The organism is Paraburkholderia bryophila, assembly GCF_013409255.1.
Lineage (GTDB): Bacteria > Pseudomonadota > Gammaproteobacteria > Burkholderiales > Burkholderiaceae > Paraburkholderia.
Genome location: NZ_JACCAS010000001.1, coordinates 575425 through 690767 on the forward strand (window position 1 = coordinate 575425; position 115343 = coordinate 690767).

92 protein-coding genes and 5 pseudogenes (2 of these 97 only partly in view) are annotated in these 115343 nt (G+C 62.5%); 39 read left to right on the top strand and 58 right to left on the bottom strand.

All coding sequences use genetic code 11. From position 1 onward, the window contains the following. The 3 genes in view from GGD40_RS02525 to GGD40_RS02530 are tightly spaced (each overlapping or abutting the next) and all read right to left on the bottom strand, a layout consistent with a single transcriptional unit that may run on beyond the window. On the bottom strand, window positions 1-1760 hold the 5' portion of the coding sequence (locus GGD40_RS02525) for an EAL domain-containing protein (protein WP_306456570.1). It extends 7 nt beyond the left edge of the window; only the first 1760 of its 1767 coding nucleotides appear in the window; its start codon is at window positions 1758-1760; its stop codon lies off the left edge, out of view. Further along, window positions 1682-2119, bottom strand: a complete 438-nt coding sequence (locus GGD40_RS37200; protein ID WP_306456571.1) for an MHYT domain-containing protein — start codon at window positions 2117-2119, stop codon at window positions 1682-1684. Before GGD40_RS37200 ends, GGD40_RS02525 begins: the two co-directional genes overlap by 79 nt. Beyond that, on the bottom strand, window positions 2100-2576 hold the full coding sequence (locus GGD40_RS02530; protein ID WP_179742707.1) for a universal stress protein: 477 nt from the start codon (window positions 2574-2576) through the stop codon (window positions 2100-2102). Before GGD40_RS02530 ends, GGD40_RS37200 begins: the two co-directional genes overlap by 20 nt. 301 nt (window positions 2577-2877) lie before the next feature. Between GGD40_RS02530 and GGD40_RS02535 the strand changes: the two genes are divergently transcribed. Next, window positions 2878-4008, top strand: coding sequence for a PAS domain-containing sensor histidine kinase (locus GGD40_RS02535; protein WP_373565248.1), 1131 nt, complete (start codon window positions 2878-2880; stop codon window positions 4006-4008). 56 nt (window positions 4009-4064) lie between these two features. Here GGD40_RS02535 and GGD40_RS02540 read toward each other — a convergent pair whose 3' ends face one another. After that, window positions 4065-4520 carry a universal stress protein gene (locus GGD40_RS02540; protein ID WP_179704610.1) on the bottom strand — a complete coding sequence of 152 codons (456 nt, stop codon included), beginning with the start codon at window positions 4518-4520 and terminating at the stop codon, window positions 4065-4067. Window positions 4521-4580: 60 nt separating this feature from the next. After that, complete coding sequence (locus GGD40_RS02545; protein ID WP_179704613.1) at window positions 4581-4928, bottom strand: hypothetical protein; 348 nt, start codon at window positions 4926-4928, stop codon at window positions 4581-4583. Window positions 4929-5290: 362 nt separating this feature from the next. On the opposite strand from GGD40_RS02545, the gene GGD40_RS02550 reads away from it, so the two are divergent. From GGD40_RS02550 to GGD40_RS02560, 3 genes are all read left to right on the top strand, one after another. After that, window positions 5291-5524, top strand: a complete 234-nt coding sequence (locus GGD40_RS02550) for a hypothetical protein (protein WP_179704615.1) — start codon at window positions 5291-5293, stop codon at window positions 5522-5524. A 177-nt stretch (window positions 5525-5701) separates the two neighbouring features. Continuing rightward, complete coding sequence (locus GGD40_RS02555; protein ID WP_179704617.1) at window positions 5702-6538, top strand: universal stress protein; 837 nt, start codon at window positions 5702-5704, stop codon at window positions 6536-6538. A 54-nt stretch (window positions 6539-6592) separates the two neighbouring features. Next, on the top strand, window positions 6593-7099 hold the full coding sequence (locus tag GGD40_RS02560) for a universal stress protein (RefSeq protein ID WP_179704619.1): 507 nt from the start codon (window positions 6593-6595) through the stop codon (window positions 7097-7099). 165 nt (window positions 7100-7264) lie between these two features. On the opposite strand, the gene GGD40_RS02565 is transcribed toward GGD40_RS02560, so the two are convergent. Further along, window positions 7265-7741, bottom strand: coding sequence for a universal stress protein (locus GGD40_RS02565; protein ID WP_179704621.1), 477 nt, complete (start codon window positions 7739-7741; stop codon window positions 7265-7267). A 288-nt stretch (window positions 7742-8029) separates the two neighbouring features. On the opposite strand from GGD40_RS02565, the gene GGD40_RS02570 reads away from it, so the two are divergent. Next, window positions 8030-8677, top strand: a complete 648-nt coding sequence (locus GGD40_RS02570; RefSeq protein ID WP_179704623.1) for a response regulator — start codon at window positions 8030-8032, stop codon at window positions 8675-8677. Window positions 8678-8713: 36 nt separating this feature from the next. Here the strand turns inward: GGD40_RS02570 and GGD40_RS02575 are convergent. Continuing rightward, window positions 8714-9700, bottom strand: a pseudogene (locus GGD40_RS02575) (zinc-dependent alcohol dehydrogenase family protein). A 438-nt stretch (window positions 9701-10138) separates the two neighbouring features. Here GGD40_RS02575 and GGD40_RS02580 point away from each other — a divergent pair. From GGD40_RS02580 to chrA, 9 genes are all read left to right on the top strand, one after another. Beyond that, on the top strand, window positions 10139-10471 hold the full coding sequence (locus GGD40_RS02580) for a c-type cytochrome (protein ID WP_373565311.1): 333 nt from the start codon (window positions 10139-10141) through the stop codon (window positions 10469-10471). Between the two features lie 49 nt (window positions 10472-10520). Then, window positions 10521-10895 (top strand): DUF3564 domain-containing protein, encoded by a 375-nt coding sequence (locus GGD40_RS02585; protein ID WP_179704627.1) that lies wholly within the window; start codon window positions 10521-10523, stop codon window positions 10893-10895. Between the two features lie 36 nt (window positions 10896-10931). After that, a complete protein-coding gene (locus tag GGD40_RS02590) occupies window positions 10932-11438 on the top strand; it encodes a hypothetical protein (RefSeq protein WP_257030323.1) in 507 nt (168 codons plus the stop codon). Window positions 11439-11757: 319 nt separating this feature from the next. Continuing rightward, window positions 11758-13734 carry an acetate--CoA ligase gene (acs, locus tag GGD40_RS02595; RefSeq protein ID WP_179704629.1) on the top strand — a complete coding sequence of 659 codons (1977 nt, stop codon included), beginning with the start codon at window positions 11758-11760 and terminating at the stop codon, window positions 13732-13734. A gap of 104 nt (window positions 13735-13838) precedes the next feature. Continuing rightward, window positions 13839-14444, top strand: coding sequence for an acetate uptake transporter (locus GGD40_RS02600; RefSeq protein ID WP_179708686.1), 606 nt, complete (start codon window positions 13839-13841; stop codon window positions 14442-14444). Window positions 14445-14688: 244 nt separating this feature from the next. Further along, complete coding sequence (locus GGD40_RS02605; RefSeq protein WP_373565249.1) at window positions 14689-16743, top strand: phosphocholine-specific phospholipase C; 2055 nt, start codon at window positions 14689-14691, stop codon at window positions 16741-16743. A 151-nt stretch (window positions 16744-16894) separates the two neighbouring features. Continuing rightward, window positions 16895-17434 carry a cytochrome b gene (locus GGD40_RS02610; protein WP_179704633.1) on the top strand — a complete coding sequence of 180 codons (540 nt, stop codon included), beginning with the start codon at window positions 16895-16897 and terminating at the stop codon, window positions 17432-17434. 48 nt (window positions 17435-17482) lie between these two features. After that, window positions 17483-18175, top strand: coding sequence for a VIT1/CCC1 transporter family protein (locus GGD40_RS02615; RefSeq protein WP_179704635.1), 693 nt, complete (start codon window positions 17483-17485; stop codon window positions 18173-18175). A gap of 116 nt (window positions 18176-18291) precedes the next feature. Then, a complete protein-coding gene (chrA, locus tag GGD40_RS02620; protein ID WP_179742709.1) occupies window positions 18292-19530 on the top strand; it encodes a chromate efflux transporter in 1239 nt (412 codons plus the stop codon). Between the two features lie 149 nt (window positions 19531-19679). On the opposite strand, the gene GGD40_RS02625 is transcribed toward chrA, so the two are convergent. The 11 genes from GGD40_RS02625 to GGD40_RS02675 form a co-directional block, all read right to left on the bottom strand. Then, the gene (locus GGD40_RS02625; protein ID WP_179742710.1) at window positions 19680-20987 is read right to left on the bottom strand and encodes a PQQ-dependent sugar dehydrogenase; all 1308 of its coding nucleotides are present in this window, start codon (window positions 20985-20987) and stop codon (window positions 19680-19682) included. A gap of 750 nt (window positions 20988-21737) precedes the next feature. Continuing rightward, window positions 21738-23576 carry a leukocidin family pore-forming toxin gene (locus GGD40_RS02630; RefSeq protein ID WP_179742711.1) on the bottom strand — a complete coding sequence of 613 codons (1839 nt, stop codon included), beginning with the start codon at window positions 23574-23576 and terminating at the stop codon, window positions 21738-21740. Window positions 23577-23752: 176 nt separating this feature from the next. Continuing rightward, entirely contained in the window at window positions 23753-25213 is a 1461-nt protein-coding gene (xylB, locus tag GGD40_RS02635) for a xylulokinase (RefSeq protein ID WP_179742712.1), read from the bottom strand. 56 nt (window positions 25214-25269) lie between these two features. Continuing rightward, on the bottom strand, window positions 25270-26148 hold the full coding sequence (locus tag GGD40_RS02640) for an AraC family transcriptional regulator (protein WP_179742713.1): 879 nt from the start codon (window positions 26146-26148) through the stop codon (window positions 25270-25272). Between the two features lie 42 nt (window positions 26149-26190). Then, window positions 26191-27366 carry an ABC transporter ATP-binding protein gene (locus GGD40_RS02645; RefSeq protein WP_179704655.1) on the bottom strand — a complete coding sequence of 392 codons (1176 nt, stop codon included), beginning with the start codon at window positions 27364-27366 and terminating at the stop codon, window positions 26191-26193. A 3-nt stretch (window positions 27367-27369) separates the two neighbouring features. Next, entirely contained in the window at window positions 27370-28404 is a 1035-nt protein-coding gene (locus GGD40_RS02650; protein ID WP_179742714.1) for an NAD(P)-dependent alcohol dehydrogenase, read from the bottom strand. A 10-nt stretch (window positions 28405-28414) separates the two neighbouring features. After that, window positions 28415-29227 (bottom strand): carbohydrate ABC transporter permease, encoded by an 813-nt coding sequence (locus GGD40_RS02655; RefSeq protein WP_105508178.1) that lies wholly within the window; start codon window positions 29225-29227, stop codon window positions 28415-28417. After that, window positions 29215-30093: a carbohydrate ABC transporter permease gene (locus GGD40_RS02660; RefSeq protein ID WP_179742715.1), complete on the bottom strand. Its 879-nt coding sequence runs from the start codon at window positions 30091-30093 to the stop codon at window positions 29215-29217. The genes GGD40_RS02655 and GGD40_RS02660 overlap by 13 nt, the downstream gene beginning before the upstream one ends. 115 nt (window positions 30094-30208) lie before the next feature. Further along, window positions 30209-31522, bottom strand: a complete 1314-nt coding sequence (locus GGD40_RS02665; protein ID WP_257030324.1) for an ABC transporter substrate-binding protein — start codon at window positions 31520-31522, stop codon at window positions 30209-30211. Between the two features lie 229 nt (window positions 31523-31751). After that, window positions 31752-32288: a chromate transporter gene (locus GGD40_RS02670; protein ID WP_179742717.1), complete on the bottom strand. Its 537-nt coding sequence runs from the start codon at window positions 32286-32288 to the stop codon at window positions 31752-31754. Window positions 32289-32322: 34 nt separating this feature from the next. Continuing rightward, window positions 32323-32913, bottom strand: a complete 591-nt coding sequence (locus GGD40_RS02675; protein ID WP_179744852.1) for a chromate transporter — start codon at window positions 32911-32913, stop codon at window positions 32323-32325. A gap of 309 nt (window positions 32914-33222) precedes the next feature. Between GGD40_RS02675 and GGD40_RS02680 the strand changes: the two genes are divergently transcribed. Then, window positions 33223-33681 carry a zinc-finger-containing protein gene (locus GGD40_RS02680; protein WP_179704665.1) on the top strand — a complete coding sequence of 153 codons (459 nt, stop codon included), beginning with the start codon at window positions 33223-33225 and terminating at the stop codon, window positions 33679-33681. An 82-nt stretch (window positions 33682-33763) separates the two neighbouring features. On the opposite strand, the gene GGD40_RS02685 is transcribed toward GGD40_RS02680, so the two are convergent. The 3 genes from GGD40_RS02685 to GGD40_RS02695 form a co-directional block, all read right to left on the bottom strand. Beyond that, window positions 33764-35131 (bottom strand): MFS transporter, encoded by a 1368-nt coding sequence (locus GGD40_RS02685; RefSeq protein ID WP_179742718.1) that lies wholly within the window; start codon window positions 35129-35131, stop codon window positions 33764-33766. 4 nt (window positions 35132-35135) lie between these two features. Then, the gene (locus tag GGD40_RS02690; protein WP_179744853.1) at window positions 35136-35888 is read right to left on the bottom strand and encodes an alpha/beta hydrolase; all 753 of its coding nucleotides are present in this window, start codon (window positions 35886-35888) and stop codon (window positions 35136-35138) included. A 188-nt stretch (window positions 35889-36076) separates the two neighbouring features. Further along, window positions 36077-37213, bottom strand: a complete 1137-nt coding sequence (locus GGD40_RS02695; RefSeq protein WP_179742719.1) for a C45 family autoproteolytic acyltransferase/hydolase — start codon at window positions 37211-37213, stop codon at window positions 36077-36079. Between the two features lie 240 nt (window positions 37214-37453). On the opposite strand from GGD40_RS02695, the gene GGD40_RS02700 reads away from it, so the two are divergent. Next, window positions 37454-38332, top strand: a complete 879-nt coding sequence (locus tag GGD40_RS02700; protein ID WP_257030325.1) for a LysR substrate-binding domain-containing protein — start codon at window positions 37454-37456, stop codon at window positions 38330-38332. Between the two features lie 60 nt (window positions 38333-38392). On the opposite strand, the gene GGD40_RS02705 is transcribed toward GGD40_RS02700, so the two are convergent. The 3 genes and pseudogenes from GGD40_RS02705 to GGD40_RS02715 all read right to left on the bottom strand — a co-directional run. Then, the gene (locus GGD40_RS02705; RefSeq protein WP_179742720.1) at window positions 38393-39148 is read right to left on the bottom strand and encodes an SDR family NAD(P)-dependent oxidoreductase; all 756 of its coding nucleotides are present in this window, start codon (window positions 39146-39148) and stop codon (window positions 38393-38395) included. Between the two features lie 276 nt (window positions 39149-39424). Further along, a complete protein-coding gene (locus GGD40_RS02710; RefSeq protein ID WP_179704671.1) occupies window positions 39425-40450 on the bottom strand; it encodes a sulfonate ABC transporter substrate-binding protein in 1026 nt (341 codons plus the stop codon). 214 nt (window positions 40451-40664) lie between these two features. After that, window positions 40665-41720: pseudogene (locus GGD40_RS02715) on the bottom strand (aminotransferase class V-fold PLP-dependent enzyme); the annotation flags it as partial. Here GGD40_RS02715 and GGD40_RS02720 point away from each other — a divergent pair. Next, entirely contained in the window at window positions 41688-41861 is a 174-nt protein-coding gene (locus GGD40_RS02720) for a hypothetical protein (protein ID WP_179703158.1), read from the top strand. The pseudogene GGD40_RS02715 and the gene GGD40_RS02720 sit on opposite strands and share 33 nt — an antisense overlap. Before the next feature lie 296 nt (window positions 41862-42157). Continuing rightward, a complete protein-coding gene (locus GGD40_RS02725; protein WP_179742721.1) occupies window positions 42158-43258 on the top strand; it encodes a PAS domain-containing sensor histidine kinase in 1101 nt (366 codons plus the stop codon). Between the two features lie 21 nt (window positions 43259-43279). Here the strand turns inward: GGD40_RS02725 and GGD40_RS02730 are convergent, their stop codons facing one another. Genes GGD40_RS02730 through GGD40_RS02745 form a run of 4 tightly spaced genes read right to left on the bottom strand, consistent with a single transcriptional unit; the run spans window position 43280 to window position 47325 of the window. After that, window positions 43280-44008, bottom strand: a complete 729-nt coding sequence (locus GGD40_RS02730; protein WP_179704672.1) for a Crp/Fnr family transcriptional regulator — start codon at window positions 44006-44008, stop codon at window positions 43280-43282. 1 nt (window position 44009) lies between these two features. Then, complete coding sequence (locus tag GGD40_RS02735; protein ID WP_218900988.1) at window positions 44010-45131, bottom strand: alpha/beta fold hydrolase; 1122 nt, start codon at window positions 45129-45131, stop codon at window positions 44010-44012. A 54-nt stretch (window positions 45132-45185) separates the two neighbouring features. Continuing rightward, a complete protein-coding gene (locus GGD40_RS02740) occupies window positions 45186-46364 on the bottom strand; it encodes an acetate/propionate family kinase (RefSeq protein WP_179742722.1) in 1179 nt (392 codons plus the stop codon). Continuing rightward, a complete protein-coding gene (locus GGD40_RS02745) occupies window positions 46357-47325 on the bottom strand; it encodes a bifunctional enoyl-CoA hydratase/phosphate acetyltransferase (protein ID WP_179742723.1) in 969 nt (322 codons plus the stop codon). The genes GGD40_RS02740 and GGD40_RS02745 overlap by 8 nt, the downstream gene beginning before the upstream one ends. Window positions 47326-47507: 182 nt before the next feature. Here GGD40_RS02745 and GGD40_RS37490 point away from each other — a divergent pair. Then, a pseudogene (locus GGD40_RS37490) lies at window positions 47508-48212 on the top strand (F0F1 ATP synthase subunit gamma); the annotation flags it as partial. A 647-nt stretch (window positions 48213-48859) separates the two neighbouring features. On the opposite strand, the gene GGD40_RS02755 reads toward GGD40_RS37490, so the two are convergent. Continuing rightward, window positions 48860-50215, bottom strand: a complete 1356-nt coding sequence (locus GGD40_RS02755) for a sigma-54-dependent transcriptional regulator (protein WP_179742724.1) — start codon at window positions 50213-50215, stop codon at window positions 48860-48862. Further along, window positions 50200-51669 (bottom strand): sensor histidine kinase, encoded by a 1470-nt coding sequence (locus GGD40_RS02760; RefSeq protein WP_179742725.1) that lies wholly within the window; start codon window positions 51667-51669, stop codon window positions 50200-50202. The genes GGD40_RS02755 and GGD40_RS02760 overlap by 16 nt, the downstream gene beginning before the upstream one ends. A gap of 360 nt (window positions 51670-52029) precedes the next feature. Between GGD40_RS02760 and GGD40_RS02765 the strand changes: the two genes are divergently transcribed. Genes GGD40_RS02765 through GGD40_RS02780 form a run of 4 tightly spaced genes read left to right on the top strand, consistent with a single transcriptional unit; the run spans window position 52030 to window position 61230 of the window. After that, window positions 52030-53340: an efflux RND transporter periplasmic adaptor subunit gene (locus GGD40_RS02765; RefSeq protein WP_373565250.1), complete on the top strand. Its 1311-nt coding sequence runs from the start codon at window positions 52030-52032 to the stop codon at window positions 53338-53340. A gap of 12 nt (window positions 53341-53352) precedes the next feature. Next, window positions 53353-56424, top strand: coding sequence for an efflux RND transporter permease subunit (locus GGD40_RS02770; protein WP_179742726.1), 3072 nt, complete (start codon window positions 53353-53355; stop codon window positions 56422-56424). 4 nt (window positions 56425-56428) lie between these two features. Further along, on the top strand, window positions 56429-59668 hold the full coding sequence (locus GGD40_RS02775) for an efflux RND transporter permease subunit (protein WP_179742727.1): 3240 nt from the start codon (window positions 56429-56431) through the stop codon (window positions 59666-59668). After that, window positions 59665-61230, top strand: coding sequence for an efflux transporter outer membrane subunit (locus GGD40_RS02780; RefSeq protein WP_179742728.1), 1566 nt, complete (start codon window positions 59665-59667; stop codon window positions 61228-61230). The genes GGD40_RS02775 and GGD40_RS02780 overlap by 4 nt, the downstream gene beginning before the upstream one ends. A 24-nt stretch (window positions 61231-61254) precedes the next feature. Here the strand turns inward: GGD40_RS02780 and GGD40_RS02785 are convergent, their stop codons facing one another. Further along, window positions 61255-61458, bottom strand: a complete 204-nt coding sequence (locus GGD40_RS02785; RefSeq protein ID WP_179704691.1) for a hypothetical protein — start codon at window positions 61456-61458, stop codon at window positions 61255-61257. A gap of 411 nt (window positions 61459-61869) precedes the next feature. Between GGD40_RS02785 and GGD40_RS02790 the strand changes: the two genes are divergently transcribed. Then, window positions 61870-62763, top strand: coding sequence for a glutamate/aspartate ABC transporter substrate-binding protein (locus GGD40_RS02790; RefSeq protein ID WP_179742729.1), 894 nt, complete (start codon window positions 61870-61872; stop codon window positions 62761-62763). 79 nt (window positions 62764-62842) lie between these two features. Here GGD40_RS02790 and GGD40_RS02795 read toward each other — a convergent pair whose 3' ends face one another. The 4 genes from GGD40_RS02795 to GGD40_RS02810 all read right to left on the bottom strand — a co-directional run bounded on the left by GGD40_RS02795 (window position 62843) and on the right by GGD40_RS02810 (window position 67167). After that, window positions 62843-63289: a hypothetical protein gene (locus tag GGD40_RS02795; RefSeq protein WP_257030326.1), complete on the bottom strand. Its 447-nt coding sequence runs from the start codon at window positions 63287-63289 to the stop codon at window positions 62843-62845. Beyond that, window positions 63286-64746 carry a phosphatase PAP2/dual specificity phosphatase family protein gene (locus GGD40_RS02800; RefSeq protein WP_179744858.1) on the bottom strand — a complete coding sequence of 487 codons (1461 nt, stop codon included), beginning with the start codon at window positions 64744-64746 and terminating at the stop codon, window positions 63286-63288. Before GGD40_RS02800 ends, GGD40_RS02795 begins: the two co-directional genes overlap by 4 nt. Then, window positions 64743-66506: a bifunctional alpha/beta hydrolase/class I SAM-dependent methyltransferase gene (locus GGD40_RS02805; RefSeq protein ID WP_179742730.1), complete on the bottom strand. Its 1764-nt coding sequence runs from the start codon at window positions 66504-66506 to the stop codon at window positions 64743-64745. Before GGD40_RS02805 ends, GGD40_RS02800 begins: the two co-directional genes overlap by 4 nt. Window positions 66507-66570: 64 nt before the next feature. Continuing rightward, window positions 66571-67167 (bottom strand): CDP-alcohol phosphatidyltransferase family protein, encoded by a 597-nt coding sequence (locus tag GGD40_RS02810; RefSeq protein ID WP_179742731.1) that lies wholly within the window; start codon window positions 67165-67167, stop codon window positions 66571-66573. A 239-nt stretch (window positions 67168-67406) separates the two neighbouring features. Between GGD40_RS02810 and GGD40_RS02815 the strand changes: the two genes are divergently transcribed. Next, a complete protein-coding gene (locus GGD40_RS02815) occupies window positions 67407-68036 on the top strand; it encodes a lysophospholipid acyltransferase family protein (protein WP_179742732.1) in 630 nt (209 codons plus the stop codon). Window positions 68037-68072: 36 nt separating this feature from the next. Beyond that, a complete protein-coding gene (locus GGD40_RS02820) occupies window positions 68073-69005 on the top strand; it encodes a phosphatidate cytidylyltransferase (protein WP_179704704.1) in 933 nt (310 codons plus the stop codon). A gap of 109 nt (window positions 69006-69114) precedes the next feature. Here GGD40_RS02820 and GGD40_RS37495 read toward each other — a convergent pair. From GGD40_RS37495 to GGD40_RS02835, 5 genes and pseudogenes are all read right to left on the bottom strand, one after another. Continuing rightward, window positions 69115-69645 (bottom strand): annotated as a pseudogene (locus GGD40_RS37495) (TIGR04222 domain-containing membrane protein); the annotation flags it as partial. Beyond that, window positions 69619-69927, bottom strand: a pseudogene (locus GGD40_RS37500) (glycine-rich domain-containing protein); the annotation flags it as partial. The pseudogenes GGD40_RS37495 and GGD40_RS37500, both read right to left, overlap by 27 nt. A 356-nt stretch (window positions 69928-70283) precedes the next feature. Then, the gene (locus GGD40_RS02825) at window positions 70284-71375 is read right to left on the bottom strand and encodes a hypothetical protein (protein WP_179704708.1); all 1092 of its coding nucleotides are present in this window, start codon (window positions 71373-71375) and stop codon (window positions 70284-70286) included. A 429-nt stretch (window positions 71376-71804) separates the two neighbouring features. Beyond that, window positions 71805-72185, bottom strand: a complete 381-nt coding sequence (locus GGD40_RS02830; RefSeq protein WP_179704710.1) for a hypothetical protein — start codon at window positions 72183-72185, stop codon at window positions 71805-71807. 282 nt (window positions 72186-72467) lie between these two features. After that, the gene (locus GGD40_RS02835; protein WP_179742733.1) at window positions 72468-74996 is read right to left on the bottom strand and encodes a penicillin-binding protein 1A; all 2529 of its coding nucleotides are present in this window, start codon (window positions 74994-74996) and stop codon (window positions 72468-72470) included. Window positions 74997-75211: 215 nt separating this feature from the next. Between GGD40_RS02835 and fabV the strand changes: the two genes are divergently transcribed. Beyond that, window positions 75212-76408 (top strand): enoyl-ACP reductase FabV, encoded by a 1197-nt coding sequence (gene fabV, locus GGD40_RS02840; protein ID WP_179704719.1) that lies wholly within the window; start codon window positions 75212-75214, stop codon window positions 76406-76408. A 563-nt stretch (window positions 76409-76971) separates the two neighbouring features. Here fabV and GGD40_RS02845 read toward each other — a convergent pair. After that, complete coding sequence (locus GGD40_RS02845) at window positions 76972-79668, bottom strand: glycoside hydrolase family 19 protein (RefSeq protein ID WP_179742734.1); 2697 nt, start codon at window positions 79666-79668, stop codon at window positions 76972-76974. A gap of 248 nt (window positions 79669-79916) precedes the next feature. Next, window positions 79917-80558, bottom strand: coding sequence for a TetR/AcrR family transcriptional regulator (locus GGD40_RS02850; protein WP_179742735.1), 642 nt, complete (start codon window positions 80556-80558; stop codon window positions 79917-79919). Between the two features lie 125 nt (window positions 80559-80683). Between GGD40_RS02850 and GGD40_RS02855 the strand changes: the two genes are divergently transcribed. Then, window positions 80684-81022 carry a darcynin family protein gene (locus GGD40_RS02855; protein WP_373565251.1) on the top strand — a complete coding sequence of 113 codons (339 nt, stop codon included), beginning with the start codon at window positions 80684-80686 and terminating at the stop codon, window positions 81020-81022. 69 nt (window positions 81023-81091) lie between these two features. On the opposite strand, the gene tssJ is transcribed toward GGD40_RS02855, so the two are convergent. The 10 genes from tssJ to tssB form a co-directional block, all read right to left on the bottom strand. Beyond that, window positions 81092-81628: a type VI secretion system lipoprotein TssJ gene (gene tssJ, locus GGD40_RS02860; protein ID WP_179704727.1), complete on the bottom strand. Its 537-nt coding sequence runs from the start codon at window positions 81626-81628 to the stop codon at window positions 81092-81094. A gap of 13 nt (window positions 81629-81641) precedes the next feature. Then, window positions 81642-82742 carry a type VI secretion system baseplate subunit TssG gene (gene tssG / locus GGD40_RS02865; RefSeq protein WP_179742736.1) on the bottom strand — a complete coding sequence of 367 codons (1101 nt, stop codon included), beginning with the start codon at window positions 82740-82742 and terminating at the stop codon, window positions 81642-81644. Next, window positions 82739-84559, bottom strand: coding sequence for a type VI secretion system baseplate subunit TssF (gene tssF / locus GGD40_RS02870; RefSeq protein WP_179704731.1), 1821 nt, complete (start codon window positions 84557-84559; stop codon window positions 82739-82741). Before tssF ends, tssG begins: the two co-directional genes overlap by 4 nt. A 12-nt stretch (window positions 84560-84571) precedes the next feature. Beyond that, window positions 84572-86185, bottom strand: coding sequence for a type VI secretion system protein TssA (gene tssA, locus GGD40_RS02875; protein ID WP_179744859.1), 1614 nt, complete (start codon window positions 86183-86185; stop codon window positions 84572-84574). Window positions 86186-86187: 2 nt separating this feature from the next. Beyond that, window positions 86188-89760, bottom strand: a complete 3573-nt coding sequence (locus GGD40_RS02880) for an ImcF-related family protein (protein WP_179742737.1) — start codon at window positions 89758-89760, stop codon at window positions 86188-86190. Further along, entirely contained in the window at window positions 89757-91016 is a 1260-nt protein-coding gene (locus tag GGD40_RS02885; protein ID WP_179742738.1) for a hypothetical protein, read from the bottom strand. Before GGD40_RS02885 ends, GGD40_RS02880 begins: the two co-directional genes overlap by 4 nt. 10 nt (window positions 91017-91026) lie before the next feature. Continuing rightward, window positions 91027-91275: a PAAR domain-containing protein gene (locus GGD40_RS02890; RefSeq protein ID WP_179742739.1), complete on the bottom strand. Its 249-nt coding sequence runs from the start codon at window positions 91273-91275 to the stop codon at window positions 91027-91029. Between the two features lie 59 nt (window positions 91276-91334). Next, window positions 91335-93671 (bottom strand): type VI secretion system Vgr family protein, encoded by a 2337-nt coding sequence (locus GGD40_RS02895; protein WP_179742740.1) that lies wholly within the window; start codon window positions 93669-93671, stop codon window positions 91335-91337. Window positions 93672-93786: 115 nt separating this feature from the next. Next, entirely contained in the window at window positions 93787-95322 is a 1536-nt protein-coding gene (gene tssC / locus GGD40_RS02900) for a type VI secretion system contractile sheath large subunit (protein WP_179742741.1), read from the bottom strand. 63 nt (window positions 95323-95385) lie between these two features. After that, window positions 95386-95898, bottom strand: a complete 513-nt coding sequence (gene tssB, locus GGD40_RS02905; RefSeq protein ID WP_179704743.1) for a type VI secretion system contractile sheath small subunit — start codon at window positions 95896-95898, stop codon at window positions 95386-95388. A 539-nt stretch (window positions 95899-96437) separates the two neighbouring features. Between tssB and tssK the strand changes: the two genes are divergently transcribed. The 5 genes from tssK to tssE all read left to right on the top strand — a co-directional run bounded on the left by tssK (window position 96438) and on the right by tssE (window position 101550). Next, window positions 96438-97787: a type VI secretion system baseplate subunit TssK gene (tssK, locus tag GGD40_RS02910; protein ID WP_179742742.1), complete on the top strand. Its 1350-nt coding sequence runs from the start codon at window positions 96438-96440 to the stop codon at window positions 97785-97787. Further along, complete coding sequence (locus GGD40_RS02915) at window positions 97784-98518, top strand: DotU family type IV/VI secretion system protein (protein WP_179704745.1); 735 nt, start codon at window positions 97784-97786, stop codon at window positions 98516-98518. The genes tssK and GGD40_RS02915 overlap by 4 nt, the downstream gene beginning before the upstream one ends. 341 nt (window positions 98519-98859) lie before the next feature. Next, on the top strand, window positions 98860-100311 hold the full coding sequence (locus tag GGD40_RS02920; protein ID WP_306456589.1) for an OmpA family protein: 1452 nt from the start codon (window positions 98860-98862) through the stop codon (window positions 100309-100311). 162 nt (window positions 100312-100473) lie between these two features. After that, window positions 100474-100959 carry an Hcp family type VI secretion system effector gene (locus GGD40_RS02925; RefSeq protein WP_179704747.1) on the top strand — a complete coding sequence of 162 codons (486 nt, stop codon included), beginning with the start codon at window positions 100474-100476 and terminating at the stop codon, window positions 100957-100959. 132 nt (window positions 100960-101091) lie between these two features. Beyond that, a complete protein-coding gene (gene tssE, locus GGD40_RS02930) occupies window positions 101092-101550 on the top strand; it encodes a type VI secretion system baseplate subunit TssE (protein ID WP_179742743.1) in 459 nt (152 codons plus the stop codon). Window positions 101551-101596: 46 nt separating this feature from the next. Here tssE and GGD40_RS02935 read toward each other — a convergent pair whose 3' ends face one another. Then, entirely contained in the window at window positions 101597-101977 is a 381-nt protein-coding gene (locus GGD40_RS02935) for a hypothetical protein (protein ID WP_257030327.1), read from the bottom strand. A gap of 192 nt (window positions 101978-102169) precedes the next feature. Then, a complete protein-coding gene (locus GGD40_RS02940; RefSeq protein ID WP_179742744.1) occupies window positions 102170-102793 on the bottom strand; it encodes a glutathione S-transferase family protein in 624 nt (207 codons plus the stop codon). A 246-nt stretch (window positions 102794-103039) separates the two neighbouring features. Here GGD40_RS02940 and GGD40_RS02945 point away from each other — a divergent pair, with 246 nt between their 5' ends. From GGD40_RS02945 to GGD40_RS02955, 3 genes are all read left to right on the top strand, one after another. Beyond that, the gene (locus tag GGD40_RS02945) at window positions 103040-104389 is read left to right on the top strand and encodes a glutamine synthetase family protein (protein WP_179742745.1); all 1350 of its coding nucleotides are present in this window, start codon (window positions 103040-103042) and stop codon (window positions 104387-104389) included. A gap of 48 nt (window positions 104390-104437) precedes the next feature. Next, window positions 104438-105796, top strand: coding sequence for an aspartate aminotransferase family protein (locus GGD40_RS02950; protein WP_179742746.1), 1359 nt, complete (start codon window positions 104438-104440; stop codon window positions 105794-105796). Between the two features lie 199 nt (window positions 105797-105995). Continuing rightward, window positions 105996-106643 (top strand): GntR family transcriptional regulator, encoded by a 648-nt coding sequence (locus GGD40_RS02955; protein WP_179742747.1) that lies wholly within the window; start codon window positions 105996-105998, stop codon window positions 106641-106643. Window positions 106644-106676: 33 nt separating this feature from the next. Here the strand turns inward: GGD40_RS02955 and GGD40_RS02960 are convergent, their stop codons facing one another. Beyond that, window positions 106677-107573: a LysR family transcriptional regulator gene (locus GGD40_RS02960; protein ID WP_179704755.1), complete on the bottom strand. Its 897-nt coding sequence runs from the start codon at window positions 107571-107573 to the stop codon at window positions 106677-106679. A gap of 194 nt (window positions 107574-107767) precedes the next feature. Here GGD40_RS02960 and tam point away from each other — a divergent pair, with 194 nt between their 5' ends. After that, window positions 107768-108544 carry a trans-aconitate 2-methyltransferase gene (tam, locus tag GGD40_RS02965; RefSeq protein WP_179704757.1) on the top strand — a complete coding sequence of 259 codons (777 nt, stop codon included), beginning with the start codon at window positions 107768-107770 and terminating at the stop codon, window positions 108542-108544. A gap of 220 nt (window positions 108545-108764) precedes the next feature. After that, the gene (locus GGD40_RS02970; protein WP_179742748.1) at window positions 108765-109130 is read left to right on the top strand and encodes a hypothetical protein; all 366 of its coding nucleotides are present in this window, start codon (window positions 108765-108767) and stop codon (window positions 109128-109130) included. Window positions 109131-109259: 129 nt separating this feature from the next. Here the strand turns inward: GGD40_RS02970 and GGD40_RS02975 are convergent, their stop codons facing one another. The 3 genes from GGD40_RS02975 to GGD40_RS02985 all read right to left on the bottom strand — a co-directional run bounded on the left by GGD40_RS02975 (window position 109260) and on the right by GGD40_RS02985 (window position 113250). Beyond that, window positions 109260-110471 (bottom strand): porin, encoded by a 1212-nt coding sequence (locus tag GGD40_RS02975; RefSeq protein WP_179742749.1) that lies wholly within the window; start codon window positions 110469-110471, stop codon window positions 109260-109262. Between the two features lie 44 nt (window positions 110472-110515). Further along, complete coding sequence (locus GGD40_RS02980; protein ID WP_179742750.1) at window positions 110516-111967, bottom strand: APC family permease; 1452 nt, start codon at window positions 111965-111967, stop codon at window positions 110516-110518. 284 nt (window positions 111968-112251) lie between these two features. Beyond that, window positions 112252-113250, bottom strand: a complete 999-nt coding sequence (locus tag GGD40_RS02985) for an AraC family transcriptional regulator (protein WP_179704766.1) — start codon at window positions 113248-113250, stop codon at window positions 112252-112254. Window positions 113251-113449: 199 nt separating this feature from the next. On the opposite strand from GGD40_RS02985, the gene GGD40_RS02990 reads away from it, so the two are divergent. Further along, window positions 113450-115343, top strand: partial view of a primary-amine oxidase gene (locus tag GGD40_RS02990; RefSeq protein WP_179742751.1) — the 5' portion only. 92 nt of this gene lie beyond the right edge of the window; only the first 1894 of its 1986 coding nucleotides appear in the window; the start codon lies at window positions 113450-113452; its stop codon lies off the right edge, out of view.

Here is a 115343-nt window from a genome sequence, read left to right on the forward strand (position 1 = left end):
GCGACGCCACCCAGGTCGGCAGTTTCTTCCGGCGGTTCCATGGCGCTGCATGCCGCGCTTTCGGCACACAGATGGGCCCAGAGTTGGTCCGCCGGCATCGGGCGGCCTGGCAGAAACCCCTGCAGCAGGTCGCAGCCGAGTACCGCAAGGAAACGCTTCTGCTCTTCGGTTTCGACGCCCTCGGCCACCACTTTCAGATGCAGCGTCTTGCCAAGCGCGACGATGGCTGAAGCGATGGCAACGTCTTCCGCGCTCTGGGTAAGCTGGCGCACGAAACCACAATCGATTTTCAGTTCGGTCGCGGGAAAGCGCTGGAGATACAGCAGGCTGGAATAACCGGTGCCGAAGTCGTCAATCGCAATGGATACCCCCATTTCGCGTAGTGTTTGCAGAATTCGCATGCTCTGCTCGACGTTTTCCATGGCGACCGATTCGGTGACTTCCAGCGTCAGCGTGCCTGGCCCCACCTGGTTGTTCGCGAGCGCTTCTCCAACCCGGTCGGCAAGACCGGCATCGGCGAATTGCAAGGCAGACAGGTTGACCGACATCGTCAACTCGCCATAGCCGCGGCGGTGCCATTCGGCGAGCTGACGGCAGGCCTCGTTCAGCACCCACGAGCCGAGCGGCACGATCAGTCCAAATCGCTCCGCGAGCGGCAGGAATTCGCTCGGCGCGACCCATCCGCGTGACGGATGGCGCCAGCGAAGCAGCGCCTCGACGCCGACCGTTCGCTCGGAGGTGACGCTCATCTGAGGTTGGTAGAACAGCACGAAATCATGTCGCTCGAGCGCGGTGCGAAGCTCCTGGACCATCGCAAGATGCACCTTCGCGTGGGCGGTCATCGACGGGTCGAAGAAGCATTGTCTGTCGCGGCCCTGCGCCTTTGCCTGGTACATGGCTGCGTCTGCGTTGCGAATCACTTCGTGCACGCTTTCGCCATCGCCGGGATACAGCGCCACGCCGACGCTCACCGACAGCCGCAACGGCTCTCCTTCGACGTTGAAAGGCCGCCTCGCGGCGGCCAGAATGCAGTCGGCGAACAACATGGCCTGACCGACGCTGTCGAATCGCGCGGCCACGACGAACTCGTCTCCGCCGAACCGCGCGACCGTGTCCGACGCGGTGAACAAGGCCGCGATGCGCTGCGCCATTTCCACGAGCAGCGCATCACCCGCCTGGTGACCGTATGCATCGTTGACACTTTTGAAGTTGTCCAGATCGATGAACAGCACCGCGAGCGCCGGTTCGGCATTCGGGACGCCGCGCATGGTATGTCGCAACTTGTCCTCCAGCAGGCTGCGATTGGAGAGTTGCGTCAGCGGATCGTGCAAGGACACGTAGGTGAGACTTTCATTGGCGTCGGCGAGCGAAGCCGCCAGCTTGAGGGCAAGCGCCTTGCCGATCCGGTCGAGGACGGCACTCACCCTCGCGATCGCCATGACCGCAAACCCGCCGGCGACGACCGCGACGCTCAGCCAGCTACTGCCCTTTGCCAGTGCCGAGGCCGTGCAGCGGCTGCCGGTCGGAAAGCTGGCCGCCGCCATGCCGATATAGTGCATCCCCGCGATCGCACTCCCCATCAACACAGCGGCGCCCGCCCGCATCCATACCGCATGACGCGAGCGCTGTTTCAGGCGGAACGCCATCCATAGCGCGAGCCCGCACGCGCCGACCGCGACGCTCACGGACAGCGCAACGAGCCGCAGGTCGTACTGGATGCCCGGTTCGATCTGCATCGCGGCCATTCCCGCGTAGTGCATGCCGCGATGCCGGTGCCCATCAGAAGCGCGCCCCAGCCGAGCCGGGCCGGCGAATATCGCGAGCCGGCCACGAACCATAGCGCAAAGGCGCTGGATACGATCGCGATCACCAGTGACAGGCCGGTGAAAGATGCGTCGTAGCCGATTGACAGCGGGAGATCGAAGGCCAGCATGCCGGTAAAGTGCATCGACCAGATACCGACCCCCATCGCCACCGCTCCGCCGCAAAGCCAGCCGGTTTTCTGCCACCCTCTTGCGGCGTTCACGCGGGTCTTCATCTCCAGCGACGTATCCGACGCGACGATTGCAACCAGCACGGAAACGACGACGAGAAAATGGTTATACGACGTCTCGACCATCAGTGCCCCCGTGAATCCCTCGAACCAGCAGCACGGGGCAAGTGGAAATCCGCAGGAACTGCTCGGCGACGCTGCCGAGCATCGCCCGCTTCACGCCGTGCCGGCCGTGCGTGCCCATTGCCACCAGCTCGGCGCCATGGCGCTGCGCGCAGCGTTGCAGACAACTGGCGATATCGTCCGCGGCGCTCTCTGCCTCGACGATCTCCGTCGTCCCTGTCACGCCACGCGCGGACATTGCCGCGCGGGCGACATCCAACGCCGTTCGTGCGTCCTCCCGCAGCACCTTGCGAAGCGCCTCGGGGTCGTAGTAGCCGGCGTACGGCGACAATTGCCAGGGATGCACGACATAGACGGCGTGCAGGCTTGCCTGGGCGAGCGTTGCAATGTCAAGGGCCTGGTGCAGCGCCTGAATCGACGCATCGCTCCCATCCACGGCCAACAGAATTTGGTGATACATGGTTCCGTCCCCGGCGTAAGACGCTTCGTGTGTTGTAGCGAATGGCCCGCCGAGGGTGCGTGCCGCACAAGGTCGCGACGGGGCAATATATCGATGATCCGCTCGACACGCCCGAACCCGTTGATTTGCGTCAATACCAGTGAGCGGCTTGGGCCGCGCGGTGTCGTTCCATCGAGCCGGGCCGCCTGAACGTAAGGTGGACGGCGGTTCGTTGCAAAACCGCCCTGGCCGATTATGATAGGAAGGTTCTCAAGGCGCGGCGCTTCATCCATCACCGCGCATAGTCCATCGGGAGATGCCGGTGATTTTCGATTGGAACCAGGCTAAACGGCGGGTTGGCACGGCAAACGATTCCGACGTGCCGCTCGAAGACCGCTATCGACTCCTGATCGATGCCGTGCAGGACTATGCGATCTTCATGCTCGATCCGACGGGTCGGGTAGCGAGTTGGAACGGCGGCGCAAGGAAAATCAAAGGCTACGAAGCCGGCGAAATCATCGGCCGCCATTTCTCGGTTTTCTACACGCCGGAAGACATCGCGTCCAATAAGCCCGCGCACGAGCTGGCCGTCGCAACGGCCCAAGGCAGAGTGGAAGATCAGGGTTGGCGCGTGCGCCGCGACGGATCGCGGTTCTGGGCGGATGTCGCGATCACCGCGGTATATGACACAACCGGCGTGTTGCTGGGCTTCGCCAAAGTCACGCGCGACATGAGCGAACGCATGCGGCTCGCGGAACTCGAACACGCGAGCGAGCTTGCCGTGCGCATGCAGAGCGCACGCGAGGAGGAGCAAAGGCGTATCGCGCGCGAATTGCACGACGATCTCGGCCAGCAGCTAACCGCGCTCAAAATGGGGATCGCCGCGCTGGAAAACCAATTGAGCGACGGCAACGGCGGCTCCCCCGCGCTCGCGGCGACGCGCGGACTGCAACAGCAGATCGACGATACGATCGGATCGCTGCGGAGGATCGCGGCCAACCTCCGGCCGCCGATGCTGGACGACCTGGGTTTGGCGCCCGCGCTCGAGTGGCTGGCTGACGACTTTGCGGGCCGGTTCGGCGTGAAAACCTACGTCGATATCGAGGTCGATCACAAGATCTTCACCGTGCCGGCTTCCACCGCGATTTTCCGGATCGTGCAGGAAGCGCTGACCAACGTAGCGAAACACGCGCAGGCCAGCGAGGTGCGCATCACCCTCTCGGCGAGCACGGACCGTTGCACCGTGCGCGTTGAAGACAACGGCCTCGGCGACGCCACGGGCGGCGAGCGCAAGACCAATTCGCTCGGCCTGCTGGGCATGCGTGAGCGCGCCCGGCAGCTCGGCGGGTTCGTGCTGATCGACAGCGCGCCGAGGGCGGGGTTCCGGATCACGGTTCACCTTCCGCTCGACGCGATTCAGGCCGGCGAGCCGGATACTCCTGGTGAGCGTTAGCTGGTCCCAGTCGGCACGCCGTCACGATGAAGACGTCACGCCCGGCGCCCCCATGCTCAGGCCACCGTGGGTTCCCGAATCAGCAGCACGGGGCACGGCGAATGCCGGACGAAACGCTCGGCGACGCTGCCGAGCACCATCCGCCGCATACCCCGCCGGCCGTGCGTACCCATCACGACCAGATCCACGCCACGCCGCGCAACGCAGCGTGCGATGCAACTGGCAATGTCTTCGGCAATGCCCTGGGTTTCGAGAATTTCGGTATCGCCCGTCACGTCGAGCGCTTGCATCTTCGCGAGCGCGTCGTCCAGCAAGCTGCGTCCGACTTGCCGCGCGGCATCGGTCAGCAGGCGCGGATCGCACGCACCCGCGTAGGTAAAGGCCGCCGACTGGTCGATTACATACACCGCGGTCAAGCTGGCGTGCGCCAGTTTAGCCATGCGGATCGCTTCGTCTAGCGCACACTTCGCTGCTTCGCTGCCATCCACGGCAACCAGAATTTTTCCGTACATGACGTACTCCTCGCAATGCACTACAAAATGGGATTGTTCAGGCGATCGATGCGTCGTACCTCAGGAGCGTTGACGACCCGGCGTGCGCGCAAGCTGCGCTTCGGCGGAATCGAATGCTGCGTGAATCGCCACTTCGGCGTCCGCGTTCAAGCAATGTCTGATCGGAACGAGTTCGCCGCTGTGCATGATCAGATCGAGTCGGGCGTCGAACAAGGGACCGCGCGCCTCATCCGCACCGCCGTCGACGCGATTGCACTCTTTCGTCGCGCGGATGGATTCGATCGCCAGATGGCAACCCGAAATGGCCTGACTGAAGCGCTCCAGACGTACTAACTGCGAAGCCGCTTCAGCCTCGATTTGTACTGTCCCGGCAAAGCCGAGATAGACGATTTGCATGCCGACTCCCATGTCCTCTCTCCCTTGCGTTCCGCGTTTTCTCGCGGGTTCCGTCGCGAAGTCGCCCGCAGCAGTGACGCGGCGGACTGGCAATACACGATCGGCGTGATGACTGGATCATCGGCTCGCGCGGTTTGAGACGCTTGACCTGAGTCAAGACATCGATTGGGCATGCGTTGCGAGGGGTTACCCGCGCCGCATTGTCTGTAGGGAAAGTCCGACACGAGCGCGGCAGACCTGACGCCAAGCTCAGCGCAGACTGATTTGCATCCGCGGTGCACTGACCAATACTGAATTTCAAGACAGCAGCAATGGATTGCCCTCGCAGCGCGCCACGATAACCGCACCGAGGTTGACACGTCAGGAGACCGGCCATGTCGAACGCTATTTCTTCCCCCTGCGCTACCGCGTCGGCAACCCAACCTCAGCACGCGGACGCCTGCGAGTTCGACGCGCTCCTCGCGCTGGCCCGTGAGGCCGGCATGCTGATTACGCTCGACGGACAGATCGGCCGCGAACGCTATCAAAGCATCGCGGGCTCGTTGCATGCCTTCAGGCGCTTCGCCGAAGCACTGCGCGCCAATCTGGTCCAGCACGCGCCGGTTTAGCGCGCCGTAAGGCGGCGAACAGGTCGACAGGCGGGGCACCCCAATCAACGTGCCGAGCGGTTCGAAGTGACCGGGTCAACGCCACCTGCATTGACCTGAATCAACGCCGTGGACGCGTTCGCTCCTAGACTGGGACCACACGTTCTTGCGCCACCCATCCACTTCTGGAGGTTTGCAATGAGCTACAAAACCATCGTCGTTCATCTGGACACGAGCCGGCGCGCCCATCCGCGGCTCGAAGTCGCGCTGCATCTCGCGAAGCAGTTCGGCGCCCATCTGACCGGCGTATTCGCGGTGTTCAGTCCCAATCCGCGGTCGTTGTCCATCATGGCCGGCACCGCGAGCTACTACGCGACCCACGAGCAGTTACGCGCCGAGCGGCGCGGCGCGCTCGAGCGTCTGTTTCACGCCGAGTTGGGCCGCGCTGGCGTGGAGGGCGAATGGATCGCCGTCGACGAGCCGGCCAACCTCGCGCTGCCAAATCGCAGCCGTTGCGCCGACCTGATCGTCGCCGGCCAGGACAATCCGAATGATCCGGAGTCTTACGTCGACAACGCCTTCCCGGAACACCTCGTCATGTCCGCGGGGCGGCCGGTGCTGCTCGTGCCGTATGCGACCAGCGTCACCCTGCCTGGCGACCATGTGATGGTCGGCTGGGACGGTAGCCGCGAAGCGGCCCGTGCCGTGCACGATGCGCTGCCGTTTATGCGCGCGGCACGGCTTACCACGATCGTGACGGTGAACGGCACGCACGGTGATTCGCAGCCGCCCATCGCGGGCGCCGACATCGCGGCGGTGCTCGCGCGGCACGGCGTTCGCGTCGAAATCAGGAACGTCGAGGCCGCCTCAGGCCTCGCGGCCGGCGACATGTTGCTGTCGACCGCCGCCGGGCTCGAAGCGGACCTGCTCGTGATGGGCGCCTACGCGCATACCCGCTGGCAGGAACTGGTGCTGGGCGGCGCCACTCGCGCCGTGCTCAAGTCGATGACCTTACCGGTGCTGATGTCGCATTGACGGTCGCAGCCGCTTGACAGCGTGTCATCGGAAGGATTTTTCAGGAGAGACGTCATGTATCAGCAGATTCTGGTCGCCATCGACGGTAGTGAAACGTCGCAGCACGCGCTGGGTGCGGCGTTGCAACTGGCGCACGACGCCGGCGCGCAACTGCAACCGCTGTTCGTCGTGGATGTGCCGGTGATGGCGTACGACGTCCCTGCCTACGACCCGTCTTATGTGCGCGACGCGCTGCTTGAAGAAGGCGCGCATGTGACCCAGCAAGCCGCCGAACTCATGGCACGCGCCGGCGTGAGCGGCACGCCGCGCATCATCGAGGCGGATCCGGTCGCCGACGACGTTGCTCACTGCATCCAGCGCGCGGCCGCCGACTTCAAGGCCGACGTGGTGGTAATGGGCACGCACGGCCGGCGAGGCTTCCGTCGCATGATGCTCGGCAGCGTCGCCGAACGCTTTCTGCGGGTCGCGCAGTGTCCGGTGCTGATGATCTCCTCGCACTGTGTTCAAGCTGATTCAGGCACGACAGCGCCGTCGTCCGACACGGCGAGCAAACCGTCGTGAAGTGCACGACTCCGCCGACACGGCACTAGCCACTCGACACCGCCCACCGGGGTCGTTCAGACATTACGCGGAAATAGCCCCACGCGTAAATTTAAAGCGCCCCGTTTTTCAGGGCGCTTCTTTTTGTGGCGCTTTTTATGCCGCCCCTGTGCGGCATCCGTGCCACTAAAGCTCCGAGGGGATTTCATCCTGATCGCGCGCGCGCCGAACCAGTAGAACCGGCATATTCGCGCGCCGCACGAACGCCTCCGCGACACTGCCTAGCAGCAACCGCCCGATCCCACGCCGGCCGTGCGTGCCCATGACGACGAGATCGGCTTCGCAGGTGTCCGCGACACGGCTCAGCACGCTCACGATATCTTCGCCATACGCGTCGACGATGCGCGTCAGCCCGCGCACGCCGCGTTGCTCGAAGAACGCGCGGGCGTCTTCCAGGGTGGCCATGGCGGCTTCGGCCGACGCTTTGGTCCGCGCCGATTCGTCGAGCCGACCCGTGCCGATGTCGATCATTTGCGCGGCATGTTCGGCGACGAACACCGCCGTCACGGTCGAATCCGCCACCTCCGCGATGTTCAGCGCCTGCTCGAGCGCAAGCTGCGCCGCCTGGCTGCCGTCGATGGCGACGAGTATCCGTTGGTACATGACAATCTCCTGAAACTCGAATCGATCTGAAGGCGCTTCGCTAAAAAGCGCCTGAGAATTCAGTCTGCCGTTCGCGCCAAAATTACGTTTGATGACGATCAAGCGCCGTACGACGGGCTTCGATTACCCGTTGCGCCGGATGTCATGGCGTGATCCGTACAAATCGCAGAAAATGGGGGGCAGGCGGTTTTTTGCCCCCGCGCCGGACGATTTCAGCCGCGCCGGGAAACTCAGTAGCGTCAAAGAGGCACGCCGACGAATCGGCGAGCAATAGCGGGAGACGCAAAGATGATTCGAGTGCTGATAGCCGACGACCATGCGCTCGTGCGCGATGGTCTGCGTCATATCCTGCAGAATGCGAGCGGGTTCGACGTCGTCGGTGAAGCTAACGACGGCGCCAGTACGATCGCACTGGTCCGCTCGCATCCGGCCGAGGTACTCGTGCTGGATTTGTCGATGCCGGGACGCAACGGCGTCGAACTGATCAGGCAGATCAAGGAGGAAAAGCCGGCGCTGCGCATTCTCGTGCTCACCATGCACGCGGAGCAGCAGTACGCCGTGCGTGCCTTCAAGGCCGGCGCCTCCGGGTATCTCACCAAAGAAAGCGCCAGTGCCGAACTGGTCTCGTCGGTCGGCAAGGTGGCCTCCGGCGGCGTCTATGTGAGCCTCGCCATGGCCGAGCGCTTTGCGCAAAGCCTGAACGAACCCGCTGACACGCTGCCTCATCAACGCCTGTCCGATCGCGAATTCGACGTGTTCCGCCGCATCGCGGCAGGGCAAACCATCACTGAGATCGCCGCCGAGTTGTGTGTCAGCAGCAAGACCGTGAGCACGTACAAAACCCGTATCCTCGAGAAGATGCAGATGCCGCACGAAGCCGCGCTGGTGCGCTATGCGCTGCGCCACAAGCTGCTCGGCGATGACGACGAAATCTAGCGCAACGCTGGGCGTCGGCTATTTTTTAGCTTACTGTCAGCCGATCGACAGCACCGCCGCACCGGTGAGCTTACCCGTGCGCAGGTCATCCAGCGCCCGGTTGGCGTCGCCCAATGGGTAAGTGGTCGTGGCGATCTGAAGACGGGTTTGCGCAGCCAGTCGCATGAACGCCACGCCGTCTTCGCGCGTCAGATTCGCCACCGACACCACGCGCCGTTCGCCCCACAGGAATGCATACGGAAACGACGGGATGTCGGTCATATGAATGCCGCCGCACACTACCACCCCGCCCTTCGCCACCGCTTTCAGCGCGAGCGGCACCAATGCGCCGACGGGCGCGAACAGCAAGGCGGCGTCCAGTTCATCGGGCGGCGCCGCGTCGCTGGCGCCCGCCCATGCAGCGCCGAGGCGCAGCGCGAACTGCTGACTGTCGAGGTCGCCGGGACGGGTGAAGGCATACACCGTCCGGCCCTAGTGACGGGCAATCTGTGCGACGATGTGCGCGGCTGCCCCGAAGCCGTAAATGCCGATGCGCCGCGCGTCGCCGGCCATCTTGAGCGTGCGATAGCCGATCAGTCCCGCGCAGAGTAACGGCGCGGCTTCGATATCGGAATACTGCGCCGGCAGATGAAAACAGTAACGGCTGTCCGCGACCGTGCGTTCGGCGTAGCCTCCGTCGAGCGTATAGCCTGTGAAGCCGGGATCGTCGCACAGGTTCTCGCGCGCGCTCGTGCAGTAGCTGCACTGGCCGCAGGTGTGGCCGAGCCACGGCACACCGACCCGGTCGCCGACGGCGAAACCCGCGACGCCCACGCCGAGCGCGGCGACCGTCCCGACGATCTCATGACCGGGAATCACCGGCTGCCTGCGGTGTGGCAATTCGTGGTCGATCAGATGCAGGTCCGTGCGACACACGCCGCACGCGTGGACGTCGATCAGCAGTTGACCCGCGTCGGGCTGCGGATCGGGCACCTGCATATCGTGCAGCCACGAGTCGTTGCCGTCGAACACCATCGCGCGCATGTCGCCCTCCTTTTGCCCACTCGCTTCATGTGCAAGACCATCGTCTGGCCGAGCTCGCCGTTTCATTCACGGTCATCAAACCATCATACGGCGACGTGCCCTATTGGAATCATGTTCCTCACCGTCAGCGCCGCTTCACTCGCAGAAGTGATCCTCCAGCGCTTCCGCGGTTATCGCGCATCGCACGCGCCAGGCAGAGCGCGGCCACACATCGCTCACCGATGTAACCAGCATAGTCCCGCTGGCCGCTGCGTCGCCCGCTTCGAGGTCGACCCGATTGACCCACATCAACCGTGCGATGGGGTCGAACGACACCTAGCCCGCAGTTCACACGCGTTTCTGGCAGAAAAACGTTGACTTGACCTGCGTCAATCGCAACGGTCCACTCGCTCGTAGACTGAATCTCGAACGTCTCGTGGAGTGTGCTTCGTGAAAGCCGTGCCCTTGCCCCATCTCGCCGCGACGCTGCTCGCACTGTTCCTGAGCGCGAGCAGCGCAGCGCTCGCGCAGTCCGAGCCGACCGCGCTGGTCGATCAGCAGCATTGCATGTTCTGCCACACCCGCGACGCGCCTTTTCTCGCCCCTTCGTTTCAGCAGATCGCGGCACGTTATCGCGACGTGCCGAATGCCCGGTTGATGCTCGAACACAAACTGCGAGAAGGAGGCAAGGCGCATTGGGGCGATACCGCCATGCCGCTGCCGCCGGATCGCGGCGGCCCGCTCACGGCCGAAGACGCCCACACCCTGATCGTGTGGGTCCTGGCTCAATGACCGGACTCGCCGCCTGGCGCGGCTGCAATCGATACACACGGAGCCACCCATGCGCCTCACCATCCACCTCGACACCTTCGACCGCGTCAATCCCATGGCGTTTGTCATCCTGTGGCTCGACAAGGACACGCGTCGATGGTCGCGTGAAGGACATCTCGGGCTCGAGTTGCCCGAATGGGGCACGTTGCATGTGGACTCCGGCAACACGCTCGTGTGCGGGCCGCAGGATGCGACGCCTTGGTGCGTGCTGGAAGGTCTCGATCTGAATACGCCCGGCGGTCCTTTCGAAGGCGAGACCGGCCGTGCTCAATGGTGCGGCAACGCAGGCCGGACCCTGATGAGCGGCCACTGGCATGTGCAATGTGTCGACAACGCGTGCGTGGAACCCGAAAACGGCCTGTTTGCCGACGACGAAGCACGCTGAATGGTGTTTCCAACCATCACGATGACGAGGTGCGATATGGGGCTGACCGCGGATCTGGACGGCGTACGCCACGCCTATGGACTATGTTTCGTGCGTGCGCCCTGGGCCTATTTCACGCGCTTACCGCTCGATCAGCAATGGGGCGACGGCTGGGAACAGGCACCGTATGAGCAGCATGCCGGTCTGCCGTACGACGACGGCCCCGAGCAGATTCTGACCGTCGCCTTCGACGGACCTTTGCAGGTGCCCAATGCCGACTACGGCAAGCAGCTCAGCGTGATCGAAATCAATCGCGGCGACGCGCCGTGGCTGCGCACGCAGGATTTCATCAGCAACGCGCCGGTTCACATCATGGCCGGCGCGTCGCTCGAGCGGTTTGTCGAGCAGGTCGAACTCGCGGGTGGCCGGGTCTTCGCACCGCTCGGATGGGGCGCCTTGCGGCTCGAACCTTGTGCCCGGAACGAGGCGGCGCCGCGCGCCGTTTCCAATGACGTGCCGACGGTCGCGGACCAGACAGCGACGGCGAGCAAAGTCAAAGTCTGACCAGCCCACGTCGTATGGCACGCCGTCGCTCACGGCAACGCTGCGGCAACGCGTCGGCGTATACGCGGATGCCCACGCGTTTCGCCGGGATCGCTTGATATCGATCAACGGCGCAATCAGCGGCGCGGTCATAGTGCATCTACACCCACGCTGATTCATCGCGGACGTTACCCCAAACCCTTCCGCCATGCATCCATCACCCTACCCGCGCCGCTAACCACAGCACGCGGCAGCGGTATCACGGCCACCAAGAGCCTTCCAGCGATCGACCCGCGTCCGACGTCGTCGCGTCCTTGACTATCCTGTGAGGAGACATTGCATGTCCACCCTTGAATCCGCTCCAGTTCGCACCGAGCCGCTGCGCATCCCCACGATCGAGCACGCGGCGATCGACGGCATGGATGCGTACCGCGCCCTGGTGGCCGAAGCCGCAACCGATTACGAAGGCTTCTGGGCCCGTCTTGCCAACGAGCACCTCGCGTGGCGCCGCCCGTTCACGCAAGTGCTGGATGACAGCAACGCGCCATTCTATAAATGGTTTGAAGACGGCGAACTCAACGCTTCGTACAACTGCCTCGATCGCAACCTCGCGAACGGCCTCGCCGACAAAACGGCGATCGTGTTCGAGGCGGACGACGGCGTCATCACCCGCATCACCTATGAGGCGCTTTATCACCGTGTATGCCGGCTCGCCAACGCGCTGCGCGCACGCGGCGTCACAAAGGGCGACCGGGTCGTGATCTACATGCCGATGTCGATCGAGGGCGTCGTCGCGATGCAGGCCTGTGCGCGGATCGGCGCGCCTCACTCGGTGGTGTTCGGCGGCTTCTCGGCCAAATCGCTGCATGAGCGGCTCGTCAACGTGGGCGCGGTGGCCGTGATCACGGCCGACGAACAGGTGCGCGGCGGCAAGACGCTGCCGCTCAAAAGCATCGTCGACGAAGCCCTCGCCATGAGCGGCACCGAAGCCGTGAAAACCGTCGCGATCTATCGCCGCACCGGTGGCCGGATTCCATGGATCGCCGGGCGCGACGCGTGGCTGCACGAACTCGAACGCGACCAGCCCGACACCTGCGAGCCGGAATGGGTCGGCGCGGAACACCCGCTGTTCGTGCTGTACACCTCCGGTTCGACGGGTGCGCCGAAGGGCGTTCAGCACAGCACCGGCGGCTATCTGCTGTGGGCCGCGGTGACAATGAAATGGTCGTTCGACATCAAGCCCGCGGACGTATTCTGGTGCACGGCCGATATCGGCTGGATCACCGGACACACTTACATCTGCTATGGACCGACCGCGGTCGGTGCGACCCAGGTCATCTTCGAAGGCGTACCCACCTATCCCGACGCCGGACGCTTCTGGCAAATGATCGAGCGGCACAAGGTGAGCATTTTCTACACCGCGCCGACAGCGATCCGCTCACTTATCAAGGCGGCCGACAGCGACGAAACGGTCCATCCACGCCGCTACGATCTGAGCAGTCTGCGCATTCTCGGCACCGTGGGGGAACCAATCAATCCGAGCGCATGGACATGGTATGCACAGCATGTCGGCGGCGGCCGTTGTCCGGTGCTCGACACGTTCTGGCAGACCGAAACCGGCGGCCACATGATTTCGCCGTTGCCGGGCGCGACGCCGCTGGTGCCGGGTTCGTGTACGTTGCCAATGCCCGGCATCGACGCGGCGATCGTCGACGAAAGCGGGCAGGAAGTGCCCAACGGCCAGGGCGGCGTGCTGGTCATCCGCAAACCCTGGCCGTCAATGATCCGCACCATCTGGGGTAATCCCGAGCGCTTTCGACACGGCTACTATCCCGAGGAACTCGGCGGCAAGCTGTATCTCGCCGGCGACGGTGCGATACGCGATCGCGAGACGGGCTACTTCACCATCACCGGACGCATCGACGACGTGCTCAACGTCTCCGGACACCGCCTCGGCACCATGGAAATCGAGTCGGCGCTGGCGGCGCATCCGTCGGTGGCCGAAGCCGCCGTGGTCGGTCGGCCCGACGACACCTTCGGCGAAGCGATCGTCGCTTTCGTGGTGCTCAAAACCGCACGCCCCACGGGTCCGGACGCGAAGCGCGTTGCCGACGAACTGCGTGCGTGGATCGGCAAGGAGATCGGCCCGATCGCCAAGCCGAAGGACATTCGCTTCGGCGAAGCGATGCCGAAGACACGTTCGGGCAAGGTGGTGCGGCGTCTGTTGCGCTCAGTGGCAAAGGGCGAAGCGATCGTGCAGGACACCTCGTCGGTGGAGAACCCGGCCGTCATTTCGCAATTCGCCGACGCCGTCTGAGCGCCGCCACGCTCATTTACTACCTCGATATTGCAAGGCGGCTGCCGCAGGCATGCCTGCCCCACCCGCCCGCGCTCTTTTTACGCAGAATGGAGAATGTCATGATGAACATCAAGGCTCCCAACCCCGCTTCACTCGGTCTCGCCGGTTTTGCGCTGACGACATGGTTGCTTAGCATGATCAACGCCGGCTGGTTCGGCGGCGAATCGATGGGCATGGTGCTCGCCGTCGCTTTCGTGTATGGCGGCACGGCACAGATCATCGCCGGATTGATGGAAATGCCGCGCGGCAACACGTTCGGTGCGACCGCCTTCGTGAGCTATGGCGCGTTCTGGTGGTCGCTTGCACTTTTTATCCTGTTTTTTCATGGCACGGTGCCCGCTGCCTTCATCGGTTGGTATCTGTTCCTGTGGGGCGTATTCACGCTGTACATGTGGGTCGCGACGTGGCGCGCAAGCCGTGCGCTGCAATGCGTATTTCTAAGTCTGTGGCTAACTTTCTTTGTGCTGGCCGCCAGCGAATGGACCGGTCTCGTCTGGCTGCATCATTTCGGTGGCTACCTTGGGCTGATTACCGCGCTGCTGGCCTTCTACCTCTCGGCGGCGGAAATCATCAATGAAACCCACGGGCACACCGTGCTGCCGACCGGTACGGTTGCGTCGATGAGCGCAATCCCGCTGACCGGCGAAGACAATTTGCGCAGGGCATAAGAAGTCCGGCCGCAGGCAGGAAACGATGAGCGATACGGGAGAATGAACCGTCCAGCCTGCGGTCGCCGACAAAATCAACGTCGGTTAGCGTCCTGATACGCCCGAGTAAATGAAAATAATTTTTGTTTATTCAATCAGCATCCCATAGCAGTTAATCTCTATTCTCAAACTGTCTTGCTGGAACTATGCTTGGCTTAGCACGGGTGTCCAGGTCGACGGCGCGCGCTATGTCCGGCATGGATGCGTGCCGGGTGTTATCGGGGGCGGCCCAATGAAAATATCAAATCCGAGACGTCAGTTTCTGCGCCTTACCGCTCGCTCGGTCGCGGCCTCCGCCGCGGCCTCGATCATGCCGGCGCTAATCCGCGACGCACTCGCGACACCGGCCGAGAAAACGACCGGCACGATCGACGACATCCAGCATATTGTTATTTTCATGCAGGAAAACCGCGCGTTCGATCACTACTATGGAACGCTGCGTGGAGTGCGCGGCTTCAACGACCGCATGGCGATCACACTGCCAAGCGGCAAGCCGGTCTGGATGCAGCCTTACCCCGCCAATCAGGCCGGCTATATCCTCCCTTTCCACCTCGATTCGACGACTACCCGCGCGATGTGCGTGGACGCCCCCGCGATGAACTACGCGATCGACGTAGCCTTGTGGAATCAAGGCCGCTACGATGCATGGAACACGGCACGCCCGCCGCGTCTCGGCATGGGCTATTTCGCGCGCAGCGATCTGAGCTTCTATTACGCGCTCGCCGATGCATTCACGATCTGCGACCAGTATTACGCGTCGGTCATGACGCAGACCAATCCGAATCGCCTGCACGTGTTCAGCGGGAGCGACGGATTGTCGGTGGGACAGCCGGCGACCTTGAACAACCTCGAACCGACGCCGGGGTTCAGCTGGCCGACCTTCGCCGAGACCCTCGAAGCCGCGCATATCAACTGGAAGGTCTATCAGGAGCCCGACAACTTCGACGACAACGCGCTTGCCTGGTTTCAGAACTTCAAGGTCGCGCCAGTGGGTAGCCCATTGCACAGGAAAGGCCTCTCCACGGTGCCGGATATCGTCCAGGCCTTCACGGCCGATGTCGCGTCGGGCAACCTGCCGCAGGTCTCGTGGATCATCGCGCCGACGCCTCTTTCCGAGCACGCGAATTATCCTCCGGTCGACGGTGAGGATTTGACCGCGCGACTGCTGGCGGGTCTGGTCGCGAATCCGCAGGTCTGGTCGAAAACGGTGTTCCTGTTGAACTACGATGAACAGGGTGGGTTCTTCGATCACGACCCGCCGCCGACGCCGCCCGGTTCCGCCACCGAGGGGCGCGCGACGATGACCACGAGCGGCGAAGTCGACGCGGGCCAGCCGATCGGTCTGGGCTTTCGTGTGCCGATGACGGTCATCTCGCCGTGGAGCAAAGGCGGTTACGTGTGTTCGCAGGTTTTCGATCACACGTCGATGATCCAGTTCATCGAAAAACGCTTCCGCGTGCATTGCCCGAATATCAGTGCGTGGCGTCGTTCGGTCTGCGGCGATCTGACCTCGGCTTTCGACTTTCGGCAACCCGACGCCCACTGGCCCGGCTTGCCGGATACCGGCGGCTACGCGGCGGCGGCCGACCGGCAATGTGGTTCGTTGCCGACGCCGATCATTCCTGCCAGCCAGTCGATGCCACGGCAGGAACCGGGCACGCGCCCTTCCCGCGCTTTGCCGTACGAATTTCACGCCACCGGCCGGGTCGATCCGACCGACGGTGCGTTCTGGCTGACGATCGTGAATAGCGGCGCACAGGGCGCGGCTTTCGCGGTGTATGACCTCGCGACGCCCGCCAATCCACCGCGTCGTTACGCGGTCGACCCGGATCGGGAGGTGGTGGATTCATGGCGTGGTTCCATGTTGACTGGCCGCCGGTACACACTGGCGTTGCGTGGCGCGAATGGCTTCCTCAGATTGTTCGCGGGCGAGGTGGCCGCCACAGCGGCCACGCCGGCAGCGAATCCCGAGATCGGCGTGCGCTATGACGTCGCGAACGATGCCATCCGCCTGACGCTGACCAATACCGGCAGCAGGCCCTGCACCTTCACGCTGACATCGAATGCCTATCGCAAGGATGGGCCGTGGACGTTCAGCGTAGCGCCCGGTCGAGTCATGGAAACGAACTGGTCTCTCGCGGATAGCGGCAACTGGTACGACTTCAGCGCCACCGTGGATGCGCAACCCGCATTCCTGCGCCGTTTCGCGGGCCGGTTGGAAAATGGCAACGATCTGCTCAGCGATCCGGCCGCCGCGTGATCAGATTGCCTTAATATTGCCCAGCTAACATCACGGCGGAGCCGCTTACAAGCGCAACGGCGATCGGTCGGCAACACAGGACGTTGGCCGGATCACCCGAAGCCGTTGCTGTCCGGCACGCCATTCAACCCAAAATAGTCGAGGACACTTCATGCCTTCATGGTCCACACGGGAACGGTCTGCTTATGACGGCGTGGCGCGTACGCTCCACTGGGTCATCGTGGTGCTGGTCGCAATGCAGTTCGTGATCGGATGGACGATGCCCGACGTGCACAAAGATACCCAGCCTGTCGGATTGATCGCATGGCATCTCGGCGTGGGTGCATTGCTGATTACCGCGATGGTTATCCGCGTCATCTGGCGGCTCACCCACCGACCCATGCCGCAAGCACTGTCGCCACTGCTCGGCGCCGCGTCGGCCCTCACCCATTTCGGGCTTTATGCGGCGCTGCTGATCGTGCCGCTGCTGGGCTGGATCAATGCTTCGTCGCGGGGCTGGACCGTCAGGTTGGCCGGCGTCGTACCGTATCCGGGCCTGTCGGCAACCGGCTCGGCCTTTGGTCACCGTATGGGCGACGTGCACGGTGTCCTCGCGTGGGTGCTTTTTGCGCTGATCTGCTTGCACATCGTGGCGGCACTATTCCATCACTTCGTGCTCCGCGACGGCGTCCTGCGCAGGATGTTGCCGTGAGGGTGTTGTGCCGCCATTTAACCGGAGTGCACGCGTAAGATCGAAGCTATGCCGAAAGGACATCGAGAACCCCACAGATTAAGTTCGGTCGGCTGGCTTCGTGCAGCGGTGCTAGGGGCCAATGACGGCATCGTCTCGACAGCGAGTTTAATCATCGGCGTCGCATCGGCACACTCGTCTCACGGCAATCTTCTATTGACCGGTGTGGCGGGATTGATCGCCGGCGCGATGTCCATGGCGACTGGCGAATACGTTTCGGTGTCGTCGCAAGCTGATACCGAAAAAGCGGCGTTAGCCGAAGAGCGGGCGGAACTCGATAACGACGGCCCACGTGAACATCGCGAGCTGGCGGCCATCTACGAGCGGCGCGGGCTAGAGAAAGCGCTGGCCAGACAGGTCGCAGACGCCCTTATGGCTCGCGACGCGCTCGGCGCACACGCTCGCGACGAACTCGGCATCACGGAAATCACCACCGCCAGACCGCTGCAAGCCGCTGCCTCGTCCGCATGCAGTTTTGCCGTCGGCGCGGCGTTGCCGCTCTTCGTCGCCGCCGTATTTCCAGGTCAGTTGATCATGCCGGGTATCGCCGCCGCTTCGCTCGTTTCTCTTGCGGTACTGGGTGGTGTGGCGGCGCGTGTCGGCGGTGCCCGAATAGTGCCCGGCATGTTAAGGGTGACTTTCTGGAGCGCGCTATCGATGGGCGTAGCGTCCGGCGTCGGCAATCTTTTCAATGCGCTTTAAAGCGGTCTGATCGAAACGCTCGACGTCCCCGATCTTCTCCGATAGCGAACACACCCACGACTCGCCATCTTCCGGCAAGATAAGATGCGCGCGCGATCGTTCACACATGGCGAGATATGGCATCTCCATCCGACGCAGCATCGAGGCCCCGCCGGGTAAAAGACATACTCGACGTTTTCTCGATCTTTCTGAGGCTTGGCTTAACCTCGTTCGGTGGCCCAGTCGCACACTTGGGATATTTTCGTCGCGAGTTCGTGGAGCGGCGGCGCTGGCTCGATGATCAAAGCTATTCCGACCTGGTCGCACTGTGTCAGCTGCTACCAGGTCCCGCAAGCAGCCAGGTCGGATTCTCCATCGGGCTGATGCGCGCCGGTGGATGGGGAGGACTTGCCGCCTGGTGCGGCTTCACCCTGCCGTCGGCACTGCTGCTCATCGCTTTTGCTTCCCTCGCCCCTCACGCGCAAAGCCCGGTTGGGCAAGGCTTGATTCACGGGCTCAAACTGGTGGCAGTCGCGGTCGTCGCACAGGCGGTATGGGATATGGGAAGGCGCCTATGTCCGGACCGTCCGAGGTCGGCAATTGCTGTATTGGCGATGGCAGTGCTGGCGATCCACCCGACGGTCTATTCGCAGTTGCTTGTCATTGCGCTTGGGGCATTGCTCGGCGCCGTCTTTTGCCGGACCCAGATCGCTCGAAACGATAGCGTCCTGAATCCGGAAGTCGGCCGTTTGCCGGCTCCGCGCGTGCGCGGCTTGCTCGCGCTCGCGACGTTCTGCATTCTGCTGTTTGGCCTGCCCGCGATGTTGACGTTGCACGACATGCCTGGCGTCCGGCTGTTCGATGCGTTTTATCGTTCCGGCGCGCTTGTATTCGGCGGTGGCCACGTTGTCCTGCCGCTATTGCAGCAGCGCGTCGTCGCAACGGGATGGATCTCGCCGAGTGACTTTCTGGCAGGCTACGGCGCTTCGCAAGCGGTACCGGGACCTCTGTTCAGCTTCGCCGCGTTCCTTGGCTGGACTATCTCGGCGCCCACGCATCGCTGGGCCGGAGCAGCACTCGCCACCGTGGCTATCTTTCTGCCGGGATTGCTTCTCGTGATCGCAGCCCTGCCTTACTACCGGCGTCTTCGCACACACCCCACCACCGCGGCAATGTTGAACGGAGTCAACGCCGCCATAGTGGGTTTGCTGGCAACCGCGCTTTACTCACCCGTCTGGATCAGCTCGGTGCTCTCCGAACTCGACTTCGCTATCGCCGCGCTCTGTTTTTTGCTGTTGACACGATGGAAGATGCCGCCGTTTGCCGTGGTGCTCATTTGTGCGCTCGCCGGCGTCGTTGAATTTTCCGTGCGCTAATACATCGCCAAGCCTACTTCCTCGATGGGAGGGACGTGGCTCCGAAAATTCTTACCGGAGTAGTCGCCGCGACCGCCCCGGTACACAACGCTGCAACAGCGCGGAACTTGTGGCGTTGAGAACCAGGCATGAAAAAACTGCGGACGTGGCTATCGCGGTGCGACTCGCCAGACGGCATTACCGACGTCGTCCGCCACAAGAAGGGCGCCTCGCGCATCCAGCGCGACGCCAACGGGACGGCCCACGGCATGGCCATCGGCGGTAAGAAAGCCGGTCAGAAAGTCCTCCGGAACGCCAGCAGGTTTCCCGTCAATGAAGGGCACAAATATCACCTTGTAACCCGTGCGCGGCTTGCGATTCCAAGACCCATGTTGCCCCACGAACGCGCCGCCCCAGTAGTGCGCCGGAAACAACCTCCCGTCGTAAAACACCAGCCCCAAGGAAGCCGTATGATTTCCGAGTGCGTAGTCCGGAGCGATGGCCGTCGCGACCAGATCGGGGCGTTGCGGGTTGACTCGCGTGTCGACATGCTGACCATAATAGCTATAAGGAAAGCCATAAAACGCGCCCTCCTTTACCTGGGTCATGTAGTCCGGAACAAGATTGTTGCCGAGATCGTCCCGCTCGTTGACCGCCGTCCACAGCGCTCCGCTTTCCGGTTGCCACGAGAGACCGTTGGCGTTGCGCAACCCCGTCGCAAACGGTCGCAAGCGCCCGGTATCCACATCGAATTCAAGGATTCGCGCGCGGCCCGATTCCGCTCCGATGCCATTCTCGCCCGCATTGCTGTTTGAGCCGACCGTGATGTAGAGATGCTTGCCAGTGCGGTCCGCGACAACATTTTTCGTCCAATGATGATTGATTGGGCCCGCTGGCAAATCGGCGACCTTGCGCCCAGGGCTGGCGATCTGCGTCGCGCCCGTCGTATAGTCGAAACGCAGCAAGGCGTCCGTGTCTGCCACATAGAGCGCGTCGCCCACGAGCGCCATTCCGAACGGCGAGTGCAGGCCGCTGAGAAAGACGGTTTGCATCTGGGCGACGCCACTGCCGTTCGTGGCACGCAACAGAACGATACGGTCGGGACTGGCCACTCCTGCCCCAGCGCGCTTCATGACCTGTCGTCTGATCCAGCCGAATATGCCGCTTCCCTCGTCATGCTCTTTGGGGGCGTCGGTTTCCGCAACCAGAACGTCACCGTTAGGCAAGGTGTACAGCCATCGTGGGTGTGCCAGAGCGCCAGCAAACTTCGTGACCGTGAAGCCTTCGGGAGGCTTAGGCCTGAAGCCGGCCGGCCGCTCCTCCACTGGCGCGATGTTAACCATCGGAATGAATCTTGTTTCTGCGGCCGGTATGTCGGGCGCGACACCAAATCCGGGATCATTTGAACTTGACGGTCCAATCGCGCAGGCGGCGAGCGGCAACATCATTGAGGCAACGAGACGATTGAGCAGGCGCATGTGGATTCGCTTCGGCGATGTTGGACAACGATGCCAAGCCGCAGCAAGAAACTTGCCTGTGACAATTAGCCGGTGAATAACCGCTGTCAAGGCTGATGCGGCCGAGAGACCGGCGGAGACATCCACGCATCGATCTTTATCAAGATTCGCTAAACCGAAGCCCTCACACTAAATTCGACCAGCAACTCCGGCAATCCGAGCGTCGCCTGCACCGTGCAGCGAACAGGGAGTTGCTGCTGCCCGCCTGCCGCAGTAAAGCATCGATACGCCCGAGTGTTTCGATGGCATCGGTAACATGCTTGCGAATGGTATCGATATCAGCGGCATTCCAGACGGCGAAATAACTGACGAGACACGCTGGGCGGTTGTCCATAAGCGTAGAAATCTCCACGTTGGTGCGGCTCTGTCGTGAAGGAATGTCTGAGGCGACATAAAACACTAGTACAGCCTCCGTCGGTCACGACCTGGCTTTATGAAGTTCGAGTCCGTGAAAATTCCTGGCGGAGTTGCACCGCGCACCGACACCAGTCTTAGTGAAAGCGATCAAGCCGACTTTCCGGGGAAAGTCGACAAAGCACTCGCCCGTATCGCGCGTGATACTTCCGACAATCAACTAGTCGAAGAGCTCAGACCATTCGCAGAGGCCGCCCCTGTGCAAGCCCGGTTCGTACGAATCGACGCACATCGATTGATCGCTGCAACGGACACCATCACCATAACGACACTCGACCAACCACTCCAACGCCCCATCTACTGGCTGAAGATATCCGTAAATTTCGTGAGCATCCTCGTACTTACGTTCGAGGCACCCGGACTGGCAAGCGTCATCTGGTTACTGCGCATGTCATGCGCGAGGAAACTGCCCGCCACATATTCGTTCTCCAGCGTTTCGGATTGATCCTTCCACGCCCAACGTTGAGTCAAACTTGCATTACATGGTTTCAATGAGGTCAAGTCGTTGCCGTCGAGGCATTGCCCGGCGTTTGCAGCGCTGACATAGCGGCCGTACTGATCGTAAATAAACGACTGCGCGTTACTTTTAAGGTCGCAAGCTTCAATGATCACCTTACCCTGCGAACCATTCGCGAGGCAGGAATTATTCTGGTCACCCAGTTGAATGTTGACGGGGCGCCCCCCGGTGAAGACCGGATGATTCCAGTCTACGTCGAAATGTACGACTTCCGACACTCTCCTGTATTTCTGCCATTGCTCCTGAGCCTGATACGACTTGTGAGAGCCGACTACGTAAAAATGCTGATAAATTGCATCATAGATCGCCCATATATTGACCGACGAGTCTATGTAAAATCTCGTGACGCCTTTCGCGGCAGGCGCGGCCCTGTAGATGACGTCGAAATTAGGCGTAATCCCCCTATAACTAAGCGCACTAATTTTTTTAGAGTCGATAGGATACAGGGTGTCCCAGACCGGACTGGTCGCGACGTTAAGAAGCGATTCAGCCGTGGGATATTGTTGCCGCTCCCATATAAATGAAACCCTGCTTGAATCGGACGACGACCTCAAAATGCGATAGTCCTCTGTTTTATAACGTAAAGTTAGCTCCTGCCGGTAAGAAAACTGAGGTTCGAGTTTTATCTTCGGAGCACTTCTGTTAGATTCATCCTTTCCGCCAACACCAATTTGAAAGCCGGAAACTTCGGTATGTTCGTAGTTTGCATTGAAATTCGAGGCCGGAAATGTTTTGAGAATTGATGCGGATTGTTGACCATTTCCAGAGACGTCAACTGCGTTGATCGTGAACCTATAATCTTTTGCAATCGCATCTGTTGAGTGACTGTTAGTCCATCCATCCACAACGGTACGGCCCGTGTGAGCTTCCCTCCAGCTCAGATTTCTATCATTCAGTTGAATCCCCGCCCCGCCAGACTCCTCGTCGAGCGAGATTCTGACCAGTTTGGCATCCGGCGTTGCCGATCCTCCCAGGCCAAACGCCAGCGAGCGCATCAAATTGACGCGGTAAACCAGCGAGATGTTGCCGTTATTGCAAAATGTACGACTGCCTCTTTCCCAGAACTGCGAGTTCGGAAAGGTACATTCCCAGTCACGAATCGGGCGATTGACATCAACGTAAAATGCCACATGAGGCAGCGTCGCTTGATCCTCGGACGTTGGGTTCCGTCCATACGCAGATGAGCCTGTCGGTTTGCCTGCGCGATTCACCGCGACCTTGAGCGCGGCATCATCAAGACTCCGCAGTGGAGTGAAAATCAGATTATTTTTATGCCGCCCAACGAACAGCCAATCTGCCTCAAAACTAACCCCCAGATTATCCTGAATGGCCTGTTTTATATTTTTCTTTTGGGATTCGCTCAGACCGCCCAGATCAACAAAATACCGTCGCCCTTCGTCCAGAACCATTTTCCTGATGCTCGACAGCTTCCCGAAGTCATCTGCATTTGATCCGCCGATATAGCTTATGCCGCTCAATTTCTTCGAGTCGAATTGGTCAAACACCGCTGCGACTGGTGAGCGGTTGATATCCATGCCATTTGCACCGGTCATGGGAATGATCAGTCCGCTTAACAACAACGGAACCGCGAATAGATGGGTCGTCCTTATTGCTTTCATCTCGCCTCCTGGCGCGCAAAATTTCTGCTACGGCCAGAAGGAATGAGATGTCTCCCGATTAATCCCCTGACCCGCTATGTGAGGAAGCATAGTTAGCCAAAGTAGCGTTTCTGAAAAGCGCCAAACTGCCGCGGCGCGGGATTACCCCTTGCGCGGCCAACGAAGGGGTGCACGACCTACCTTGCGAACTCATCCTTAAGCGCCGCATAAATCCTGCGATACCGCCCTAGCCGATCCTCGGCCAAAGTCCGCCCGTCCGCGTCCGGCTCACAAACCTCAAGCGTCGCCGGCGCCGTGCAAACCAACCCCACACTCTCCTTCGTCACCGCCAACCGCGCCAACCTCGCAGCCCCCAGAGCGGCGCCGACATCCCCACCCTGATGCCGCCGCATCGCCACCCCCGTAGCGGTCGCACACAGCGTCGCCCAAAACCGGCTACGCGAGCCACCGCCAATAAACGACGCGGTCTCCAACGAAGTCCCCGCGCCCTGCAAGGCCGCATACCCATCGGCCATCGCGAACGCCACGCCTTCCATCACGCTATACGCGAGGTCGGCGTCACCATGCGCGCCCGTCAAACCCCAGAACACGCCCTTCGCATTTGCATCGTTGTGCGGCGTCCGCTCACCGCTCAGATACGGCAAAAACAACGGCGCCCTCTGCGCATCCGCCCTCTCCGCGCAACTGACCAACTCGACAACATCCTTCCCAAGCAAGTCGGACAACCACGCCAGACTCGACGCCGCCGACAGAATCACACTCATCTGATGCCACCTCTCCGGCAAGCAATGACAGAACGCATGCACCGCCTGCGCGGGATTCGGCGCGAACCGGTCGGTCCCGGCGAACAACACGCCCGACGTTCCCAACGACAGAAACGCACTGCCCGCATCGGCGACGCCCATGCCGATCGCACTCGCCGCGTTATCGCCCGCGCCACCGCACAGCGTCACGGGGCCCGCAATGCCCCATTCGCGCCGCAATCCGTCGTGCAACTGCGCCGCCGCGTCGCTGCCTTCCACCAGCCTCGGCATATGCTCGCGCGACAAACCGGTCGCCGCGAGCATCCTGTCCGACCAGTCGCGTTTCGCGACATCGAGCCACAGCGTGCCCGACGCATCGGACATGTCGGACACGAATTCGCCGCTTAACCGCCACGCCACGTAGTCTTTCGGCAGCAACACCTTGTGTGCGGCGCGGAACACGGCCGGTTCGTACTTCGACAGCCACAACAGTTTCGGCGCGGTGAAGCCCGGCATCGCCAGATTGCCGGTGATCGAACGCGACTCGGGCACCAGCGCTTCGAGTTCCACACATTCGGCAAACGCGCGGGTGTCGTTCCACAGAATCGCCGGACGCAACACCTGGCCCGCGCGATCGAGCAAAGTCGCGCCATGCATCTGCCCGGACAAACCGATCCCACGCAGCGCGGCAAAAGCGCCAGGATCGGCGGCCCGCACCTGCGCGATCGCATCGAGTGTTGCATGCCACCACGCCTGCGGGCTCTGCTCGGACCAATGCGGATGAATATGCTCGACGTCGAGTCGCGCGCTACCGGTGGCGATCGTCGTCGACGCGTCGTCGGTGAGGAGTGTTTTTACCTCGGAGGTGCCGAGGTCGATGCCAAGGAAGGTCAAGAGTGTCGTCCTCGTGTTGGCAGCCTAACCGTCATGTCATGCAGACAGGTGCAAGGTCAAGCCGCGATCATGTGTTCGTTGAGCTGATGCAGCGCGCGAAATTTCGACGGCGGCATCGCCTTCGTTGCCAGGAATTGACGATTGAAGTTCGACAGATTATTGAAGCCGACGCGATAACAGATCTCCGTCACGCTAAGCGTGGAGCACATCAGCAATTCACACGCCTCGTTGATACGCAACCGGTTCTGGTACTGCACGAAGGTGCAGCCGGTGTGCCGTCGAAAAAAGCGCGTGAACGTGCTGACGCTCATCCCGGCCAGCTCGGCGACATCCGCTTCGCGCAACGTGCCGGGCAGGTTCTGCTGAATGTAGGAAAGCACCTGATTGATCGTGGACTGCATGTAGCGATGCGCGTTGACATCGTACGAAGGCCCCGCGAGCAACCTGCGCTCGCTGCACGACGACAGGCGGTCGAAGATCGACATCAACAGTTCGACGCGGCGACAACCGTGCGAAACGGCCAGTTCCAGCATCTTCGGCGCAATCGCCAGACCCACCGCATCCGGAAACTGAATGCCGCGCGCGGCGTCGTCGATCAGGCCGACGATCGCATGCAGTTCGGTGAACGCGGCCGCCATCCGCTCGACCGCGTCGCGCGAAAACTGCAGCACCACGTCGCGCGACGGCACCGTGTCGCCCTCGCCCACTTCGCTGATCCAGTTATGCGGTAGATTCGGTCCGGTGATCACCAGGTTGCCCGGCGTGAAATCGCCGATGAAATCGCCGACAAAAAACTTGCCGGTCGACGCCCGGATCACATGAATCTCATACTCCGGATGAAAGTGCCATTTGGCCACCGTATGCGGGTAATCGTGCGCCCACGCGCGAAACGACTCATCGCGCCGCGTGTGCACCAACTCCAGGTCTGGATTCATACCGTCTCTCCTCCTCGGCCGTCTCGACGCCGCGCTTATCGGTCAGTGCAAAGCCGCGCCCTGCACGTTCGCGTCCTGATGCGGCGCACTGCCGAACTTTTGCACGGTGCGCTGCGCAACGGGCAAGGAGACGTTCTGCTCCGTGCTCGCATCGAAAACGTGCAGGTCGGCGACTTTGAACTCGAACGTTACCACGCTATCGCGTTGCGGCAAGTCGCTCGCCGGGATCAGCGCGGCCATCCGCTCGCCGGCAAAATTGAACGTGACGAGTGCTTCCGCGCCCAGCAGTTCGATCAATTCGACGTTGCCGCTAAGCCCGAGCATGCCGGGTTCTTGTTCGGCGGATGCCAGCTTCAGATAGTTCGGCCGGATCCCCAGCTTCACCGCCTGGCCGCGCTGCAATCCGGCAAAACGCGCACCGGCGAGCGGCCAACGCTCGCCCTGCACATCGACGAAACAGGTGTCGCCGATTCGTTCGACCACACCGGCGACGAGATTCATCGCCGGTGTGCCGATGAAGCCTGCGGCAAACAGCGTCTGCGGGAAATGGTAAAGATCGGACGGCGTACCGGCCTGCTCGATCCGTCCGCCCCGCATCAGGATCACACGATCGGCGAGCGTCATGGCCTCGAGTTGATCGTGCGTCACGTACACCGTGGTGGTTTTCAGGCGCTGATGCAAACGCTTGATGTCGCCGCGTAGTTGCGCTCGCAACTTTGCGTCGAGATTGGACAGCGGCTCGTCGAACAGAAACACCTCGGGCGTTTTGATCATCGCGCGAGCAATCGCGGCGCGCTGCTGCTGCCCGCCCGACATGGCGCGCGGTTTGCGATCGAGCAACGCGTCGAGGTTCAGCATCGCGGCCACTTCACGCACGCGACGATCGATCTCCGCCGCCGGCACCTTGAGGCGGCGCAGACCGAACGCGACGTTGTCGTACACCGTCATGTGCGGATAGAGCGCGTAGTTCTGAAACACCATCGCGACGTTGCGCTCGCGCGCCGGCAGGTCGTTCACCACCGTCTCGCCGATCGCCAGATCGCCGCCGCTGATTCCTTCGAGACCCGCGATCATGCGCAACATCGTGGACTTGCCGCAACCGGACGGCCCGAGCAAGACGACGAACTCGCCGTCGTCGATTTCCATATCGAGCGGATGCAGCACCGGCGGGCCGCCGTCGTAGTGTTTCGTCAGACCTTTGCAAACGATTTTGGCCATGGCTCAATCCATTTCGATCTGAATCTTGACGTCGTTCGGGTGCCCCGCCGCCGCCTCTTCGAACGCCTTGAGGCCGTCGGCGAACGCGAACTTGCGCGAGATGAACGGCTTCACGTCGATCATGCCTGAGCTGATCAGCGCCAGAGCACGCGGGAATACATTCGCGTAACGGAACACCGATTCGAGGCGCGCCTCTTTCGCCTGCATCGCGACGACGTCGAGCAGCACACGGTCGACCGGCATGCCGACCAGCACCGCGCAGCCGCCGGGGCAAAGTAGATCGAACAGATCGTCGTAGACCTTCGCGTTGCCGCTCGCTTCGAACACGACGTCGGCGCCCCAGCCTGTGGTGACGTCCTGAACGACGTCGGTCAGCTTCTGCTCGCGTACGTTCACTGTTGTCACGGCCGGATTGCCGGCGAACAGCGCCAGTTTTTCCTTGATCACGTCAGCGAGAATCACGCGCGATGCGCCGCCCGCCAACGCGGCCAGTGCGGTCATCGCACCGATCGTGCCGGCGCCGATCACGACAGCGACGTCGCCGGGTTTCATGGCTGCCTTCTTTGCGGCCTGCAAGCCGATCGACAACGGCTCGACAATCGCGCCCTCCGCGAACGACACGTTATCCGGCAGCCGGAACGTGAAGGCCGCCGGATGCACCACATACGGCGTCAAACAGCCGTGAATCGGCGGTGTCGCCCAGAAACGCACGGCGGGGTCCAGGTTGTAGAGACCGCGCATCGTCGCGGGCGAATCGAATTGCGGCACGCCCGGCTCCATGCAGACGCGGTCGCCCACCCGCAGATGCGTGACCTCGCTGCCGGTTTCAACCACCGTTCCGGACGCTTCATGACCGAGCACCATCGGCGCTTCGACCTTGAATGGACCGATGCGCCCATGCGTGTAGTAATGCACGTCGCTACCGCACACGCCGACCGTATGAATCTTGATCCTGACGTCGCGCGGGCCGACGTCGAGCGGCAGATCGATATCGCGCAGCGCGAGCTGGCGCGCTTCTTCGAGTACGAGGGCTTTCAAAACATTCTCCTTACTTGCCTTTGAGCATTGAGTTCAACAGCCGGCTCAGCACGCCGACGAAAATGATCGGAGGTAACGCGAGCAGCACCGTGGACGCGTTGATCACGCCCCACGGCACTTCCTGCCCGAGCGACGTGAACGCGGACGCGACCACCGGCAGCGTCGCGCTTCTCGACGAAGTCAGCGCCAGCGCGATCATCAGTTCGTTCCAGACCAGCACGAAGCTGAACACGATGCCGCCCATCAGCGTGGTGGCGCTGATCGGCAACGCGATCCGCCAGAACACGCCGTACGGGCCGTAGCCATCCAGCGTGGCCGCCTCTTCGACTTCGCGCGGCAGACGCTGAAACACCGGGATCGACAGCCAGGTGATGGTGGACAGCGTGACCAGCAGATACGTCACCACCATGGAAAGTTTGGTGTCGTACAAGCCCAGATCGACCCAGATCGCAATCAACGGAATCGCGACCGCCACCGGCGGCAAGAACCGCAGCGACAGCAGAAAGAACTGAATGTCGCGCTTGCCCGGCACGTGATACCGCGCAATCACATAGGCAGCAGGCACGCCGAGCAACGCACCAAGCAGCACCGCGAAACCCACGATCGACAAACTATTGCCCAGTCCGATCAGCACCTCGGGGCTCGACACGACCTGGCGGTAGTTGTCGAGCGTCGGCGTAAAGATGAAACGCGGCGTCGGCGTGACGATGTCGAGCAGGTTCTTCAGCGAATTGAGGAACGCCCAGAAGATCGGAAACACGGCCACCAGCGCAAGCGCCAGGCCGAACGACCACGCAGCGCCGCGAGAAATCAGTCTTCCCATTTGTTCACCCGCTTCCAGATGAAAGTGAAAATCAGCGTGGTCGCCACCATCATCAGCACGGCCATACTCGACGCATAGGACACTTTCCCGGACAAGCCGATTCCTTGCGAATACGCGTACATGTCGAGCGTTTCCGTGGTGATGCCCGGTCCGCCCTTGGTCATCACATAGACCAGATCGAACGAGCGCAGCGATTCGACCATCTTGATGAAGACCAGACTCATGATCGGCACCTTCAGCATCGGCAACGCGATGTACGCGTAGACCTGCCACGTACGCGCGTAATCGAGCCGCGCGGCTTCGAGCGGTTCGGGCGGCAGCGTCTCCAGCAGCTTCAGCACGACGACCGCGAAGAACAATCCCCACTGCCAGATGTCGACGAGCGCCACGGCATACAACGCGAGGTGCGGGTCGGACAGAAAGGCCGTGTTGTCGACGCCGAGCAGCCCGAGCAACCAGCTCAGAATGCCGGTGAGCGGCGAATACATGAACTTCCAGATAAAGGCCGCCGACACGCGCGGCAGCAGCACCGGCACAATCAGCAGCAGTGAAATGACACCGCGCATCCGGCCATGAATCTGTTCGAACAGGTAGATGGCGATCAGCACACCGACCGCGACGGCGCCTACCACGGTGACGATTTCCCAGAGCGCCGAGACCTCGATCGAATTGAGGAAGCGCCGGTCCGAAAACAGTCGCGCGAAGTTGCGGAACCACACGTACTCGCTGTCCGGATAACGCAGCACGCGGTTCCTCAGCGCGAGATTGATGGCCGCGATAGTGGGCACGAGACCCAGGACCGCCATCACGGCAAGCGGCGGCCCAAGAAATACGAACGGCAGGCTGGTTTTGCCCCGATTGAACATTGACGTCTCCGACAGCGAGGTCACGCACGAACCCAGCGTTCGCGCGTGGCCACGATCCGATCTGCTGTGCCCCGTGCCGCGCCCGGCATGCAACCACGGTCATGGGGCGGCCACGTTACTTCTTCGCGCCGTGCTCCATCGCGTCCTGCGCGTACTGCACGGCGTCGTTCAGGGTGGCCTGAACATCGGGTTGCGTGCCGGTGAAGATCTCCTCCAGCGCAATGCCGAGGTTGTCGCCGATATCGGGCCACTGCGGGCTCGACCAGATCGTGACCTTGGTCACCGGATTGGTGTCGTTCAGGCCGGCGAGAATCTGCGGCTTGACGTGTTTCTGGAAGTAATCGCTTTTGATCGTACTGGTGCGGTTGTAGTCGCTAAAGACGTTGTCGCGCAGGCGGGCCTGCTCCTGGTCCTTGCCGGTCGCCCAGGCAATGAACTTGCCCGCGGCCTGGCGCGTGCATTCGTCCTTGGCGCCCACCGATGAAATCGCCAGACCGTGCCCATACGCAGCGGACGGCAAAGGCGCAGGCGGCCTGACGTAGCCCACCTTGTCCGCCACGCTCGACTTGGTCGGGTCTTCCATCCAGTCGGCAAACGGCGTCGATTCGATCATGAACGCGACCTTGCCGGAGCGGAATGCTTCGAGCGCGTTGCTCCAGTCGTAAGTGGCCGCGCCAGGAGGCGCGTATTTGAAGAGGTCGCGATACAACAGCGTGGCCTTTACCGCGCCCGGCGAATTGAAAGCCGCCGCCTGGTTCCTGTCGGTCCACGTGCCGCCTTCGGCGAGCATGAACGGCGCCCAGCGCCATACGTTCATACCCGAGCCGCGTTGCCCGCGCGCCACCCAGCCGTACATGTTCGGCGGCGCATTGAGCTTCTTGATGTCGGCGACGAGTTCGTCGAGCGTCTTCGGCACCGGCAGATGCGCTTTCTCCAGCAGGTCGCGACGATAGAACAGGAAGTCGCCGCCGCCGATCAGCGGCGCAAAATACGCGACGCCCTTATAGCTCGCCACCGCGCGCCGGCCGGGCAGGAAGTCGTCGTAGTCGGCGTCTTTCGGGTAGTACTTCAGGAGCGGGACGACCCAGCCGGCCGAGGCAAACTCGGCGACGTTCGCTTCGTCGACGTAGTAGATCTGATAGGAACCCGCGCCCGTGGACGCATCCAGCCGCGATTTGGAGCGCCGGTCGTTTTCGCCGAAGTAGTTGATTTCAACCTTGGTGCCGCTGCGCTTTTCATAATCCGGCAGCGACTTCTCCATGACCGTCAGGCCGAGGCTCTTTTGCGCCAGCACCTTGAGCACGGGAACGTTGCAGGTCTGCGCCGTCGCCAGCACGGGAAGGCTCGCGCCCACCACCGCGCACGCTGTCAACCATTGAATGGATTTCACGCTTGTCTCCGCTTTTGGAATGTTCTTTGGTATCGCCATACGGGCGCTGCATTGGGCAGCAGAGCATGCGTACGGTGATGAGAACTGTAGTGGCCGGGGCCCGCGGCCAGCCACTGCAAAAGGCGGAAAGTGCTGATACTTTTTGCGCGCTCATTGGGTGCGCTGCACAAATTGTGTCAGTGAGGGAAACGGCGTCGGTGAGTGAGCGACGCGCGGGTTTTCGAACTGCAACGAAACCAGGAGAACTGCCAGAGACCTACAAGGAAAGCTACAGCAGACCCGCGTAATGCACTGCCACGAATAACGCGGCGCCGCCCGCGATCAACACGATCGCGTTGATGCGCGTCTTCATCACGAGCACGGTGGCGCCCGCGGCGGTGAGCCAGGCGATCCAGCCGCCGTCGAGTTCCTTCATCAGCACGTAGACCGCCGCGAGTATCAGACCCGCCGCGACCGGCCGCAAACCGGCCTGCAATGCGTTCAGCCAGCGCGCGCCTTCGTGCCGGTTCCACACATGCACGACGCCGTACATCAGGAACGCCGTCGGCCCGAACAGGGCCAGCGTCGCAACGAGTGCGCCGCCCGGACCGCCGACCTGCCAGCCGATCAAGGTTGCCAGCAACGACGCCGGCCCCGGCGCGAGCCGTGCGATCGCGAAGTCGCTAAGGAACTGCGCATGCGTCATCCAGTGATGCACGTCGACCACTTGCCGCTGAACCTCGGCGATGATGCCCTGCCCGCCGCCGACCGTGACGATCGAAAGCGGAGCGAAGACGGCGAACAGTGCGACTAGATTTCTGGACACGGGATAGCGCTGGATGAAAGTGGGCGGACGCTCGTTACTGCTGTTGCTGTGGTGGCGAACGGAGATATTCATAGCCGACGCTTAGCGCACCGGCGATCAGCACGGTCCACACGAGCGACACGCGAAACAACGCGGCCGCCGCGAAGGTGGCGATCAGCACGAGATACGGAAACAGTCGGCGCGGCAGTCTGCGAGCCGCCGTGATCGCCATGCTCAAGGACAACCCGATGGCCGCTGCCGCCGCGCCGGCCAGCGCGATATGCGTGAGCGGCAGGTAGGCGATCGCGGAGAAGAACACGCCGAGCAGCACGATCGTCACCGCCGGCGGAAACACGATGCCGCAAAATCCAGCGACCGCGCCGCGCCAGCCCAACAGGCGATAGCCGATCCAGATGGCCAGATTCTTGACGTTGACGCCGGGCAGCGCCTGCGATAACGCGAGGCCGTCGAGAAATTCCTCTTCGGTCAGCCACTGCCGGTCCTGCACGAACTCGCGCAGGAACCAGCCGCTCAGGCCGCCGCCGAAACTCGTCAGTCCGATGCGGGTAAAAATCAGGAAGAGCCCGAGCGCGCTCACGTCGCCGGACGATGGCCCCTTGCGTGACGCGAGGTCCTCGCGCTTCACGGCCGGGTTGTTTGTTTCATGCCCGTCTGTACCGTCTGTATCGTCTGCACCTTTGCCCAAGGTCTGCTCCCTACGCGCTTTGCAAGGCGGGTGAAAGTTTGAGACGTCGTTGCCTCCCAACGACGCGGATGGATTGAATCATATCCGCACACGCCCACACGCAGGGCTGCCGGCCGCAGATTGGATTCTGGGCATGGGCGGCGCCAAGCCCGTTAAAATCGCGGGAATGCAGGTCTAAACTCGCTGGTCTAAACCCACGGGCCTAAACCCGCGGGTTCCAACCCGTCAACTCAACCGGAGAACAACGTCTTGCGTGTAGGCCGCCCCGTCAAAGCCCTTCCCCAACCCGATTGCGATTACTGCGGCACGCGTGCCGTGCTCGCGCGCAGCGGGGACGAGAGCTATCCGTATCGTGACGATCACGGCCCGGTGTGGATCTGCGCCGCGTGTCAGGCGTGGATCGGCATTCACGCGCGCAGCACGCGTAACGTGCCGCTCGGGCGGCTCGCCGACGCCGCGCTGCGCGACGCCAAAAGCCGCCTGCACGATGTGCTCGAACCGTTGGTCGCGGGCAAGATCCGGCGTGACCGGGTGAATCCGTTCGAAGCGCGCGCGAAGGCGATCCGCTGGGTGGCCGAACAACTCGCGTTCGATCCGCTGCCGGCGTCGATCCATAACCTCTCGCTGGAACAATGCGAGCAGGCGATCGCCCACGTCGAGGCTTTCATCGCGCAGCGCCGCGGCGCGGCGCCGGACGATCGCGCTTGAGCGGGTTCAAGCAGCGGGCTCAAAGCACCAGGCTCAAACAGCAGGCTCAAGCACCGAGTCCAAGCAGCAGGCTCAAGCCGGCTTAAACAGCGTCGCCCGTTGAATTCTCGCGCTGCATGCCCGCCTCGCGCGCCGTGTGGTGCCCGCGCTCCTCCCGGTCCGCCTGCAACACCCGCCGCCCGGTACGCGTACCGAGCACCAGCAGGATCGCCAGCACGCCCGTGCCGAACAGGTAGCTCGGCGGAATGAAGCGCGCATCCGTGAAGTGCGCCACCAGCGAGATATAGAACGGCGCCAGCCCGCCGAACAGCATGACCGACGTATTGTACGAAATGGCCACGCCGGTCGAGCGCCCCTGCACGGTGAAAATCTTTACCAGCATCCCCGGATGCGCAGCGCCCTGCAGCGTCAGGAACAGAATGCCGATAAGTCGCACGACCATCAGACTGCTCTCGGTGGGCTCGGCCAGCAGGTACGCAAACAGCGGAAACACGCAGATCAGCCAGCCGGCGATAAAGAAGAAAAACAGCCGGTACGCGCCGACACGATCCGCCAGCAAGCCGAACACCGGCGACAGCACGCACATCACGATGCTCGTGACGAACACCCCTTGCAGCGACGAACTCAGCGACAGATGCAACTGCATCTGCGCATAGGTCGGCAGATACGCATTCCACACGTAGTTCAGCGAGGTGCCGGCGATCATCACGCCCATCGCGCACACCACGGCGTCGCCGTTATCGCGCACAAAATCGCGCATCCGTTCGCGCACCGGCGCGCGTGCCGCGGGCCGCGCCTGCATGCGGTGAAATTCGTCCGACTCGTCGACGTGATGGCGAATATAGAAGCCGATTGGCCCGACCAGCGCGCCGATCAGGAACGGCACACGCCAGCCCCACGCCGTCAGATCCGCATGCGACAAATGTTTCGACAGCAGGTAGCTGCACCCCGACGACAACATCGCCGCCACGCCGATCGACAGCATATTGAAGCTGCCGTAAAACATCTTGCGTCCGGGCGGCGCGACCTCGTAAATCGTCACCGACGACAGCGCGAACTGCGCGCCCACCGCGAAGCCCTGCACCAGACGGCCAATCACCACCAGCAGCGGCGCGAGCAGCCCCAGCGTCGCGAACCCCGGCGTCAGCCCCAGTATCAGCGAGCCCACCGACATCAGGACCATGATCCACGACAGCACCTTGACGCGTCCGACGCGGTCCGCGGCCATGCCCATCAGCACACCGCCGAGCGGACGCACCAGGAAGCCGACCGCGAACGTCGCGAACGTCAGCAGCAACGCCCCGCTACGATCGACGGTAGGAAAAAACACCCGCGCGATCATGCTCGAAAAATACGAGTACACCATGAAGTCGAACCACTCGAACGTGCCGCCGATCACGGTCGACACGATGGTTTTCCAGAGCCTGGCCGGATCGCTTGGGGTGGACATGGGTTTAACCTCCGGCTCGCAGCGTGCGCAACGTCTGCGCGAAGAAATCCTGAACCACGTCGACGACCTGCATGCCGTTGTGGGCGATATTGGCCAGCTCATCGAAACGCACGCACACACCGGCGGCTTCGAACGACGCCTTCAGCGTGCGCAGCCGTTCCGGACGCGTGGCGCCGGCGTCGTTGATACCCGGCAGGTACATCGCGCTGTCTTCGGGCACCGTGATTTCCCAGGTCTCCAGATCCGCGCGGCCGACGATCATTTGCACCGGCACGCGCTGCAATGCGGCCAGATCGAACGGCTTGCCGAAGTGGCGCTCGAAGCCGCCCAGGCCTAACCACCAGTCTTTCGTGTGATCGAGCACGGTGACGTTGCCCGGCGCACCGATCGACACGGCCCACAGCCGCTCCGGATGCGCGTACGCAAAGCGGTTCACGTACTGCCCGCCGCCCGAATAGCCGAACAGCGCGAACTGTTCGAAGCGTTTGCCATAACGTTCGCCCACTTCGCCGACCATGTCGAGCAGCACCTGGTCGTAATGGATATCGCCGTCGATCAAACGCTTGAAACCATTGCGATCGCCATCGCCGCGCACGCCCACCGGAAACAGCGGACACAGCACGATGCAGCGGTTCCAGCGGCCGAACGGCGCGAACGCGTCGCGGTATTGCGTGAACTGGCGGCCGGTGCCGTGCATCGCGACCACGAGTTGCACGTCGTTGCCAGGCGTCAGGACTTCGGGCGGCACGTACAGCACGTACGGAAAGCGCGCGTCGTGGCGGCTGGCGTACACGGTGGTCGAACCCAGGTCGTATAGCGCTTGCGCTTTTTGACTACCCGGCGCGGATCGCTTCTCTGCATCGAACATCTGTCATTCCTCTTTGACGACTTCAAACACGGCTTTCAAATCCGTGCCACACGAACAGACACGCGAACAGCCACCACTCAAGCCACCTCGGCGAGCGGCTCGTGATGCAGGCTGTAGCGCGTGAAAACGCGATTGAGCGCGGGCATCGGCGCGACATCCATTTCGCCCGCGGCCGGCTGCATGACGATCATCGCGACAGTCGCGGTCATCGTGTGACGCGTGCCCGGACGCGGCGGACGGCACACCGAATACGGCGTGCCAAATGCGTCGAACAGCGCGGCCTTGACGGCGTCGCGGTCCACTATCGGCGTGGCGTTCAGCAACTGACGCACGCGCCAGTCGCGGTAATAGCTGTCCGGCGAGCTCTCGCAACCGGTGTCCAGCAACTTGGTGCGCGCCACCGGGCTGACCCAGTGGTTCGCGTGCACGATCAACTGATCGTCGCCCGGATAGATCGGAAACGCCTCGTTCGGCGCGCATTCGAAGTCGATGCCGAAGCCCTCGGCCATACCGAGCATGATGTTGTTCGAACACGATTTCGGCGTGGTGGCGATCACCCGCAACGCGTTCGAAAACACCGGCTCTTCCAGCACGCGGCGACGCAGCAGCGACAGCGGCACGCCCATCTGCATGAAATCGCGCTCGGACTCCAGATAGTTCGCGGTGATCGACACGCCCGCCGCGTTGAGCCCGCTGCGCGCGAGGCCGCCCGCTTCGACGAAGGTCAGGAAGTCGGGGCCGTCGTCGTTGCGCACCCGCAAGACGATGCCGGTGTCGACGCAATCGGCCTTCCAGTCCCAGTTTTGCGCATGGATCAATTGCCCGTTCGACGAACGCGACGGCAGCACCAGCACGCCCGTGCAACCGTCTTCGTCGTCGGCTTGCAGCGCCATTTCGGTGCGCGCTTTGGCCAGCACCTCGGTGCGGGCGTTGATCATCACGATGTCTTCGAACGGCACGTCCGCGCCTTCGGCGATGCCGCGCATCTCGTCCAGATAGGCCGGCTGGAATTCGCCGATCACCTGTTCGAGCGAGCGGATCAGCGCTGTCTGCGACGCCTCGCTATAACCGAGATTGCGCAACGTCTGGCCGTAACGGGACGCGCTCAGGCGCACCCGCGCCGCTGCCGCGCGGCCGTATTGCACCCCGCGCTCGTAAGGCTTGCCGGACACGCTGATAAAGGGAAACTGCGAAAACTGCTGGGTTTGCGACATGTTGGGACTCCTCGCCCTGGCTGCGAGCGACGCCGCCACGCGGCCTGCGGCCTTGCGCTGACGACATCGACTGGATGACTGACAGATCGATTTTCATGAGCCACAAATAAAATAAAAAGCGTTATTTTCTTTATCGAAAGGAAAGAAATTTTTTCGTTTCGTGAGATCATGAAGCATAGGCCGATGAGTGAAATTCGTGCGTCGAATGCACGTCCAGAAGGCTGTTGAGGAGAATTCGGCATGAGTGAAATTCGAATGCTGCGCACGTTTCTCGCCATCGAGAAACACGGCACGATGGCGGCCGCCGCCGACCGCATCGCGCTCACGCACGCGGCGGTCGGTGCGCAGATGCGCACGCTGGAGCGCGTGTGCGAGCGTCAACTGTTCGACCGCAGCGGGCGCAGCATCCAGTTGAACGACGCCGGCCGTTCGATCATCGAGCAGGCACGCGCGGTCGTGGCCGCGTACGACTCGCTATTGCGCGGCGTCGCGGACGAACTCAGCGTGGAAGGCTCGATCACGATCGGCTCGACGGTGTCGTCGATGGGCTTTCTGGCGGCCAACGTGATTCGGCTGAAGGTGTCGTATCCGCGCTTGAACGTGCGCCTCGCGCACGGCGATAGCGCCCAACTCGGGCGCCAGGTGCGGGCGGGAGAAATCGATGCGGCGGTGATCGTCAGCGAACCGCGCGTGACCACCTTGCCCGAGCTATGGGAACGTCTTTACGATGAGCCGCTGGTGCTGCTGGTCAATCCGGCGAGCGCGCCGGCCGACGCGACCGTGAGCGCACTGCTCAAACGTTTGCCGTTTATCGGCTTCGAGACGTCGTCGTTGACCGGCTCGCATGTCACGAGCCTGCTTCGGCGGTTGCGTGTCGACGTCAAGCCGATTCTGGAAATGAATTCGATCGCCGCGATTGCCGACCTGGTGCGGCAGAACGTGGGCGTGTCGATCGTGCCGCGTCTGCGGCATGCCGCGTGGGACGACGATCCGTTGCTGTCGGTCAGGCCGATTCCGGGCACGGCGTGGCGCCGGCATATCGGTTGGTATGAGTTTGGGCGGCAGCCGCTGGCGACGGCGATCGTGAAGAACCAGTTGCTCGCGGCGCTGGCGGAGTGACGGCGCGTCGTCGTCCGTGTTCCGTGACGCGCACCGCCTCTCGCTCAGAAACCCGTCAACTCAAAACGATTCGTTGAACGGCCGCAGATCGATTTCCTGCGACCACGCCGTGCGCCCCTGCTGATGCAGATGCCAATAAGCGTCGGCGATTTCGTCGGGGTTCAGCAGGCCGTCCGGGCCGCGCTCGGCCACCCGCTGCGGCGCGGACGTCCGCAGACGTTCGCCGTCGATCCCGCCGTCCACCACCACATGCGCCACGTGAATATTGCGCGGACCGAACTCGCGCGCGAGACTTTGCGTGAGCGAACGCAAACCGGCTTTCGCGGACGCGAATGCGGCAAACGGCGGACGGCCGCGCAGCGCCGCCGTCGCACCGGTGAACAGCAGCGAACCGCGACCGGCCGCGAGCAAGGGCGCCAAGGCCGCGCGGGCAAACAGAAAGCCGCCCAACGTCGTGACACGCCAGGCCGCCTCGAACTGCTCCGCGCTGAGTTCGAGCGTCGGCGCACGCGTCGCGCCGGCCGCGTTGAAAATCGCGACTTCGAGCGTGCCGTGCGCCGTGAGTTGCTGGGCGATTGCGTTCAGATCGCGCTCACTGGTGACGTCGCCGGGAAATGCGTGCGCTTGACCGCCTGCCGCGCGAATCTCGTCGACGACGATCGCGAGACGCTCATGCGAGCGGCCCGTCACCGCGACGCTGAAGCCTTCGTGCGCGAACCGGCGCGCCAACGCCGCGCCGAGTCCGGCGCTCGCCCCCACGCCGGCGATCCACGCAAGACGCGCATGCGACGGGTTCGATACGATCGTTTCACTCATGGTGTTCTCCGTTCAGCCGCTGTGACACAGGGACGCCTGAAAGCGCCGAGGCGAAGCCGACGTGACGTCTGCACGCTTCGACGAATCGAGGAAGGGTCGCGCCAGTGTAATCGCGCTGCGCCGCGCCTGCAGGCGCGCTAACGGCGCGGTGCTTGGGTGACGTTAGCAGCGCGGTGCATGCGCGACGTTAGCGACGCGCTCTGTCAATGCGCGTCGCTGGGCAAGCCCGTTGTTTCATGCAGGACCGCGCGCCGTTTGTCGCGTCAGACTGTCACGTCAGGCAGCGCGCCACTTCGCATCCGACACGATCAGCTTCTTCGGAATCAGCTTCAATTCGCTGAACGTGTCGGCGATCTGTTGCTGATAATCGAGCGTGGCGGCATCGATCGGTTGCACGCCAAAACTGCTGCGATTCAAGGCCAGTTCGAGCGTCGGCGCGTCGAGTCCGACGAGCGGCGACAACTGGCTCGCGACCGCCGGAATGTGATCGCGGCTCCACCTGTCGACCTGATCGAGTTCGGCCAGCAGTTCGCGCAGCAACTGCGGCTGCGTGTCGGCGAACTTGCGCGCGGCGACGTAGTACTGCGTGTTGCGTACCAGACCTTCGCCGTTGACGATCACACGCGCATTGGCCTGCCTTTCTACCGCGGCGAGGTACGGGTCCCAGATCACCCACGCATCGATACTGTTCTGCACGAAGGCGGCACGCGCGTCGGCGGGCGTCAGATACACCGGCTGAATGTCGGTGTACGACAAGCCTGCTTGCTGCAAGGCCTTGACCAGCAAAAAGTGAACGTTCGAGCCTCGGTTCAGCGCGACCTTCTTGCCGCGCAATGCCACGACCGAGCGAATCGGCGAGTCGTGCGGCACGACGATCGCCTCGGCCTTCGGCGCCGGCGGCTCATTGCCGAGGTAGACGAAGTCGACCCCAGCGGCCTGCGCGAAGATCGGTGGAGTTTCGCCCACCGTGCCCACATCCACGGCACCCGCGTTCAAGCCTTCGAGAAGCTGCGGGCCGGCGGGGAATTCGAGCCACTGCACCGACACGCCCTGCGCGGCGAGGCGCTTTTCCAGCGTGCCGCGCGCTTTGAGCACCACGAAGTTGCCGTATTTCTGAAAGCCGATGCGCAAGGTTTTGCCGCTGGCCGGCGCTTGCGCCCGCGCCTGTTGCGAGGGCAACAGCGTGCCGGCGGCGAAACTCGCCACGCCGGCCGCGGCGGCTTTCAGCAGCGTGCGCCGACGCGGGTCGCTCGGGTCGATAAGGGCGGGGGTGTCAGGGTGGAACGGGTCGCGGGATGTCATACGCTTGCCAGGTAGAGAGGTGGACGCTAAATCGTTGAAGTTAGCGGCTCGCACCGTGCCAGGCAACCAAGCAAAGTTCATAAGGTTATGAACGATTGGGCCGCCCCGCTGGTGAAACGTTCATGCCATGCGAAAACGCCGTCAGGCAGCCACGAAAGCAGCCACCTGACGGCGTCGACACTCACCCTTCGAGTGAACCGCGAACCTCAAAAAGTCAGCGTCGCGACGAAAGCCGTCGCACCACCGACACCAGCGCATCGACCTCGTCGCAGGTGTTGTAGAACGCGAGCGAAGGCCGCACGGTCGCCTCGACACCAAAGCGCCGCAGGATCGGCTGCGCGCAATGATGCCCCGAGCGCACCGCGATGCCCTCTTCGTTCAGCGCCTGACCGACCTCTTCGGTCTCATAGCCCTTCAACACGAACGACAGCACGCTAGCCTTGTCACGCGCCGTGCCGATCAGACGCACGCCCGGCACCGGTTGCAGCACGCTCGTCGCGTACGCCAGCAGATCGTGTTCATAGCGCGCGATATTCTCGATGCCCACCCGCTGCACGTAGTCGATCGCCGCACCCAGACCGACCGCGTCGGCGATATTGCCGGTGCCGGCTTCGAAACGGTTCGGCGGCGGCTGGAACACCGTGCGCTCGAAGGTGACGTCGGCGATCATGTTGCCCTCGCCCACGTGCTTCACGCCCCACGTTTTGGCGATCAGATTGATCGCCTCGGTGGTGCCGCGCACGAAGATGATTTCCTCCGGCGACGCCGCGCCGATGAAACGCTGCACCTTGGTGCGTGCCGCTTCGTACGCGTCGGTCGCGCGGCCGGCCAAGGCATGCGCCGCGCGGTGGATATTCGAGTTCTCGTGCGCATAGAAATACGCGAGCCGATCGATCACCGCCTGCGGTTTGTGCGTGGTGGCGGCATTGTCGAACCACACCAGCTGACGGCCGTTGATACGCTCCTGCAAAATCGGAAAGTCACGGCGAATCGCATTCACGTCGAACGGTGGATGCGCCGACAGACCCGCATGCGGCACATCGTCCGTCGCTGCGGACGTCGTGCCAACCACACGCGGGGCTTCGTTCAGATCGAGAGAGTAATGCGAGCCACGTGCACGCGGTGTTGCCGCGCCGAGCGGCGCTGACTGCCCAGCCCCCGACCGGTCATACGGAAAACGCTGCTCGGCGAGCGGTTCATCGACAGCGGGCAAACCGAACGCCTGCGCGCTGACCGCTTGCCAACCCGGCACGACGATGTCCGGCGACGCGACGTTCGAGCCGCGCGCCTGTTCAGCCTCGCCAAGAAAATCGACAGCACAGTGCCGTGGATCGGCTTTCCGGTCGGCTACGCGGTGTCCGGCATTCTGCTGACGGTGTTCGGTTACTTCGCGATGATCCTCGCGCGTTGAGTCGCTGATCGAGCTTGATCGAGCTTGATCGAGCTGTACCGAGTTTTACTCGCCTGCGCGGAGCGCCCTCCGCCGCTTCAAAATTGGCCCTCGCGAACGCGGGGTCAATTTTGATTCGAATCAATGTTGGTTCCAGCTCCCCCCATCGACAATAGCGCCGATGCCGGCCCCTTTCCCGCGGTCAGCGCGGGTCGGCTCGCTAGTCCACGCGCGCCCCCCCCTGTTTATCTACTGTCCCACTCGGCTGTCTATCTGGAGAAGATGATGAACGACACGACCGCCGCCGGTCCGTGGCTATGAACCTGCTGCGCCGTCGTTTCCAGACCAATGAGAGCTTTCGTTTGCTCGTCGACGCCGTCAACGACTACGCGATCTTCATGCTGAACCCGTCGGGCCATGTCGTCACCTGGAATGCGGGCGCGCAGAAAATGAAAGGCTACGGCGCCGACGAGGTGCTCGGCCGCCATGTCTCGATCTTTCACGCGCGCGAGGACATCGCAGCCGGCGAGCCCGGCGCGCTGCTGGCGCGCGCCGCAGCCTATGGTCGCGCGCAAAACGAAGGTATCCGGATTCGCCGCGACGGTTCGCAATTCTGGGCGAACGTGGTGATCACCGCGATCCGCGACAAGTCCGGCGCGTTGCGCGGCTTTGCCAAAGTGACCCAGGATCTGACCGAGCGCCGCAGAGTGGCGGAACTGGAAGCGGTCAGCCGTCTCGCGGCCCGAATCCAGGCCGCGCGCGAAGAGGAACAGATCCGCATCGCGCATGAGCTTCACGACGACCTCGGTCAGCAGTTGACCGCGCTCAAGATGTCGCTGGCCGAACTGGAACACGGCCTGCGCGATCGAGGCTCACTCGATGCCGGCATTCAGTCCGGTGTCACGGACATGGTCCGGGTGATCGACGACACCGTCGCCTCGTTGCGCCGGATCGCGACGGGTTTACGGCCGATCGCACTCGAAACGCTCGGGCTCGTGTCCGCACTCGAATGGCTGATCGACGATTTCACGGAGCGCTATGGCATTGCGGTCACGACGTCGCTGCCCAACCCGCCGCTGAACCTGCACGAAGCGGCGGAATCCGCGCTGTTTCATATGGTCCAGGAAGCGCTGACCAACGTCGCGCGGCACGCGCACGCGGACCGGGTCAGCGTGGAACTCAGCCGGCAATTCGGTTGGGAAAGCAGCCGCTGCGTGCTGCGCATCGTGGACAACGGTCGAGGCGCGGCCCCGCTCGAACTGACGGGCGAAACGTCGTTCGGCCTGATAGGCATGCGCGAGCGCGCTCGCGGGCTGAACGGAACGGTGCAGATCGACACCGCGCCGGGCGGCGGCTTCAGCGTCGTGGTCAGCCTGCCGCTGGAGGCGATCGAGCGGACCGGCGCGAGCGGGAACTGACGGCCGACCGCCCGGCCTCGCTCACTGCGTCCCCGCCAGCTCCCGCAACGCGGCCATATCGAGCAACGTAATCAAACGCGGCCCCTTGCGGCGAATCACACCCTGCGTTTCGAGCGCATGCAACGCGCGGCTCACCGATTCCACCGAGAGGCCGACATAGTCGGCCACGTCATGCCGCGCCATCGGCAACGCGAGTTCGCCGGCGGCTCGCTCCGGCAATGCATACGCATGCTCGATCCACAGCAGGAAGCTGGCGATGCGCGCCACCGCATCGTTTTTCCCGACCGTGAGTGCATGATGCTGCGAGCGCCGCAACTCGTGGCACAGCTTGCAAAGCAGGCTCAGGTCTAAACGCGGATCGCGTTCGAGAATCGCCTCGAGCGCGTCGAGCGGAATCCGGTAGGCGGTCAACGCGGTCAGCGATTGACCGGTCGCCACGTAGGTCCCGTTGAGACTGAGCCCCATCAGGTCGCGTGGAAACAGAAACGCGGTAATGCGCTTCTGACCACTGGCCAGCAGTTGATAGGTCTCCGCCACGCCGCTGACGATGTTGTAGACGAACTCAGCCGTCCCGCCTTCGGGATACAGCACCGTATTGCGCCTGACGCTGACCAGCCGCGAGGCGTCGATCAGCGCGTCCTGCTCGGCGACGGACAGCAGTTCCACCGCGCTGCCGTCGCCGGTCTTCCTGAACGGCGCGGCGAAGATCGACGGTCGATAGCGTCCCGCCGGAGAAACATCGTCTTTCATATCATGCCGCCGCGCGAACCCATGCCGCGATCTCCGGCCACGCGTCCTTCAGCGTACGCGAGCCCATGAACAGGCCGATGTGGCCGCCCGGCACGAGTTTTCTGACGATCTTGCCGGGCGCGGTGCCGAGATACTTCACGGCATCGAACACCTGCTCTTTCGTGGTGATGTCGTCCGATTCGCCGGCAAGCAGATAGACCGGGCACGTGACGGCCTGCAGATTGAGCGTCTGGCCGAGCGCGACGAATGTGCCTTTGGCGAAGCGGTTTTCCTTGAAGAGCTGAACGATGGCCTGCAGATACCAGCGGCCCGGCAGATCGATCGGGTTCTCGTACCAGCTCTCGAAGATTTCTTCCTTGCGCAGATACTCGGGGTCGTCCATATGCTCGTAGAGGTCGATATGGTCGGTCATGTAATGCTGCTCCGGATGCATGTTCTTCCAGCCGCGCAACATCAGCTTGCCGCGCATCACGCCGCGTCCCATGTCGACCAGTTCCTGATAGAACGACGTGGGGTACGTATGCGCCATTTTTCTGACCGGACCGTCGCCCGCGTCGGTGTCGATCGGCGAGCCCGCCAGCACCAGGCTCGCCACCTTGTGCGGGAAACGCGCCGCATACATGGCCGCCATCCAGCCGCCCTGGCACAGACCGACCAGATTGACCCGACCGCCTACTTCGTCGACGCAGACATTCAGCTCGGCCAGATACTGATCGATCTCCAGATCTTTCATGTCGTCGGTGGCCGACTTCCAGTCGGTGAGATAAAGCCGTGAGAGTCCGTTGTCCCGCAGCGTCTCCATCAGGCTTTGTCCCGGCTGATAGTCGGCGATCATCGCGCTGTGCCCGGCATAGGGCGCGTCGACGATGGTGGGCACGCCGCTCGCGTCCGGCGTCGAATAATCGCGGAACACCATGGTGCGCAGATCGAGCAAGGGCCGGTTTGCGGAAGCCAGCGCGGGACGCAGTTCGAAGTGAATTTTCTCTTCTTCGGCGAGAAACGCGAGGTTCTTCGCCGACAGATCCGCGCTGGTCTTCAGCATCGTGGCGGCGGCGGCAATCGGCCAGAAAAACGGCAGCGCAAAGGCAAAAGCCGGGTTCGGCGTGGTGGAGGAATCGTTCATCATGTCCTTCGAAAGGAAAGAATCGGGTGACCGGCAAGCAACGCGTGAACAGGCTCAGCGATCCAGCAACCGGCGCGTGTGCCGGGCGATCATCAGGTTTTCATCGGTCGGCAAGACCCAGACGGCGACCGGCGACGCGGTGGTCGAAATCAACGGACCGTGCCGCTGGTTGGCCGCCGGATCCACCTCTACGCCCAGCCATGCCGCGCTTTTGCCGATGCGCTCGCGAATCTGCGCCGCGTGCTCGCCAATGCCGGCCGTAAACACCAGTGCGTCGAGTCCACCGAGTGCCGCGGCGAGCGAGCCGAGTTCGCGTGCGGCGCGATAGACGAACAGGTCGACAGCCTCGCGCGCCGCCGGCGACTCGCTCGCGAGCAGCACGCGCATGTCGCTCGACAGGCCGGACACGCCCAGCAAACCCGAGCGCTCGTAAATCAGATGCTCGACCTCGTCCGGGCTCATCCCCTCGTGCTGGATCAGGTACAGCACCACGCCCGGATCGAGCGCGCCGGTGCGCGTGCCCATCGGCAGACCGTCGACAGCGGTGAACCCCATCGTGCTCGCGACACTCCGGCCGCCGCGCAGCGCGCACATGCTGGCGCCGTTGCCCAGGTGCGCGACCACGACCCTGCCGCTGGCCTGTTGCGGCGCAACGGCGGCCAATGCGCCGCTGATGTATTCGTACGACAGCCCATGAAACCCGTAGCGCCGGATACCCTTGTCCGTGAGTTCGCGCGGCAGCGCGAACGCCTGCGCGAGCGGCGGCTGACTGTGATGAAACGCCGTGTCGAAGCACGCGACTTGCGGCACATCGGGTGCAAATGCGGCCACAGCCCGGATCGCCGAGACGTGATGCGGTTGATGCAATGGCGCGAGCGGCGTCAGCGCCTCGATCGCGCGCAACACCGTCGCGTCGATCCTGACCGGTTCGGCGTAGTCGGGTCCGCCATGAACAACGCGATGGCCAATGCCGTCGAAGCCCGACTCGCCGCCCACGTGCGACGCGAACCAGTCATGAATCGCCGCGATGGCGCCGCGATGCCCCTGCCCGGACACCGCCGCATCGGCCAGTTCGCGGCCGTCCGCATCGCTGACGCGCAGACGCGGCGCCGTCTCGATCTCGTCGACCGCGCCATGCGCGCCGGCCACGAGCGAGCGATCCGCGCGCGTTTCATAGACGGAGAACTTGAGGCTCGACGATCCCGCATTCAGAATCAGCAGAGGCTCACGCATGCTGGATGTCCCAGATCGCGTCCAGCGCCTGCGTGACCACGCGATTGCGATGCGCATACAGCGCCGCGACCGCGCAACTCGCCATGCGGGCGCGCTCGTTGTCGGCGCGGCTCGTCAGGATGATCGGCACGCGCGCGCCGAGCACGATGCCGGCCGCGTCCGCCTTCGCCAGATAGGTCAGTTCCTTGGCCAGCATGTTGCCGGCTTCGAGGTCCGGCACCAGCAGAATGTCCGCGTCGCCGGCCACGGGAGAATTCAGATGCTTGATCGCCGCCGCTTGCTCGCTGATCGCGTTGTCGAACGCGAGCGGACCGTCGATGATCGCGCCGCCGATCTGCCCGCGATCGGCCATTTTGCAGAGCGCGGCGGCGTCGAGCGTCGACGGGATTTTCGACGTGACGGTTTCCAGCGCGGACAGCACCGCCACTTTCGGCAAGGCAATCCCCAGCGCGTGTGCGAGTTCGATCGCGTTGCGCACGATGTCGGCTTTCTGTTCCAGCGTCGGGAAGATGTTGACGGCGGCGTCCGTGATGAAAAGCGGCTTCGGATAGGTCGGCACGTCCATGATGAAAACGTGACTCAAACGCCGTTCGGTACGAATGCCGGTGTCCTTGCGAACCACTTCCTCCAGCAGTTCATCCGTATGCAGGCTGCCTTTCATCAGCGCGTCCGCTTCGCCGGCGCGCACCAGCTCGACCGCCTTCGCGGCCGCCGCATGACTATGCGGCGCATCGACGACGCGGAAGGCAGCCAGATCGAGTTCGAGCGACGCGGCCAGGCGACGGATGCGGCCTTCCGGACCGATCAGCGTCGGTACGATCAACCCGGCCTCAGAGGCTTCCACTGCGCCGCGCAACGAGACTTCGTCGCACGGGTGGACCACGGCGGTTCGCACGGGCGTGAGCGCACGGCAACTGGCAATCAGTGCATCGTAATGCCGATGCGGACGGGGCTCGGACATGAGCAGCACACTCCTGAAAAACAGCGTGTTGAAGGGTGGATTCCTGCGAGAGCATCGGGGCGTTGCGCGAGGCGCGACGCCGCCGTACCGCGACGAATCCATAGTATTAGGGTAAATCCCTGGGCCATTGATCTAACTCAAGCCGCACCCGGTATAGAACGCCTTACCCTGTGATGAACTGCGCGATGGAAATGATGGCGCGCACGAGAATGGCCAAGGCGCAGCGGCGCGCGCGGATCGCGCGTGTCGGGTTGATCGTGGTCAGCACCGACCGTGGCCTGTGCGGCCCGCTCAATAGCCGGCTGCTGATGCGTTGCGCCGAAAGCCTCAATGACCGGCAACGCGGCGGCATGGAAGCCGACGTGATCGGCGCGCGCGGCGCCGGCCCGTTGATGCGGCACGGTGCCAATATCGTCGCGAGAACCGCCGCGTTGAGCGCGGATTTGCACTTCGAGTCGTTCTTCGGCGCGATGACCGTGCCGCTGAGCGGCTTTCTCGCCGGCCAGTTCGACGAGGTCTATGTGGCGTACAACCACCTGAGCAGCGCGCTCTCGTATGAACCGCGCATCGACAGGATCTTGCCGCTCGGTGAAATACGGCGCGAGGGTGATGAGGGCCAGCACGCCGCCGGTGCGGTGAGGACCGAATACCTGTATGAACCGAGTCCTAAACCGGTCGTGGATGCGTTGCTGCTCCGCTATGTCGAAGCGCTGATCTACCAGGCGGTGGCCGAGAACAACGCCTGCGAACAATGCGCGCGGATGTTCGCGATGCAGACGGCGACCGAGAATGCCGACCGCGTGATTCGCGATCTGCGGCATCTGTATCAGAAGACGCGCCAGGCGCAGATCACGACGGAACTGTGCGAGATCGTCGGCGGCGCGGCGCGCAGGAGTAGCGGAGCCGCCGCGAGACCGCCGCGCAAACGGCAGCGGCAAAAGCGGCGGCAACGCGACTCAACCGTTCAACGAATCCAGATTCAGCGTAATGATCTTGATCGACACCTCCTTGCAGGTGTTGTCGCGGCAGATTCCGCTGAACCAGATTTCGCCACCACCGATCATCACGCCCTGATCGCGGGAGAACAACGTCGCATAGGTCTGATGCGCGACCAGATCGACCAGCTTCGGCGTAAAGATCGCGTCGTAATGGGCGACGAAGTCGCGCTTCGTACGCAGCGTCACTTTCTTGCCGTGCAACGCGACGGTGATCGGATATTTGACCATGCCCGCGACGGCCGGTTTGTCGGCGCGCGCCACGGCCTGTTGCAATTGGTCGAAGAACTGGCGGTAAGGCACGTGGGAACCGAACAGAAAGTCCATCCGCGAATCGACGGCCTGATCGGTCTGGGCGTCGCTCTGCGTATCGCTCTGTGCGACCGCGAATGGCACGAAGCCGAATGCGAGGGCGATGCCGAGCACAGCGCCCGCGATCGATCGAACGTAAGCCGGGCGTCGGTGTGAGGTGGTGCGTTCCATTGCGGCGTTCTCTTCTCGTTACGTTATAAAAAGGACGCCCATTATCACCTCTCCCTTCACCCCGCCTCCGTATCCCGCCCCGAATCCGCTACATCAATCCCATAGCGCTTGAGCTTGGCATACAGCAGTTGCCGGTTGACGTTCAAACGCCGCGCGGCATCGGTGCGATTGTTGCCGCTATCGCGGAGCGCGCGGCGAATCAGCATCTCTTCGAGCCTTGCCAGCGCGGAAGGCAAATCCTCATCCGGCCAGTCGAATTCGAGCGCCGAATCCTGCGGCGAGCGCGCGTCCTGCAAAAACGCCAGGTCGGTCGCGTGGATGTACTCGCCGCGCACCATCACCGCGGCGCGCTCCATCGCGTTTTTCAGTTCGCGCACATTACCGGGCCACGCGAAGCGGATCAGCAACGCCGCGGCATCGGCAGACAAGCGCTTGCCGGCGGCCACCCGCGTCAGAAAATACTCGGCGAGCGGCACGATGTCGGCAATCCGCGCCGATAGCGGCGGCAGATGAATCGGCACCACGTGGAGCCGGTAGAACAGGTCCTCCCGAAAGCTGCCCTCGCGCACGCTACGCTGCAAATCGCGGTGAGTCGCGGCGATCACACGCACGTCGACCGGCACCGGTTTGCCGCCGACCGGCACGACCACCCGCTCCTGCAACGCGCGCAGTATCTTGGCCTGCATCGCCATATCCATATCGCCGATCTCGTCGAGAAACAGCGTGCCGTGCGCGGCCTGACGAAACGCGCCGTCCCGATCGGCGGTCGCGCCGGTGAATGCGCCGCGCGCGTGGCCGAACAGCTCGCTCTCCAGCAGATCGACCGGAATCGCCGCGCAATTCACCGCGACGAACGGCCGGTCGTGACGCAGCCCGTGTTCGTGAATCGCCCGCGCGACCACTTCCTTACCGGTGCCGGTTTCGCCGGTGATCAGCACGGTGGCGTCGCTGTCGGCGAGCACGCCGATAGTCTTCTGCACGGTCCGCATCGCCTCGCTCGACCCGATGATCGCCTCGGCCTCCTCCGCCGGAAAACTCGCGCCGGGTTCGGCAACGCTCGACAGCATCCGCTGCAGCACCTGCGCGAGATCGGCGCGGCCAATCGGCTTGGTCAGGTGATCGAATGCACCGAGCCGCATCGCTTCGATCGTATTGGACGCGGTGGCGTGCGCGGTCAGCACCGTCACCGCCGGCGCCTTGGGCCGCGCGCGCAACCGGCGCAGCACCTCGAGTCCGTCGATGCCGGGCATGCGCAGATCCAGAAACATCGCGCTCACCGGCTCGGTGTCGAGCAGTGCCAGCGCGCTCAAACCGTCGGCGGCGAGGCAGGCGGTGTGGCCGAGATCGACCACGACTTCGGCGAGCGCGTCGCGCATGGTGGCGTCGTCGTCGACGATCAGGATGTGGGGCATGGCAGGATGATCTCGAAAGTAGTGCCGTGGTCGGCCGATACAAAACGCGCGGCGCCGCCGTGCGCCACCGCGACTTCGCGCACGATCGACAAGCCTAAACCGGTGCCGTCGGGCCGTCCGGTCACGAACGGCTCGAACAGATGATCCTGAATATCGACGGGCGGCCCCGAGCCGCGATCGTGCACGGACAGCACCAGCGCATCCGTGCGACGCAGCGCGGCGACCTCGATCCGGCTGCCGGCCGGCGCGGCGTTGATCGCGTTCAGAATCAGATTGTCGAGCGCGCGCTGCACCTGGTCCGGGTCGAAGCGCGCTTCCTGCCAGTCGGCCGAACTCGCAATCGTCAACTGTTTGGCGGCGGCGCGCTCCGTATGCTCAGCGACGCAGGCTTCGAGAAACGCGCTGACTTCGATCAGCTCGCGTTTCGGTTCGTCGTGCTCGGTGATGCTCAGCAGCCGGCGCACCAGCGCATCGAGCCGTTCGATCTCGCCGAGAATCACACGTAACGCCTGCGGTTGACGCTCGGCGCCGCCCGCGACCGCGCTTTCCGCTTTCAGCCGCATCGCCGCGATCGGGTTGCGGATCTCATGCGCGACGCCGGCGGCCACCCGGCCGATCGCGGCGAGACGCTCGGCGGTCGCCATCTGCCGGGCGAGCGTGTCGCCCCGCTGTCGCGCGGCCGATAGCCGTCGGCCGGCCTCGTTCAGCGCCAGGACGATCCGGTCCAGCTCGCGCTCGTGGGTAGGCGGCAACACCGGCAGGTCGGCCACATCGTACGAACTGAGCGCCGTCTCGATCTGCGACACATGGCGCGACCAGGTCATCGTCAGATGCGTCAGCAGCGCGGCCGCGATCAGCACCGTCACCAGCAGCACGGCTTGCCCCGCCATCAGTTGATAGTAGCTGCGGCCCGCGAAGGTGAAGGTCCATGTCATGGTCCAGGCCGTCAGATGCGGGATCGGCCCCGGCAGCGGACAGGCCGAGATCAGCAAGGTCTGCGAGCGCGCGCCGTAGCGGTGACTGGCCGCACGGTCGCTGGTCAGCGCGGCCGCATTGATTTCGCGGATGCGCGGCAGTTCGCCGCCCGGCGGATCGGTGCGCGGCGCGGCGCCGTCGTAGGTCGGAAACGCGTAGGCGAGCGAGCCCGTGTCGCCGTGCCAGATGCCGCCCTGCACGCCCGGCCGGTTGCGCAACGCGTTCTGCACGACAGCGCTCAGACGGCCGCGCGCGGCGGTGTCGTCGGGCGCGGGCGGCGCGGCCCCCCAGTCGGCGCTATGCAGACGGTAGGCGGACGCGATCGCGTCGCACGCGCGGGCGTTTTCCGCGGCGGCCTGGCCGACCTGCGCCGCCGCCGATTGATGGAACAGCCCCACCATCAGCCAGGCAGTCGCGCCCGCCGCGACGACCAGCAGTGCAAGCAGCACGATCAGGCGGCCGCGTAACGATCGAAGCATGGTGTTGTCCCGTGTTTTATCTCTGGCTGTCTCTGGCGCAGTCCCTCAGCCGCACTCCCTGATGCGAATGGTATGCCAGAGCGAGGCTATCTGGCATGGGTGGGCGCTTTCGCAGGCCATCGGCGGGCATTTGGCCGACGTGGCGAGGGTGCCCGGCGCGGCGCAACAGTCTTTCGAGCGCACACCGTCGCTCGTCGTGCGTTCGACATTGTCCTGATTTGCGACACCTCGCGTCGTGAATCAGGACAACCGGCTGCCGCCTGTGCGTGCGCGAACCCGAAGGCATCGGCATCGCACCGTTGGCATGGTGGTTGCAAAGCATAGCCGGCAAACCACCCTGTCTGATCGAACGAGGCGCACGTGAAAAGAACCAACCTGAAATGGCCGGCCCTCGCCGTCCTCGTGCTGCTGGTCGTGGTGGCCGTCTGGTTGCTTTACTTCCGGCATCCCGCGCGCAAGGCGCCGGCCGTGCCGCCCGGCACGCCGGTCTCGGCGGTCGCGGCGAAACTGGCCGACGTGCCGGTTTATATCGATTCGCTCGGCACGGTCACGCCGACGCGCACCGTGACCGTCATCACCCAGGTCAACGGCATTCTCGATTCGGTCGACTTCAAGGAAGGCCAACGGGTGCATCGCGGCCAGGTGATCGCGCGGATCGATTCGCGCGCGCTCGAGGCGCAGTTGGTGCAGGCGCAAGGCACGCTGACGCACGACAAGGCCGCGCTCGCCAACGCGCAACTCGATCTGCAGCGCTACCGCCAGTTGATCAAGGTCGGTTCGATCACGCAACAGACGCTCGACACCCAGACCGCGACCGTCAACGAAGATCAGGGCACGGTCGTGTCCGACACCGGCAACGTGAAGAACCTGCAGGTGCAGGTCAGCTACTGCACGATCACGTCGCCGGTGGACGGCGTGGTCGGTCTGCGGCTGGTCGATCCGGGCAACTACATTACGACGACCAGCACGACCGGCGTCGCGGTCATCACGCAGTTGCAGCCGGCGACCGTCGTGTATGCGGTGCCGGAAGACTATCTCGGCCAGATTCATCGCGCCATGTCGCGCGGCGCGGTCGCCGTGCTTGCCTACGACCGCGACAAGAAAACGCTGCTGTCGCACGGCACCTTGCTCGCCGTGGACAACCAGGTCGACACCGCCACCGGCACGGTCAAGGTGAAGGCGGAATTCCCGCAGTCCGGCGACACGCTGTTTCCGAACCAGTTCGTCAATGCGCGGATGCAGGCGGATACGCTCCGGCAGATTCCGGTGATTCCGACCGCGGCGATCCAGCACGGCACGAACGGCGATTTCGTGTTCGTGGTCGGCGCGGGCAACAAGGTGGCGCTGCGCAATGTGAAGGCGGGGCCGGTTAGCGGCGACAACACGGCGATTCTCGACGGCGGCGTGAAAGCCGGCGAGCAGGTAGTGACGGACGGCGCCGACAAGCTCGACAACGGCTCGGCGGTGCGGGTGGTGGCGGCGACGCCGGCGGGAGCGTCGGGGGCGTCTGGAGCGAGCGCGTCGGCGACAGCGGGCGCGTCAGGCGCGGCGGCGGACGCGCAGGCTGCCGGTGCTTCGACAGCGGGCGCGTCAGGCGCGGCGGCATCCTCCGCCGCCAGCGCCGCCAGCGCGTCAAGTACTTCAAGCGCCGCCTCTCCCGCCTCCAACTAACAGCCGGTCTCCATGAACATCTCGCGCCCCTTCATCGAGCGGCCGATCGCGACCACGCTGTTGATGATCGCCGTGCTGCTGGCCGGCCTGCTCGGCTATCACCTGCTGCCGGTCTCGGCGTTGCCCGAGGTCGACTACCCGACCATCCAGGTCTACACGCAGTATCCCGGCGCGAGCCCGGACGTGGTCAGCTCGTCGATCACCGCGCCGCTCGAAGTACAGCTCGGCGAAATGGCCGGCCTGAAGACGATGAACTCGACCAGTTCGAACGGCGTCTCGGTCATCACGCTGGAGTTCGACCTGTCGCTGTCGCTCGACGTCGCCGAACAGGAAGTGCAGGCGGCGATCAACGCGTCCGCGAGCTACCTGCCGGCCAACCTGCCCTATCCGCCGGTCTACAGCAAGGTCAATCCCGCCGACGCCCCGGTGCTGACTTTGTCGCTGACCTCGAACACGCTGCCGCTCACCAAAATCGAAGACCTCGCCGACACCCGACTTGCGCAGAAAATCTCGCAGATCTCCGGCGTCGGCCTCGTGACGATCAGCGGCGGCCAGCGCCCGGCGGTACGCATCGAAGCGAATTCGGGCGCGCTGAACTCGCTCGGCCTGTCGCTCGACGACGTACGCACCGCGCTCGGCAACGCCAACGTCAACCAGGCCAAGGGCAATCTGGACGGCAAGTACCAGGCGTATTCGATCGGCGCGAACGACCAGTTGCAATCGGCCGACCAGTATCCCGACATCGTGCTCGCGTACAAGAACGGTGCGCCGATCCGGCTCGCGCAGATCGCCAAGTCGGTCGAAGCCGCCGAAGATGTGCAGCAGGCTGCCTGGACCAACAGCACGCCGTCTATCGTGCTGAACATCCAGCGGCAACCGGGCGCCAACGTGATCGACGTGGTGGACCGCGTGCAGAAACTGTTGCCGCAATTGCGCGCGAGCCTGCCAGCCACCCTCAAGGTCGACGTGCTGACCGACCGCACGCAGACAATCCGCGCGTCGGTCACGGATGTGGAATACGAACTCGCGGTGGCGGTCGCGCTGGTCGTGATGGTGATTTTCATCTTTCTGCGCAAGGTGGCCGCCACGGTAATTCCAGCGGTGACGGTGCCGCTGTCGCTGATCGGCACGCTCGCCGTCGCGTACGGCCTGGGCTTCTCGCTGAACAATCTGACGCTGATGTCGCTGACCATCGCGACCGGCTTCGTGGTCGACGACGCGATCGTGATGATCGAAAACATTACGCGCTACATCGAGGCCGGCGACACACCGATGCAAGCCGCGCTGAAAGGCTCGAAGCAGATCGGCTTCACGATCATCTCGCTGTCGGTGTCGCTGATCGCGGTGATGATTCCGCTGCTTTTCATGGGCGACGTGGTCGGCCGGCTGTTCCGCGAATTCGCGCTGACGCTGGCCATCGCGATCGTGATCTCGGCCTTCGTGTCGCTGACGCTCACGCCGATGATGTGCTCGCGCATGTTCAAGGCGCACGAAGAAGAACACCGGGTCGATTTCTTCGACCGAGTGAATCGCCGCTATGTGCAAGGCCTCGGCTGGGTGCTGGAGCATCGCGGTTTGACGCTGCTCTCCGTGGCGCTGACCGCCGCGCTGACCTTCGCGATTCTGCTGCTGATGCCCAAGGGCTTCTTCCCCGAACAGGATACCGGCCTGATCGAAGGGATTTCGCAAGCGGCGCCGAGCATATCGTTTCCATACATGGTGCAGAAGCAGCAGCAACTGGTGGGCGATCTGCTGAAGGATCCGGCGGTGGCGAGTCTGTCGTCGTTCGTCGGCATCAATCAGACCAGTCCGACGCTCAACCAGGGCACCGTGCTGATCAACCTGAAGGACAAAGGCGATCGCGACAGCAGCGCGGCCGTGATCCGGCGCCTGTCGGACGCGACCGCGAGCCTCGCCGGCATGCGGCTGTTCCTGCATCCGGTGCAGGATCTGACGCTCGACGACACGATCTCGACCACCAGCTACCGCGTCGGCCTGCAAGCCACGGACCCGAACGTGCTCAACGTTTGGACCGGCAAGCTGATCGACGCGCTTAAAAAAGACCCGGCTTTCGCCGACGTGCAAAGCCAGGCGTCGCAGCAAGGCAACCAGATTCAATTGACGTTCGACCGCGCCACCGCCTCGCGCCTGGGCGTCACGCCGCAAGCCATCGACGACGTGCTGTACGACGCGTTCGGCCAACGCCAGGTGTCGACCATTTACACGCAGTTGAATCAATATCACGTCGTGCTGGTCGCCGACAAAACCTCGGGCAACCTGTCCGACCTGCTCTCCGGTCTCTACGTGGATACCTCGTCAGGCGGCGTCGCGCCGCTCGCCAGCATGGCGACGATGAAGCTGATCCACGCGCCGGTCACGATCAACCGCCAGGGGCAGTTCCCATATGCCGACGTGTCGTTCAATCTGCAGCCCGGCTACACGCTCGGCACGGCCGTCACGCGGCTCACCGACATCGAGAAGCAGATCGGCCTGCCGATGACCGTGCAGGCGTCGCTGGAAGGCACGGCGGCGACCTTCCAGTCGTCGCTGTCGAACGAGGCGTTTCTGGTCGGCGCGGCCATCATCGTGGTGTATCTGATGCTCGGCGTCTTGTACGAAAGCTTTATTCATCCCGTGACGATTCTGTCGACGCTGCCGTCGGCGGCGCTCGGCGCCTTGCTCGCGCTGGTGATCACCGGCACGCAGTTCGACATCATCGGCTTGATCGGGATCGTGCTGCTGATCGGCATCGTGATGAAAAACGCCATCATGATGATCGACTTCGCGCTTGAACTGGAGCGCAACGAAAAGCTGCCTGCCGTGGAAGCAATCCGCCGCGCCGCCGAACTGAGGTTCCGGCCGATCCTGATGACCACGATGGCCTCGCTGTTCGGCGCGGTGCCGCTCGCATTCGGCACCGGCATGGGCTCGGAATTGCGGCATCCGCTCGGGATCGCAATTATCGGCGGGCTGGTAATCAGCCAGTTGCTGACGCTGTTCTCCACGCCGGTCATGTATCTCGCGATGCATCGTGTCGAGGATCGCTTCAGCCAACGCGACCAACCCGCGGCCGAGGCGGAGTGACGCGATGAACCTGTCCGAACCGTTCATCGCGCGCCCGATCGCGACCGGCCTGCTGGCGATCGGCATCGCGCTGTTCGGCGCGTTGGCGTTCAAGCTGCTGCCGGTGGCGCCCTTGCCCGAGGTCGATTTTCCGACCATCAGCGTGCAGGCCACACTGCCGGGCGCGGACCCGAACACCGTCGCCACCTCGGTCGCGACACCGCTGGAACGCCAGTTCGGGCAGATTTCCGGCATCACGCAGATGACCTCGGTAAGCTCGCTCGGCGCGACCCGTATCACGATGCAGTTCGATCTGAATCGCGACATCAACGGCGCCGCGCGCGACGTGCAGGCCGCGATCAGCGCCGCGCGCACCAACCTGCCGGCCAATCTGGACGGCAATCCGACCTACCGCAAGGTCAATCCGGCCGACGCGCCGATCCTGATCGTTAGTCTCACTTCCGACTCGGCGACGCGCGGGCAGCTATACGACGCGGCGTCGACCGTGCTGCAACAGAAGCTGCTGCAAACGCCGGGCGTCGGCGATGTCACGGTGGGCGGCGGCGCACTGCCCGCGGTGCGAATCGAACTGAACCCGGACCGCGTGAATCACTACGGCGTGAGCCTCGAACAGATTCGCAGCGCGATCGCCACGGCCAACGTCGATCTGCCGAAAGGCTCGGCCGCCGTGGGGCCGCTGAAGTACAACCTCGGCGCGAACGACCAGTTGTACAACGCCTCCGATTACGCGCCGCTGATCGTCAAGCAGAGCGGCAACGACGTGGTGCACATCTCCGATCTCGGCTATGTGCGGCAGGATGTCGAGAATCTGGAGAACTACGGCCTGTCGAACGGCAAACCGGCCGTGCTGCTGATCGTCTACAAGCAGCCGGGCGCGAACGTGATCGACACGGTCAACAACGTGAAGGCCGCGCTGCCGTTCCTGGAAGCGTCGATCCTGCCGACCATCAAGCTCAACATCCTGATGGACCGCACGTCGACGATCCGCGCGTCGCTGCTCGACGTCGAGATCACGCTGGCGATCTCGGTGCTGCTGGTCACTGCGGTGACCTTCGCGTTCTTCCGCAACTGGCGCACCACGCTGGTCCCGGCGATCGTCGTGCCGCTGTCGCTGCTCGGCACGTTCGGCGTGATGTACTTCCTCGGCTTCAGCCTGAACAATCTGTCGCTGATGGCGCTGACCATCTCGACCGGCTTCGTGGTCGACGATGCGATCGTGGTAGTCGAGAACATCATGCGTCACATGGAGCGCGGCGAGCCGCCCATGCAGGCGGCGCTGGCCGGCGCGCGCGAAGTGGGCTTCACGGTGCTGACCATCAGCGTCTCGCTGATCGCGGTGTTCATCCCGCTGCTGCTGATGGGCGGGATCGTCGGGCGGCTGTTTCGGGAGTTTTCCGTGTCGTTATCGGTGGCGATCGTCATGTCGATGGTGATCTCGCTGACCGTCACGCCGATGCTCGCCAGCATCGCGTTGCGCAGCACCGGCCACGCGCACGACGACAATGAATACCCCAACTCGCACTTTCACCGCTTCTATTCGCGCACGCTGGGCTGGGTGATCCGCCATCCGGTGCTGATGGGGATCGTGACGATTCTGGTGCTGGCGCTCAACGTGCTGCTGTATATCGTGATTCCGAAGGGCTTCTTCCCGCAGGAAGACACCGGGCGGCTGATCGGCCAGGTGCAGGCGTCGCAGAGCATTTCGTATCACGCGATGCAGCAGAAATTCCTCAAGATCAATCAACTGGTGCTGAAGAATCCGAACGTGCAGGCGGTGGGCGGTTTTGTCGGCGGTTCGAATTCGGTCAACACCGCGCTGCTGTTCGTCACGCTCAAACCGCTCGGGCCGCGCAAGGCGAGCGCCGATCAGGTGATCGCGCAGTTGCGCCGCTCGCTCGCCAATATTCCCGGCGCGCGGCTGTTCCTGCAATCGGCGCAGGACATCACCGTGGGCGGCCGGCAAAGCGGCGCGCAATACCAGTTCACGATGACCGCCGACGAGCAGACCGATCTGGACAAATGGGTGCCCAAGGTGGTCGCCGCCATGCACAAGCTGCCGATGCTGCAGGACATCAACACCGACCAGCAGGACAACAGCATGCAGGCGAGCGTGGTCGTCAATCGCGATACGGCGGCGCGGCTGGGGGTCAATTTCGCGTCGATCGATCAGGGCCTGTACGACGCGTTCGGGCAGCGCCAGGTGTCGACAATCTACAAGTCCGCCAACCAGTATCACGTGGTGATGGAACTCGCGCCCGAGTACTGGACCGATCCGGCCGCGTTGAAGGCGATCTATGTGCCGGCCGGTGCGGCCGCCACCTCGGGCAGTGGTTCGACGGGCGGCGGCACCGCCACGGCGCCGAGCGTCGCGACCTCCGCGAACGCGGCATCCGCTGCTGCTGCGGCGGCCAGCGCGGCGGCGGTGGCCGGTCCCGGCAGCCGCACGGCGACGCCCTCCGCCGCCGTGCTGTCGAACGGTAATGCATTGGTGCCGCTTGCCGCGATGGCGCGTTTCTCGATCGCGCAAACGGCGATCTCGATCAACCACCAGGGCACCTTCCCGGCCGTCACGGCGTCGTTCAATCTCGGGCCGGGCGCGTCGATCGGCCAGGCCACGCAGCAGGTCGACGAAGCCGTCGCGCAGCTCCGCATGCCGGCGAGCATTGTGGGCAGCTTCGCGGGCACGGCGCAGGTGTTCCAGCAATCGGTGGCGAGCGAGCCGATCCTGATCGTCGCCGCACTGCTCACCGTGTATATCGTGCTCGGCATGCTGTACGAGAACCTGATGCATCCGCTGACGATTCTGTCGACGCTGCCCTCGGCCGGCGTCGGCGCGCTGATCGCGCTGCTGGTCACCAACACGGAGTTGTCGATCATCGCGCTGGTCGGCGTGATCCTGCTGATCGGCATCGTCAAGAAGAACGCGATCATGATGATCGACTTCGCGATCACCGAGGAACGGCAATCGAATCTGCCCGCCGAACAGGCCATCACGCGCGCCTGCCTGATCCGCTTCCGCCCGATCATGATGACGACCAGCGCCGCCATTCTCGGCGCGCTGCCGCTCGTGTTCGGCTCCGGCTACGGCTCGGAATTCCGCAAGCCGCTGGGTATTTCGATTATCGGTGGACTGATTTTCAGCCAGATGCTCACGCTTTATACGACGCCGGTCATCTATTTGTGGCTCGACCGCGCGTATCAGCGTCTGCGCCGTCGACGTCACGGGAAGGAAGCAACATCATGAAAAGCAGAGTGTTGAGCGCGGTTGTGGGGGTGGGCGTGGGGCTGGCGACGCTGTGCATGACCGGCTGCGCGGTCGGGCCGGATTACAGCCAACCCACGGTGGCGATTCCCGCGGCGTTCAAGGAAGGCGTGGACTGGCAACGTGCGCAGGCCGATCCGCAAGCGTCGCTGTCCAGCACATGGTGGCAGGTCTATCAGGACGACACGCTGACGGATCTGATCGGCCGCTCGCTCAAGGCGAATCAGTCGATCGCCGCGGCCGAAGCCGCGTACCGGCTTGCGCAGGCCACCGTCGACGCCAACCGCGCGAGCCTCTTCCCGGTGATCACGGCGGGCCTCTCGGCGACGCGTAGCGGCACCGGCAATGGCGCGGCGAGCTCGGGTATCAGCAGCACGACCGGCAGCACCGTGGCGGGCATACGGAATTCGGTCAGCGCCACGGCCACGGCAAGCTGGGAGCCGGACTTGTGGGGCGAAGTGCGGCGCGAGGTCGAGTCGGCGAAAGCGAGCGCGCAAGCCAGCGACGCACAGTTAGCCGGCGAACGCCTGTCGATCGCGGCCACGCTCGCCAACGACTATTTCGCGTTACGCCAGGCCGATCTGGATATCGACTCGCTGAAACAGCAGCAAAAGATCGACGCACGCATTCTCGACATCACGCGCACCGCGTTTCTGCAAGGCACCGCGTCGAACGACGACGTGCTGACCGCACAAGACACGCTGGAGATCGTGGTCGCACAATTGCAGACCACCGAAACCTCGCGCGAACAGGACGAGCATGCGATCGCCGTGCTGATCGGCGTGCCGCCCTCCGGCTTCTCGCTGCCGCCGAAAAAGGATTACGCATTCGCCAATCCCTCGGTGCCGCTGGCGTTGCCGTCGCAATTGCTCGAACGGCGCTACGACGTGGTGAGCGCGGAACGCACCGCCGCCGCCGCGAACGCGAAAATCGGCGCGGCTGAAGCGGCGTTTTTCCCGGTGCTGGATCTGTCGGCGCAAGGCGGCTTCGAGCACAACGCGTTCGCGCATCTGTTCTCGCTGCCGAGCCGCGTGTGGACGCTGGGGCCCGATCTGGCCGCGACGATCTTCGACGGCGGCGCGCGCAGCGCCGCGGTGCGCGAAGCCCGCGCGACTTACGATGAAGACGTGGCGAACTATCGCGGCGCGGTGCTGACGGCATTTCAGAGTGTCGAAGACAGTCTGTCGACGATCAATCATCTGCAGCAGCAGGCCGCGGCGTATGGCGAGATTTATCAGCGCAACCAGCAGTTGTTCGCGAGCCAGCGGGCGCAGTTGCTGGCGGGTACGGCGAGCGAGGAAAGCGTGCTGACGCAACAGTTGACGTTGTTGCAGGCGGCGCAGTCGTTGACGGATAGTCAGTCGTTGCTCGCGCAAGGGAGCGTGACGCTGATTAAAAATCTGGGGGGTGGCTGGCAGTGGGACGGGGCGCCGGGGAGCAATGCGGGTGCGTCTGGGCCGGTGGTGGCGTCCACGCCGGTGGCTTCAGCCTCGACTGCGACTACAACGTCTGCGTCGGCTGCAACTTCGACTCCGGCGCCTTAAGCGCCGCGCCACCTGCCGCCCTGCTCACTCTTTCTCGTCGCTCTGCAACCGCGCCAGCAACTCGCGCCCCCGACGCGTCAATTGCAGCGTCATTTCATGCGGCTGACGCTGCCGCACTTCGACAAGCGCATATCGGCGTAACGCCAGCACATCGGGGTCCAACGGCTCGATACGTTTCTCCGTGTCGCGAAACAGCATGAGCGTCGCGAGTTCGTGATGGCTAAGCATCCAACACCTCCGTTCATCAAAGCGTGGCGATGAGACGATAGTAGTCAGACGCCGCGACAGTTTGGCTACAGACACGTTTCCGCTTCTTACGGGCACGCGGGCTTCGCGGCGGCCAATCCGCCCGCAGGCCCGGCGTGGTTCGCCCTCCGCCCTTGAGCCCGCGTAAAACGGCGTAACTCGCCGCGATTCCGGCGGCAAAAAGCTCACGATCGTGCGCAATCCCTGACGATCCGTACCGCGATCCATCGAAACCCTATCGAATTCGAGCGTCGACCCTTTCCGGCCGCAACGGCTGAAACTCGTCGCACGTAGGGAGTTAACATATGTTGTTATTATTTTGTTTACTGCAACATATGGATCCAGGCGCCATGGCGTGCCGCTAACGATCGTTCGATATCACTGGGGAATGAGATGGTCCGGGAAAAATTGTTGATGCTGGCCGTGCTGGCATCGGCCGCACATGGCGTGCTCGCGCAGGACGCAACGCCGACCATGACGAAGATTCAAACCAACGGCCTGATTTCGATCGGCCATCGCGAGACGTCGGTCCCGTTTTCCTATGTGGACAGCGACAACCAGGTCATCGGTTTTTCTCAGGATCTGTGCAACAAGGTTATCGACGCAGTCAAGGCGAAGACGAAACGGTCCGATCTGCGTATCCGGTTCATTCCGGTGACGTCGCAGAACCGCATTTCGCTGGTACAGAACGGCACCGTGGATCTGGAATGCGGCGTGACGACGAACCTTGCCGCCCGGCAAAACCAGGTCGCGTTTTCCGATACATTCTTCGTGGCCACGACCCGGCTGCTGACGCGCAAAGACTCCGGCATCAAGGATTTCCCGGATCTCGCGGGCAAGACGGTCGTGACCAATCAGGGGACGACGTCCGAGCGCATCCTGAGAAAGATGAACGAAGAGAAGAAAATGAACATGCAGATCATCAGCGCCAAGGACTACGGCGAGGGCCGCCTGACGCTGGAAACCGGCCGCGCGGTGGCGTACATGATGGATGACGTTTTGCTGGCGGGCGCGCGCTCGCTAACGGCGAAGCCCGCTGACTGGGTGCTGGTCGGCACGCCGCAATCGTCCGAGGCTTATGGATTCATGCTGCGGAAAAACGACCCTGAGTTCAAGAAGGTCGTCGACGATGCGATGCAGCAGGTCATGAAAGGCAAGGAGATCAACACAATGTACGACAAGTGGTTCATGAAGCCGGTCCCGCCGAAGAACCTCACGTTCGACTTTCCGATGAGCGACTCGTTGAAAAAGGTCTACGCGAATCCGAACGATACGGCGTTCGAATAAGGGCTGCGAACCGGCGTTGCGCGGTCACGGGTGCGTGTTCGCGCGACTACGACGACGCGTCATTGCGTGCGCGGCCGGTTCAGAACGCGCCGATCAGTGCCGCGACGGCTATCACGAGCACTTGCACGACCGCGAGTATCGTCACCAGCCGGACGAGACGGGCGACGCCGCGCACGCGCGCGTCGAGCGTGCGTCCGGCCTTCGTTTCATCGATCCAGCCGAGCCGCCGCAACGCGTGGTCGAGTGCCGCGAGTGCATCGTCTTCGTTCGTCAACGCGGTTGAATGTGCGAGCGTGCTGAACAACCGGCGATCGATCGCGACGCGGATCAGCAGCCATAGTGCGAGCACGGCCACCGCGCCGCTCACGCACACCACCGCGACGCACGGCCATGACCCCAGTGCGAAAGCGAGTGCGAGCCCCACCCACGCCGCCACCTGCGTGCAGATCGCGACGATCAGCCCAGCGTCGAGCAGGCCGCGCGCCGCGGCGATTTTGAATTGCACGCTGGCGGGTGTGTCGTTCATGATCGAACCTCGGGTCCAGGCCGCGTGTTGTGTGGCGCTTCATGCCGCATTGGCGAACGCCAGTCGATATACCGCTGCAACAACGCCACGCTCGGCGCCCGCAACACCACCTGCGGACGCGCTTCCCGCAACAGCGCCAGCGCGGCCTGTGCATCGTTCAACTGCAAATACGCAGCGAGCCACGCCGCCACCGTCAATGCGCTACGCGAATAGCCGAGCGCACAGCACACCAGCACGGTATGCCCCTGTTCACGCAACATCTCGATTGCGGCGACGGCTTGCTGCAACTGCGCGAGCGTCGGCGGCAGCAAGTCGAGTTGCGGCACGCACACATAGTGGATCGCCGGATCGCGCCGGGCCCAGCCGGGCATTTCAGCGGTCAGGTCGACAATCGCGGTGGCACGCGCCAGCCTCACCTCACGACGCGTCGGCGTACGTCCCACCAGCACCGAGTGACCCACCGGCGACGACGCCGCATGACGAAACGTCCACGCGCGCGAATTCACGAACGTGCCGAACACAGTCGGCAGGAACAGCGCGCCGGTCGCCCACGCGAGACCGCCCGCTTCGCTCTTCTGATACAACCCGGCATCCACACGCCAATAGACAATCGCGACGCACAGCACGGCCAGCGCGATCCAGCCAAGCAGCAACGCCGCGAACGGCGAATGCGGAATCGTCACGCAGGTGGCAATCAGAAACACCAGCGCCAACGCCGCATAGCGCCGCGCAATGCGGCGGGCGTGAGCCAGCACGGTGGGCGTGACCGGTTCGTCGACGGCACGCACGCGGGACGTTCCATCGCCCCGCCGCAGCGGAAACAGAAACAGCGCGAAGCAGCCCACCGCCGCGCCGGTCGGCACATCGATCACGTGATGCTGATAGGTGGTCAGCACGGAAATGCCGATCAACGCGAACCAGCCATGCAACAGCCAACGCCACGCGCCGCGCGCCTGCAACGCATACACGGCCCACAACACCACCAGCAAACCGATATGCAGCGACGGCGCCTGATTGAACGGTTTGTCGAAACCCGCGAGCAACGTGAACAGCGCCCCGCTCATGCCACCGGCGGCCGGCCGCTCGAAGCTGAAGCGCAGCGGCCACGCAATAAAGCACACCACCGAAATAACCTGCACCGTCAACAGCCGCTTGACGTGGTCGAGCAACTCATCGCGCCAACGCCACAGAAAAAACGACAGCGCGTACAGCAGATCGATCGACCAGTAAGGCACGATCGTCCACGGCCAGAAAGGAATGGCATGCTCCCAGCCGAACGCGAACGAAGGCACGCTCGCATGCCTTCCGGCCAGCCAGTTCGCGAAGCCATAGGTCGAAAAGAACACCAGACCCATGCCCGCCAGCAGCACGCATTTCAGCACGAAGGTAGCCGGCCGCGCGGCGGCTGCGTGGGGTGGCCACGTCACCGCGTCGGTGCGCGCGCCGCTGCCGCTCATACGTCCGCGACCCGTTGCGCGACGCTGACGGTGAAGATGCCCCATTCGTCGATGCGTTGCGCGATCTTGCGAAAGCCCGCGCTCGCCACCAGCTCATCGAGCTCGGCTTGCGAGCGACGGCGCATCACCCACGCGGCCTCGCCGCGATGGTTCTTCAGCGTACGCGCGATGAATTCCAGCTGCGGATGCCACGGCTGCCCCGTATAAACCAGGTAACCGCCGGGCGCGACGGAGCGCGCGAGGCCGCCGAGCGATGCGCGGATCATCGCGTTGTCGCTGAACAGTTCGTACAGCCCCGACACGATGGCCAGATTCGGGCGCGGTTCGAGCTTGGCGAGCGCTTCGGCGTCGAACGCGTCGCCTTGTTCGAAACGCGCCTTCGTGCCGAAGCCTTTCTGAATGATCAGCGCGCGGCCGGCCTCGACATTCGGCGGACTGTAATCGCGCAGCAGAATATGTTCGATGCCTGTCCGGCTCAGCGCGGCCGCGCCAATGGCGTCGAGCACATAGCGCCCGTGCCCCGCGGCAATATCGACGATCCGCACCGGCTGGCCGTCCCGCCGCAGGCGCGCGATGGCATCGGCGATCAGCGCTTCGATATGAATCTTGCGCTGACGAATGCCGCGCCAGCCGATCGATTCGAGATAGTTGCGGTCGATCAGCCGGCCGAGCGGCGAACGCCCTTCCGCGCGATTGCGGTACACATAGTCGAGCGACGAGCCGGAATCGAAGCCGCGCTGGAACCCGAGCGCGATCCCCGCAGAGAACCACGACGACAGCCGCAAACCGCCGCGCACCAACGCCCAGTAGGCGCCTTTCAACGGCTGCGGCGGCTGCTTCAGACCCGCGAATTCGTCATAGAACGGCCCACGCTCATGCGCGTCGAGCAACGAGACCGGCGCGCTCGGCGCATCGTATTCCTGCAGGACGAACGCGCGAATCGGCGCGATGGCGCGGCTGCGCTCCAACTCACCGAGCGTGTCGTGATGAAAACCGTCGAGCACGATGCGCTCCTTGCGCGCCGAACTCAGCCGTTCGTAAAACTGGTCCTGCGGCTGCCGACGCACGACCCAATCGGCGCCGGAGATCAGCACTTGCGTCGGCACCTTGATCGCGGCGGCGTCGGCCACCACGCGTTGGGCCATATCGTGCAGATCGAGCAGCATGTTGACCGCGATGGCGCGCGCGATCAGCGGATCGGACTGGTAGCTGGCGACGCGCTCGGGGTCGTGCGTCAGCAGCTTCGGCTTCACATAGCTATTGACGAAGAAGCGCCCGCGCAGCCGGTACATGAGCCGCAAAGCCGGCAACGCGAGCGGCACATACAGCTTGATGCTGAAGGCCGGCGCGGCCAGCACCAGCGCGCGCAGCGGCGGCGCGTAATCGTGCACCCACGCGGCGACCAGCACAGCGCCGACGCTCTGGCCGATCACCGTCATGTCTTCGATCGCGATGCCGTGGGTGTCGCGGATATGCTCGGCGAACGTCTGAACGTCGCGCACCGAAGCCGCCGCGCTCGGACTGTAGCCGCGTTCGCCCGGCGAATGGCCGTGGCCCCGCGCGTCCCACGCGAAGAACGCATGCTCGGGCAGATCGAGTTCGTCGACGAGATGGGCCATGCGCGCCGAGTGTTCGTGACCACGATGAAACAGCAGCACGGCGCCACGGCAACGTTCGCCGGCAACCGGCCAATGGCGGTAGAACAGCGCCTCGCCGTCGTGCGTGACAAACGTGTGTTCCCCGGCAGTGCGGCTCGTCATGGAAGTCCCCTCGAACGTGGAATGGTACTCGCGGCCCGGCTGCGTGCCCCGCCGGGTTTCTGATTCAGCGCGCCTCGGCAACCCCGTTGCGCACCCGTTGGCCCATTGTCACGAGCGCCAGCACAACCAGCGCGCGCCACAGCCACGTGGCCCACGGCGCGACCGTCAGGCCGAGGCCGATCCACAGGCCGAATGCGCCGATCACCACCGCGCGATCGCTTTTGCCGAGCGGGCCGTCGTAGCGGCGCGTGGCGCCCGCCAGCGGCCCGACCAAACCCGCGCACTCGACCACCGCGGCGGCCAGCGCGAACGCCCAGATATCCGCAGCATTGAATGCGGCGATGACCAGAAACGGTAAAACGAGTGCGATGTCGGAAATCACGTCGCCTAACTCGTTCAAATACGCGCCGAGCGCGCTCTTTTGTCCGAATTCACGCGCCAGCATCCCATCGATCGCATTGAGCGCCATGCGCAGGAACAGCCAGATCGGGATCAGCAGGAACAGCCGGTAATAACCCGCCGCCGCTACGCCGCCCACCACGATCGAGCCGAGTGCCGCCGTCACCGTGACCTGATTGGCCGTTACACCGACGCGCGCGAGTTGGCGCACCAAAGGCCGCAGCAGATTCTGGAACTTCGGTTTGAGTGCGTAGATGCTCATATTTATTTAACAGTTCAAACGGGTTAACCAGCCCATACGCGAATTGCCCGGAAACGAAATTGTCCCGAGCCTGTTTTTCGAGCTATTAGAAACAGCGACATCGTCATTTAAATGGGAGGAAAGGTCAAGAATCACCCTGCTCTTTAAATCGATGTGGTGATCGACGAAAAAAATCGTCATAATGCCGCGACCGAAACGCCACCGGCGTTCAGAATGGCGCAATCAATGAGTCGGATTCAATGAGTATCTGGCACGCATGGCAACGCGATTGTCTGCTGGGTGTAGTGCGTCTCGTGGCAGGCGCCTATCCGGTCTGGCATCACGGCACACCGAACGCAACGCAGAAGATTTACTTCTCCAATCACACCAGCCACGTCGACACACTGGCGATTCTCGCCGCGCTGCCCCGCGAGTTGCGCTCGCAGGTGCGGCCCGTCGCGGCGCGCGACTATTGGGAGCGCGGCAAGGCCAAGGTGCACATCGCCAATAACCTGCTCAACGTGGTGCTGATCGACCGCAAGAAAGAAGGCGACGGCGATCCGCTAGAGCCCGTGCGCGAAGCGTTGCGGCTCGGCTATTCGATCATTATTTTTCCGGAAGGCACGCGCAGCGCCGAGGCCTTGCCGCAGGCGTTCAAAAGCGGCCTGTACCGGCTCGCCGGCGAGTTTCCAACGGTCGAGCTGTGCCCGGTCTATCTGGAGAACCTGCAGCGCATCATGCCCAAGGGCGCGATCTGGCCGGTGCCGCTGATCTGCAAGGTGCATTTCGGCGCCACGATCACACTGGCCGACAACGAGCCCAAGGCGGATTTTCTGCAGCGCGCGCGGGAGCGCATCGTCGAACTTTCGCCGGTACGCCACGCGGATTGACGGGACTCGCATAACAACAACGGGGAAACACACACGATGAGAACCGCGTTCTGGGAACTCGTGGCCGGCCTGACCGGCTTTCTGGCGATCGCTTCGGTGATCGGCGGCCTGCTCGCCTGGCGCGATGGCGGCCGTAGCACGACCATCGCCAATCTGAATCAGCGTATTCGCGCATGGTGGGGAATGATCGCAATCATGGCGATCGCGATCGGCCTGGGGCCGACCGCCACTTACATCGTGTTCGCCTTCGTGTCGTATATGGCGCTGCGCGAGTTCATCACGCTGACGCCTACTTCGCCGAGCGATCACACCACGCTGTTTATCTGCTTCTTCATCGCGATTCCGGTGCAGTACCTGCTGCTGTGGGTGAACTGGTACGGCATGTTCTCGATCTTCGTGCCGGTGCATCTGTTCATCACGTTGTCGCTGGTGTCCGCGCTCACGCAGGACACGCATGAATTCCTCAGCCGTAGTTCGAAGATTCATTGGGCGCTGATGGTGTGCGTGTACGGTCTGAGTCACGCGCCCGCGCTGCTGATTCTGGATATTCCCGGCTATCAGGGCGAAAACGCGCTGCTGCTGTTCTTCTTCCTGCTGGTGGTGCAGATCAGCGACGTGTTCCAGTACGTGGTCGGCAAGCTGTTCGGCAAACGCAAGATCGCGCCGAAGCTGAGTCCTTCGAAAACCGTCGAAGGGTTTATCGGCGGCGGGCTGCTCGCTACGCTGTCGGGGGCCGCGCTTTACCGGATCACGCCGTTCAGTTTCGGTGCGGCGTTTCTGATGTCGCTCGCTATCGTGCTGGCGGGGTTCGTCGGCGGACTGGTGCTGTCTGCTGTTAAGCGCTCGCTCGGGGCGAAAGACTGGGGGTCGATGATCGCCGGACACGGCGGTGCGCTCGATCGCGTCGATTCGATCTGCTTTGCCGCACCGGTGTTTTTTCACCTGGTGCGATATCTGTATGTGAACTGAGGGATGGTGCGGTTGAGGTGCGGCTTGGTTGCGGGTTAGTTGTTCGAGCAACCGCCGCAGCTGCTGGAACTGCAACTGCTGGAACTGCTGCAACTGCTGCAACTGCTGGAGCTGCAACTGCTGCCGTCGATGCCGCCGCCAGAACCGCTGCTGCCGACCACCCCCGGTACGTTGAGGGCGCGCCCCTTGTCGGCCCGCTGCGGCCCAAGCCCGGCAGCCGCTTCATCACGATCACGTAGGCAAGCGCAAACAGGATCACGCCGATCACCAGCAGCATGACCGGCCGGTCCCGGCTCATGCCGACGCAAATTTTCGCGAAGCCGAGCGCCGCCACACACAGCGCCAGCACACGCGCGACGAACAGCAAGCCGCGCATGCCACCGCGCTTCCATAGCCAGCCGCTTTCGATCAACTCCGCGTTGAACGATTTTTCCTGCAGCATCAATTGCGCGCGGAACGCCACGTAATCGGCCCGGCCGTTTTTTCTCGCCCGCAACCATTGCCACTCCGCCGCATAACGGCCGGCCATGGCGACGTCCTCGGCCTTCACGGAGGGCTTTCTGCTCGGGTAAGGCGAAAAGCTGATCGCGCCGGCATCGATCAGCGCGAGCGTCGCGACATTGCCCGGCGTGTGGTGCAGCGGTGCGCCCAACACCTGAGCGCAAAAGACGTCCCAGTATTCCCGGGTGTATTCGAGGTGCAGATGCCACGCGGCATCCACCGCTTTGGACGGCGTCGCGACCTGCCCCGTCGACACCGCGAGAAACGTGAAGCGCTTGTATTCGGCGATCACCTCGGCGGTATGGTCGCTCGACCAGCCTTCGCGCTGCGCGAGGCGCACGCTGTACGGCAGCGCGACATTCGGTGCGTCGAGCGAATACGCGTGGAGGCGCTCGATCAGCGCGCACTGGGCGGCGCTCATGGGCCGCGGCGAGAGCGCCGTTAGTGCGGCTTGCGGCGTGACGGCCGTGGACGGGCGGTTTGAATATCGGCGCATGGATCGGGTGAAATCTCGCGACGCAATCATTCGACACGCAAGCGCCGAACTGTTGGAAATGAGCGCCCTCTTAAACTGAAATGAGTACCCCGTTTTTCAGCCGGTTTATCGCATTGGATTCTAGTCGAGCAGAATGCCCGGACTATAGCGTTTTGGTGGCGATGTCAAAGCCGTACGCGCGCCCGAGGATTTACCCGCGCGCGATTGTCGAATGAGCGGCCTCGCACTGTTTCTTTCCGGTTCAGATCCGATAAACAGATTCGCTCAGACGATCTTCCCCGCTATGGATTGTGCGGCGACGCACCCGCCTCGGAAACCGGCGCCGCATTGTCCTGCGCGGCCCCGCATTGGTGGCAATGCGGAAAGAAGAAGAAATTCCGGCCGAGGCATGCGCATATATTGAAGAGCTTCAGTCCGCAATGCACGCAGAACGTGGAGTCGTCGCCGCCGAGATTCCATTGTTTGTCGCACGACGGGCAGCGCTTCTTTTCAAGCGAGCGAACCGCCTTGTCATAGCCGATGGTGCGTGCCCGCTCGCCCTGATCCTGCTGCAACTCGATACGCTTGCGCTCGGCGTAGCGCTGAAACGCCCTCATCATGTACAGCCCGGCGAACACGGTCACCGCGATGCCGACCAGCACCCGCACATAGCCGCCGAAGTCAGGCAGATACGGAACCAGTTCGATAAAAAACGCGCTCAACGCAAACAGGCCGAAACCGTAGACGAACGGCCAGTAACGCGCTTTACGGTAGCGGATGAACAGCCAGATCCCGATCAGCAGAATCGGCAGCGTCAGCGCAAGCCGCAGACCGAACACCTGCAATTCATAGTGCCGCGTCGCCTCGTCGAAGCGGCGTTCGGCTGCCGCGTCCGCATTGGCGCTTTGCGTGTCCAACTGCGCCTGCCTGGCTGCCAGCGCGCGCTGCTGGTCGTCGAGCGCATCGATCTGATGCTGCCAGACGATCGCGACCGCCTGCAACGCGTCCAGCTTGCGCGTGCGTGCCTGCAGGTCCGGGTCGCGCGTGCTGTCGCCCGTCGCCGAGCGGGTGGCCAGCCAGTTGCGGAAACTTTCTCTCGCGTCTGCGTAGTCTTTGGCAGCGCGGCGATGCGCCACCTCGAGCGTTTGCGCCTTCTCGTCCAACGTGTCGTGCTGCGCCTGCAGGTCGCGTTTCGCTGCGTCCAGCCGCGCTTTTGCCGGGACGTCCGCGAATTGCTCGATGGCTGGCGGGCCGCCGCGTGGCGCGAAGGCCATGTCGCGGATCACCAGGCTGCCGAGCATGTTCAGAAACACGGCGAACAGGATCGCGATCGCCCAGGAAGCGAGCTGCAGGAGTCGCGCTGGACGGGTCAGGCTATCGCTGGAGGTTGCCATTGTTGTGCGCCTTTGGAATGGTTTTGACTTTGCACGAAAGAATACCGAACAGTTCTTTCTTCGCCAATGCAAACCCGGGAAATGATGCCCATTGGCATAAAATAAATCGAGTCGGCGCCAATAAAATCCACACGCGGCCCGCATTTTTTCATTCGCCACGAGTACGGCGTATTCGCCGGTTCCGGAATCGGCAATATCATCCCCGGTCGCGCCGATAAAGTCGCGATAGGTGGTCAAAGAGGGACGCTATATAGCAACGAAACGAGCAACGAAACGAATAAACGAATTCCCGCTGGATAACGGGTTTCGCAATCAAGGCGCGAACTGGCTTTGGGAGAATCGGGCGTTTCCGCTACCGCCTTATCGTGACGACCGGCGAGGGAATGAGCGAACAGCAGTCGCGCGTCAAGCGCGACCGTTAATACGCGATCAGAACTTCGGGTGGCACTCGAAATTAACCGACGACCCATGCTCGGTCAGCATCTGCACGCCGCTGACGCTTTCCGTCGTGACGCTGGTCAGCATGCCGCGACGCTCGCAGTAGTCGCGCGCCTCGGTCATGGCGTGCTCGTGTGCGCGCGCCCAGGCCATCCGGCCGCCGGTGGCACTAGCGGCCACCGTATAGGTGCCGGGTTTGTCCGTGGCGACGACGTCGGTCGCCGACGCACACCCCACGAGACTTGCGCACGCGAGCGCGGCAGCAATCAGCGCGCGCCAGCCGCTGGCCGGGGAACCTTGGGAACCACGCCCGCCAAACGCAACGGAAGCCGCCTGCCGTTCAGGACGTCGGTCCGGGACCGTGTTGAACATATATCACCTGCACTTTTTAACCGGTTCATCGAGGATGAAATTATCCGCAATCGTGCGACGAAGATCAGCCTCACCGACTGAAAACACTGTTGCGGGGGGCTTAACAATGTCACCGGATGTAAGTGGCGTTGCAGGTGGGACGGTAAGTTGGGTGACGCGTGCTTGCATGGGTGCCCGGCTGGTCGTTCTACCGAGCACCCATACAAGCGTGTGACGAACGACCAAGGTGGTTGAACGACAAGGTCCACGTGCCGTGGACTTGAGGGCGGCCCGGCTCGTCCCTCAAGGTGAACCGTTACCGCCTGTCGGCGCATTGACAGGCGCCCCGCCCGCGTCCGGCGCCCCGATGTCGTCCGGTGTGGGTGTGGGCGAGGAAGCGGCTTCGCCATTACCGCGCGCTTCGCCATCGACCGGTCCGCTCGCGGCCACTGGCGCCGATGCAGGCAAGCCAAGCAACGGCGGCAGCGCGCGCGGCTCGACCGCCGCAGCGGAAGCCGCCGACGCCGAAGCGGAAGACGCCGAAGACACTGAAGACGCCGCCGTCGAAGCCCCCGCCACCACCGCCGCAGCGCTAGGCGCACGACGCGTCGGATTGCGCGTCACCACCGTCGCCTCGGGCTTCTCAGGCGACGAGAACACCTGCTGGAACCAGTCGCGCAAGCGGCCGGTGCGCTCGCTAAACCAGCCCGGCTCCTGCTCCGTCGCGAACTTCACGCGGCTGTCCACCAGCTTCGAGCGCTGCGCGCGCTGGAAGAAATCGCCGACGATCGGCAGTGCGCTATGCGCGCCCTGCCCCCAGTAGTCGCTGCGCAAGGTCACGCGACTATCGTTGAAGCCGACCCACGCGCCCGCCACGAGTTGCGGATGAATCAGGATGAACCAGCCGTCCGCGTTGCCCTGCGTCGTGCCCGTCTTACCCGCGACGTCGCCGCGTACCCCGAAGCGGCTGCGAATGCTCGATCCGGTGCCCCGATTCACGACGTCGCGCATGATGTCGATCAGCATGCGGTCGGCGTCGGCGGGCAGTTCCTGTTTCGGCGACACCGGCGCGAACTCGGCCAGCACGTCGCCCTTGCGGTTTTCGATTCGCGTGACCATGACCGGCTCCACGTAGCCGCCGAGGTTGGCGATCGTGCCGTAGGCCGAGACCATTTCCTTCAGCGTCACCGGGCTCGTGCCGAGTGCGAGCGACGGCACCGGGTCCAGTTCGCTGTCCCGCACGCCCATCGCGCGGGCGAGTCGTGCGACCTTGTTCGGGCCGACCGTTTCCATCAGTTGCGCGGTAATGCGATTGCGCGAAAACGCCAGAGCGTCGCGCAGGCTGATCGCGCGATCGCTCGGTTCGTCCTCGTCGTTCGGACGCCAGACTTCGCCGCCGGCCAACTGGATTTCGACGGGCTTGTCGACGAACGTGTCGGTCGGTTTGGCGCCCGCTTCGAAAGCCGCCGCATAGACGAACGGCTTGAAGGTCGAGCCCGGCTGGCGACGCGCCTGCTGCACGTGGTCGAACGGATCCTGGATGAAGTCGCGGCTGCCGACCCACGCCCTGATCTGACCGTTGCGCGGGTCCATCGCCAGAAAATCGGCTTGCACGCGGGTCTTGGATTCGCATAGCGACTGCACGAAGGCGCGGTCGGATGAGACCTGCTTCAATGCGTCCGCGTCGCTCAGGCCGGTGCTTTTCGCGGCCTGGTACTCCGGCGTTTCGCGCAGGAAGGTTTGCAGCAGATCGCGGCCGTTCGAGCAGCCCGAGCGCGCGCCCCACGCCGAATTGGCGATGCCCTGCAACTGGTTGCCCTGCAGCGTCACCGCCTGGGTGGCCATGGTCTGCAGACGCGAATCGATCGTGGTGCGCACGACGAGGCCGTCGGCATAGAGGTTGTAGTCGTTGCGATCGGCCCACGCGGCGAGCCACTTGCGCAACTGCTGCGCGAAGTGCGGCGCGGGGCCAGGCGGCTCGGTCTGACGCTCGAAATCGATCCGCAACGGCTTGCGCTGCAGCGTCTGAAAGGCGGCGGGCGTCAGCTTGCCGTACTTGACCATTTGACCGAGCACCGTATTGCGCCGCTGCAACGCGCGCTCGGGATTCAGCACCGGGTTGTAGTAGCTGTTGCCCTTGAGCATGCCGGTGAGCGTCGCGCTTTCCAGCACGGTCAGGTCGGACGCCGATTTGTCGAAATAGGTGCGTGCCGCCATCTCGATGCCGTACGCGTTATAGAGGAACGGCACCGTGTTCAGGTAGGTCTCGAGAATCTCGTCCTTTGTGTAGAGCGCCTCGATCTTGAAGGCCGTGATCGCTTCCTTGATCTTGCGCGTCAGCGTCGGCGCGCGGCCGATCTCGTCCGGATAGAGATTGCGCGCAAGCTGCTGGGTGATCGTCGAGCCGCCCTGGCGGTCGCCGGAAAACGTATGCAGCGCCGCCGATGCCGTGCGGCGCCAGTCGAGGCCCCAATGCTGGTAGAAGCGGTGATCTTCGGTAGCGATCAGCGCGTTCACCACGTTCGGCGAAATGTCCTTGAGCTTGACCCACTCGCGGTTGGACGGCTTGAATTCGGCCAGCAGCTTGCCGTCCGCCGATAAGATCTGCGCCGGCTGCTCGATCTTGGCCTTGCGAATATCGCCGATGCTGGGCGTGAACGGAATCAGCACCAGCACATACAGCACCAGCAGCAGCGGACTGGCCGCGAGGGCCCACGCGAGGCCGCGCCGGGTCGGATGGCGCACATGCCACATGGCCCGCGCGATAGGCGCGTTCACTCGGGTAAGGCCTTTGTCCAAGGCCGCCAGGAGGGGGGTGATCAGGCGCGTCAATCTAACTTACCGTCTGCTGGGAAAGGCGCAATCCTACCAAGACGCCGGGCAGCGGCTGGTTTTTTGCGTTTTTTTGGCAGCCGTGCGGTTGGCTTTGGCGCGCCTGGGCTCACTGTGAGCGGCTTCGGATGTCAGGGAACCGCGGTGCACAGACGCCGCGCCGGCAAACAATCGCGGCCTACTATAATGTCGGCAATTCCGACAAGAGGTGCTTCATGATCATCAAACCGCGCGTGCGTGGCTTCATCTGTGTTTCGACCCATCCGACCGGCTGCGAAGCCAACGTCCGCGAACAGATCGACTACGTCAAGGCACGCGGCTCCATCGCCAACGGCCCGAAGAAGGTGCTCGTGATCGGCGCATCCACCGGCTACGGCCTCGCCGCTCGCATCAGCGCCGCGTTCGGCGCCGACGCCGCCACGCTCGGCGTGTTCTTCGAGCGCGCCGGCAGCGAAACCAAGGCCGGCACGGCAGGCTGGTACAACACCGCCGCATTCGAGAAGTTCGCCACGGCGCAAGGCCTGTATGCGACGAGTATCAACGGCGACGCGTTCTCCGACGAAGTCAAGCAACGCACGATCGAAGTCATCAAGCGCGACCTCGGCCAGGTCGATCTGGTGATCTACAGCCTTGCCGCGCCGAAGCGCAAGCATCCGAAGAGTGGCGAAGTGTTCAGCTCCACGCTGAAGCCGATCGGCAAGTCCGTGACGTTCCGCGGCATCGACACGGACAAGGAAGTCATCAAGGAAACGGTCCTCGAGCCGGCCACGCAGGCTGAGATCGACGACACCGTCGCGGTGATGGGCGGCGAAGACTGGCAGATGTGGATCGACGCGCTGCTCGAAGCCGGCGTGCTCGCCGACGGTGCGAAGACCACGGCGTTCACCTACCTCGGCGAGAAGATCACGCACGACATCTACTGGAACGGTTCGATTGGCGCCGCCAAGAAAGACCTCGACCAGAAAGTGCTCGGCATTCGCGAGAAGCTCGCGGCCCACGGCGGCGATGCGCGCGTTTCCGTGCTCAAGGCGGTCGTCACGCAGGCAAGTTCCGCAATTCCGATGATGCCGCTGTATCTGTCGCTGCTCTTCAAGGTCATGAAGGAGAAAGGCACGCACGAAGGCTGCATCGAGCAGGTCTATGGCCTTTACAAGGACAGCCTGTACGGCGCGGCGCCGCACCTCGACGATGAAGGCCGTTTGCGCGCGGACTACAAGGAACTCGACGCGGACGTGCAGGCGCGCGTGCAGGCGCTGTGGGGCGAGGTGACGAACGACAACATCTACGAACTCACGGATTTCAGCGGCTATAAGACGGACTTTTTGCGTCTGTTCGGCTTTGAGATCGCGGGCGTGGATTATGAGGCGGATGTGAATCCGGATGTGGCGATTCCGGGGTTGGTGCAGGTTTGATCGGGGCGGGGGTGGGTGCGATGCGTTGTGTTGCGCCGACGCCCCCGTTTTGCGGGTTTGCGGATGAATTCATGATTTATTCGAGGTCTATTCCTTTATAGTCCTCTTCGCGAAGATTCTCGTATGCGCTCGCATGAATGGAAGCATCGTTTGTGCATTGAAAATTTTCGACTCTTCTTCCCTCTTTCTCCGCAATAACACCCGCACTAGTCTCAAGGGACTGGCGGGTCGTTATATTTCTGTCATAGATATAATACGTATAGCCTTCTCTAGAAAATTTTACGTGCCCTTCTCCGCCTCCGGGGTAGGGTCGACTACTGACAAAAAACTCACCACCCGGGCCCGACGTTTTCTCCGGATAGGCAAGATAAACTTTATTTCCGGACCTGAACCTGTAAATGAAACTATTCGCGTCTTTCGAATAGCACAGTTCGGCGATCTTGTGGCTACGCTTACAGTTAAACGCGACCTCTTCGTTAGGCCGGCAAAATTCACTTGCATGAACGCCATGCAGGAATTCGCCTGACAGGAACAATGAAAGCGCTATTTTCTTAATCATGACCTTAGTTGTCCTGTGGCACACCAAGCAAAGAGGCGATTCGATTAAATGAATTCTTTCTCTCCGCATACCCGTTGAGGCCTCCATTAACCAGATTCGTGATGGTCAAGACCGTTGAATTCGCGTCGTCGCAGACAGAATTTGCGCGAACATTTTCCCAGTAGAAAAATGCCGTCTCGACCCCGTAGTCAAGACTCGAGAGCACAACATCTGGATTCGCGACAAAATCCCGCTGATCCTCCGGAAATTTTTGATTATGAGAATCTTTGAAGCGCGTATAGTTCCGCTTGCCGGTCAATTGAATAATTCCCCGCCCCCTGTACTTATAGCCGTCGCCGGTCTCCTCGCTACCGTTATCCATTCTGTTGGCATACACGTAGTTCGCCAGGCGCTCAGGTTGGTGCGCGTAATAATCAGCCTCTGCCCATAATTTGCTTCTTAGCTGGCCGAAGTTGCAGACTATATCCACTGGCGTTTCATGAAATTTCCCTGCATGGACCCCACTGGGAGGCGACTTGCATCCAAATTTCTTTTTCATTCCCTTGACGCTATAGCTCAAGCCCTCTTCCAGATTTTTAAAATGACTTTCCACCGCAATCTGGGAGAGAAAATGCGCGATCCGTTTTGGCTTGTCTATTCCATACTTTCGGGCCGATCTATTCAGGTAAGGCAAGACTTCCCGGTGATATGACTCGGCTGTACCGGGATCGACTATCCTCAGCATTTGCAATGTGATCAGGTCGTCCGTTTCGGCCATGCTGTCGAGGAACGTCAGCGGGTTGAAATGCCAGACGCACGACGACGCCGGAAAGTCCTCCACCCCCTCGATCTCGTCCCACCAGGAAAGCTGATCGATCCGCTCGAGCTCGTGCTTAAGGCGCTTCGGATCGTTCTTGAGCAGCGCGTCCTTTTCCTTCAGCACGTTCCACCTGGCCGCATCGGACTTCCCTTGCCATTCACTGGGATGTCTGGCGACAACGTGCGCAAGCGCATTGCGCACAACCGGGTTGTGATTCGCTGCGGCAAGCTCGTCGGGCATGATGTCGCTGTCCGGATGCTGATCGATAAGCCGGTAGATCTTCCTGAAAAACTCCGGCACGTCCTCAGGATCCATATACCCGTTCGCAGTGGCGTTCGTCTCCTCGATCTGTCGGAAACCCAGCTTCGTCCAGTCGTATTGCACGACATTCTGAAGACGACTCTCGGGCACCCAGCCTGTCAACACGCCACCGTCTCCGATACCCTCGACCGGAAACCATTTCTTGTGCCGCGCGTCGAGCTTCGCCAGTGAGGGTGTCGTGTCGACCACAACCGGTAAAAGCAACGGATCTGTGCCGGGCGTAAAAGTACTGACTCCTGAGGCCGATACCTCTTCCCTTGCAGGCGCTCCGTCCGTACCCGCTACCTTGAATCTCCGGCCTTCGGTCAGTCCCGCCGTATTCGCGAAGAAGTCGTTGAATTTCGGATCGCCGGTGAATACTTCAAGATGAGCCTGCTGGCGAGTCATCTTGTCGTGATCGCCTGCGCCGGGCGTTTCGTACAGACCAAGGTGGCCGATGGCGTCGCCTGCTTCGACCGGTATCGGAGGATTGCAGGTCACGACGTTGAAGAGATCAGGGATCAGCGGGTCGCGCGAAAGACCAGTCCCGCTCGATCTGATCCACACTGTGGCGCCGACGGCGACCGGCCCTGCGCTGCCCGCGCCGAGCGTCAGTATCGTCACCTGCGCGAAGGGCTTCATCTTGTTGCCCTGCCTGAGTAGCTTCTCCTGCTCAATCTTGACGGTCGTGCCCGGAGGCACGGTATGGATGACAGCGCCCGCGACGTTCTGAGCCGAGGGTTCGCCTCTGGCGCTGACTTCATGCAACAGCGTTCCGGTCGCCTTCCGGTTCGACTTCCAGTACGCCGGGCGCTTTCGGATATCGGCACCGGTCGTGGCCTCTAGCTGGACGCCATGGGTTGCGATCCAATAGTGTTGTCCGGCGGTTATCGCTTGAGATGTCGGATTACCCGACACCGGTACCGCATTGACCACGACGTAAAGCAGCTTTGTTATCTGATCGCCTGCCGTCGATTGCACTTCATCCAGCACCGACAACTCAGTACCCGATGGCAACGCAATAGCCGGATTCACCGCCGGCACGTCATGAAGTCCGTAGAGTGGCGACGCAAAGCCCGGCACAGACATCGCACCGGAATCCGACGGAGTTTCCGCAATCGCCGGACACCTTTCATACGCCACGGCAGACGTTCCCTGCACCACGACACGCTGTGCATAGCCGCTATACGGCAGCAGATGCATATACAGGCTGTAGAAGACCAGTGTGTTCTGCGACCCCGGGGATGTTGAACCCGCCGTTGAAGCCTTACGCGGCGACTCATAACGATGCCGCACCAGACAGAACGACGTCGAATACTTCAACGTCTGCGCATCCGCACCTTCCCCCCAGGTCGACGTCCGGTAGTCGTCGTTCAGACGGTAGGCTACGACCTCTCCCGTGGCCATTGCACGGATCGGCCGGGCGTCCGCCAGATATTCACTGGTGGCGTCGCTGATATGCAGTCCGCCATGCCAGAAGCCGTGAGTACCCAACAGGTAAAAACCTGCGGATTCGCCGTTCAGATGTTCGAACAGTTCCTTCGCCGACTTGAACTCACTGCCGTCTGCTCTGGTGATCGGATACTTGAAGCTGAGAGACATTGATTGAAATACTCTGGCTTATACCGGTTTCGAATGACGCGCTCAGTGGCGATCGCTTGTGCTGTTTGCGCAGCGCCAGACGATCTCGACTGTGCTCTCGTATGCCCGCTTTCGCCGTTCGCGCAAGCAGCACATTCAAAAGATTAAGCCATATTCCTCATACGAAATTGCCAACTTTTCCAAATCTTGTTGTGGAAATTTCGGCATCCCAATCAAGCAGAAAAAAGCCACCTATTCCGCATTTTCTTTCACCCCGCCGTGTCCCCACCCACCCACTGCGACTGCGCCACATACCCATCCACCGCGCGCATCACACGCACCTCCAGCGCAGCCGCATCACGTTCATCGCGCTGCCCGGCGGCGTCGACCATGCCATGCACGATCGCCAGCAAATCGTGCGCAACCAGACCGGCGTCACTCAACTGAGGCGCGTCCCGCTTCTCCGTCAGCGCACTCGTCAGCACGCCATGGACCAGGTCCGCCAGCCGCTGGTTACGTTGACCGAGCGGCAACCTGCGCTCCTCGAAATCGATGACGCGCGCCAGTGCCGGCCGGCGCATCTGATGCGCGACTGCCGCGTGCACCATCGTCTGCACGCACCCCCGCGAACTCTCCACTAACGCCGCCGTCTCGATGTCCACGACCAACTGCGCCGTCTCGCGCTCGATCAGCGCCACCGTCAACGCGTCGCGATTAGGGAAGTACTGATACAGCGAGCCGATGCTGACGCCGGCACGCTCGGCGACCGCGTTGGTCGTGCAGGCGACGAGCCCCTGCGTCTCCAGAATGCGAGCGGCCGCTTCGAGCACGGCTTCGACGGTTTGCGCCGAACGCCGCTGAACTGGCGCTTTACGGGGTTTCAGACGCTGTGCAGCAGTGGATTTGGCCATGGCTGAAATGCGAGTTTTAAACGTGAGTGATCGCTCGTATTCCAAACCTGTTTTTCGCGAAAACCCGATCGCCCCCTTAGCCCTCGACTGAAACTTGATCTCATGACCTCCTCTGCAAAAAAACTGTGTTGACCGTTTTCATGCTCGTCAAAACGAGGCCCGAATGGCTCGCCTTGTCCGACGACGAACGCGCCCGCCTGCTGCACGAACATGTGCTGCCGATTCTCAAGAAGCACGCCGACGAAGTGACCATGCGGTACTACGACATCGAGTTCTACTCGGCCCGCGTCACCGACATCTGGGTATGGGACGCGAGCAGCCACCACGCCTATGAAATGGTTGTCGAAGCGTTGCGCATGACACCGTTCTGGGATCGCTTCTACGACGTCGTCGAGATTTTGCCGGGCGTGGAAAACGCCGTTGCTCAGGCTTACGACCGGGACGCGGCGCTGCCGGCGGCTTGAACCGAAAACCTTCGTGGATAAACGGGCCGGGAAGCTGCCGTAGCGACGCCGGCCGCGCGCTACCTGGCGTCAATCGGTCTTCGTTTTCGATGGATCGGATTGCGATTGCGCCACCAGGGTCCGATCGATCAACTCCAGTTTCAGCGGCTTATCTGTCGAGAGTCTTTTCCTCGGAATCACCGTGCGCCACTGACCATTCGGGCTCGGCTCCCGGTAGAACGCCACGATCGCGACGTACCGCGTATCCGTCTGTATCGGCTCAGACAGGCTCACGGCGCCGCCCGGATTCACCACGGCCGCCGTACTCGCCCTCAAGTCCTGCGCGAGCCAGGCTTTGTCGTTCGTCAGCAAGTCGCTGTACGACGCGGCGTCGAACAGCTTGCGGTCCTTCAACTGATAGACGCGCACGACCACCGAACAAGGCCGATTGGCTTCATCCGGATTGATGGACGCCCGCGCGACGAAATCGACATCGACCGTCTTGATCTGCCTGTAAAACACCGCGCGGTAAGCGCCCGTGCCCGTATCCGAAACGGCTTGCCACGCGCCGCAGCCCGACAGCAGCGCGATCGATACGAAACCGGTGACAATCAAGCGTAAAAACATGAACACTCCGGATTCAGGAGACGCGTGCAGCGTCGAGAAACGGGTCGGCGACGGACGATGGAAACGCCTCGCACACGCCAAGGGGAATCGTTATCAAACGATCCGAGGAGGAAGGCAACACGGTGGTCCACGCGAGCCGGGGCGCGGGCCCCTCATGCGACGCGCCGACAACAGGCGCCGGCGCGAAGCGCGAAGACATCTCCATCTGCACGAAGACGTCGGCCTTGACACCGACATACAGCTTTAGAAACGCCATCAGTTCGCGATGCAGGCCGGCTCCCGGCAGAAGGTCATACGTCTGGCGTGCGTCCGCCGGCCGCAACGTCACACACACTGCGCCACTGCGATACGCCAGCCGTGCGCCAAGCACGTAGCTGCCGCCGAGACCGTGAGGCACGCGCCCCGCGTCGGCGACGCAACCCAGCGGGCTGGGTTTGCCCACCCGCTTGAGCGTCGCGTGAAATTCATCGACGCGCACCTCCACGCCCGGCACAGCCAGCGCGACCACGCCCGCGAGCCCCTCGGACGTACGCGTTCGCTGGATCAACAGTCCGAGCAGCGCCAACGCGCGCGAGTCCGGTAAACCGGCGCGCGCCGGTTTACCGCCCCAACCGAAACCTGCTAGACAGAGCAGATTCCGCGAATGGTCGTCGATGCCCCCGGCACGAAAGCCGATCGGATAGCGATATTTCTTCCACGCGCGATAGAGCAGCGTGACGAAACGATGGTTGAACTGATCGAGAAAGGCTTCGACCGCTTCATGCCCTTCCTCGCGCAGTACGATATCGTCGATCAAATGCGACGGCATCGCCGCGTCCACGCCGTACAAGCCCATAAAGGTGGTGCGCACTGTCGGCGCTGAGCCGGCACATTCGTCGTCGAGATCGACGCGCGCCACCTCGCCGGCCGGAAAGCCCACACGCTGGCGCGGCCGGAAGCGCACCGGTTCGAATTCAGGCGTGTCTTGCGTACCGAAACCCGGATGGTCCGGCACACGCAGTTCCAGCAACCGGCACAATTGCATGAAGCTCATGGCCGGCGCGCGGCCAAGCAGCGACGCGACGAACGGGTCAAGCGCCTCCGGAAAACCCTGCGACGAAACAAGCGCAGTCATAACGGACAACGCAGCGCCTTGCTGCGCGGCCAGACGATGCGGGCCTGCGAAGGCAAGCTGACTATCTCAAGCTTCGTGAACAGATTGATCTCGGCATACAGCGCGAAAAACCGGTGCAGCAGTTCACCGAACAGCATCAGGTCGCCCTCGCCCGCGAACGCGTGGCTATCGAGCGTGACTTCGATCAGCACGCCGCGTTCGACCGCGCCGCCCGTCACCTCTTCGCGCAGTGCCTCCGACACATGCAAAATGCCCGCAAGACGACGCCGGTTCAGTTCGTCGCCGGTCCAGTCGTACAGCGCCAATGCGCCGCGCAACACCTCGGCGTTCATCAGCGACAGAAAGTTCGGTGCGAGATGGGACAACACCCGCCATTGAAAGCGGTCGCCCGTCGGCGGATACAACGGCAGCGTTGGCGCAACAAGATTTCGCACCCTCGCGACATTCGGCACACCGGCGCCGAGTTCGTCGAGACTCGCCTCGTGCAGGCCCTTTCGCGGCAACATGCCGTTGGTGCCGGTCACGCGCAGCGACAGACTTTCTTCCGGAAGATCCGTCAGGCTCTCCCATGCGTGGCCGCCCAGAACGATCCACGTTTCATGCAGACCCGCGCCGCTCTGGCGCACCCGCGTATGGAAATAGCGCTCGGGCGCTTCGTGCCGCAGCATGCCGCCACGGTGCCGGAAGGTCGCGAACGGCACGTACTCGTAACGCTCGGCGTTGTCGTGATCGATCGCTTCGATCGCATCGACGGAATACGTTTCGACGTGTCCCGCCGCGTGGCCGGCCGGCACGACCCGGTATTCGGTTTCGTGGTGGTCGACCTGAACCGTTTCGGCATCCAGTGGAAACAGATTGATGACCGGCGCGCAGAACAGGCGCACGTTGTCCACCGTAAAGCGCTGGTCGGATGGGTAATTGTGCGTGAGGAGGATCTCGAGTTCGAAGCGGGTCGTGTCCACGGGCAGTTTGGTCGCGTCCAGACCGCACAGATCCACGAACAGAAATTTCTCGCGGAAACTGAAATATTCGAGCAGCAGTTGATAGCCCGAAAACGCCGCATCCGCTTTCGGCCACAATCGCTCTTCGAGCGTGAACCCCGCTGGTTCGATGCTGACGCCGTCGAGCGGCAGCGCGTCCCCGCCGCGCAATTCCGGAATGCGCCAGACGATCGACGCCACCTGCCGGGTCAGCGCGAGGTGCATCGCGAACGCCGTGGGCAAATCGGCGTTCAGATAGAGCGGCAGACGCGAGAGATCCATCGCATCCCGGCGCGCGGACCGGTCGATCTCGAACTGCAGGCCGATCACCGAACGTCCGTCGTGACGCACGGCCGGCGCGGCGTTGACGAGCCGGATCGGTTGTAAACTCACGGCCCGGGTCGTGCGATACAGACATTGCACGGCCTTCGGCACCGCACCCGCACCTTGAGAGGCCGCCGCAAGCGGCGTGGAGATCGGCGCCGAGCGCACCGGCACGCCCGCAGGCAGGCATTCGGTTCTCTGCAATTTTTCCGCGAGCGGCGTGAATTCGACGATCGACAGTGACGGAATCATGCGCAGGTAATGCGGCCACAGCAGACTGACGAGTCCTTCGGTCAGCTCGGGTAATTCGTCGTCCAGTTTCTGCTGCAAACGTCCGCTCAGGAACGCGAAGCCCTCGTAAAGACGTTCGACGTACGGATCGCGGTCGCCCACGCGATCGAGATTGAGCATGCGGGCCCGGTCCGGATGCGCCTGAGCGAACTCCTTGCCAGCCTCTCTCAAATAGCGCATCTCGGCGTCGTAATAGCGCAGGATCGGATTGTCGTGGTTCATGGAAACTCGGGGTTATGACAGGGTCAGCGCGCGGGCCGGGTCGAGCACGACCAGCTCGCCCTGCAGATGTTCCACACGACGGGCCAGCGCCGGCTTGTCAGCGTCCTTGCGGCGGCCGAGCGTTTTGAGCGACTTGAGCAATTGAAGCTTGATGTCGAACGCCAGCGCGGGCTCCCAGTGAATCAGCTTCAGCGATTGCACGGCAGCGTCCAACTCGCTCAGCAGCGACATGGCAATCTCCGCCCGGCCGGCGTGATCGGCGAGGCGCGCCATGACGACGCGTTGCAGATAGCGCCGGCGCTCGGTCATGACGCCGGGCAGCGACTCCAGCCAGACGAAGGCCGCTTCGAGCGTCTGGTTCGTGCTCAGTTCGCGCGCCTGCGTTTCGATTTCGGGCCAATTGTCGGCGACATCGAGGTGTTGATGCGCCGTAACCGGCAACGGTGCAATCGCCTCGCCGGCTTCCAGATCGCGCACGACCGCGTGCCGCGCAATCCATTCGCGGGCCGTGTCGTCGGCGAAGGGCGTGCCGTCGTTGAACGCCAGCCGTTCGATGCCGGGTAGCCGGTCGAGAAACAGCGCGACGTCGGCCCGCAACAGCTCGCGCCAGGTGTTGTACGGTGCACCGATGTGATCGAGCGCGACGTGCTGGAAGTACTGCAAGTCGAGCCACAGATGATTTGCCCCTTCCATGAACGCCCCTTCCACACGTTCGAGCAGTTCATGCCACTGTCTTTGCAGAACGAGCAGCTTCATCTGCTGACGTAACTCCGCGCGTGGCGGCACGAGACGCGTGCGTGCCTCGACGTCGGCGGGTGGCGGCTCATGCAGCGTGTCCCAGCGCACGCCGCGCACGAGCCTCGCAGAGGGCAGATAACCGTTTTCCTGGTCGCGCAGATAAACCGCCATCGCACGGGCCTGATCGAGTAGTTCGCGCGTGGAAGAGACGCTGCCAGTGGTCAGCGCGGTCCGCGCGGCCTGTGTGCTCCGAGCGGTCTGTGTGCCGCCTGACGCTGTTCCGTTACCTGCTTCAAGGTTCGGTCCCGGTGTGTCGTTGCGTTCGAAGCGGACCATAAGCGCCTGCAGGTTCGGGCGAGCCGTCTCGTTCCATTGGTTCGTTGCCGTGATCAGCAGATTCAGCGCGGCGATCGCGCGTTCGAAATCCGCTGGGGCGAACTCGCTGTGGCTCATAAGCGGATCGATAATCCTCGTCATGGCAAGCCACTCGAGTGCGGCCTTCTTCGCTTCCGGACGCGCGGGCAGCAAGGCGTCGCCAAAACGGTCGATCAACGCCGCGGCCAGGTCCAGTCCATCGGCAAAACCCGCCGGGCCGTCCTGACGCAGCCGGGCGAATGCGTAGTAGCCGGCCAGTCGCAAATCCTTGCCGACCTCCTTGAGCAACTGCTCGCAGGTGGCGACGATTAGTGCGTCGTCGATGCCCGAAAGCCGGTTGACCTCGTCTTTCAGCGCGAAAAATGCGTCTTCATAACCAGGATCGCGACCCACGCCGACGACGCCCCCACCCGCGATGGGTTGCAGCCAGGCGTCCCAACGGACGATGCGCTCGCGCATCCGTTGCTCGGCGTCGCGCGATGGAAACAGGCCTTTCAGAAGATTCGGCAGCATGCTCATTCAGACTCCGGCGCGGCGCCTTGCGGCAATGGCGTGGCAGCGTGCTTCGCCGCAGCGATCGCCGCAGGCGGCAGCGGGGGTGCCGACGCGTCGGCCAGCTTCCGTGCGGCGTTCGCGCCACCGCCGACAAAGATTCGCGGCGGCAGCGAAAAGTGACGCAACGCGAGGACGTCGAGCGGTCCTTGCCCCACCTCGCTGCGCAACTGCACTTTCAGCGGCAGGCCCGCGCTCTGGTCCGGCGACCAGCCGATGAGATAACGCGCGCTGTCCTGCGGCGTCACGGTCGCGCGTTCGAACAGCCGGATCGGACCGAAGCGTCCCGGTGCATCCAGCGCAGTGCGCAAGCCGCCCTGTTCAGTCTGCCATTCGATGCGCGAGAGGTTTTCCAGCGCGTCGCCCGGCCAGACGAATGGCGTCCATGCCTCCTGTTGATTGAAGTAGTGCAACTCGCGGCCCGAAAGCACGAACCTCGCGTCGGTGACGCCCGCCGTGGGGACGCCGCGCAACTCAAAACGCACATGGGCCTCTCCCGACGGGAACAACACCGTCGACACCTGCGTGAGTTTGTTCAGCGCGGTGAGGAAGATAGGATCGACCGTCAATGCATCGCGATTCGCCCCCTGCACCAGCACCCAGCGATCGCCCCGCCGCTCGACGATGCCGGCAAGTTGCGTCGTGACGAACTGCGCGATCACGCCGTTGTCCGTGCGCATGAACCGGCCAATATCCGGCAGCGATGCGTCGTTGTCGGAATCCGCGAACGGATAGCGTCCGGCGAAAACCTTGTTCCAGTCGGCCACGACACCGGTGCGCCAGACGTCGTTCAGGCTTGCCGCGGCCGGCTGCAGCACCACCCGCCACGTCTGGTCGAGCGGTTGTTGCAGCAGGTCGCCGAAGCCGGTCCACTGCTCGCCCAGACTCGCGGCCACGCGGCTGGCGTAATCGCGGCTGTCGGCGATCTCCGACGTGCGCCCTTGCAGCACGGCTTGCGCGGCGGTACGGGACAACGCGTCGGGATCGCTGCCGGTTATGATCTGCTGCAACTTCAAACGCATGGCCGTGACGCGCTCCAGGTAGCGTTGCACGCTGAGATCGCCGGTCGCCGTGAACTGCGCGCGCGCTGTGCCTTTGTTGTCCGGGCCGCCGGGATCGCCGCCGCTCAGGTGCAGCAGCGGGCCGAATGCGGTAGCGAGCGGCGCTGTGCTTCGTGCATGGGTGACCTTCGACGGATTCTGTTCGGCGGCACCGACGAGTTGTTGCGCCCTGTCGATCAGCGTATCGGAGAGCGACTGTCCCGGCGCGCCGGCATGACCTTGATAGACGATCACCTTCATCAGCGCGCCAAGCGGCGAGCGCTGCGGATCGGCAAGCAGCGTCAACTGGTCGATCGTGCCGGACAGCGTAACGTCCCGTTGCCAGCGAATGCTGTTGAGGAACTGCTGCCAGGCGCGCGCGTAGTCGTTGAAATAGCGTTGCCGGAGTTCGGCCTTCAATGTCGATGGCGACGGCTTGCCCGTGCGGGTATCGGACAGCACCCAGTCACCGCCGACGCTGCGCTGTTCGTCGGCGGCGTCGATCGCTTTCGAGATGCGTTCGTCCCACGCCGCGCGCGTGAAGACGCCAGGCAATGTGGCCGTGGTGTTAAACAGGCCGCGGCTGCTGGTGTCGCCCAGCAACGTGGCAAGCGACAGCGGCGGGTACTTGCCACGGTTTTCGTCGAGGATCTGCCGGTAGAGCACATCGGTCGAATTCTGCAGGCCGATCACACCGATCAGGGTCTGACGAACGGCACTGACGAGCGATGCGTCGGGGACAATGACTGGCGCCCCGTCACCGCTCGACGCACGATGCCCGAGGTGATCCGCGTAGAAGGTCACGAGACGCTGTCGAAGGTCTCGCCACGCACCGTCGCTCAGTGCGACGCGCTGCGGGCGCGTCGGTTGGCCCATGGCGAGCAGCTGAGCAGTGAGAAATTTCGCGTCCGAGCGCTCCGGCCGCGCGAGCATCAGGTAGGTCTTGAGCGTCGCGTAGGCCGCTGTGATCTGTCTATCTCCGCCGCTGGCGATTTCAGCGTCTGAGAGCGAGCCGAGTTGCTGTAGCCGGGCTTCGAGCACGGTGTGGATTCGTTGAACCAGAATACGATTGCTTGCGAATTCGTAGGCGGGCCAAAGCGCCGCGAGAAGTTCGGTGTTGCGATTCAGACCGAAGCGGGTGTACCAGGGCGTGCCATCGCGTTGCCTGACTTCCAGTGTGTCGAGTTGCTTTTGCAGGCTATCGAGCGCGAGCGCGGCATCGGTCGGGTCCTGCATGGTCGAGAGCTTGACGGTCGTCGCGGCGGCCGCCTGGATGGTGGCGCGCTGGGTGAAGCCCGACAGGTTGGTGCCGGCGATCCAGCATGCAACGCAGGCCGTTGCGATCCAGGCGGCGGATGTGGATGCTGAGAAGCCTATCCGACGACCGCGGAAGCGGCGGCTGTGGGCGGCGATTGTTTGCCAGATGGCTTGCGAAATGTCGCCACGGTCTGCCGCGAATTGCAATGTATCTTCAGACTTGCGGTGATCTGCGTTGCTAGCGTGTTCGTTGTCTTGCTGGCCAGACGTCGATTCGGCATTCCGTTCGTCGAAAAGCGGCGTGAACAGCACGCCGTGAATCGCGGCACGCTCGCCGCGCGACCGCCCAATCTGCACGACGAGCGCAGCCAATGCCGATCGATACCGTGTGATATGTGCGGACAAACTGGCGGCATAGCGGTCCGCAGCATCGTTTGTCAGACGCATCACACCGAGTTCAGCCACGTCGTTTTCAAGGCCTTGCAGAGAGACCTCGATCGCGCCGGGCCGTGACTGTACGGTCGACCAGGTACAGCCGATGACTTCGTCACAACCCGATGTCTCGCCGCCGATCCCGGTCATGTTCACGACGTACGCCGGCGCGGACCAGCGCAGTGCATGAGCGTGGCGCGCCAGGCGCTGGACAAGACTCTCACCGTCGAACGGCGGCTGCCCGTCGATCCGCGTTCTCGCGACGATCGCCATTGCATCGACTGGACGGCGACGGCGTGTGCGCCGGATCCGCTCGAGCCACGCGGTATCGAGTCGATCGCCAATTTGCCTGGCGCAAAGCAGAACGGTGTCGCCGACGATCGCATAACCCGATTCCGTCAAGCCGGGCGCAAGGCGCTCGATTAGCGGAATATCTCCGACCACGACGACCCAACGATCGCGATAGCGCCACCGCCAGCCGTGACGGTTTCTTAACGTCAGCGCCAGGTTTTCGTAGCGGTGTTCGGTGAGATCGATCTCCGGTAGTTTCGCCGAGCCGATTCGCGCCGACGGATCTCGCTCGTATTGCTCCTTTTTCCGGCCGGGCGCGTGGTGCGCGGCAACACGCCAAGCGGACGCAAGATGGGCACGCGCGAGCAACGCGATCACGCCGATGGCCAGGACAGCGCCCACTCGACGATAGGGCGAGGGATCCAGTTCCGCTCCGTCGAAGTACACGAAGAGCGCGGCGAGCGCCGTCACCGTGCAAATCAGAATCCAGTAGCCCGAGATTTTTTTCAGCGTCATGGCGTATGCGCCTTCTCTGTTGTGTCGGCGGTGGGTCTTGCAACGGGGTTCACCACGGCCAGCTGGAGCGATCCTGTCCGATGAACGATGAGTTGCGGGGTATGGGCTTGTGCAACGCGCTCGATGGCAAAGGCGGCCGCGAGCCAGCCCGCTGCGATCCCGGCGTGGCCCAATGTGATGTCGATATCGTGTATGCCGGACAGGTCCCTGGCCTTTGAAACAGCCAGCGACAGAGCCGAGGCGCTTTGCACGATGGCGGGCTTGTCGTCGGCCGCGAGGCCTGCTTGCCATAGGTCGCCGATCTCGGTAGACACCGATCGTCCCCAAAGAAGTGCCTCGAGAATCGCATCGTCAAGCGCACCGGGTTCGGCTTCGATCGGACGGTGCAGCATCGCGAGCGGCTTTAGTCCACGCCGTTCGAGCAACGGCGCCCATCCGAGTAGCAGCGCTACGGCCGCTTCCGCGCTGTTGTGCGGCGGCGTGACGTGCAGCTGCGCGGAGACGTAGAGTGTGACTTTCTCCAGCGCTGCGCCACCCCGGACGTCCAGCCATTCGTCCAGCGGCATCAACCCCTGTTCTGCGGCAAGCCGCGATGCCTTCACGGGCCGCAGGCCGCTCTCTCGCCAACAGTCTTGCCACGTTGCCAACAGATCGTCCTCTTCTGGAGTTTTGGGATTGGCGGGCAATGCCAGGCAGACATTGAATGGCACGTCTCGCGGCAACGCGCAAATGGCAGCGCCGACTCCGTCCAGTATTTCAAGGAAGCACGCGCGATAGCGTTCGAGAATGGTCCGGGCTTCGCCTAGTTTCAGAGCCGTGTGCCGCACCGCGGTGCCGCCTGAATGCGGTACCTGGGCGCTTAAGATCGAATGTGTTGGCGCAGTCTCATTGGCGGCTCGTCCGTTTTCTAGCGCGCATAAATAGCGACATTCCAGTACCGCCAGGGGTTCGCTTCCAAAAAGGCGAGCTTTCGCCTGATCGCCTTTTAACGTTTCCTCCTCGGCGCGAACCCGGTCTGATTCCTGTTCGAAATAGAACAGTCGAAGCCCGAATGCGACGAAAAATCCCAGTGCCGGTAGTACGAGCAGTTTCGTCCAGAACCAGGTCGAGCCGGTGGGCTCGCTTTTGGGCCAGGTGAACAATGTGGCCGCCGCGCCGGCCAGCATGACAAGCATCAAGAGACCCAGCCACGCGATGACGCGTGGCGGCACGGGCGGCGCATCCGTTGACGATGCAATAGGCAGATCTACCGGCATGACGGTCGACTCACAACAGGTTTGAAATCAGACGGCATCCGCACATCGCCCGGTAGCCATGCCGCGCGACCGGTACACCATGGTCCATGGTCAACTCGTCGCCTTCGATGATCAAGTTGGGTCGTAGGTTGTCTTTGGGACAGGACACCTGGTCGCCTTTGCGCGCAACGAATCGGCCGTCGTAGCGCAGTGTGGATGACGCGCTGATGACTTGGCCCCCATGGTCGGTGGAGTCGCCCAGGCGGATTAGATTTGGCATGGTTTGTCCTGTTGTCGGGATGGGAGGTAGGAAATCGGTACCAGAGAACAACTGACCCGCTACTGGGAAAAGCTGAAGAATCCTTTCTGACCAGGCCGAAGGTCCTTCGGAGGTGGAAAACTGGGCTTGATCCGCATCGAGTTGGCGCCTTGCTTGTCCCACGCCGCGCACTTTTCGAGGATGTCACCCGGTGTGCCGTTCTCTATGCCCTGCGGCGTGATCCTGATATAAGATCCGCCGGCACCGATCCAGACCTCCTTACCGGCCGATAGAATCAACTTGCCGTCCGTACTGATGATCGATAGGTCTTGTAAGGCGGCAAGGTTCATTGCGTCGCTTTGGGCCTGAATGTCGACCATCCCTTTCGCAGCAAATAGCTTCATTCCAAACTTCGCCGCAAACAGCGATATGGCGTCGCCGGCAGCGACCGTGAACCGTTTGACGACACCGATATCAACGCTGCCACCCGCCGTGGCGATCAGATTCTGACCCGCGCTCACCTGCAGATGGCTGCCGGAGACGAGGCCCATGCCTGCCGGAGCCGCAAGCAAAATGACCGCCTGTTTCAAGTCGGCCAACTTGTCGTGAAGCAACGCTTTCTGTTTGGCATACTCCGCGGCAATCGCCTGTGCTGCCTGGGCGGCGTCTGCGAGCGTTTCCATCTGTTCAAGCGCCTGCTCCAGAAGTGTTTGCGTAGCCTGCATGTCGAGCTGCTTCCCGTTTGCCGCGGGCTGCGCGTCAGCCGAGATGAGAATCCCTCTACCGCCACGAATCGCAACGTGTTCTTCCGTGCGCAACTCCGCGCCCTGCCCGCGCTCCTTGCGCTGCGCGTCGACCATATGACCCAGGTTCAACTCGCTGGACTGGAAAGGCGTCGTCAGATGGATATGCTCGCTGCCTTGCTTATCTTCCATCCGCAGTTCATTCTGCGCGACGGTGCGGATCAGGTTGCGCGTGTGATTCAGGTTGTTCACCAGATCCGGATGCAGGCTGTCGTGCATCGCACCGACTATCACAGGCCGGTCGGGGTCCCCCGCCGTAAAGATGATCGCCACCTCCGCGCCATCGATCAGCGGGAAGTGATGACCATAGTTGTCTCCGCTATAGGGTTTCGCAAGCCGGACCGGCCGGCTTGTGCCGCCGGGGCTCCATGCGTCCAGATCGAATGGCAGCCTGATCACGTACCAGCCTTCCTCCGTCAGATAGGCGCGTGGGTAGTCCCCCGGCGACGTAATCCGCGCCGGCAGGACGCCGTGGATCACCGGCCGCTTCTCAGGCACAACCGCCGTACGCCAGACCCGGTCAGACGGAATTGCTGTGAACGTGTTCGAGTAAGCGTCGCTTCGGCCACCGCGCGACGCGACCGAAATGACCAACAGACCGTACGGTGCATCCATGGGACTGCTGTCCAGCCCCAGCACTTCTCCCGCTTCCAGCCCGAACGCGTTGCCCTTGCCCGCGTAGGTAATCTGCTGCGCGAGATGCGCCTCATGACGCAATCTCGCCAGCCGCTGACCTTCTTCTGGCGTCTCGTAGTGTTCGCCCCAGAGGCATTCGACGGCGTTCGTCGTCTGGTCGTGTTTCGCGGCATTCTGCTCGACGAGCAGTGGCACGCCCGCCTGACGATGGTTGTAGTCGTTCAACTGGACTGCTTCGGGCACGCGGCGCATATGTCGCTCAAGCGATTTGATGGACTCCGCACCGACGCTTTCCAGACCCGCATCGCGTCGTAACGGTACAACCCGTTGTCGACGCGCGTAAGCATCGAGATCGTCACCAAACACGATGACCTCGTGTCCCTTCGCCTGTTCGAAGCGAAACCAGATGCCTTCGTCCGCTGCGATGCGCTGGATGAACGCCAACGTCGTCTCGTGAAACTGCGTGATGTAGTCGTGCCGGCGGTACTGCGCGCGCAGGCTGAACCGGAAATCGACGCTCTCACGAAACCCGCTGTGCCGCAGCGCGTCGGCGATGATCTCCTGCACCGACTGTTTCTGGAACAGACGGCTGGTCACTGCACGCGCCAGATCTGCCGCGCGCGGCTCGATGACCAGACGGTAATGGGTCTCGTCGACCGACGTGCCGAATTGATCGAATTGCGTCACGATTCCGTGCACCGTGTGCGCAGCAGGCAGCTCGCTGAACGTCGCGGCGTGCTCACCAACCATCTTCTGCAGATAAACTGCGTTCGGATCCACTGGCTCGACAATGAACCGCGCCGGCCGCCCCAGCATCTGGTCCATCGGGATGTCGGCAACCGGACTTGTGAACTCGATTTCATAGCGGTACAACTGGCTGAGCGCGTCATGACCAGCAAACTTCAATACCGAAAACGGCGCCGGCTGCGGCGCCAGTTTCAGCGTGTATGCCTGCTTCGGCAGAACCAGCGATCCCATTGCACACTCCTCATTGCTAACGCATCCAGTTCACGAGCAATCACGCAGCAGCCCTCAACGGAACGTCAGAGACGTTCCTCAACATGCTCCAGCAGATCGCACGCCTTACGTCCAGTCAGTTCTTCGCCTTCGGCATCTGCGACACCAGAGACAACCCGATATCCATTCCTTCCACCTGAAAGTGCGGCACGATGAAAAGCTTGATGCGGAAGAAACCCGGGTTGTCCTCGATGTCCTCCACCGTCACTTTCGCCTCGCGCAGCGGATGCGACGACTGCAATTCATCGCCGGGGTCCTTCATCTCAGTCACGAGGCCCTTGATCCAACTGTTCAACTCAAGTTCGAGCAGCCGCCGGTCTTTGGTCGTGCCGATGTTTTCGCGCTGGATCAGCTTGAGGTAGTGCGCGATCCGTGAAAGCAGAAAAATGTAGGGCAGGCGCGCGTTGATGCGACTGTTCGCAGTTGCTTCCCTGGTCTCGTACGGAGCAGGTTTTTGTGCCGAACTGGCCGAGAAGAAGCACGCGAAATCGTGGTTCTTATAGAACGACAACGGAATGAAACCGAGGTTAGCGAACTCGAATTCCCGCGTTTCTGGAATCAGTACTTCGGTCGGAATCTTCGGCAGATAACCGGTGCCGAGGTCGTACAGATGAACCGGCAGGTCTTCGACTTTGCCGCCGGCCTGCGGCCCACGAATCTGCACGCACCAGCCGTTGCTCACGAAACTGCGCACCATGTTCGCGGCAAAAGCAAACGACGCGTTGACCCACAGATAGCGGTCATGGTCGGGGCCTTTCACTGCTTCCTCATAGTTGAAACTGCGCACCGGCGTAGTATCCGCCCCATAGGGCAAGCGCCCGAGCACGCGCGGCATGGTCAGACCGATATAGCGTGCGTCGTCTGTGTCACGAAAGCTCTTCCATTTGATGTACTCGGCACGGTCGAAGTAGTTGCCGATATCCTGGATCGCGGCAACCTCTTCCATGGTTTCCTTGCCGAAAAATTTCGGCCCCACGGATCCGATGAAGGGCATATGCGCAGCCGACGCCACCTTCGAGAGATTGCGCAGCAAACCGATATCCTGGGGTGAATTCGTGAACTCGTAATCGCTGATCATTGCGCTGATCGGCTGACCGCCCGGCGTGTCATATTCTTCGATGTACGTGTGACGGTACAAGCCGCTCTGAACGATCTCCGGCGTATCTTCGAAATCGCGCAACAGGGCGTCTTTCGATACATCGAGCAACTCGATCCTTGCATTCCTGCGAAAGTCCGTACGGTCGACCGTGAACTTCAGGCCGCGCCAACGGCTTTCCAACGCCTGAAATTCGCGCGTGTGCATCACGGCGTCGAGTTGCCGGCTGATCTGCCTGTCGAGCCGTCCGATGTGAAAATCGAGCAACGACTTGTCGAGACGGTCGATCGGCCGGCTGCCCTCGCTCACCAGATTGAGGAACACGCTCATGGCTCGCGCAAGCCGTTCGTCGGCCGACGACTCGGAGAGCAGATCGTTGTCCTGAAAGGCCTCGAGCGGGCGAGCTTCGTTGACCGGCCTCAGGTTGATCTTGCTGCACAGCGACTCGTAAACATTGTGATACGCCAATACTGTCGTCCCCGTTGCGCCTGCTTGTTGTGGTTCGTTGCGTTCCATGATGTCCTATCGCTACAGTTGTCCGGGATGTGCCGTGTGCACGCCGCTTCGTGCCGACTCGCCTCAGGCATGGCCTGCGGGCTGTGCCGCTGCCGTGGCGATCTGACCGAGCTCGCCACACAGCCGTTCGGAAAGCGACTTGTCTCTCAGGATTTTTTCGAACTCGCGACGGAACGTGCCGTTGTCGAGAAGATTCGACTTCAGGTCACGCAGCAAATTGCGCATGGCAAGCAGCGCCTTCAGTTCGGGAATCTGACGCGCGACCTGCTCCGGCTCGAAATCCTTCATCGACTTGAAACCAAGCGATACCGGCAGCTCAGACCCGTCGGCTGCCAACGTGTTCTCGGCCGCGATCTTCAGTACGGGGTTCAGGTCGGAGAGAACCGAATCGAAGTTGTTTTTGTCGACATTGATCTTCTTGCGCTCCGCGAGCGGCGCCTGCTCGTCGCTTGCGCTGAAGTCGCCAGCCACTAGCAGCTTCAGCGGCAACTCGACCTTTTTCTGCGCGCCACCCGTGTGGAGGTCGAGCGTGATCTGTACGCGGCTCTTGGGAATTTCTCGCTGAAAGCTGTCCACGGGGGTTTCCTGGAAAAAGTTGGATCACAGAGGAAGATCGCGACCGACATTCCGTGCAGCGCGATCCTTATTTCACACAACGAGCAGACACACCTATCACGCTCGCCTAATACGTCGAGATAACCATAACGCCTATCAACTCAGCAGATTTTTCCGCCACCAATTAAACACTCCAGACGGCATCAGGTCAATCAAATCAATCCATCTCAATTCATATTTATTCCAGATAATTAAATTATGATAATTGGCATAATTTCTCAAAATAAGGAAATTTTCACAACTTGATTTGGAGATACCTTCCTAGCATACAAATCAATGCGGGCAAGGTTTTCGACCATATTCCAGCAAAAACAACCACGCAAAGTCAGAAATAAAAATTCTCAAATCACGCACATAAATTAAGAATCTCTTGACGATTTTTTTCAATTTAATTTACACATCAAATAGAACATGGAATTAAAATAATCACGTACGTCGACCTGCCTAACGACATATAACGTCCGTCATTAAAAACAGGCAAAATAGCAAAGAGCCTATTCATGCGAATCGACAAACCCTTGTGGCACGAGGGCCTGATACTCACCCAGCAGCACTTCCAGCAGCAGGAACGTTGGGTGGATTTCGCGCACCGCCAACTCGCATCGGCCGCAGTGTGCGAGCCGTGGGGAACGCTCGGCGTCGAAATCGACGAAGGGGCTCTCGCCACCGGCCGACTCAAGCTCGCGCGGCTCAAGATTCGCTTTCCTGATGGCACGCCAGTCGATACAACGTTAGCCGGCGTGTTACCTCCCGCTCGCGACCTGACGCGCGGTATACCGGACGATCTGCAGAGTGTCGTCGTGTACGCCGCCGTACCGCTGCTCAACGCGACCGGCAGCAACTGCCGTTTTGACGGGACAACACTTGCGCGCCCGCGTCGTTCATACCGCGAGTTTGTTCGCGTCGCGGATCTGAACGGCACAACAGAAGCGGAAATAGCTGTCGAACGCCATGCCGTGCGACTGCTCTTCGACTTTGAATCACACGCGGACGACACACTGTGTGCAATCGCAAGGCTCGTGCGTGGCGCCGACGGCCAGTTCCAGCTGGACCCCCGTTACGTGCCGCCGTGCCTGACATTGGCGGCCCACCCGCTGCATCTGGAGCGAATGACGCGACTGGCTGACATCCTGCTCGCGAAGAGCGAGGCACTCGGCGCGCGCAAAAGAGAACGTATGGAACAGGTGGTTGAATATGGCGTCGCAGACGTCTCCCTGTTCTGGCTTTTGCACAGTATTCACAGCTACTGGCCACAACTGAGATTGCTTGCCACGCATTCGAACCAGCCACCTATCCGGCTCTATGACCTGCTCGCGCAGTTGGCAAGCGTGCTGACTACGTTTTCGACCGGCGCGCGGCTTACCGACATTCCGGTGTACGACCATGCGCGTCAGAATGAAATCTTCGCGACGCTGGAAACGCTGATCCGCGACCTGCTCGACGCGATCATTCCGTCGCGCGTCGTCCCGATCGCGCTAACGCGCAAGAACGCCACGACATGGTCCGGTCAGTTCCTCGACGAGCGGCTACTGGCCGGCGCTGACTACTATCTGTCGGTGAACGCGTCGCTGCCGCCGTTCGAACTTATCGATCAGGTGCTGCGACTGTGCAAGCTCGGCGCGCCCGACGACGTCGACGAGATTGTCAACGCCGCACTCGCGGGCATTCCTATTAAAGCCGTCCAGCGCGTACCGGCAGCCATTCCAGTACGACTGAACAATCTTTACTTCGCACTTGACGCAAACAACCCCGCTTTTGCGAGGATGCTGGCCGCACGCATATGCCAGATTTACCTGTCAAGCTCGGTCCCGGACGCCTCAATCGAGCTCTACGCGGTGCTTCGTTCATGAGCTATTTCGTTGACGTTTCGCGCGATGTCGCTCTGGTGGAGAGCCAGCCGGCGGCGCATCACGGTTCGGGCGCCAGTATCCGAGCTTTGCTGCGCGACACCGCGCTGCAGGTAAGCACCCTCAATCAGGGCGGAATAGCCCAGTCCGTGCCGATCCTGCGCAAGCGCTGTCTGGAATTGGTGGCGGTGTTCGCGGCGACCCTCGAGCAACGCGGCATTGCCGCAGACGTGCGGGAGGACGCGTTGTATGCCCAGTGCGGTTTGCTTGATGAAACGATCCTCAGATATCTACCGTTGCACCAAAAGTATCAGTGGGATGCGCAGCCATTGCAGGTCGAGCGGTTCGGTAAGCACAACGCAGGTGACTACGTCTTCGAGCGGCTCACTGAGCGTATGCGCGAAACGCCGCCGAACATCGATCTGCTCGAGTGCTACTCGGCCGTTCTTGGGCTCGGATTCACGGGGCGTTATACGCGTGAGGGTGAAGAAAAGCGTGCTGCGTTAATCGTCGCACTCGAAACGCAGATCGCGAAACTTCGCCCTGCGGTAAATCACAGGTTGATCGCAGATCACGGCAGCGTCCGGCCGACCGACTGGCTCCACTATGTGTCGCCGTGGGCGATCGCGGGAACGGGTTGTGTGGTTGCGGTGCTCGTCTACTTTGTCTGGAGCCACGCGCTCGACGTTCAACTTGCCCATTTGCTCGCCCCACTGCCAGCTGTCAAATCGTGATGGCACCGATTGCACCTCTAAGCGTGCTGAAGCGCGTCCCTCTCGCGGGCTTTGGCTATCCGTTTCGCCTGATGACCGTCTTCGCGGCCATGTTGGCAATAGCCGACGTCGTTGTGCTGCTACCGGACAGGCGCGTGCTGACGTATTCGCTCTCGGCAATTCTGGTGCTGCTTGCGTTGGTGGCGATTGTCGCGCGCACATGGCAACTCGGCCGGATTCGCGCACAGAGCCGGAGCGTGATCGCCGCATTGGGCTCGACTACGGCCGATCTCCCGCTTGAGTTACGGCTCGGCCTCCCGTCTGGCTTTGCGCTCGATCTACGCACACGCATGCCACTCGTGATGGTGCTGGGCGATGGGCTCGCTGACCTGTTCAATCGCGAAGGCCACGAAGAGCGTCTGGCGCATATCGGCGAAGGGGCCATCTGGCTGCGGGTGGACCGGTTGCAGGATCTGCCACCGCTAGCGGTTGCCGTCAAACAATGGCGCAACGGCCGCGCACCCGATGGCGTCGTGTTGTCCATCGCACCGGCGCTCCACGCCACAGAAGACACGTTGAAGCAGCGACTAAGCCTCGCGCGTCAGGCCGTATCCGACGCTTCTCGCATGCTTGGCGCACCGCTGCCCGGCTATATCGCGACGTACCAGCGTCTGACGGCGACCAACGCTAGCCACGGCGCACCGTCGTGGTACGGCGTATCGTCAGCCACGCGACTTCAAGCCGCGCAGCGCTTCGAAACCGTGATCCGCGCGGCGGAAATCGAAGCTCAAATCGAAGCTCAGCAGGCATACGGCGAGGCATACGGCGAGGCGCGCAGCAATCCGATCCCCGCGGCACGCGCGGCGAAGCTTGCCTCGCTAATCGACTGGACGCATCGCGTGGTGGTCAGCGCACTTGCCGACCGGCGACACCCTGCCACACCATGGGCGCTCTACGGCGCAGCCTGGATTGACTGCGGACCGGCAAACCACCCCGGCACGCCGTGGATGCGCGACGTGGAGGTTCGAACCCATATTCAGCCCGCCCCTCTACCTGCGTCGAGTTCACCGTGGCCACTGCCTCAGCCGTTGCTTGAAGCGCTACCCAAACGCCCGCGGACCTCGCCTCGCCAGACCGCACTGCTACAAGCAGTTGCGCTGCTCGCCGTCGCGATTGCGCTCGCGATGTGGAGCGCGGCGCACCACAACCAGCGGATATTGACCCGCGTCGGCGCTGAACTGGGTCGGTTTGCCGTAATCCCGGCCACTCACGACGATGCGCGCCGCGATGCGCTGCAAACCCTCATTGCGGAGCGCGACCAGTTCGACCGGTACGCGCGCACAGGTGTACCGCTGAGTTTGTCATTCGGCATGTATCGGGGAGCGGAACTGACACCCGTGCTCGACAATGCAATCGCGTCCTATCAGGCGCCGCCTCCACCGCCATCGGTCGTCACGCTCGACAGCATGTCGTTGTTCGACAGTGGCAAGTCGGTGCTCAAAGCGGGTTCCACACGCGCGATCGTCGCTGCGCTCGACCTGATCAAAGCGCATCCGGACAAACGGATTCTCGTCGCAGGCTACACCGACAACGTCGGCAACCCGGACAGCAATCAGAGGTTGTCGGTCGCACGCGCGAGCGCCGTGCGCGACTGGTTGATCAATGCCTCGGGGCTTTCCGCCACGCGCTTCGCCATTCAGGGCTATGGCGAAACCCGGCCGCTCATGAACAACCGCACCGACACGGGGCGAGCACGAAATCGCCGCGTGGAAATCACTCTGGTGCCCGACACATCGATCGCGACAGGCACTTGAACGCACAAGCAGTTGAACGCACAACGCTCATCGTTTTGAGCGCCCGAAGCAACCTGCTTCCGGATATTTTTATCGCCTGAATCGCCCGAAGCATGCTGCTTCAGGATTGGAAGGCTCGGACCGAGCGGGCTGTGTTCACAATCATAGAAAAGGAGTCACGCAATGGCAATTCCCGCATACATGTGGATCAAGGACGATGGTGGCGCCGACATCAAAGGTTCGGTGACCGTGCAGGGACGCGAAGGTAGTGTCGAAATCGTGGCGTTCGACCACGGTGTGAACATCCCGACCGATTCGAATACCGGCAAGCTGACCGGCACGCGCGTGCACAAACCCATCACCTTGACGAAAGAAACTGACGCGTCGACGCCGTACTTCTATAAGGCTGTGACGACCGGTCAGACGCTGAAGTCGATCGAAATAAAATGGTATCGAATCGACGACGCGGGCAAGGAAAAGGAATACTTCAACACCAGGCTCGACAACGTGAAGGTGGTCGCAGTGAGTCCGAAGATGCTCGACATCAAGAATCCGGCGTACGAGAAACACAACCATCTCGAAGACGTCGAACTGCGCTACGAAACGATCACCTGGTCGTACAAGGACGGGAACATCATCCACAAGGACACCTGGAACGAACGCTCGTGACGCGGCGATCGTCAGACTGGTTATCGGTTCAATCAGCCGCAATCCAACAGCCACAATCCGATCACCCGTCCGCTTCACACGCCGATCTTTTCATTCACGCTTCAGTTCAGCTAACGCCTGAGTACGCACACCATGCCAACCGGCCCATCCCTATACGACATGCTGCTTGGCCACATCGGCGGCGAACCGCTCAGCGCGCACAGCGCCCCGACGCTAGAAGTCATGAGCGTCATGCGTAACGTCGAGCGGATTCTGAACACGCGAGCCGGATCACTCAAGCACGTGCCGAGTTTTGGGCTGCCCGATCTGACGAATATCTACAAGGCGCTGCCGGCTTCCGTGCATCTTCTCAAGCAACAGATGGAAGCCACGCTGCTCGCTTTCGAACCGCGAATCGGGTCGATCGACATAGAAATCGACGACAACGATCTCGACGAGGACCCTGATCCAGGCATCACGGTGCGTTACGTGATGACCTGTCATCTGAGGAAGACCGGGCTTGTGCGCTTCGGCACGTATTTCGGACCAACGGGACGCCTGCGTCTCGAGCGCAAACCACCGCAACGCGACGAAAACCGGAAACCACGATGAACCAATATCAAGCAACATCACGGCCGGCGCGCGAAGCGCTTAGACATCAGCAGGGAAACGCCGCCTGCAGTGAACGAAGGATCGCAAGGCCGACCGGAAAATCGTCGGAAATACCGGGATGGTTGGTGAAGAACTCGTCGAGCAATGGGTAGACGTTCTGGTTGCCGATGGCAAGGTCGGTCGGCGGACAAAACAGCGGCGCGCGTTTCTTCGCGACCAGATCGCCGTTCGCCCAACCCAGCGCGTTGATCGTGCCGGTAATGTAGGCCGCGTAGACCGAGTTGTTATCCGTATGAGCCCATTTCCGGTATTGGGCGGCCGTCATCTCGGCGTTCGCGTTGAGAGTGAAACACGCTGTCAGCAGTGCCAGCGCCAATGTCGATACCCGCATCGTTGAACCTTCAGGCTGTGTCGCAAAAACGGCCATTGTAGGCGAGCCGGGTCTTACCGCGCAGATGCCCGACCTAAAGAGGATTCCGCAAGCATTACATTGGGTTTTTGTAAGCGGCGCAAAGTTCCACTCCGCTACTACGAAACGTACCGGGACCTGCGCTCAGGTCTCGAAAGAGAGGAAGAGATAGAAAGAAAGTCGGCCGCCACGCTCAACGCATTGCGCGCCTTACGGCGTGCCGTTACGGCAATACTTGCGGTAGCCGTCACGCGTGGCGAGGCGCGCCATATAGGCCGTGACCGCGGGAAAGTCGTCATGCTGCAGCGGCGTCTCCAGCCAGCGGTTGATCGACAGCGCGATCGGAATGTCGGCGAGCGAAAACGAAGGCCCCGCGATAAACCCACCCGTTTGCGCCAGTTGCTGGTCCACCAGTCCCATCTGCCGCGCCCAATTCGCACGCGACAGTTCGATCTGCCCCGGGTCCTGATGGAGCGGCGACCGCCTGACGAGCGCCAGAAACGCGTAGCTCCACGCGCGGTTCAACTCGCTCGCCTGCCAGTCGATCCATTGGTCGCAACGCGCGCGGGCGCAGGGATCGGCTGGGTAGAGCAACTCGCCGTGATAACGGCCGGCAAGGTAGCGGATGATCGAATTCGATTCCCACAGCACGAAGTCACCGTCTTTGATCACGGGGACCATCGCATTGGGGTTCAGCGCGAGAAATTCAGGCACATCGGTAGCGCGGAAGCCGGCGCCCCAGTCCTCCTGTTCGAACGCCAAACCGAGTTCGGCGCAAGTCCACAGCACCTTTCGGACGTTAATCGATGAAGTCTTGCCGAGTATTTTTAGCATGGTTCAAAGCGTAGCGACGATTCGCCATCAACAACATGGACAGTTCGCCAGCGCCCCACCAGGCCAGCGCAACTCAGTGCAACTCAACACAACCCAACGCCAGCCCGGCGCCATTTTGATCAACCCTGCCCACCCAAAACCCAAAATCCATGCGATGATTTGATCAAATCTCACAATGCAAAAAAGACGCAGTATCCCGACCGGGCAGCGCGACGCGCCGCCTTCATCAACCGACTGGAGTCCATCTTGCCAAGCGACCTACGCGACGACCTGCGCGAATTTCTGGAGCATCACCGAATCCATGAAGTGGAATGCGTGATACCGGACATGACGGGCGTCGCACGCGGCAAGATCGTGCCGAAGAACCTGTTCCTCGCGCAGGGCAAGATGCACATGTCGAACGCGCTGCTGATGATCACCGTCAACGGCGAGTTCGCGGATTTCGAGCGCTTTGTGGGGCCGAGCGATCCCGACATGGTGTGCATCCCCGATCCGAACACGGTGCGGCTCGTGCCGTGGGCGATCGAACAGGTCGCGGTGGTGATTCACGATTGCGTCGGACTCGACGGTCAGCCGATCGGCATCTCGCCGCGCGCGGTCCTGCGGCGCGTGCTCAAGCTTTATGAGGAACGCGGCTGGCGGCCGGTGGTGGCACCGGAGATGGAGTTCTACCTGATCGCGCAAAACAAGAATCCGCACGAACCGCTGCGCCCGCCGCTCGGTCGCGCGGGTCGCCACGAGGCGGGCCGCCAGTCTTTTTCGATCGATGCGGTCAACGAATTCGATCCGTTCTTCCAGGATCTGTCGCGTTTCTGCGAGATGACGCAGCTCGGCGTCGAAACGCTGGTGCATGAAGTCGGCGCCGGCCAGATGGAGATCAACTTTTCGCACGGCGACGCGCTCGATCTCGCCGACCGCGTGTTCCTGTTCAAACGCGCAGTGCGCGAAACCGCGTACCGGCACGGCATTTTCGCCACCTTCATGGCCAAGCCGATGGAGCAGGAACCGGGTAGCGCAATGCATATTCATCAGAGCATCGTCGATCGTGAAAGCGGACGGAATATCTTTTCGCAGCCGGACGGCTCGGCGAGTCCGCTGTTCTTCAACTACATCGGCGGCTTGCAGAAGTACATGCCGCAAGCCATGCCGATGTTCGCGCCGTACGTGAATTCATACCGGCGCCTGTCGCGCTTCACCGCTGCGCCGATCAACGTGCGCTGGGGCTACGACAACCGCACCTGCGGCATCCGCGTGCCGAACTCCGATGCCGACGGCAGACGGCTCGAGAACCGCGTGCCGGGCGTCGACGTGAACCCGTATCTGGCCATGGCCGCTACCCTCGCCTGCGGCTATCTCGGCATGGTGGAACAGCAGGAAGCCTCGGCGCCGATGGTAGAAAGCGCGTACGACCTCGAGTACGAATTGCCGCGCGGCCTGGAAGACGCGCTCAAGGCGCTGATGAAATGCGCCGAACTCGCCGATGTATTGGGCGAGAGTTTCGTGCATGCCTATTGCTCGGTGAAGGAAAAGGAATTCGAGACCTTCTCGCAAGGCATCACCGCGTGGGAACGCGAGCATCTGCAACTGCTCGTCTGAACGTCTGAACGCGGGCCGCGCATGAACCCCTCATTGGAGAGTCAGCCCTTGAATACCCGTCACGGCATCAACTGGGCGCGGGCGCAGGCGATTGCACAGCGCGAGCGTCGCGCGTTCGTCGAGGCCATGCCGACCTCGCGCGCGCTGTCCGAACGCGCGGCGCGCCATCTGCTGTTCGGCGTCCCGCTGCACTGGATGAACGACTGGTCCACGCCCTTCTCGCTGTACGTGGATGAAGCGCGCGGCGCGTCGTTCACGGACGTGGACGGTCATCGCTACGCCGACTTCTGCCTCGGCGACACCGGCGCGATGTTCGGCCACTCGCCGCCGCCCGTGGCGCGCGCGCTGGCCACGCAGGCCGCGCGCGGCTTGACCACGATGCTGCCGGGCGAAGACGCCGCGTGGGTCGGCGAAGAACTCGCGCGGCGCTTCGGGCTGCCCTACTGGCAGTTCGCGATGACCGCGAGCGACGCCAACCGCTTCGCGCTGCGCTGGGCGCGCGCGGCGACCGGCCGCAAGCAGATCGTCATTTTCAACGGCTGCTATCACGGCACGGTGGACGACGTGTTCGTCGACCTCGTCGACGGCAAACCGGCGCAGCGCGACAGTCTGATCGGCCAGGTGCACGACCTGCTTGAGGCTACCCGGGTGATCGAATTCAACGACCTCGCCGCGCTGGAACACGCGCTGAAAGACGGCGACGTCGCCTGCGTGCTCGCCGAACCGGCCATGACCAACATCGGCATGGTGCTGCCCGAGTCGGACTACTGGCGCCAGGCGCAGGCGCTGATGCGGCACTACGGCACGCTGCTCGCGATCGACGAGACGCACACCATCAGTTGCGGACCGGGCGGATATACGAAAGCGCACGGGCTCGAACCCGACCTGTTCGTGCTCGGCAAGCCGGTGGGCGGCGGTTTTCCGTGCGCGGTGTACGGCTTTAGCGCGGAGCTTGCCGAACGCGCGCAGCGCGCCAAGCGCGACGCGCCGCCGGGCCATTCGGGCATCGGCACCACGCTCACCGCGAACATGCTGGCCATGAGCGCGATCCGCGCCACGCTCGCCGAGGTGATGACCGACGCCGCCTACGCGTACATGTTCGCGCTCGCCGAGCGCATCGAGAGCGGGCTTCGGGACGTGATCGCGCGGCACGGGCTCGCATGGTGCGTGACGCGGGTGGGCGCGCGCAGCGAATTCCAGTTCATGCCGCAGCCGCCGCGCAACGGCACCGAAGCCGGACGGCAACTCGACCCCGAACTCGAGCAGATCGTGCACCTTTACCTGCTTAATCGCGGCGTGTTGATTACGCCGTTTCACAACATGATTCTGGTGTGTCCCGATACGTCGTTGCAAGACGTGGACCGGTTGATCGGCGCGTTCGACGATTGCCTTGGCGAATTGGTGTGAGACGGGCTGCATATGCCCTCGTGCGAAGTCGCGCGATCTCGGGCAACGAGGCTCGCGCACCAGGCGCACCAAGCGCAAGAAGCACGAGAAGCACGAGAAGCAAAAGAAACACACAAACCACACAAACCGCACAACGACCCGCCACGCTAAACTGCCGCCCTTTTCCCGCACCTTATCCACGGCGCCCGCAACCAGCTCCATGAAAACTTCGCTTCACCAGACGCTGCAGGACCAGACCTACGACACGCTGCGGCAATGGCTAAGCATCGGCCGCTTCGTGCCGGGCGAGCGCATCAAGATCCGTCACGTGGCGGCTGAACTCGGCGTCGGCGAAATGCCGGTGCGCGCCGCGCTGCAGCGGCTCGCGGCCGAATCCGCGCTGGTCAACGTACCCAATTGCGGCGTCGCGGTGCCGCGTCTGTCCAAGGCGCAATTCGACGACGTGCTGCGCGTGCGTCTGATTCTCGAAGGTCAGGCCGCTGAACTGGGCGTGCCGCATCTCACGTCGCACGACCTGGCGACGCTGGCGCAACTGAACGCGCAAATGGTCGACGCGTTACGCACCGCGAACCCCAAACGCTATCTCGACGCCAACGAAGCATTCCACCTGATCCTCTACCGGGCAGCCGGCTCGCCGCTGCTGCTCGAGCTGATCGAGACGGTGTGGCTGCAGGTCGGTCCGATTTCGAATCTGCTGTTCGGCGACGCGCACTTTGCCGGCACGCTCAACGACGCCCACGACGAACTCCTGAGTGCCGCGACCACGCGCGACGCCGCCGGTGTACGCCGGGCGATCGAACGCGATTTAAGCCACGCCGCGACCTGTTTGCGCGAGCAGTGCGATTAGCGGCGAATCCGCTGATCGCAAGCCTTCATACCTTCAAGCCTTCAGCGTCGCCTGTTCGAGAATCATGTCGTACAGCGCCTGCGCCGCCGGCGACAACTGCGCGGTTTTACGCGCAACGAGAACCAGCGTGCGCGACACGACCGGATGCGTGAGCTCGACGGTCCGAACCGTCGGATAAGCGCCCTTCTGCAACGCCAGCGCCGGCACCACGGCGGCGCCCACCCCTTGCGCGACCAGCCCCACCGCGGTCGAACTACGCTGCACTTCATAAAACGAGCGCAAGGCCAGTTCGCTCGTCTCCAGCGCGACGTCCAGCAACGCGCGGTTGCCGCTCACCTCGCCGGCAAAGATCAGCGGATACGATTGCAGTTGCTGCCACGCGAGGCGCCGCCGCTTCGCGAGCGGATGATCCTGATGGCAAATCAGCACGTAACGGTCTTCGGTCAACGGCACGCTCGCCAGATCCGGATGATGATCGCCCGCGATATTGATGCCGAACTCGACCTCCCGGCGCAGCACCGCCGCCTCCACCGCCGACGACGCGTGATCGAGAATCTTGATGCGGTTATGCGGATAGCGCGCGGAATACGCTTGCAGAATGCGCGGCAAATACTGCACACCGACGGTCGGCACGCAGGCGATCGATACATCGCCACGACGCGCCACGCCCGTTTCGCGGATTTCAACTAGCGCGTCGGCGAGTTCACCGAGAAGCCGCCGCGCTTGCGGCAGAAAACTGCGGCCGATTTCCGTCAGCGCCATGGAGCGCGTGGTCCGTTCGATCAGCGTGACGCCGAGAAACGTTTCGAGCTTGCGCAGACGCTGCGTAATGGCCGTTTGCGTGACATGCAGCGAATCGGCCGCGCTTTGAAAGCTGCCGCGATCGGCAATCGCGACGAATGCCTGAACACCGAGCGTGTCGATTTTCATTAGAAAAATGAAGGAATCGGGAAGATAAATTCATTTTACTCTGCATGCGACGCCGCCGAGAATAGCCGCATCGGATCGGTTCAAGATACCTCACACGAGACCGGCGACGACCGGATTCCGCTATCGACCACCGACGAACACCGACGAACATCCACGACCACCCACGACCACCCACGAACAGAAAGGAGCGTCACATGACATCGACGACGGATTGGTATGCGAAACAGTACGTGTTGTTCGAAAACGAGCGCACGCGTCCGGTCAAGGATCTGCTGGCGGCGGTGCCGGCCACGGACGTCCGGGTTGCGGTCGACATCGGCTGCGGGCCCGGCAATTCCACCGAAGCGCTGGCCGCGCGTCTGCCGGGCGCGGCGGTCAGTGGCCTGGACAGTTCCGCCGACATGGTCGCGGCGGCGCGCAAACGCCTGCCGCAATTCCAGTTCGACGTGGTCGACATTTCCACGTGGGATGCGCCGGGACCGTACGATCTGATTCTTGCCAATGCCGTGCTGCAATGGGTGCCCGACCACGAGCGGCTGTTCCCGTCGCTGGTGACGAAACTCGCGGCCGGCGGCAGCCTCGCGGTGCAGATGCCGGACAATCTCGACGAACCGGCGCACCGCCTGCTGCGCGAAATCGCGCTCGATGGGCCGTGGGCGCCGAAGCTGGCGGGTGTCGAACGCACCATGCGGCATGGCGCGGCCTGGTATTACTCGCTGCTCAAGCCGTTGTGCGCGCGGGTCGACGTGTGGCGCACCGTCTACCATCATCCGCTGACGGGCGGCGCGGACGCGGTGGTCGAGTGGTTCAAGGGCAGCGCGCTGCGGCCGTTTCTGGCCAAACTCGACGACGTCGAAGAACCGGCTTTTCTGCAGCGCTATCGGGACGAGATTGCGCGGGCGTATCCGGCATTGGACGACGGCACGGTGTTGCTGCCCTTTCCGCGACTTTTTGTCGTCGCTACGCGCTAGATTTGTGAGCCAACGCGCTGCTCGCCGGCGCGGCGAAACCGCGCGCCGGCGGTCGGTTCCGTGCGGTTGGGCGCGCACGGCACGACGCGCTGATGGGAAAGGTGCGCCAGGGTACGTCAGACTTTGCCGCTCGCGAATTCTGCGTGATATTGTTCAGTGAAAGCGGAGGACGGTGGTTGCCGTTCTCACTGATATGCCCATTACCGCAGCGAGCGTCGCCATGAGTGATGTACGCCACCATCTGAGTCCACGTGACCGTCTGGAGCTGTTGTGCTGGCTCACATGCGGAAGTCTTGGCGCCTATTACCTGAATGAGGAATGGCCCGACGCGGCGTTTCATGTGCAGGCCGCGCATAAGTGGCTCGACCGGCGGTCGCGGGAGGCGGATTGGTTGAGTATCGCCAGGTTGTCCGCTACCGCTGTTGAGATTGCCAGGCGGCATACCGGGTTTGTCGAGGCGGATTGGGCTCGCGATGCGGTCGAGGAAATTCTCGGTACGGATGAGTTGGATCCTCAGGCCAGGCTGGTGCGCCAGGTTTTTGGGGATTGTCAGAGTGCGCTGGCCGATCGGCGGGTGGCGGATTAGGGATATGCGGTTCTTTGCCTGGATTCCGGATGTGCCGCTACCATCGCAACGCGAGCGAGCCGCTAAAAAGCCATCGGTTTATAAGCGCGCCGGTGGCGCGCGCAGCGCCGCCGGAAGAGCCAGGCCAATTCAAAAATTATGCCGCACGCCCAAAACCACAGCCACCTGCCGATCATCCCCAGAATTCCCCAGATTAGGAATCTGCGCCACATTCAGACTCTGCCCGGAGGGCGCAATCCCAAGCCCGGCCCCAGAAGACTTCTGCCCGATCGCGACGGCATAAACAGCGGTCCGCTTGGACAAACTATAAACCGCCCCAAGATTAACCTGATGCACCCTGGTAGAAGCACTCCCCGAAGGCTTGGCATCGTTAAAAACATAAGCTAACCCAAGCTGCAAATCCGGCGCCAGCATATAGGTCCCATTCACCTCAGCGATATCAAAAGAAACATCCGCGCCACCCGGCGCAGAAGCACTCGCAAAGTACTGACTCTGCGACAACCGCGTATGCGTATAACTCACCGCCACAGTCGCCTTGCCGAACCCATACGAGCCCCCCGCCCCAAAAATCCTCACCTTGCTGGCATTCTGCAACTGACAGTACTGCGCATCCGCATTCGCGCAACTAAAGTCGCCGATATACCCGCTAGTCCCACCTAAAGCCGCCTGCAAAGGCTGGTTCAACTCCAGATACCCCGCACTCAACGACAACGGCCCGCGCGCGTAATTCGCCGCCAGCGCCCACCCTTTATTCTGCGAAAAATTCCCCGCCACACCGCCCAGACTGAACAATCCGCCCACCGTCAATCCACCCAAACTCGGGCTGATGTACTTGATCGAATTGTTGAAATTGAACGCCTCGTTCAGGTTGTCGACATCGCCGAAATGCGAGCCGTACAACGTCGCCCAGTTATTGCTCGACGCATACGCGCCCATGTAGTCGGAGAACGGATCGTATTGACGACCTAACGTCAGCGCGCCATAAGTGCTGTTATTCACGCCGACCCACGCATTACGATTGAACAGCGTGTTCGGCTGCAGCAGCGCCCCGCTGCCAATCAGAAAGCTATTCTCCAACGCAAAGTTAACGGTCGTGCCACCGCCAATATCCTCGGTGCCCATCAGCCCCCAGCGCGACGGCACCAGGTTGCCGCCCGCCAGTTGATAGTTCGCGTGGCCGTGGGTGCTGCCGTCGGCGAGCGTCGTCTGCTGATTGTTGGTGTAGACGATGCCGGCGTCGACCGTGCCATACAGCGTGACCGAAGATTGCGCATGCGCGCCCATCGCGAGGCCGCACGCGGCCAGCGCAAGCGCCGAGCGCTTGACGAAAGTGTCTGCCATGATTTTCTCGGGAAGTGAGGTTTATTGTTGTGCGCGTGCTTCGATCACTGGCCGAAGCGGGCGTAGATATCCGGGCGCTTCTGGCGCAGGATCAGACCGATCGCGACGCCGGCCAGCGCGACCGCCAATACGATCCACGGAAAAGCTTTGACGACCGGGCTGTCGGAGCCGCTGAGCGCATCGAGGTTGCGCGCCAGAATCACGCCGATAGACAGCAGTCCAAGGCCGCCTACCAACGGCGCAATCAGCGCATGCCACAACCGCGTGTCCTTGCGGGTCTTGCGAAAATAAGCAATCACCGAAAAACTCGTCACGGCCTGCAGCATCACGATACCGATCGTGCCAAGCGCCGAACACCAACTGAACACAATGTTGAACGGGTCGCTACCCGCGGCGATAAAAAGTCCGAGCAACACGCACACGGACAGCGTCTGCAGATAACTCGCCACATACGGCGAACGGTATTTCGCATGCACGCGATTGAGCACTTGCGGCAGGATGCCTTCCAGACTCAATGCATGGATGTACCGCACCAGCGTGTTATGGAACGACAGCAGGCTCGCGAAAATACTGCTGAGTAATAGAAAGCTCATCACCGTCGTCACCGCGCCGCCCAGATATTTACCGGACTGAATAAACCAGAAATCGCCGGGCTGTTTGGTTGCGACGGCAACGACGTCGTTCAAACCGTACGCACAAACAATCGTCCACGTGACGAACGCAAAGAACGCGAGAATCAGCGTCACCGACACATACGTCGCGCGCGGCACGGTGACCTTCGGATCGCGGCATTCCTTGCCGTAGATCGCGGTGGCCTCGAAACCGATGAACGATGCAAACGCGAACATCACCGCAATGCCGAGATGTCCGCTGAACACGTGGCGCGGCGTGAACGGCGCGAGCGTCAGACCGTCCGGTCCACCACCGTGTACGACGATCGCCACGGCAAGCAGCAACAGAATGCCGAGTTCGAGACACATCAGCACGCCGACCAGGCGGCTGTTCAGATCGATCCCGCGAATGCCGGTGAACTGCACCACCGCGACACAGAGCAACGAATAACCGTACCAGGGCAACGCCGTATGCAGTAGCGGCGAAAGAATCACCGTGCAGAAGAAGCCGAATAGACCATAGAGCGCGATCTGGATAAACGTGTACGACATCAGCGCGACGAGCGCACCCGCCATGCCCAACGGTCGGCCGAGTCCGGCGGTGATATACGCGTAGAACGCGCCGGCGCGCACCACGTGCCGGCTCATCGACGCAAATCCCACGCTGAAGATCAGTAACACCACGCCGGCAATCAGGAACGCGCCCGGAATGCCCGCGCCGTTGCCGAGACTGATGGCGGGCGGCACCGCACCGAGCATGCCGGTCAACGGCGCGGCCGCGGAGATCACAAGAAACACGATCTGCCACAAACCCAGCGTGTTGCCCTTCAATTCCACAGGATTCTCCGTATCGACCACACGGGTCGGAGAATAAGGTTCGTTCATCGCTGCCTCTGCTTGTGTTGGCTAGTCTGGAACTCGCCTCAACCCCGGCACGGCTGGTTCAGGCGCTCGGTTGACCGACGTTCGATGTTTCGGTGTGAGCGCATGGTAGGCAGCTAAAAAATAAAGCGACTTCGCGAACCGCGCCAAATTTTCGATAATTTGCGCCAATGCGCGCACAAGCGATTCGCTCGACGCTCTGGACTCGATGCTTAGGAACGGGAAGTATTTGTGTGTGAGACAGCGCCGCCGCCCCGTTAGCTTTCAGAATGAAAGTGAAGGACGTATCAGGGTTTCTTCCAGTTACGCGTGGCGCGCCACAACACGGTGGCATCCGCATAGCCGACCGCGCGAGCGATCGCCGCGTTGGTCAGGTCGTCGCGTTCTAGCAGACCTTCAACGCTGCGCTGCCGCGCTTCACGCAAAATCTGCCGCACCGACGTGCCCTCCTGCGCGAGGTGCCGTTGCAGCGAACGGTGTGAAAGGCCGAGGTCTTTGGCGATGTCGGCCACCACCAGCTTTTCATGCGCGAGCCGACGGGTCACCAGATCGCGCACCTGGTCGACGACGCTGTGCGGCATCGCATCGCGCGCGATCAGATCGGTGGCGTGGCGCTCCATCATCCGCGCCATTTGCGTATCGGCGCTTTTCAGCGATGCGTCGAGATCCTGCGGCCGCAGAATCACGCTATTGAAAGGCTGTTGAAACCGCACCGGCACACGAAAAATGCGGGCATACGGTTTGATGTCCGCGGGCGCAGCGTGCTCGAAATGCACCTCGGCCGGATTCCACGCGGCGCCGCGCACGAGCCGGATCATGTGGCACATGATCGAAATGCTGTACTCGGCGTCCTGACGACGCGGCCAGATTTGCGGACTGGCCACCTGGTAAGTCCACATGGGCCATTCGCCGTCGCGCAGCAATTCGCAGGAGGTCGTGTTCTGCCATGACGCGAGCGCAAGCGTGAACTTGCGCAGCGCCGCGTTCAGCGTGGGTGACGACAAAAACACGAGCCCAGCGGGCCCGAGTTCCGTTAATTGCAACTCGCTGCCCAGACGCAGGCCGAGGGTGGCTTCGCCGAGCACTTCCGCGGCGCGTTCGAACGCTGCGACATAGCGTGTGAGCGGCAGAATTTCATACGGATTCGACAGCAGGCGACGGCTCATGCCAAACGCCTCCAGCAGTGCGTCGCAATCGGCGCCCGATGCGTCGAGCGCGCGTACGACCGGTCCCATGACCGCCGCGCGGATCATCGGGAAACTGTCGTTGAGCGTGACTTTTTTCATGCTTACTGTCTCCAATCCAGTCTTCGCTGAAGGTCTGGCCGCCTGATTTCCTTGGCGCACTTTATCGTTCATTTGGCGCGATAAGCAAGCGCGAAAATAATATTGGGTTCCTACGATTTGCCATCGACTCAGCGTTTGCCGCGCGTCACCGAAGCTCGCGAGCGCGCTGTGCGGTCCAGCAACTCCTTACGGGAATTCTATGAACACGCATGCCTCGAAAGCCGCTCACGCCCCCGTTCATCCGCTCGATCCGCTGAGCGGCGAGGAAATGCAGCTCGCCTGCGATCTCGTGAAAGCGGCCGAACAACTCGATGCGCACGCACGCTTTCCGATGGTCGAATTGCGCGAGCCGCCGAAGTCCGAAGTCGTCGCCTTCAAAGCCGGCGCGTATTTTTCGCGCGCGGCGTTCGTGCTGGCCATTGACCGATCGAACGGCCGAACGATCGAATTCAATGTGGACCTGAGAGAAAAGAACATCGCCTCACGTAAGGTGCTGCCGTTCGATCAGGCGCCCTACGGTCAGCCGCCGGTCATGATCGACGACTTCATGAACGCCGAGCAGATCGTCAAAAGCGACGCCGCATGGCGCGTCGCGGTGATGAAACGCGGCTTGAGCGAGCGCGATCTGGAGCGCGTGCAGGTGGATCCGTTTTCGGCGGGCTGCTTCGATCGCGAGAATGAAAATGGCCGGCGCCTGGTGCGTTGCGTGAGTTACTACCGAGAGACGCTGACCGACAATGGCTACGCGCATCCGATCGAAGGCGTGGTCGCGGTGGTCGATCTGCTGGACAGGAAAGTGATCGAACTGGTGGACGACGGCCGCATCATTCCGATTCCGCGCGCCAAACACAACTACGACACGCCGAGCCTCGGCGAACCGCGCGGCACGCTCAAACCGCTATCGATCAGCCAGCCCGACGGCCCGAGCTTCACGATCGACGGCTGGCAAGTCAACTGGCAGAACTGGAATTTTCGCGTCGGCTTCACGCCGCGCGAAGGGCTGGTGCTGCATCAACTGTCGTGGGACGACGGCAAGAACGCGCGACCGATCATCTACCGCGCGAGCGTCACGGAAATGTGCGTGCCGTATGCCGACCCGAGCACCAACCACTACTGGAAAAGCGCGTTCGACGCCGGTGAATACGGTCTCGGCAAACTCGCGAACCAGCTCGAACTCGGTTGCGATTGTCTGGGCACGATCCGCTATTTCGACATTCCCTCCGCCGACGATTTCGGCAACGCGTTCGTGATGAAGAACGCCGTCTGCATGCACGAGGAAGACTACGGCACGCTGTGGAAGCACTATGAATTCCGCACCGGCGTGTTCGAAATGCGCCGCTCGCGACGTCTGGTGATTTCGTTCTTCGCCACGGTCGGCAACTACGATTACGGCTTCTACTGGTACCTGTATCAGGACGGCACGATTCAGCTCGAATGCAAGCTGACCGGCATCGTGCAGACTTCGGCGGTGGCCGACGGCGACAGCTATCCGTGGGGCGGCATGATCACCGAAAACCTCGGTGGCCCGACCCATCAGCACTTCTTCAACGCCCGCCTGCACATGATGGTGGACGGCGAACGCAACACCGTCACCGAACATGAATTCGTGCCGCGTCCAATGGGCGAAACGAATCCGTACGGCAACGTCTTCGACACGACGAAGCGCGTGTTCCGCACCGAGAGCGAAGGCGCGCGCGTCGCGAACGGTAGCACCGGCCGCTACTGGAAGGTCACCAACCCGAACGTGAAAAACGCGGTCGGCGCGCATCCGGGCTACAAGCTGATCGTCAACGACTCGCCGCTGATGCTCGCCGACGAGCGCTCGAAAGTCCGGCAGCGCGGCGGCTTCGCGACGCGTCATGTGTGGGTCACGCCGTTCGATCCGGCCGAGCGCTACGCGAGCGGCGACTATCCGAACCAGCATGCGGGCGGCGACGGCCTGCCGCGCTATATCGAGGCGAACCGCAACATCGAGAATGAAGACCTCGTGTTGTGGCATAGCTTCGGCCACACGCATGTGTGCAAACCGGAAGACTTCCCGGTCATGCCGGTGGAGTACGCGGGTTTCATGTTGAAGCCGAACAACTTCTTCA

Bases quoted from the DNA above. Each gene is read 5' to 3' on its own strand.
- GGD40_RS37200 (WP_306456571.1), bottom strand. From the start codon at position 2,119: ATGGTCGAGACGTCGTATAACCATTTTCTCGTCGTCGTTTCCGTGCTG.
- GGD40_RS02530 (WP_179742707.1), bottom strand. From the start codon at position 2,576: ATGTATCACCAAATTCTGTTGGCCGTGGATGGGAGCGATGCGTCGATT.
- GGD40_RS02540 (WP_179704610.1), bottom strand. From the start codon at position 4,520: ATGTACGGAAAAATTCTGGTTGCCGTGGATGGCAGCGAAGCAGCGAAG.
- GGD40_RS02545 (WP_179704613.1), bottom strand. From the start codon at position 4,928: ATGGGAGTCGGCATGCAAATCGTCTATCTCGGCTTTGCCGGGACAGTA.
- GGD40_RS02550 (WP_179704615.1), top strand. From the start codon at position 5,291: ATGTCGAACGCTATTTCTTCCCCCTGCGCTACCGCGTCGGCAACCCAA.
- GGD40_RS02555 (WP_179704617.1), top strand. From the start codon at position 5,702: ATGAGCTACAAAACCATCGTCGTTCATCTGGACACGAGCCGGCGCGCC.
- GGD40_RS02560 (WP_179704619.1), top strand. From the start codon at position 6,593: ATGTATCAGCAGATTCTGGTCGCCATCGACGGTAGTGAAACGTCGCAG.
- GGD40_RS02565 (WP_179704621.1), bottom strand. From the start codon at position 7,741: ATGTACCAACGGATACTCGTCGCCATCGACGGCAGCCAGGCGGCGCAG.
- GGD40_RS02570 (WP_179704623.1), top strand. From the start codon at position 8,030: ATGATTCGAGTGCTGATAGCCGACGACCATGCGCTCGTGCGCGATGGT.
- GGD40_RS02585 (WP_179704627.1), top strand. From the start codon at position 10,521: ATGCGCCTCACCATCCACCTCGACACCTTCGACCGCGTCAATCCCATG.
- GGD40_RS02590 (WP_257030323.1), top strand. From the start codon at position 10,932: ATGGGGCTGACCGCGGATCTGGACGGCGTACGCCACGCCTATGGACTA.
- acs (WP_179704629.1), top strand. From the start codon at position 11,758: ATGTCCACCCTTGAATCCGCTCCAGTTCGCACCGAGCCGCTGCGCATC.
- GGD40_RS02600 (WP_179708686.1), top strand. From the start codon at position 13,839: ATGAACATCAAGGCTCCCAACCCCGCTTCACTCGGTCTCGCCGGTTTT.
- GGD40_RS02610 (WP_179704633.1), top strand. From the start codon at position 16,895: ATGCCTTCATGGTCCACACGGGAACGGTCTGCTTATGACGGCGTGGCG.
- GGD40_RS02615 (WP_179704635.1), top strand. From the start codon at position 17,483: ATGCCGAAAGGACATCGAGAACCCCACAGATTAAGTTCGGTCGGCTGG.
- chrA (WP_179742709.1), top strand. From the start codon at position 18,292: ATGGCATCTCCATCCGACGCAGCATCGAGGCCCCGCCGGGTAAAAGAC.
- GGD40_RS02625 (WP_179742710.1), bottom strand. From the start codon at position 20,987: ATGCGCCTGCTCAATCGTCTCGTTGCCTCAATGATGTTGCCGCTCGCC.
- GGD40_RS02630 (WP_179742711.1), bottom strand. From the start codon at position 23,576: ATGAAAGCAATAAGGACGACCCATCTATTCGCGGTTCCGTTGTTGTTA.
- GGD40_RS02640 (WP_179742713.1), bottom strand. From the start codon at position 26,148: ATGAATCCAGACCTGGAGTTGGTGCACACGCGGCGCGATGAGTCGTTT.
- GGD40_RS02645 (WP_179704655.1), bottom strand. From the start codon at position 27,366: ATGGCCAAAATCGTTTGCAAAGGTCTGACGAAACACTACGACGGCGGC.
- GGD40_RS02655 (WP_105508178.1), bottom strand. From the start codon at position 29,227: ATGGGAAGACTGATTTCTCGCGGCGCTGCGTGGTCGTTCGGCCTGGCG.
- GGD40_RS02660 (WP_179742715.1), bottom strand. From the start codon at position 30,093: ATGTTCAATCGGGGCAAAACCAGCCTGCCGTTCGTATTTCTTGGGCCG.
- GGD40_RS02665 (WP_257030324.1), bottom strand. From the start codon at position 31,522: ATGGCGATACCAAAGAACATTCCAAAAGCGGAGACAAGCGTGAAATCC.
- GGD40_RS02685 (WP_179742718.1), bottom strand. From the start codon at position 35,131: ATGTCCACCCCAAGCGATCCGGCCAGGCTCTGGAAAACCATCGTGTCG.
- GGD40_RS02695 (WP_179742719.1), bottom strand. From the start codon at position 37,213: ATGTCGCAAACCCAGCAGTTTTCGCAGTTTCCCTTTATCAGCGTGTCC.
- GGD40_RS02700 (WP_257030325.1), top strand. From the start codon at position 37,454: ATGAGTGAAATTCGAATGCTGCGCACGTTTCTCGCCATCGAGAAACAC.
- GGD40_RS02705 (WP_179742720.1), bottom strand. From the start codon at position 39,148: ATGAGTGAAACGATCGTATCGAACCCGTCGCATGCGCGTCTTGCGTGG.
- GGD40_RS02710 (WP_179704671.1), bottom strand. From the start codon at position 40,450: ATGACATCCCGCGACCCGTTCCACCCTGACACCCCCGCCCTTATCGAC.
- GGD40_RS02725 (WP_179742721.1), top strand. From the start codon at position 42,158: ATGAACCTGCTGCGCCGTCGTTTCCAGACCAATGAGAGCTTTCGTTTG.
- GGD40_RS02730 (WP_179704672.1), bottom strand. From the start codon at position 44,008: ATGAAAGACGATGTTTCTCCGGCGGGACGCTATCGACCGTCGATCTTC.
- GGD40_RS02735 (WP_218900988.1), bottom strand. From the start codon at position 45,131: ATGAACGATTCCTCCACCACGCCGAACCCGGCTTTTGCCTTTGCGCTG.
- GGD40_RS02740 (WP_179742722.1), bottom strand. From the start codon at position 46,364: ATGCGTGAGCCTCTGCTGATTCTGAATGCGGGATCGTCGAGCCTCAAG.
- GGD40_RS02745 (WP_179742723.1), bottom strand. From the start codon at position 47,325: ATGTCCGAGCCCCGTCCGCATCGGCATTACGATGCACTGATTGCCAGT.
- GGD40_RS02755 (WP_179742724.1), bottom strand. From the start codon at position 50,215: ATGCCCCACATCCTGATCGTCGACGACGACGCCACCATGCGCGACGCG.
- GGD40_RS02760 (WP_179742725.1), bottom strand. From the start codon at position 51,669: ATGCTTCGATCGTTACGCGGCCGCCTGATCGTGCTGCTTGCACTGCTG.
- GGD40_RS02770 (WP_179742726.1), top strand. From the start codon at position 53,353: ATGAACATCTCGCGCCCCTTCATCGAGCGGCCGATCGCGACCACGCTG.
- GGD40_RS02775 (WP_179742727.1), top strand. From the start codon at position 56,429: ATGAACCTGTCCGAACCGTTCATCGCGCGCCCGATCGCGACCGGCCTG.
- GGD40_RS02780 (WP_179742728.1), top strand. From the start codon at position 59,665: ATGAAAAGCAGAGTGTTGAGCGCGGTTGTGGGGGTGGGCGTGGGGCTG.
- GGD40_RS02785 (WP_179704691.1), bottom strand. From the start codon at position 61,458: ATGCTTAGCCATCACGAACTCGCGACGCTCATGCTGTTTCGCGACACG.
- GGD40_RS02790 (WP_179742729.1), top strand. From the start codon at position 61,870: ATGGTCCGGGAAAAATTGTTGATGCTGGCCGTGCTGGCATCGGCCGCA.
- GGD40_RS02795 (WP_257030326.1), bottom strand. From the start codon at position 63,289: ATGAACGACACACCCGCCAGCGTGCAATTCAAAATCGCCGCGGCGCGC.
- GGD40_RS02800 (WP_179744858.1), bottom strand. From the start codon at position 64,746: ATGAGCGGCAGCGGCGCGCGCACCGACGCGGTGACGTGGCCACCCCAC.
- GGD40_RS02805 (WP_179742730.1), bottom strand. From the start codon at position 66,506: ATGACGAGCCGCACTGCCGGGGAACACACGTTTGTCACGCACGACGGC.
- GGD40_RS02810 (WP_179742731.1), bottom strand. From the start codon at position 67,167: ATGAGCATCTACGCACTCAAACCGAAGTTCCAGAATCTGCTGCGGCCT.
- GGD40_RS02815 (WP_179742732.1), top strand. From the start codon at position 67,407: ATGAGTATCTGGCACGCATGGCAACGCGATTGTCTGCTGGGTGTAGTG.
- GGD40_RS02820 (WP_179704704.1), top strand. From the start codon at position 68,073: ATGAGAACCGCGTTCTGGGAACTCGTGGCCGGCCTGACCGGCTTTCTG.
- GGD40_RS02825 (WP_179704708.1), bottom strand. From the start codon at position 71,375: ATGGCAACCTCCAGCGATAGCCTGACCCGTCCAGCGCGACTCCTGCAG.
- GGD40_RS02830 (WP_179704710.1), bottom strand. From the start codon at position 72,185: ATGTTCAACACGGTCCCGGACCGACGTCCTGAACGGCAGGCGGCTTCC.
- fabV (WP_179704719.1), top strand. From the start codon at position 75,212: ATGATCATCAAACCGCGCGTGCGTGGCTTCATCTGTGTTTCGACCCAT.
- GGD40_RS02845 (WP_179742734.1), bottom strand. From the start codon at position 79,668: ATGTCTCTCAGCTTCAAGTATCCGATCACCAGAGCAGACGGCAGTGAG.
- GGD40_RS02850 (WP_179742735.1), bottom strand. From the start codon at position 80,558: ATGGCCAAATCCACTGCTGCACAGCGTCTGAAACCCCGTAAAGCGCCA.
- tssJ (WP_179704727.1), bottom strand. From the start codon at position 81,628: ATGTTTTTACGCTTGATTGTCACCGGTTTCGTATCGATCGCGCTGCTG.
- tssG (WP_179742736.1), bottom strand. From the start codon at position 82,742: ATGACTGCGCTTGTTTCGTCGCAGGGTTTTCCGGAGGCGCTTGACCCG.
- tssF (WP_179704731.1), bottom strand. From the start codon at position 84,559: ATGAACCACGACAATCCGATCCTGCGCTATTACGACGCCGAGATGCGC.
- tssA (WP_179744859.1), bottom strand. From the start codon at position 86,185: ATGCTGCCGAATCTTCTGAAAGGCCTGTTTCCATCGCGCGACGCCGAG.
- GGD40_RS02880 (WP_179742737.1), bottom strand. From the start codon at position 89,760: ATGACGCTGAAAAAAATCTCGGGCTACTGGATTCTGATTTGCACGGTG.
- GGD40_RS02885 (WP_179742738.1), bottom strand. From the start codon at position 91,016: ATGCCGGTAGATCTGCCTATTGCATCGTCAACGGATGCGCCGCCCGTG.
- GGD40_RS02890 (WP_179742739.1), bottom strand. From the start codon at position 91,275: ATGCCAAATCTAATCCGCCTGGGCGACTCCACCGACCATGGGGGCCAA.
- GGD40_RS02895 (WP_179742740.1), bottom strand. From the start codon at position 93,671: ATGGGATCGCTGGTTCTGCCGAAGCAGGCATACACGCTGAAACTGGCG.
- tssC (WP_179742741.1), bottom strand. From the start codon at position 95,322: ATGGAACGCAACGAACCACAACAAGCAGGCGCAACGGGGACGACAGTA.
- tssK (WP_179742742.1), top strand. From the start codon at position 96,438: ATGCGAATCGACAAACCCTTGTGGCACGAGGGCCTGATACTCACCCAG.
- GGD40_RS02915 (WP_179704745.1), top strand. From the start codon at position 97,784: ATGAGCTATTTCGTTGACGTTTCGCGCGATGTCGCTCTGGTGGAGAGC.
- GGD40_RS02920 (WP_306456589.1), top strand. From the start codon at position 98,860: ATGGTGCTGGGCGATGGGCTCGCTGACCTGTTCAATCGCGAAGGCCAC.
- GGD40_RS02925 (WP_179704747.1), top strand. From the start codon at position 100,474: ATGGCAATTCCCGCATACATGTGGATCAAGGACGATGGTGGCGCCGAC.
- tssE (WP_179742743.1), top strand. From the start codon at position 101,092: ATGCCAACCGGCCCATCCCTATACGACATGCTGCTTGGCCACATCGGC.
- GGD40_RS02935 (WP_257030327.1), bottom strand. From the start codon at position 101,977: ATGGCCGTTTTTGCGACACAGCCTGAAGGTTCAACGATGCGGGTATCG.
- GGD40_RS02940 (WP_179742744.1), bottom strand. From the start codon at position 102,793: ATGCTAAAAATACTCGGCAAGACTTCATCGATTAACGTCCGAAAGGTG.
- GGD40_RS02955 (WP_179742747.1), top strand. From the start codon at position 105,996: ATGAAAACTTCGCTTCACCAGACGCTGCAGGACCAGACCTACGACACG.
- GGD40_RS02960 (WP_179704755.1), bottom strand. From the start codon at position 107,573: ATGAAAATCGACACGCTCGGTGTTCAGGCATTCGTCGCGATTGCCGAT.
- tam (WP_179704757.1), top strand. From the start codon at position 107,768: ATGACATCGACGACGGATTGGTATGCGAAACAGTACGTGTTGTTCGAA.
- GGD40_RS02970 (WP_179742748.1), top strand. From the start codon at position 108,765: ATGAGTGATGTACGCCACCATCTGAGTCCACGTGACCGTCTGGAGCTG.
- GGD40_RS02975 (WP_179742749.1), bottom strand. From the start codon at position 110,471: ATGGCAGACACTTTCGTCAAGCGCTCGGCGCTTGCGCTGGCCGCGTGC.
- GGD40_RS02980 (WP_179742750.1), bottom strand. From the start codon at position 111,967: ATGAACGAACCTTATTCTCCGACCCGTGTGGTCGATACGGAGAATCCT.
- GGD40_RS02985 (WP_179704766.1), bottom strand. From the start codon at position 113,250: ATGAAAAAAGTCACGCTCAACGACAGTTTCCCGATGATCCGCGCGGCG.